A 112,166-nucleotide genomic window follows, 5' to 3' on the forward strand; every position below is an offset into this window, starting at 1 on the left:
GCCAGCCCGCCGTGCGCGGGGACGACGTCGCCGAACTGCAGCGCCACCTCTCCCACCTTGGTTTCTATTACGGCCATATCGACGGCGAGTTTGGCATCCGCACGCGTTACGCGGTGGCCGAGCTGCAGGAGAACCTGGGCATCCCCGGTACAGGCGTCTGCGACGGGGACACCATGACGGCCATGTCCCGTGTGAACCGTGCCATCTCCCCCAGCCAGGCCTTCGCGCTGCGCGACTACGAGCGGCTGGACCGTTCCACCGCTGCCCTGCGTGGACGGACCATCACCCTCAACACCGGCAGATCACAGACCCCCTCAGAGCATGCCACCGAGCGCCTGACCGGAGCTCCGCTGACGGAACGGCTTGTCGCCTCCGACGTCCGTGCACGGGTGGAGCGGATTCTGCGCGAGTTCGGTGCAGAAGTAGTGGAGTACGACGCCGCCGCCGCCAACGATCCCGCGCCGGGACGGGCGCCGAGCCTCAACGTAAACATCCACTGCGACTGGCTGGACCAGCCGGCAGCCTCCGGTATCGCCGCGTACTACTGGGGCCTTCCTGTCACCGGTGAGCCACGGTCCCCAATCGGCCAGCGTGCAGCCATCCTGATGATCAAGGAACTCGCGGCGCGCACCGACATGGCGAGCCTGGGAACCCATGCCCGCACGTGGGACACCCTGAAGCTGCCCGGCATCCCCTCCGTGGGTATTGATCTTGGTTACCTGAGCAACTTCCACGACGCGCACCGCCTCGCTGATCCGGTGTTCCGGCAGACCGTCGCCGACTCGATTGTCATTGCCATCCAGCGGCTGTACCTGCTGGAGGAGGAAGACCAGCCCACAGGCACCCTGGCCCTCGACGACGTCAGCCGGTTCAACCCGATGGAAGACCGGCGGCGCGTTTCAGGCCTTTAGCTTCTCCGAATGCCGTGCAGACCTGGAACCAGGTCTGCACGGCATTACTCTTTCCAACCGGGAAACTAAGTCGTATCGTTTCCGCCATGGAAACTACCGGACCTCGCCCCGACGGCCGCCGGGCTGCGGCGGACCTCAATGCCGCCAGGAACGCTCAGGAGGCCATACTCGGTCTCCCCTGGCCCTGGTGGCTGTACACCGCCAACGGCAGCCTCCTTGGTGCCGCAGCCCTGCTCCCGCTGCTGGGTTCGCCCGCCGCTTCCGGACTCTTGGTTCTTCTCGTCCTGATTATCTGCGTTTTCAACTACTGGGCAGGGTTGCGGATGGGCGCACCGTTCGCCGTCCCGCGCAGCCTCGGTTTCCTGGTCTGCGTGGCAATGTCCGCGGCATTCCTCACTGCCGCTATCGTGGCCGGCGGGTCAGGAGCCACTTGGCTTGTCTGGATCTGCGCAGCCGGAACCGTGGTTAGTTACGCCGTAGGGTCCGTGCTGCATTACCGGGGAACGCGCCGGTGAAAGCTGAACTGGATCCGATAATTCATCCCACCGCCCGGCTGCAGCTATGCGCCATGCTTGCCGCCGGCACCTCTGTGGAGACCGCTGTGGTCCGGACAGCCCTTGGGCTCTCGCCCTCGGCCTTCAGCAAACAGGTTTCGGTCCTGGTGGACTCCGGTTACGTGCATCAGGAACGCGGGAAACTCGACTCCAGGAAGACTTGGCTGAGCCTGACCAAGGCCGGTGCCAGAGCTTATCGCAGTCATATCGCGGCCCTGACAGAGATCGTGTCCGGACACGGCGGTCCGGGTGCCCCCGGCTGATGTTGGCCCTGACTGCCGGGGCTTCTGTCTGCTGAAGCGGCTGCGGGACCGGAAGTCCTGGCCTGGGTCCTGCTCTAGCCAGAGGAAACCTGAGGGCTGTGCTTAGTCTCTGTCACCCCGATGCCGAAGAACATCATGGAAACGGTGGTTCTGTACCGCTCGGTGTCCGTCGACGCATACATCGCTGACGACGACGATCAGCCCGGCACCCTTTTCGCGACTGTCTAGCGGAGATGTCCCTCTGGATGACAGCGGGCGGTTGAAAGTGACTCAGTCATCTTTCGACTACACGCACCGGCACTGGGACCAGATTGGGGTTACGATCACCGGACGCCGGGTCTTCGAACTGATGGACGGCTGGGATGGAGTTCCGCCCTCCGGTGTTGATCATGTAGTGGTTGTGTCGCATCGGCCGCTCCCACAGGGTTGGAACCCGGAGGGCTCGTTCCACTTTGTCGATGGCGTCGAGGCGGCCGTTGCTGCCGCCCGGGAACTGGCAGGTGACCGGATCGTGGAAGTCGCCGCCGGCAACGTTGGCGGACGGGTCTTCGCTGCCGGACTGGTCGACGAGGTGTGTATGGATGTAGTGCCCGTAGGCATGGGGTCCGGCAGACCGTGCTTCGGCGCCGTCGATACACCGCAAACGTTGAATGATCCCGAGATAGTCATCGGCAACCGCCTCATTCATCTTTGTTACAGCATCACCCGGTGACCCGTGTGGGCTTCTGACACTTCTGCTGCTGATCTGCGAGTACGCACGGCGACCCGTAAGGCTACTTGTTTTGCTCCCGGAAACTACCTGGTTCGGGACGGACGGATACGCAGAGACGACATGAGGGGCGTCTCCCTCCTGGGGCACTGGGCTTCTGTTTGGACGTACATGCGTCGGGAAACAACAATGGGACGGTTCCGGTGACCGGGCTGCAGCATGGCGGTCGGCAGCTCAAGAGCCTGACAAACTCCGAGCCATCACTGTATCGCTGGATCGACGGTCTTGTTTCACGTGAAACGACAGGGGCACGTCCGGGACTCCCACCCGACAGGAGCAATGGGCCAAGCCGGAGTTCCTCCGCACTGGTACGTGCTGACCTCCACCCGCCTCCTGAGACCAAGGCGATTGGCTATTCGGCTGGCGACGCACATGATTGCACTGTGGAGCGGGCAATGTACGTGTTGAATGAGTCCCAGGTAATGCGGGGAATCAACAGAGATGGACACCGCGGCAACCATACGTCCCAGCCCGACCGACGGCCCGGCAGCCTATAGACCAGCACGCGGACACCAGGATCCTGCACTCGATAGGGAAGTCCACCGTTCACAACCATTGAGGAGGCAAAGGCCGCCGTCACTCAGTGATCGGCGGAGTTCGCCCGCCACCCACTAGGAGCGGACATGAGTTTCCGGACGCCGACCTCAGCCGACCTCGGCCGTGCACCGGTATCGCTAGCACTGTGATCGGCGGCCGGTCCACTTGCACCACATGGTCCAGGTCGATAGGTCTAGCAAGTACCTTTCGCTCCTCAGTACGCCACTGCCCTAGGCAGCGCTCTGCAACGTTCCCAGGGAAGGGGGGCGGCCGCCGAGTGGTGCCGTCCCAGCCGGAGGGGTACGTGGATCCGCTCATGCGGCCATCTCTGTGCAGGGCATCAGGCGTTCCCAAGACTAGTGGGAGTGTGCTGCGTACCGCCCTATCTGAGGTCTGGAACTGCCGCCTGCTTCCTGTTTCGCGTGAAACAGTACGTGTGTGCGACGCTGCCGGCGCGCAGCTGCCGGTCCTCGGTTAGGAATCGGAGACTCCCGCGGCGCGGGCAAAGTTGCCCGATCCCCTCTGCCCCCCACTCCCACCCTAAGGTCCGCTACTCGGCAAGTTCCTTTGAATTGTTATCACTTCCGTGATGACTGAATTAGTTGTAATGAACGGAGGGGCGTGAGCTGAGCATGCCGAATACCAGGGCGTCACTGCACGTTCACTGAGCGGTAGTGCCACCGAGGGACGATAGAGGCACGCCCGGGGGAAACAGTGTCGCCAGGTACCCGTTTCACGTGAAACAGCACGGGAGGCCAATGAGATCGTCGCAGAGCGCGTTGGCCTAAGGTGTAGCCTCACGACGGCGGTCCCAGATGCGGATGCGAGGAGGGGTGGGCGGATTGACCTTCAAGTCTTGGCCATGTCCGCAGGGATAGTTCACGCCACACCCCCGCTTGTTTTTCCTGCTGACCCTGACCGTTCAGGACATCTCCGACCTCAGCTAGTCCTCCAGCGGTCTGAAGTTGATAGACAGATCAGTTGGTTCGAAGCCTTCCGTCGACACCATGGCGTAACCGACACCAGACGCCTCCTACACGTACACGGCCGGTCTATGGCTGGTACGCTCCATGTCTATCCGTTGGCGCCGCCCTGGCGGGGTGAGAAACCATGTGCGCTGACATACGAACACAGGTCCACTCTCGTCACGTACTAACTTCTGCCTCGAATCTGTGTTTCACGTGAAACAGCGCCGTCCCGCTCTACTATCCATCATCAGGCACGGCCTGGACTACGGCTGCTATGGACTAGTCGTCTTGTCCCCTCTTCAGTTCCAGCTTCTGCATTTCTGCCGTTCTGTGGTTCTGTCGTTCCGTGGTTCTGCGGTTCCGTGGTTCTGTCGTTCTGTGTAATAAGGTCCGTTGTTTACAGTGCCAGACAGTGGATTCTGAATCGCCATCTATGTTCAGTGGGTCGCTAAATCGGCCCTTCACGTCCAGATGCGATAGGCATCGGCCGCATGAACGACTGTTTCACGTGAAACCGGGAGGTCCTTGCGCGCAAGCTAAGGAAGCGCTACCTGCGGGGTAACCCATCATCCAGAGACCGTGGATGCCCGCCCTCAAAGCGGACTAGCGTTTCAATTGACCATCCGTCTGTTCTCCAGGCAGTGTTGCAAACTCGGACAACGTCCACACAACTGGCCGAAACACTAAGGGGCGATGCAGCCGTCGTCGAGAAAGTACATCCCTGGACAGACGATGCAGGGAAGTTTACTGTTCCGTCGACCGGATGGCTCCGACGTGCGGTGCTGTTTCACGTGGAACATCGTCGAGGCGCCGCCTTCGCACCGACAACCAAGTGTCAGTTCCCCGTGAACGTGTACAGTGCCTCCGAGCAGCGCCCGCCACAAACAGACATGGGTCCGGTCGAATGAACCTGCATCCAGCCCTCTCAGTCGACTCTGCCCCGTAGAAGCCTTCTATGGACCAGGAAGCCGGCGAAGAACACCACCACGGCAGCACTGCGCGGTTCCTGGGTGGCGGATGCTCCTAATGGCCCTCTATGAAGCTACCGGAGGCTAGCAGTTCAAGACGAGAAACACGTACACTACCGTTATTAGCTGATAGACGCAGTCCTTAGCGACCCGCTGCCCACCACCTGGCTGTCGAGCGGGGACTATGGATGGACTTCGCCGGGAGGGCCCTACGGGGACTATCTCTGCGGCGGTGGGCCGAGTAGTACTGACTCCACTATGTTTCACGTGAAACACGCCGAGCTACGGGCCAGCCAGTGTGTCGCCAGCGCCTTCAGGACGGCGCCTGACGACGATATCCCTATGGAGACCCATGGCCGGCCAGCGGTCAGCCATACTTCTGCCCCTACGAAGAACCGCCCAAAATTTAACGCTAGGCAAATCCCCGTCATTCGGCCGAGTGTCGCGGCGAGACTCGTCACTCTGCAGGCTAGATACTCGACACCCGCATATAGCCGGGTTTCACGTGAAACGCTGTCTTGGCAGGCATTGCGCCGACCTCGTCCCGTTGATGATGCGGTACTAGGCCTGGGAGTTCACAGCCGTGGAACCATGATGAGGCTTGCAAGCCTGCGGATCGTACGTCATTCCGCTCTAACTGCGGTACCCCGTCCATAGGGACAGTCCGTCAAAGAAAAGCGGGGCCCGTTTCACGTGAAACGGGCCCGCCTTCTAACTTCTTCAAATTAGGATTCTTGACCAGGATTCAGGACGGTCATGATCCGATTGAGATCATCCACACTGGCAAACTCAATGCTGACCTTGCCCTTTCGGGCACCGAGCGTGATCTTGACGTTAGTATCGAGCCGGTCAGATAGTGAGTTGGCCAGGTAATCGAGCCGCTCGTGCCGTGCCCCTACCTTGGGCTTCGACTCCTTAGTGGGCCGGCGAATTCCATCGGACAGCGACACAACTTCTTCAGTGGCGCGTACGGACATTCCCTCCGCCACAATCTTCTGTGCCAGCTTCTCCATCTCAGCCGGGTCATTCAGACCGAGCAGAGCGCGTGCATGCCCTGCCGACAGCACACCCGCTGCGAGGCGTCGCTGCACCAACGGAGGCAGCTTCATCAACCGTAGTGTGTTGGAAATCTGCGGTCGGGAGCGGCCAATCCGCTCGGCGAGCTCTTCGTGGGAGCACTCGAAGTCATCCAGGAGCTGCTGGTAGGCCGCTGCTTCTTCGAGCGGGTTGAGCTGGCTGCGGTGCAGGTTCTCCAGGAGTGCGTCCCGCAGGAGATCAACGTCCTGAGTGGATCGAATGATGGCGGGGACTGCCGACAGACCTGCTTCTCGGCTCGCCCGCCAACGTCGCTCACCCATAACGAGCTCGTACGGGTGCTCGGCATCTCCTTCAGCCGAAGGACGAACCACGATCGGCTGCAGCACGCCGATCTCACGGATCGAGTGCACCAGCTCCGACATGTCATCTTCATCGAAGACACTGCGGGGCTGCTTCCGGTTCGGGTGAATGGAATCGATGGGCAGTTCAGCGAAACGCGCGCCCGGAACTTCCATCAATGTTTCACGTGAAACTTCATCCATTTCTGAATCCGAAGGTGCAGCCGGCTCGGCTGGCAACTCTGCCGCCTGGACGCCATCCCCTGCCCCGGAAGACGACTCTGAGACCTCTTCAGCAGCCTTGGAGGAGCTACTGGCGGCCTTAGGAGCCACCTTTCGTGTCCGAGGCTTAGCAGGCGCCTTCTCGGCCTTCTCGACGGCCTCAACGGGAGAATCCAGTTCCCCCGAAGCATTCGTTTCAAGCTCCGTAGTCTTGGTATCCGTGTCCTTCTCACCGGATTTCACCGTGCGGGATGAAGCTGTACGGGTTGCAGGCTTCTTCTTCGCCGGAGCCCGCAACGCATCTTTGTTGATTCCGGCTCCCCGCCTCGGTCCTGCCGACCGGCCCGGCAGGGCCTCGTCGCCCACGGATGTAAAGAACAGATCAACAGGCCGGCCTGAACGCGCAGGCTGGCTGCCCTCGGTAGCTTCGACAGACTCAGCAGTACTGGGGATCAACGCACCCAGACCACGGCCCAAACCACGACGCTTTTCGGTCATGGATAAGTCCTTCCCTTATGCACACAGCAAGCGGCATGGATTGATTGTGAGAGTATTCTACGGTTCGCCGTTCCGAACGGCCGGGACCCCGGAGGGAGTGTCTAGACGGAGCGCTGAGCGATTTCTGCAGCGGCTTCCAGATAGGACAGTGCCCCCGTCGAGGACGGATCATAGGTCATCACGGTCTGCTGGTAGCTCGGCGCCTCAGAAATACGGACGGACCTCGGAACCACGGCGGAAAGGACCTGCTGCGGGAAGTGCTCACGTACCTCCGCTGCTACCTGGGCAGCAAGATTAGTGCGTCCGTCGTACATGGTCAGCAGGATGGTCGAAACTACCAGATCGGCATTGAGGTGCTTCTGGATCATTTCAATGTTCTTCAGCAGCTGGCTCAGGCCTTCCAGCGCGTAGTACTCGCACTGGATCGGGATCAGCACTTCCCGTGCCGCGACGAAGGCATTCACGGTTAGCAGGCCCAGACTGGGCGGGCAGTCGATGAAGATGTAATCCAAGCGCTCTTCGCCAGCTGCCTTGCGTTCTGCGGCGTACACATCGATTGCCCGCCGCAGCCGCTGCTCCCGCGCGACGAGCGAAACAAGTTCGATCTCGGCGCCGGCCAGGTGGATCGTCGCCGGAGCGCATATGAGGTTCTTGATGTCGGGGCACTGTGCCACGACTTTTCCGAGCGGGAGATCATCGATCAGGACGTCATAGATGCTCTCGACGTCAGCCCGGTGATCGATCCCGAGAGCGGTGGAGGCATTGCCCTGGGGGTCAATGTCTATCACCATTACGTTCAGGCCTGCGGTAGCGAGGGCAGCGGCGAGGTTAACCGTGGTGGTGGTCTTGCCGACGCCGCCCTTCTGGTTACTGACCGTCATGATCCGAGTCTCAGCCGGGCGCGGCAGCACGCGGCCCCGCAGCTTCTCCCGCCGGCGCGTCTCGCTGGCGAGTTCACGGGCCAGGGGTGTGCTTTCGTCCATCAGGTCCATAACGTCTACCGACTCGGACGGGAGGACCGCCTGGCCGGCTACACCACCTTCGCTGGTCTCGGGATCAGGCACATGGAATGCACCGGCAGACTGTGTTGCAACAGCATGTCCTGTTTCACGTGAAACAGGCAAGTGGCTTTTCGGATCCTCAACCGGTTCAGGTTGGGACCTGGAAAAAGGTGACGAGAAGGCAGAGCCAAGCGCCGCAAAGGGGGGAATTCGTTTTGCGGCAGAATCGCGCACACTCACCGGGACATGCTCACTTTCACAACATAAGGCATTACTGGCACTAGCCTATCGGCTGCCCCGCCAAAATCCGGGATCGGTCCGGGTGTGTGGACAGCGGATAGCCGCCGTCCGGCACTAGACCACAATGCGTACGACTGTGGTGTGTTCCTCGAGAACGTCTTCCCCGGCGGTGACCACCGAGGTTTCCTTACCGCCGAGGCGGCGGATCTGCTTCGCCGCCTTCTCAATCTCCTCAGCGGCGCTCCTGCCCTTGATAGCGAGCACCTCCCCGGAACCGCCCAGCAGCGGAATGGTGAGTCCCACCAGACCGGACAGGGCGGAAACAGCACGTGCGGTCACAACATCAACCTTGACCTTGCCCACTACCTGCTCCGCCCGGCCGCGGATCACGCTCACGTTATCAAGCCCCAGATCGTCAATGACCTCGTTGAGCCACGTCACGCGCCGTTCCAGCGGTTCAATGAGGGTCATGGACAGGTCCGGACGCGCTATCGCCAGGCAAAGGCCCGGCAGGCCGGCGCCCGATCCGACGTCGGCAACCTTGCTGGACTGGGGGATGAGATCAGCTACAACGGCGCAGTTGAGCACATGCCGGCTCCACAACCGGGGAACTTCACGGGGGCCAAGAAGCCCCCGTTCCATGCCGGATGTTGCCAGGTGCTCAACATATCGTTCCGCCAGCGGCAGGCGGGCACCAAAAACCTGAACCGCCGCCGAGTGCTCGGCCGGCGTAATCTCAACCACGTAAAAACAGTCCTTGTCTTAGAAGAGCCTTGGCAGATCCGGCCCCGGCGATATTAGGCGTCGGGAAGGGATACTACGATGTGCCGGCCCGCGCCTTCGCCTTCGGACTCGCTGACGAGCCCAAGCTCAGCAACGGCGTCGTGCACAATCTTGCGTTCGTAGGCACTCATCGGAGCCAGTGCCACGTCCGTGCCGGAGGTCTTGGCACGGGAGACGGCGTCTTCGGCAATACGGTGCAGCTCTTCACTGCGTTCCTTGCGGTAGCCGGAGATGTCCAGCACCAGGCGTGAACGGCTGTCCGTAGCTGTCAGCACGGAGAGGCGGGTGAGTTCCTGCAGAGCTTCCAGGACCTCGCCGTCGTGTCCAACCAGAGCCTGCAGCCCGGAGTCGTCGCCCTCTTCGGAGACCACCGAGATGTAGGTCCGGCCGCTGCGTACCTCGATGTCGATATCACCATCGATATCGGCAATGTCCAGCAGTTCCTCAAGATAGTCGGCAGCGACGTCGCCTTCTTCTTCCAGGCGGCTCACAGCGCCGTTCCCGGCAGGCTCAGACAGTTCTTCCACGGTCTCATCGACGTGCTCAGTGCTCATCTTTTCTTCCTGTTCTTGCGCTGGGGCTGCTGGCGCTGGCCCTTGGCGGGGACGGGTACTTCTTCGGCCGGCTCGGTCTTCTTCTCACCCAGCAGCGGAACCATGGGCAGGCCCTTGCGCGCACGGCGCTCGGCCAGTGCCTTTGCGGCGGGGGACCCGGGAGTGGGCATGCGGCGAATCACGAAGAACTGCTGGGCCATGGTCCACAGGTTGGTGGTTGTCCAGTAGATCAGGACGCCGATCGGGAAGTTGATGCCGCCGACGCCGAATACCAGCGGCAGTACGTAGAGCATCATCTTCTGCTGGCGCATGAACGGGCTCTGCAGCGCTTCTTCAGACATGTTCTTGGACATGATCTGCTTCTGCGTGATGAACTGCGAAGCCGTCATGGCAACGATCATGATGATCGAAAGAACGATGACGGAGGTATGGCCCTCGGTGCCGAAACCATGGAGCAGCGAGGAGGAAAGCGGGGCGCCCAGGATGGTCGCTTCGTCAAACTGGACGACGGCGTCGTGGCTCAGTGCGCCGATGCCCTCGCCGCCGGAGCTGGCGTTGGAAACACCGTTAAGCACCTGGAACAGGGCGAAGAAGAACGGCATCTGGATCAGCATCGGCAGGCAGGCCGCGAAGGGGTTGGTGCCGTGCTTCTTGTACAGCGCCATCTGTTCCTGCGTCATTGCCTGGCGCGAGAGCTGGTCTGTCTTGCCCTTGTACTTCTGCTGCAGCTTGCGCAGGTCAGGCTGCAGGGACTGCATCCCCCGCTGTGCCTTGATCTGCTTGACGAAGACCGGAATCAGGGCAGCCCGGATGACGATAACCAGACCAATGATGGACAGTGTCCAGGTCCAGCCGGAGGCGGCATCCATCCCGAGGAAGACAAATCCCTCGTGGAAGATCCACATGATCCATGACACCACCCACTTGAATGGAAACATGATCGTGTCGAAGAAACCCATTTACACTCCTCAAGCCGCCGAGCGGCTGTCTTCGTCTGCCGGAATCACGGGATGATTCAGCACAATAATCTTGGGGACTGACTCCTGGGGCCAGATCCGGCGGCCTTCGGGTACATGGTCCACTCCGCCGTCGTTCCACGGGTGGCAGCGGACCAGCCGCCGGGCGGCGAGCCACGTGCCCTTGACCGCACCATGCACCGTTATGGCCTCAAGGGCATATGCCGAGCAGGAGGGGAAGAAACGGCATACGGGTCCGTAGAGCGGGGAGACTACCTTGCGGTAGGCGATGAGGAAACCGATGAGAAGGTTTCGGGGCAGATGCCAGATAAAGAGCAGGATGCGCCGGAAAAAGGCAGCACTGACAGAGGCCTTCGCCGGATCACCGGTGCGGCCCATGGTCTGCCCCTCCCTCATCTGTGTGGATCTTGCCGGGAAAGCTTGTTCAAACATGCAGAGAGGGCACCCGCGTAGTCGGCGCTCAACTGCGCCCACGACGCTGACGCCGACGGCGGCAGCGCTCTGACGACGATGTCCAACCCGGTGGGGTTTTCTGCCAGGCTCTGCGCTGCTGCTTCTCTCAGTCTTCTCTTAACGAGGTTGCGTGTCACGGCGTTCCCAACGGCTTTCGACACAATGAACCCGACGCGCGTGGGCGCGGCCGGGTTTGGCACTGCATATAAGACTACGTTCCGGCGCCCACTTCGGGCACCGGAACGTACGGTATGGGAAAAATCCGCCGACGACCGTACCCGGTTCCTTGCGGCCAGCATTCAGGACGCCAAGGGGAGGGGACTGAGCTGCTTATGCAGCATCGGCAAACCTAAGGCTGTTTACGCCGACAGTTCGGTGCGGCCCTTTGCACGGCGTGCGGAAAGAATGGCACGGCCGGCACGGGTACGCATGCGAAGGCGGAAGCCGTGCTTCTTGGCACGACGGCGGTTATTCGGCTGAAAAGTCCGCTTGCTCACGGTGGTTACTCCAAGACGATCTGCGCTGGCGCTTGCTGCATCAAGGGGGAAGCACAAGCGGCGCTATTTCATGTGACGCCGTGCACTCAACCCGGACCTGGACCCTGATTCCCAGAACCCTGATGGGCATGAATGAGTGCAAATAGCAGACACAAAGGACTACTCAACGTTAGGTGAGACCCAGTTTCCAGTCAAACCGGGCTTCCAGTGCCTGTGGGGGCCCAGTTCTCAACACCTGTGGACAAGTCCTTCAGAGTACTCCAATACATGGCATTGTGAGTGACGTCCCAAGTAGCGCGGGGCCGCAGGAATCCAGCTACCGGCACGGTAAATCTTGATCTAGGCTTGGCGCGGGGCGTTTTATCCACGGCTGTGTATAACTCTGTGGATGAGCCCTCCGGAATCCAGGCCTGGATCCCGGTTTCTTAGACCGCCCACTGCGGGCGTCACGAGAGGTTTTTGTGGGTACGGACGAAATCAACGATGTCGGCAGCTCTTGGCGCAAGGTCATCCGAACGCTGGAGACCGATGACAGGGTCTCGCCCCGGCAGCGCGGATTCGTGGTTCTGGCCCAGGCACAGGGCCTGATCGGCACTACCCTGCTGGTGGCTGTTCCCAACGAGCTCACCCGTGAAGTCCTTCAGACCCAGCTGAAGAACATCCTCGATGAGGTCCTGAAGACCGTCTTCCAGGCCGACATCCAGTGCGCATTTGTGATCGATGCCGATCTGACGCCGGTTGTGCAGGCCGAACCTGAGCCCGAGCCGGAAGAAAGCGCTCCGTCTCCGGTGCCGTCGGGCGAAAGCGCTCCGTCCCCCACCCCGCCGAGCACCTCGCAGGAATTCGGCCGGCTGAATCCCAAGTACGTTTTTGAGACCTTCGTCATTGGATCCTCCAACAGGTTCGCCCATGCAGCTGCGGTTGCTGTGGCGGAGGCTCCCGCCAAGGCCTACAACCCGCTCTTTATCTATGGTGATTCCGGCCTCGGCAAGACACACCTGCTGCACGCAATCGGCCACTACGCCCGCCACCTCTATACCGGCATCCGGGTCAGGTATGTGAACTCCGAAGAGTTCACCAATGACTTCATCAACTCGATCCGGTACGACGAGGGAGCCAGCTTCAAGCAGCTCTACCGGAACGTGGACATCCTGCTGATCGATGACATCCAGTTCCTGGCAAACAAGGACGCAACGCAGGAAGAGTTCTTCCACACCTTCAATGCCCTGCACAACCACAACAAGCAGGTGGTAATCACCTCCGACCTGCCGCCCAAGCAGCTTTCGGGCTTCGAAGAGCGCATGCGGTCCCGGTTTGAGTGGGGCCTGCTCACCGACGTCCAGCCCCCGGAACTCGAAACCCGGATCGCGATTCTGCGCAAGAAGGCCATCGGGGATTCGCTCAGCGCCCCGGATGATGTCCTGGAGTACATCGCTTCCAAGATCTCCACCAACATCCGCGAACTTGAAGGTGCCCTGATCCGGGTCACTGCCTTTGCGAGCCTCAACCGCCAGCAGGTCGATGTGGGACTTGCCGAGATTGTGCTCAAGGACCTCATTACCGACGACGGCGCCCAGGAAATCACCGCAGCGTCAATCCTGGGACAGACGGCCGCCTACTTCCAGATCAGCCTGGAAGAGCTGTGCAGCAAGTCCCGTACCCGCACCCTCGTGACCGCACGTCAGATCGCCATGTACCTGTGCCGGGAGCTTACCGATATGTCCCTGCCGAAGATCGGGCAGGAGCTCGGCGGACGCGACCACACCACAGTGATTCACGCCGACCGGAAGATCCGGGAGCTTATGGCTGAACGCCGCGCCATCTACAACCAGGTCACGGAACTGACGAACCGGATCAAGCAGCAGCAGCGCGAAGCCTAGAAAATCCGCGCCAGTGCAGGGATGTAAGGGCCCCGAAGGGGCTCGAAATTAACAGATGTGGACAAGGGTGTGGATAACTCGGTGGACAACTCTGAACTACGAGGACTTCCCTGTGGATACGCGGAATGCTCAAAAAGTTCCCAACACCCGGCCTCAGCGCGTAGGCTGACCATCCACAAGTTATCAACAGGCTTAAAACGCAGATCCGGGCCGGAGGGGCGAGTTGTCCACAGTATCCACAGGAGTTATTAACACTACGAATCTTAAGAATTTGGGTTCCACCAAATAACATCTGACCTTCTACGCCAAACATCCGACCTTCCCGGTACCCATCCTCCGGATGTTCTTTGAAGCCCTCCGATCCCCATTGGGCAATCGCACAATGCCTCAGGGGATGGACCCCCGTGCGTGGAAAACCCGGCTGGCGGTAAGCTGGCACAGAGTAGTGTTGTGATTCCCAGGCGGACAGCCCGGGCGGCTCGGCCGCACGATTTGCTCCCTCACGTGTTCATGAAAGTTCAGTAGTACTGATAAGTACGTTGTGAAAGGCGGCACCCTGCAGTGAAGTTCAGAGTTGAGCGGGATGTCCTGGCCGAGGCGGTTACGTGGACAGCACGGTCCCTCTCCCCCCGTCCGCCGGTTCCTGTGCTTTCCGGCCTGCTGATCAAGGCCGAATCAGGCTCCCTGAGCATTGCCAGCTTCGACTACGAGATTTCCGCGCGGCTGCAGATCCCTGCAGATATCTCCGACGAAGGAACCATCCTGGTTTCCGGCCGGCTCCTGGCTGAGATCTGCCGCAGCCTGCCCTCCGCTCCTGTGGAAGTCGAAACGGACGGAACCAAGGTCACTCTGACCTGCCGGAACAGCCGGTTCAACCTCGCGACCATGCCGGTCTCCGAGTACCCGGAACTTCCCGCGCTTCCTGACGTCAGCGGCGTCGTTGACGGCGATGCCTTTGCCCAGGCTGTTTCCCAGGTGATCATCGCTGCAAGCCGTGATGACACCCTGCCAATCCTCACCGGTGTGCGCATGGAGATCGAAGACGACCTCATCACGTTCCTCGCCACTGACCGTTACCGGCTCGCACTGCGTGAACTGCAGTGGAAGCCGGCAACCCCGGGCATCTCCACTTCCGCCCTGGTCAAGGCCAAGACCCTGAACGAAGTTGCCAAAACCCTTGGCGGCGGCGGTGACCTGAACATTGCCCTGTCTTCAGACAGCGAGCTGATCGGCTTTGAGAGCGGCGGACGCCGCACAACGTCCCTGCTTGTGGACGGTGACTACCCGAAGATCCGCTCTCTTTTCCCCGAAAACACGCCCATCCACGCAACGGTTGAAACCCACGCGCTGGTCGAGGCCGTGCGCCGTGTCTCCCTCGTCGCGGAACGGAACACCCCGGTCCGCCTTGCCTTCACCGACGGACAGGTAACCCTCGACGCCGGCACCGGCGAGGACGCACAGGCCTCGGAAGCACTGGAAGCTTCCCTTGTCGGCGACGAAATCACCGTGGCATTCAACCCGCACTACCTCAGCGAAGGCCTTGGTGCCTTCCCGAGCAAGTATGTGCGGTTCTCCTTCACCACCCCGCCGAAGCCGGCTGTGATTTCCGCTCAGGAAGAGCTCACCGGCGACGACCAGGAAGATTACCGGTACCTGCTGATGCCGGTCCGGCTGCCCAACCAGTAAGGCTTTCACCGGCATTTCGAGAGCCTTCAGTCCACACCACTGGACCGGAACAGGAAGGAACCGAAATGCACATTGGCCTGATCGGACTGGGAAAAATGGGCCTGCCCATGAGGGAACGGCTGCGGTCCAAAGGCATCCAGGTATCCGGCTTCGACCGGAACCCGGTGCTTTCCGACGCCGGCTCGCTCACTGAACTGGCAGAACTTCTTACTGTTCCCCGGATTGTGTGGGTGATGGTCCCAAGCGGCGGAGCCACCTCCGCGGTCATCACGGACCTTGCCGAAATCCTTGATGAGGGAGACCTCGTCATTGAAGGCGGCAACTCCCGCTACACCGAAGACCGCAAACACGCTGAGAAACTCGCGGCCGAGGGGATCCGGTACCTGGACTGTGGTGTTTCCGGGGGCATCTGGGGCAGGGAAACCGGCTACGGGCTTATGGTCGGCGGCGACGCCGCCGACGTCGCCGAAGCGATGCCGGTTTTCGACGCACTCCGTCCCGACGGAGAACGCGCCGATGGTTTTGTGCATGCTGGAGCCTCCGGCGCCGGGCACTACGCCAAGATGGTTCACAACGGAATCGAATACGGACTGATGCAGGCCTACGCCGAGGGATACGAACTGCTCGAATCCCAGGAGGTCGTCGGGGACGTTGCGGGCATACTCCGTGCCTGGCAAAGCGGAACTGTCATTAGGTCCTGGCTGCTTGAACTCGCTGTGAGCGCAGTGCAGGACGACCCCGGACTGAGCCGTATAGCCGGATTTGTGGAGGATTCGGGGGAGGGACGCTGGAGTGTTGAGGAAGCGCTGGCCGCTGAGGTACCGGCGCCCGTCATCTCAGCTGCCGTGTTTGCCCGCTTCACTTCCCGGCAGGACGATTCTCCGGCTATGAAACTCGTCGCTGCGCTCCGCGGACAGTTTGGCGGCCACGCCGTAAAACAGGCTGACGGCCCGGCGCAGGCGGATCGCCCGCAGTCTTCGGCTGAGCAGGCCATCGGTGAATCCGGGGCCCCGGAGTAACCGGCGGTAGGCTGGATGAAAGGGCTGCCGGCAGCGTCCGGCAGCAGAGAATCCGCAAGGACAGGAAGGCAGGCCCAGGTGGAGCAGCGTGTACGTTGATTACCTTTCCCTGACCGGTTTTCGCAGCTACAAGCAGCTGGACCTTAGCCTGAACCCCGGAGTCAGCGTGTTTGTTGGCCCCAACGGCACGGGCAAAACCAACATCGTTGAGTCAATTGGCTATCTGGCTTCACTCTCTTCCCACCGGGTCAGCTCCGATGCTCCGCTGGTAGCGTTCGACGCCGAGCAGGCACTGGTCCGGGCCCGCATTGTCCGCGCTACCCAGGCCACAGCACTGGAAGTCGAGATCAATCCCGGACGGGCCAACCGCGCACGCATCAACCGGGCCAATCCGGTTCGGGCCCGGGACATCCTGGGCATCTGCCGGACCGTACTCTTCGCCCCGGAAGACCTGGCCCTGGTGAAGGGCGATCCGTCTGCGCGGCGCCGGTTCTTGGATGACCTCATCGTTTCCCTGGTTCCCCGGCATGCTGCAACGCGCGCCGACTATGAGCGGGTTCTCAAACAGCGCAATGCACTGCTGAAATCCGCCAGGATCAGCGGCCGTTTCACCTCCGCCCACGAGGCGACGCTTGAAGTCTGGGACCATCACATGGCCGAGGCGGGTGCCCAGCTGGTTGCCGCACGGCTGCAGGCACTGGACCGGCTCAGCCCGCACCTGCAGGGCGCCTACCAGGACCTGACCGACGGTTCCAAGCAGGCCCGGGGGCTGTACCGTTCAACGCTGCTGGGAGAAGTGGACGACGACGGCGCGTCTCCCGGGGGCGCGGACCCGGCGGAACTGCTGGAACTGACGCAGGAGGAACTGCGGAAGAGGTTCCTGCAGGCTTTCGCTGCCAACCGGAAGCGGGAGATTGACCGCGGAATTTCCCTGGTGGGCCCGCACCGCGATGACGTTGAGCTGTCCCTGGGCCAGGCACCGGCGAAGGGCTATGCCTCGCACGGGGAGACCTGGTCCCTGGCACTGTCCATGCGCCTGGCGTCCTACTACCTGCTTCGGGATGACGATCCGGCTCCGGGATCCGGTCCCATCCTGATTCTGGACGACGTTTTCGCCGAGCTCGACGCCGGACGCCGCGGACGCCTTGCCGCAATCGTTGCCGGGGCCGAACAGGTGCTGGTGACCGCCGCCGTCGCCGAAGACATCCCGGAGGCCCTGGCCGGGGAGCAGATACCGGTCATTCCAGGAGGAATCCGTGCAGCCGCCGGCTGAGAGCCCGGGCGCCGGCGAGCCGGAGGCCAACGACCTGCCGGACGCTGCCCGCGAACAGCTGAACCGGATGCGCCAGGCTGCGCAGGCCCGCGGCAACCAGCGGATGCCGGCCAGCCGGCGCAAACAGCCGCGCAGGGCAACCCCCTTCATCCCGGGCGAATACACCGGACGGGATCCGCAGGGACTGGGCAAGGTCTTCAGCCGGTTCGTCAATGAACGTGGCTGGAATTCCCCCGTGGCGGTGGGATCGGTCATTTCCCGCTGGGAGGAACTGGTGGGTGCGGAGGTCAGTGCGCACTGCAAGCCGGAGTCCTTCTCTGATACCACCGTCCAGGTCCGCTGTGATTCCACCGCCTGGGCCACCCAGCTTCGGCTGCTGCGCCAGACGCTGATTGAACGCTTCGACGCGGAACTCGGCCCCGGCGTCGTCACCCGGATTGAAGTAATTGGTCCGGCAGCACCCAACTGGCGCAAGGGCCTGCGCAGCGTGAAGGGCCGAGGACCGCGGGACACCTACGGGTAGTGGCTGATGGGGTGCGAGCGAAAAAAGTTGTTGAAAAACCGCTGTTTTTGTGCTCGCGTTCACACGCCCTCCGTGCGGGTTTGCGGGCTGCAAACCCCTCAGGAGGTATCCGGAGCCGTTCGCCAGCGTGAAAATGGCTCAAAGCCCGCTTTGATGGCCTCTGGAGGGGTGTTTTGGCCAGCAAAGGTCCCCTTAGCACGGTAGAATTGATATCAGAGGTGCTCTGTCCGCTGCCGGGCGGGGTACCAAATTCTGACCGACACAAGAGGAGTCGACAGCACCTGTGGCTAACGACAATGAGCGTGACAACGAACTCGGCAACGAACTTGGCAACGAACTTGGCCAAGAACTGAACAACACCGAGCCCGTTCCCCAGGAAGACAGCGAGGCCGTGGCACCGCACGAATACGGCGCCAATGAGATCACTGTCCTCGAAGGCCTGGAAGCCGTGCGCAAGCGCCCGGGTATGTACATCGGTTCCACCGGACCCCGCGGCCTGCACCACCTGGTTTATGAAGTGGTGGACAACTCGGTGGATGAAGCCCTGGCCGGGTACTGCGACCGCATTGATGTGACGCTCCAGGCTGACGGCGGCGTCCGGGTCTCGGACAACGGCCGCGGTATCCCCGTGGACATGCACCCGACGGAAAACATGCCGACGGTTCAGGTTGTTATGACCATCCTGCACGCCGGCGGCAAGTTCGGCGGCGGCGGATATGCCGTTTCCGGCGGCCTGCACGGCGTGGGTATCTCCGTAGTGAACGCGCTGTCCGCGCGTGTTGAAACCGAGGTCAAGCGGCAGGGCTTCGTCTGGCGGCAGACCTTCGAAAACGGCGGGCATCCGGTGGGCAGTCTACGCAAGGGTGAGGAAACCGAGGAAACCGGTACCACCCAGACGTTCTACCCGGATCCCGAAATCTTCGAGACCACCGAGTTCGACTTCGAGACCCTCCGTGCGCGCTTCCAGCAGATGGCATTCCTGAACAAGGGCCTGCGCATTGTCCTGACGGATGAGCGTGCCCTGGATGAGACGGCCGAGGAAATCGCCGACGACGCATCCGAGTCAGAGGAAACGCCCAAGCACCGCAGCGTCGACTACATGTACGCCAACGGTCTGCTGGACTACGTTCACCACCTGAACAGCTCCAAAAAGGTGGAGGTCATCCACGACGACATCATTGCCTTCGAAACCGAAGACAATGACAAGAAGATGGCCGTGGAAATGGCCCTGCAGTGGACCACCGCGTACTCCGAAAGTGTCCACACCTACGCGAACACGATCAACACCCATGAGGGCGGCACACACGAAGAAGGTTTCCGTGCGGCCATGACTTCGCTGATCAACCGGTACGCGCGCGAGAAGAACATCATCAAGGAAAAGGATGACAACCTTACCGGTGATGACATCCGCGAGGGCCTCACCGCCGTCATTTCCGTGAAGATCGCAGAACCGCAGTTCGAAGGCCAGACCAAGACCAAACTCGGCAACTCCGAGGTCAAGGGCTTCGTCCAGCGCGTCGTCACCGACCAGCTCGGTGACTGGCTGGAACGCAACCCGGGCCCGGCCCGCGACGTCATTCGAAAGTCCATTCAGGCGTCCCAGGCACGACTCGCTGCCCGCAAGGCCCGCGAGTCCACCAGGCGCAAGGGCCTGCTGGAGTCCGGTGGAATGCCCGGCAAGCTCAAGGACTGCTCCTCCAAGGATCCGTCGCGGTCCGAAATTTACATCGTGGAGGGTGACTCGGCAGGCGGTTCCGCCGTCCGCGGCCGCAACCCGGAAACCCAGGCCATCCTGCCGCTGCGCGGCAAGATCCTGAACGTCGAGCGGGCCCGGCTGGACCGTGCGCTCTCCAACGCCGAAGTCCAGTCCATGATCACCGCGTTCGGCGCCGGGATCGGCGAGGACTTCGACGTCGAGAAGGCCAGGTACCACAAGATTGTGCTGATGGCCGATGCCGACGTCGACGGCCAGCACATCACCACGCTGCTGCTGACGCTGCTCTTCCGCTACATGCGCCCGCTGATTGAGCAGGGCTACGTCTACCTGGCACAGCCCCCGCTGTACCGCATCAAGTGGTCCAACCACCCGCACGACTACGTCTACAGCGACCGCGAACGCGACGAAGTGGTGGCCCGCGGCCTGGCGAACAACCAGCGCCTGCCCAAGGACAACGGCATCCAGCGCTACAAGGGCCTGGGCGAAATGGACTACACCGAACTCTGGGACACCACCATGGACCCCGACCACCGCACCCTGCTGCAGGTCACCATGGACGACGCCGCCTCCGCGGACCAGGTTTTCTCGGTGCTCATGGGTGAGGACGTCGAATCCCGCCGCAACTTCATCCAGCAGAACGCCAAGGACGTCCGGTTCCTGGACATCTAGTGCCTCAGCTACCCGGACTTTTCAAGTACTTAGAACGGAATACAAGCAATGAGTGATGAGACCCCGGAGGTCCCCGGCGGCGAACTCGAACCCGTCAGCGGGAACGTCCTCTCCGACCGCGTGGAGCAGATTGACCTGCAGACCGAAATGCAGCGCTCCTACCTGGACTACGCAATGGCGGTCATCGTCGGACGCGCCCTGCCGGATGTGCGCGACGGCCTGAAGCCCGTGCACCGCCGCGTGATCTACGCGATGTACGACGGCGGCTACCGCCCCGACCGCTCCTTCAACAAGTGCGCGCGCGTGGTCGGCGAAGTTATGGGCCAGTACCACCCGCACGGCGACTCAGCCATCTACGATGCGCTGGTCCGCCTGATCCAGGACTGGGTCATGCGCGCACCGCTGGCCCTCGGCCAGGGCAACTTCGGTTCCCCGGGCAACGACGGCGCGGCCGCACCGCGTTACACCGAAACCAAGATGGCCCCGCTGGCCATGGAGATGGTCCGTGACATCGACGAGGAAACCGTCGATTTTATGGACAACTACGACGGCCGCAACCAGGAACCCACCATCCTGCCGGCCCGGTTCCCGAACCTGCTGGTCAACGGCTCCTCCGGCATCGCCGTGGGCATGGCCACCAACATTCCCCCGCACAACCTGCGCGAGGTTGCTGACGGTGTGCAGTGGTACCTGCAGCACCCGGAAGCTTCCAACGAGGAGCTCCTCGAGGAACTGATCAAGCGGGTCAAGGGACCTGACTTCCCCACCGGCGCCACGATCCTGGGCCACAAGGGCATCGAGGACGCCTACCGCACCGGCCGCGGCTCCATCACCATGCGCGCCGTGGTCAATGTGGAGGAAATCCAGAACCGCACCTGCCTGGTGGTCACCGAGCTGCCTTACATGGCCAACCCGGACAACCTGGCGATCAAGATTGCCGAGCTGGTCAAGGACGGCAAGATCACCGGTATCGCCGACATGCGCGATGAAACCTCCGGACGCACCGGCCAGCGCCTGGTAATCGTGCTCAAGCGCGACGCCGTCGCGAAGGTGGTGCTGAACAACCTCTACAAGCACACCCAGCTGCAGGACAACTTCGGCGCCAACATGCTGGCGATTGTTGACGGCGTGCCGCGCACCCTCAGCCTGGACGCGTTCATCCGCCACTGGGTCACCCACCAGCTCGAGGTCATTGTCCGGCGCACCCGGTACCGGCTGCGCAAGGCCGAGGAAGTCGCGCACATCCTGCGCGGCCTGCTCAAGGCACTGGATGCACTGGACGAGGTTATTGCCCTGATCCGCCGGTCCAGCACTGTTGATGAAGCCCGCACCGGCCTGATGCAGCTGCTGGACATCGACGAACTGCAGTCCCAGGCCATCCTGGACATGCAGCTGCGCCGCCTGGCAGCCCTGGAGCGCCAGAAGATCCAGGACCAGCACGCCAAGCTCGAAGTCGAGATCGCCGAATACAACGCCATCCTGGCCTCCGAAGAGCGCCAGCGCGGCATTGTGAGCGAAGAACTGGCTGAGATCGTGGAGAAGCACGGGGATGAGCGCCGCACCAAGGTCCTGATGGGCTACGACGGCGACATGAGCATGGAAGACCTGATCCCCGAAGAGGAAATGGTTGTCACCATCACCCGCGGCGGCTACGTCAAGCGCACCCGCAGCGACAACTACCGGGCACAGCACCGCGGCGGCAAGGGCATCCGCGGCGCACAGCTGCGCGGAGACGACGTCGTGGAGCACTTCTTCGTCACCACCACCCACCACTGGCTGCTGTTCTTCACGAACCTGGGGCGGGTCTACCGCGCCAAGGCCTATGAACTGGCCGAAGGCGGCCGGGATGCCAAGGGCCAGCACGTGGCGAACCTGCTGGCCTTCCAGCCCGGCGAACACATTGCCCAGGTACTCGATCTGCCGGACTATGAAGCAGCTCCTTACCTGGTGCTTGCCACCAAGCGGGGCCTGGTCAAAAAGACCCAGCTTCAGGACTATGACACCAACCGTTCAGCAGGCGTCATTGCGATCAACCTGCGTGAAGGCGACGAAGTGGTTTCTGCCCAGCTGGTCAGCGAAACCGATGACCTGATGCTGGTTTCCCGTAAGGGCCAGTCCCTGCGCTTCACCGCCACCGACGAGGCACTGCGCCCCATGGGCCGTGCCACCTCCGGTGTGACCGGAATGAAGTTCCGCGAAGATGACGAGCTGCTGGCAGCCGACGTCGTAACCGAGGACTCCTACGTGTTCATTGTCACGGAAGGCGGCTACGCCAAGCGCACCTCCGTGGACGAATACCGGGTTCAGGGCCGCGGCGGACTTGGCATCAAGGTTGGCAAGTACAACGAGGACCGGGGCCACCTGGTCGGTGCCATGATCGTCCAGGAAGAAGACGAAGTCCTGGTGGTCATGCAGGGCGGCAAGGTTGTCCGCTCAGCGGTCTCGGGTGTTCCGGCCAAGGGCCGCGACACCATGGGGGTCATCTTCGCCAAGCCGGACAAGAATGACCGGATCATTGCGGTGGCCCGGAACTCCGAGCGTGACCTCGCCGTGGATGCGGACGAGGACGAGGCAGCAGCCGAGGGCGAGTCTGTGGAGGCATCTGTGGATGAAGTACCGTTGTCTACAGACGAAACGGCTGGGCGCGACGCGCAGTCTGCTGAAGATGGAGGTAGCGAGTGAGCTCGACCAACTCTAACGCCAGGTCCGGCGGCGGTCCGCGGGTAAAAACCCCGGCACGGCCCGCCCAGCGGCCTGGAACGGGTCAGAGCGCTCCGGGTAACAACCGGCAGCCGCTGGTCAAGCCGGCGCCCAAGGCCAAGGCCCGCAAGGCCCGCCTGCTGGTGAGCAAGATCGACCCGTGGTCGGTGCTGAAGATGTCCTTCCTGCTCTCGGTTGCTCTTGGCGTTGTCACGGTTGTGGCCGCAATCGTGCTGTGGACGGTCCTGGACCTCACCGGTATCTTCGACCGCGTCAACGACCTGCTGGGAGAGATTGCCGGCTCCGAATCCGGCGGCTTCGACCTGCGCGAATTCGCCTCGCTGGGACAGGTGGTCTCCTTCGCGACGATCATCGCCGTCGTCAACGTCCTGCTTCTGACGGCACTGTCGATGCTTTCGGCCGTGCTGTACAACATTGCCTCCACCCTGGTGGGCGGCATCGGCGTAACCCTCACAGACGACTAATAAACGGTTTCGTTCCGGTGCGGACACACCGTCCGCGCCGGAACAGGAACCCGGATTTGGGGAACTGGCCGGGGGTACGGTAGAGTCTTATCTCGGCCCGGTGAGGTATCGGGGCGTATAGCTCAGGCGGTTAGAGCGCTTCGCTGATAACGAAGAGGTCCCAGGTTCAAGTCCTGGTACGCCCACGGAAGACCATGAAAATGGTTGACCACAACGGCAAGGAGGCACTGTGAAGAAGTTGTTGGTAATTGCCACGGCTGCAGCAGCAGGAGCCTTCGCTTTCCGGAAATGGCAGGAAACTGCCGCGGAGAAATCCGTCTGGAAGGCCTCAACCGACAAGGTTGAGTAGCTCCACTTAGGAACGGCCCGGTTTGACCACTGTCACAGGTGGGATATACTGGTGAAGTTCCAAATTCGGGGGCATGGCGCAATTGGTAGCGCACCTGCTTTGCAAGCAGGGGGTTCGGGGTTCGAGTCCCCGTGCCTCCACCGAAAGAAAGTCCCGGCCACATCGGCCGGGACTTTCTGCTTTAACACCTATGCCTCAAGCGACAAGGACGACGCCGGACCAGCCGACACAGAGACCGCGGTACGGCACGGTGCGGCCGGTGGAAGAGCACAGGGAATAATCTCAGGTAATGACCTTTTTCCTCGCCATGATCGGCGTGCTGGGCGTCTCTGCGTCCGGACCCATAATGGCCGCAACTGCGGCTCCTGCGCTGGCCATTGCATTCTGGCGGAACGCCCTCGGCGCCGTCATCATGGGAGTGCCGGCCGGCCTGCGCGGCAAGGACGGGTTCCGGAACCTGAACCGCACAGAACTCCGCTGGACAGCCCTCGCATCCCTGGCACTGGCCCTGCATTTTGCCTGCTTTATCACCGCCCTGCAGCTGACGTCAGTTGCGGTGGCAACGGCCCTGGTATGCCTGCAGGCTGGATGGATTGCGCTCTTCGATGTCTTCCGCGGACGGCGGGTAGCTCCGCAGACTCTGGCAGGCCTGGTGATCGCATTTGCAGGTGTGCTGGTCATCACCGGGTTTGATGTGGCGCTCTCCCCCGAGGCGCTGCTCGGCGACGCCCTGGCAGTGGCAGGAGGAGCCCTGGCGGGCCTGTACACGATCGCAGGCGGCAAGGCCCGGAGGACCATGTCCACCGGCACCTACACCACCCTCTGCTACGGCTCATGTGCCGTGATCCTGGCGGTAATGTGCCTGGCCTTCCAGCAGCCCGTCATTGGTTTCCCGCCGGCGGCCTGGGCGGGAATCCTTGGTGTGACCGTCATGGCACAGCTGCTGGGGCACACCGTCTTCAACCATCTGCTCGCCGTCATCAGCCCGCTGGTGGTCTCCATGATCATCCTGCTGGAGATTCCCGGTGCCGCGATCCTGGCGGCGATCTTCCTGGGCGAGGAATTGCCGGGCGGCACCTACGTTGGCCTGGCAGTGATTCTGGGCGGGCTTGCCGTCGTGCTGCTGGGTCAGGCGAGGAAGAAAGAGGCGCTGCGGTCCTCATCGGGTGAGGACCACCTCCCGCCGGCGCCGCCGGCGCTGGGCGGGGATGTGGAACGCTGAGTTAACGAGAAAAGGGACCGGACGCCGTGCGGCATCCGGTCCCTTTGCGTTTATCCGGCTGTGAGCCGGATAAACCCTTACTTCTGCGGCTTGTCAGCCTTGTTCTCTGCGTGGGCGCCGCCGGACTTCGTTGCGGCTGCGTCCTGGGTCTTCTTTACGGCTTCGCCAGCTTTCTCGGATGCCTTGGAAGTGCTGGAAGCAGCCGCTTCCTTCACATTCTGTGCAGCATCCTTGGCCTTCTGCGCCGCAGTGGCGGCTGTGTCCTTCGCCTGCTCAGCCGGGGTTTCCGCCGCCTTGGCGGCAGGCTTGGCATCGGCAGCCGGTGCTGCCGGAGCCGGGGCAGGAACGGGTACAGACGGCTGGGTCTGGGTGGGAGCCGGGGTCTTCCACGGATCCTCGACCGGACGCGAGGCTCGCCAGGCGGCTACGGCTGCCACGACGGCGGAGGCAACGATGCCGAAGATCAGCCAGCCCTTGCCGCCGCTCTTGCTCTTGCGGGCTTCCTTGGCGGCCTTGGCAGCAGCCTTCTGGGCCTGCTTCAGTGCCTTCTTGTTACCGGTTGCCTTTGCCACGGCAGTCTGCACCGGAACAGTGGCGGTACCCAGGCCGCGGGAAACGGAGTCCGCTGCATCACCGATGCGGGTGGACAGGGTGGGAATGTAGCTGTCCACAACCTTGTCCTTGGCATGGGTCAGGGCGGGAGTCGCCTTGTCCAAAGTGGTCTGGATCTTCGGTGCCGCGTCATCAACAACCTGGCTGATCCTGGGGCCGACCTTCTGCAGACCGTCCTGGAGCCGCGGCGTCACGACTGCAACGCCCTGCGCGATTTCATCGGCTGCGCGCTTGAGTCCGTCCTGAATCTTCGGAGAGGCGGTTTCAATTCCCTTTTCGATGCGGGGAACTGCCCATCCGACGGCGGCCTCTACTTTGGGGGTTGCCCAGTCACGCGCCGTTTCCACGCCTGCGGTGACATTCGCTTCGAAGTCACGGGCAATGCGGTCCTTCTTGTTCAAAACTACCTCCCAGGATAGTGACGGTTCAGCCTTAGCCTACGTGCAATGCCGGTTCTGTGCTATCAGAGCGCCTCTGGCTACGGGATTTTCACTGTGCGCTGAACAGGCCTTTTTCCAGCCGCCTGTAAGGCCGCCGTGGAAGAATGAGGATCATGACTGCTATTCCTACCGCAAAAGCAACCGTCCACACGACCAAGGGCGATATCCGGATCAACCTCTTCGGCAACCACGCGCCGAAGACGGTCCGCAACTTCGTCGGCCTGGCAACCGGAGAAATTGAATGGACTGACCCGGCCACCGGTGAGAAGACCAGCCGTCCGCTCTACGACGGAACCATCTTCCACCGCATCATCAAGGACTTCATGATCCAGGGCGGCGATCCCCTGGGCCGCGGCACGGGCGGACCGGGCTACCAGTTCGACGACGAGATCAGCCCGGACCTGGACTTCACGGAACCCTACAAGCTGGCCATGGCCAACGCCGGAATCCAGATGGGCCGCGGCACCAACGGCTCGCAGTTCTTCATCACCTCGGTACCCACCACCTGGCTGCAGGGCAAGCACACCATCTTCGGTGAAGTTGCCGATGACGAGTCCAAGGCTGTTGTGGACGCGCTTAACGCCGTTTCCACCGACATGCGGGACAAGCCGACCGAAGATGTTGTCATCAACAGCATCACCGTAGAGCAGCTCTAGCCGCTTTGCCTCTCCCCCGGCCGGTACTGCCGGCCGGGGGGTTACTCCTCTAGAACTTTCCTGGAGCAAACACACCATGTCCTATGGAGTACCCGCCGAAACCCCGGCCCATGAAGTACCTGTCTGCCCGCGCCATCCGGACCGCGTCAGTTACATACGGTGCCAGCGGTGCGGCAGGGCGGCCTGCCCGGAGTGCCAGCACACGGCGCCGGTGGGGATCCAGTGCGTGGACTGCTTTCGGGAGAGCCGCCGGCAGTCGCCTGCATACCGGACCCCATACGGCGGAGCCGCCCGGCCCGGCAAACCGGTAGTAACCATCACCCTTATGGTGCTCTGCGGCGTGGCCTACGCCCTGCAATGGTTCGTTCCCGGGTTTATGGAACTGGCCTGGTTTGCCCCCGTCTACGCGCAGGCCGAACCGTGGCGCATGCTGACCGCAGCGTTCCTGCACTCTCCGGGGTTCATCTTCCACATTGCCTTCAACCTGTATGCGCTCTGGCTTCTGGGAAGATCACTGGAACCGCTTCTGGGCCGGCTGCGGTTCATTCTCCTGTACCTGATCTCGGCACTGGGCGGATCCATTGGGGTTCTTATCCTCGCCCCCGCATTCCAGGCCGTTGTAGGGGCCTCCGGAGCGATCTTCGGCCTGTTCGGGGCGCTCTTTGTGATCCAGCGTCAGCGCGGCGGGGAAGTGAAGGCCCTGCTGATCCTGATTGCCATCAACCTGGTGCTGGGCTTTGTGTATCCGAGTATCTCCTGGCAGGCCCACCTGGGCGGCCTGCTCACCGGAGCCGCGTGCGGTGCCGTCCTGGCCTACGCACCCAAGGGGCCGCGGCGTTCCGTGGTCCAGTTCGGCGGCCTGGCAGCTATCGCTCTTGTCCTGGTGGCACTGAGCATCTTCTGGACGCCGAACTTTTAACAGTACGGACCGATTAAGCCCCCGCCGGAGAACGGCGGGGGCTTTTTTCATCTCACGGGCGTCGGGCCGTGACGCTCCGCCGGGGGAAGATGCGCGGCTGTCCACAGAGGAGCATCTTGTTATCCACAGAGATACCCACATTGTTAATAACTTACAGCCGTGTAACTCAGGCACTGAGAGAGCCGCAGTCGAGAACGGTGCCTACCAGCGCTCAGCTGAAGCACTGTTGTCCACAGATGCGGCACAGGGTTATGCACACCCGGTGGGTAACTTGGACAGGAAGTTATCCAGTGCCCCGCCTGAGTTACACACATGTAATTCCACAGCTGTGGATAACCCAGATCCCGTTGTTTGCAAGGATCTACTCGCGAGTAGCCACAACTTTACCCACAGTTGTGGATAACTATCTGCACATGGTGGGTATAAGTATGTGCCCTTCTCATCACGGTTGTCCCCAGCTTTTCCACCTGCACCTGTGGATAAGTTTGGAACCAGTGTGGACGGTGGGACATAAGTGAGCACCACATCACACACATAGTTATCCACGCCTGTGGATAACTATGTGTGGAGAAGTGCCTTGGCTGTGGGTAACCCTGTTTAAAACCTGTCCGCGACTTCTGTCGAATGCCGGGTGCTGAAGAAGGGCGAAAAAAACTCCCCGGATGCCCTCGGCATCCGGGGAGTTCCGGAAGTTGTGTGTAAGCCGCAGCGGCTGGCTACCGCCAGCGGGTTGTCATCAGGAAGCCCACAATGGCGACGCCGAAGCCCACCAGGATGTTACCGGCGCCAAGGGCCGGTACCGGGTAAACGCCTTCAGAGATATAGAAGACGATGATCCAGATCAGGCCGATGAGCATCAGGCCGAACATCACGGGCTTGTACCAGACCGGGTTGGGCTTCGGTTCGGACTTGCTCCTGGCAGGGATGGTCTCGGGTGCTGCCGTGGGCTTCTTGCGGGACTTTGACTCGGGCACGGATCCTCCTAGCGGAACCGGCTCACAGGATGCCGGCACGGATATGGTCTGTGGGAGCCCCGCACAGCTCGCCTGGGCTGGCCGCGGGCTATATCCTGACGGGGTATCTGCGGTAGCCCGGGCGGTTGTGGAAGGTCTCCTCTCTCCCAATCGTAGCGAATGAGAGGCCCGGGTGTGCCCGGATACACAGCCAGCCATGGAGAGGACCGGGGACCGGATGGAAAGCACGGCAAATGATGTGGGGGACATTCCAGCTCCGGCACCGTCCCGGTCAGCCAACCGCAGGCCCGGCCGGAAACGGAACCAGAGCAGAGGTGCCTTCGCCGTCCAGGTAATCGGTGAGCTGCTGATCACCCTGGGCCTGATTCTCGTTCTGTTTGTGGTCTGGGAACTGTGGTGGACGAATATCGAAGCCGACCGCAGGCAGGAAGCCGCAATGGAAGAGCTCTTCGCCGGATTCGAACCGGCGCCTCCAGCGCCGGCTGCCGCTGAAGCGGGCGACTACGGCGACCCCGCGGTACTTCCCGTCCCGGAGACAGAGGGAACAACCTTCGCGGCGATCTACATACCTCGTTTTGGGGCAGAACATGCCCGGCCCGTCACTCAGGGAGTGGGCACAGACGTTCTGGACAGCCTGGGGCTGGGCCATTACCCGGAAACAGCGATGCCCGGGGAAATCGGCAACTTCGCCCTTGCCGGCCACCGGCAGACACACGGCCAGGTACTCGACGCCGTCGATACCCTGGTGCCCGGGGACCGCATCTACGTCCAGACGTCCGAGGGGTATTACACATATGTTTACCGCAACAGCCAGATAGTGCTTCCGGACCGCGTGGATGTGCTGGCCCCGGTGCCTACCCAGCCCGGCGCCGAACCTCAGGAACGGATCCTGACGCTGACCACCTGCAACCCGCGGTTCGGGTCAGAGGAGAGGTTCATCTCCTACGCGGTCCTGGATTCCTGGCAGCCGGCGTCCGCCGGGCCGCCGGAGGAGATCTCGGCACTCGTAACCCGCAGCGCGCAAGGACAGGGATAAAATGTACGCTTGGATCTTCCGGCATCTCCCGGGCCCGCTCTGGGTGCGGATCATCACGGCCCTTGTGCTGGCCGCTGGGGTGGTGCTGGTCCTTATGACTTATGTCTTCCCATGGTTCTCGGAGTTTAGCTTCCTTGCACCTCTCACGGATTCAACGATTGGCGGTTCTGAAACGCAATGAGCACCCGCATCCTTGTGGTTGACAACTACGACAGCTTTGTTTACACCCTGGTCGGCTATCTCCAGGAACTGGGCGCGGAGACCACCGTCATCCGCAACGACGATGTCAGTGTGGAAGAGGCGAAGGAACTCGCTGCAGCGCGCGACGGCGTCCTGGTCTCCCCCGGCCCCGGTGCGCCTGCGGAGGCCGGCATCTGCATTGACCTGATCCGCTGGTGCCGGGACAACGGCAAACCGATGCTGGGAATCTGCCTGGGCCACCAGGCACTCGCAGAGGCCTTCGGAGGGACCGTCACCCACGCCCCCGAACTGATGCACGGCAAGACTTCAGAGGTGGAACACGAAGCCACGGACGTCTTCAGCGGTTTGCCGAGTCCGCTGACCGCCACCCGCTACCATTCCCTGGCTGCAGTGGCAGACACCGTGCCGGAGGAACTGGAAGTGACTGCCAGGACCCGCAGCGGCATCATCATGGGTCTGCGGCACCGCACCGCTCCCCTGTCCGGAGTGCAGTTTCATCCTGAGTCCGTGCTTACCGAGGGCGGTTACCAGATGCTTGGAAACTGGCTGGAAACCCTCGGACTCAGCGGTGCAGCGGCCCACGCCGCTACGCTGAGCCCGCTGATCAGCTCCCGGTCATAGGCTCCAGGAACTCGGCGGCAGCGGCGGTTTAGTCGCTGCCGCCGCGCCGGTTGCCCGGCGTGGACGGTGACTCAGAGGAACTTGGTGACGCGGACGGAGAAGGTTCGGGTGCCTTGGCCACGGTCAGCGTGATGGTGCTGCCCTGCGGCACGTCGCTGCCGGCGGGAGCGCTCTGGCCGGTCACGGTACCGGGTTCCACCACACTGTTTTCAACTTCCTCCACTGCGACCTCCAGCCCGTAGGCAGGATCGGCAAGGTAGGCCTTGGCCTCCTCCACCGGAGTGTCCACAAGATTGGGTACCGTGACCTTGCCGGTGGAGAGGACCAGATCCACAGTGCTGCCCACCTGAACCGACGTACCGACTCCGGGCTTGGTCTCGATAACCCGGCCTTCGGGCACAGTGGGACTATTGGTAGTTTCGGATTCCCCGCCCTGAAGGCCGAGCAGGCGCAGCGTGTCCCGGGCCTGAGCTTCGCTCATCCCCGGCAGGGTGTCGGGGATCTGGACGGCGGAGGGGCCCTGGGAAATGAAGAGTGTGATGTCGCTGTCCAGGGCCACGGTGCTTCCCGCCTCCGGCTCCGTGCCGATGGCCAGGCCCGATTCAACTGTGTCGCTGTACTGCGGCTCGGTTACCGGCGCGCGGAATCCGCGCTCCAGCAGAGCGTTGATCGCTTCCGTCTGCGTCATGTTTTCAACTTCAGGAATACCGGCCGTTGCAGGCGGAGGAGGCGGCTGGTTGGCCAGGTTGTAGGCAAACACCCCGCCGGCAGCGAGCAGCAGGGCAAGAGCCACAAACAGCGTGATTACCCAGGCACGGCGGCGGCTCCGCCGCTCCTGGGAACGGTCAGTGCCGGAGGACAGGGACGAGGCGCCGCCTTCCTCCAGGTCATCGGCAGACATACTGGTGAGCGGTCCGCCTTCCAGGACACGTGCCATCGCCCGGGTACGAGGTTCGTCTGCGGAAACCGGTTCCGGAGCCGCCGGCTGGCGCGGAACAACCTGCGTGGCAGCAGTCTGAAAGTGATCAATGGTGCCCTTGCGGGCAGCAATGAGGGCATCGCGGAATTCATGGGCACTCTGGTAGCGCTCATTGCGGTCCTTGGCCAGGGCATGTTCCAGGACTGAATCGAGCGCCGGCGAAACCTCGGGATTGAAGCTGCTCGCTTTCGGCGGGGCCTCGCGCACGTGCTGGTACGCCACGGAAACTGGGCTGTCCCCCACAAAGGGCGGACGTCCGGCGAGCATCTCAAAGAGCAGGCATGCAGCGGAGTACAGATCACTGCGTGCATCCACGGTTTCGCCCCGGGCCTGCTCCGGAGAGAGGTACTGGGCGGTGCCGATGACGGCCTGCGTCTGCGTCATGGTTGCTGCTGAATCGGCGATGGCCCGCGCAATGCCAAAGTCCATTACCTTCACATGGCCGTCGTGGGTGACCATAACGTTGGCGGGCTTGATGTCCCGGTGCACTATTCCCGAACGATGGCTGTACTCCAGGGCCGCCAGCACACCCAGGGTGTAGTCGATGGCTTCATCAATGGTGATGTCACCTGACTTGATCAGGTCCCTCAGCGTCCGTCCGGAGACGTACTCCATGACGATAAACGGCAGACGTGCGTCGTCCGGGGAACCGCTGGCCGGTTCCTGGTCCCCGGTGTCATAGACGGAGACAATCGAGGAGTGATTCAGGCCGGCAACGGCTTGGGCTTCCCTGCGGAACCGTGACTGAAACAGCGGATCCCGGGCAAGGTCGGGGCGCAGCACCTTTATGGCCACGGCGCGGCCCAGCCTGGAATCACGGCCGAGGTACACGTCAGCCATGCCGCCCCGGCCGATCAGTTCACCGACCTCGTAGCGACCGTCAAGGATCCGGTCAGTGTTCAGTGTTGGGTGTCCTTTATCCGCGTTCATGGTGTCTAGGGTCCGTCGGGCTGGGCGGTTTCCCCGTCAGCTGGTGTGGACGGGGAGGGGCCGCTGGAAATCACGATCGTTACCGTGGAGCCCCGGGGGACGGAGCTGCCTTCGCGCGGATTGACGCTGATCACGGTTCCGGCCGGCTGGGTGCCTGCCTGTTCTACCCGGTTGGGGACCAGCCCGGCTGCAACGATCGCCTGGCTTGCGGCGGATGCCTGCGTGTCCATAAGACCGCCCGGGACGGTTACCAGCTCAGGTCCGCTGGAATAGGTGATCGCGATGGCGTCGCCCCTGGAGAGGGGACCCACCGGATTGACGTCCAGCACGGTTCCTTCGGGCTGGTCGGAGGGCACCGGGTTCCGGCTGACTGCCAGGCCAAGGCCGCTGAGTTCGGTCGCAACCTCGTTGACGTTGCGGCCCTGGTACTGGGCAGCGTTGACAGTGATCTCCGGCTCTTCCTCTTCCGTGGGAGTGGCAGAGGTGGGCGACGGCGAAGGGGAAGTCGGCGTCGGAGATGAACTTGTGCGCGTGGGGCTGGCCGAAACCGAGGTGGACGACGACGTCGTCGGCTTACTGTCCCCGGCGGGATCGGAATTCAGATTTGCGACGATGACCGCGATGATGCCGGCAAGCACAAGGGCCAGGACAACGATGACCGGGATCAGCCACTTGCGCCGCTTGGGCTGGTCCTCGTAGCCGCCGTCGTTGTAACCGTCCCCGCCGTCGGCGCCGTCACCGTCGACGTCCTCGTCAGTCCATTCGCGGGATGCGGCCAGGGAACCTGTCTGTTCTCCCGCCGAGGCAACGGGCATGGCAGAGGTTGAAGGAGCAGTGTCCACCACACGGGTGGCGGAGGTGTCTCCCGGCATGGGCACCGGAGCGGTCATTGTGCTCGTCGCTGCGCTTCCGCCGGAACCGAAGAGGAGCATTCCGGGGACGGCCTGCTCCGCTGCCGCGATGTCTCCGCGGCGGATGGCTGCGACGGCGCGCGCGAGGGCTTCGGCATCTGCCGGGCGGTCCGCCGGGTCCTTGGCCAGCATGGACATGATCAGTGCCCGTACCGGGGCCGGAATGGATTCCGGCAGCGGCGGCGGAGTGTCATTGACCTGCGCCAGCGCAATGGCAATCTGGGATTCACCGGAGAACGGCCGGGTGCCGGCGAGGAGCTCGTAGCCGATCACACCAAGTGCGTAGATGTCGCTGGAGCCGGTGGCCTGCTGTCCGGTGGCCTGTTCCGGTGCCAGGTACTGGGCCGTGCCCATCACCTGCCCGGTGGCGGTGAGGGGAACCTGGTCAGCGAGGCGCGCAATGCCGAAATCGGTGATCTTTACCCGGCCGTCGGGCATGATGAGCAGGTTGCCGGGCTTTACATCACGGTGGACGAGTCCCTGGCGGTGGGCCACGGCGAGGGCAGTGGCGGTCTGGCCGATGATCGAGAGGGTCCGGTCGGGGGACAGGACCTTTTCGCGCTCAATGATGGTGGAGAGCGGCTGGCCGGGGACGAGCTCCATCACCAGATAGGCGGAGCCTTCTTCCTCACCGTAGTCAAAGACGTTGGCGATGCCCTCGTGGTTCAGCAGGGCAGTGTGGCGGGCCTCGGCGCGGAAGCGGTTCAGGAAGCCCGGATCGCCGGTGTATTCCTCCTTGAGGATCTTGATGGCAACGATCCGGCCCAGGACAAGGTCCCGCGCCTTCCAGACCTCGCCCATGCCGCCGATAGCTATACGATCGGTCAGCTGGAACCTGCCGCCTAAGGTGATTCCCGAAGTAGGCCTCACTTATTCAACACCGCCTCTAGGAGTTTTTGCGCGCTTGGAGTGGTCAATTGGGATCCGGTGGTCAGGTCAACGTCTTCCATGACTATGGAAATGACCACCTCTGGGTCGTCTGCGGGGGCGAAGCCGGTAAACCAGGCGTTGTCGCCCCGGTCCTGGACTTCGGCTGTGCCGGTCTTGCCTGCAACCCGAACCCCGGGGATCCGGGCTGCGGAGGCGGTGCCGTTCTCTACCACGCTGACCATCCAGTCGGTCAGCTGTGCGGCAGTGCCGGGGCTGATCGATTCATTCAGGACGGTGGGTTCGGGCTCGTCAATCACCGTAAGGTCGGGTGCCCGGACTGACTTAATCAGGTTCGGGGTCATCTGCACGCCGTTGTTGGCGATGGCAGCGGAAATCATGGCGACCTGGAGCGGCGTCGCAGTGACGCTGCCCTGTCCGATCGAAGACAGCGCCAGCTCGGCCTGGTCCTCCGTCGCAGGGAAACTGCTGGCGGTCACCGGAGTAGGGATGCTGAATGACTCCCCGAAACCGAACTTCCGGGCCTGCTCGGAGAGTGCATCCTGTCCAACGTCCCAGGCGATCTGCGCGAAGACAGTGTTGCAGGACTGTTCCAGGGCGAACTGGATGTCCGCCTCACTGCGGCTGGCGCAGGCACCATTGGTGTAGTTCGGCAGGGAGATGGTGGTTCCCGGCAGCGGCAGGGCAGGTGGGTTGGGAATCACCGAATCCGCGGTGAATTTACCCGTTTCAAGAGCCGCTGCGGCGTCAACAAGCTTGAACGTGGACCCCGGGGCCAGCAGGGACTGGGTTGCCGGGTTCAGGTACGGGGACAGCCCGGGAACGGCCAGGAGTGTATCCATGTTGGCGTTCGCCACTGCGGTGTCGTGCCCCGCCAGCAGGTTCGTGTCATAGGACGGCTTGGACACCATTGCCAGAATGTCACCGGTTTTGGGATCCATCATCACGATCGATCCGCGCTGGCCTTCGGGAATGAGGTCATAGGCAAGCCGCTGGAGCTGCGGGTCAATGGTGAGTTCAACCGACGCTCCCTGGGCCTGCGCGCCGGAGAAGATCTGGACCAGCCGGTCGTAGAACTGCTGGTCGCTGTTTCCGGAGAGCTCATCGGTCATCGCAGACTCAAGCTGGGTGCTGCCGTGCACCAGCGAGAAGTAGCCGGTGAGCGCGGAGTACAGCTCGGGGTCGTTGTAGACGCGCTGGTAGTTGAACTGGTCGTTGGAGGGAACGGACTCTGCGATCGGCGCCCCGTCCACCAGAATGGAACCCCGGTTCTGACCGAACTCCTTGTAGATCTGGCGGTTATTGATCGGATTCCCGTTCAGATCATCCGCGGCAAAGAACTGGACGTAGGTCAGTGACGCAAGGACGGCCAGGAACATGGCCAGGGCCACGATCCAGCTGTTCCGGATTGCCTGGTTCATTCGCCTGTCACCTCATTCCTTCCCCTGCCGAACGTTTTGCCTGAAGCCGGTGCTGCCAGAGCCGGTTCCATGTCCGTGAGCAGCCCCGTCGCAGCCGGACGCCTCGCGGCGTCGGAAATCAGCAGCAGCAGCGCAACGATGATCCAGTTGGCCAGCAGCGACGAACCGCCGGCTGACATAAACGGCGTGGTCAGGCCGGTCAGCGGGATGAGGCGGGTAACGCCGCCAATCACCACAAAACACTGCAGAGCGATGGTGAAGGAGAGCCCGCAGGCCAGGAGCTTGCCGAAGCCGTCCCGGGTTCCCAGGGCTGCGCGGAAACCGCGGGAGACAAGCAGGACGTACATCAGGACGATCGCAAAAATGCCGATCAGTCCCAGTTCCTCGCCGAGGGCGGTGATGATCATGTCCGAGTTGGCGTAGGTAACCAGATCAGGCCTGCCCTGGCCCAGTCCCGTGCCGGTCATGCCGCCGCTGGCAAGGCCAAAGAGGCCCTGAACCACTTGGTAGCTGCCGCCCGGTGAGCGTTCGATCACTTCGGGATCGAACGCGTTCAGCCAGCCGTCGATGCGCAGGGCAACGTGGCTGAAGAGCTGAACGGCAACAAATCCGCCGGCGCCGATGAGCGCGAGACCAATCAGCACCCAGCTCACGCGGCTCGTCGCGACGTAAATCATGGCCATAAAGAGACCGAAGAAAAGGATCGATGAGCCAAGATCGCGCTGGAAGACCAGAACCCCGATGCTCACGGCCCAGGCGGCCATCATGGGTCCCATGTCCTTGAACCGGGGGAGCTGCAGCGGTCCCACCTTGCGCCCGGCCAGCAGGATCAGGTCACGGTTTGCGGAAAGATACCCTGCGAAGAATATAGCCAGGGTGATTTTGGCGATTTCGCCGGGCTGGAATGTCCCGCCGCCGACGCTGATCCAGATCCGCGCACCGTTGATCGTCAAACCCAGCGGGGTGAGCGGCAGAAGCAGTAGGACCGCGCTCACGATCAGCGAAATATAGGTGTAGCGGCGCAGGATCCGGTGGTCCTTGATGAGGAACAGAACCGCGATCGCGGCAGCTACGGCAACGGTGCTCCACAGCAGCTGACGGTCTGCGGCATCGGTCCCTTCGGCAATATCCAGCCGGTGGATCATTGCCAGGCCAATGCCGTTCAAAGCCGTCACGATGGGAAGTATTACCGGATCGGCATATTTAGCCCGGAAGCGCAGCACAAAGTGGAAGGCCAGGACCAGGGCTACGAGGGTTCCGCCCTGGATCCAGAAATCCGAATCAAACGCACGGTCTTCGTCGATTCCCACCAGCATGTTGGCTCCAACGCCGACGGTGAGGGCAAGTACCAGCAGAACGGCCTCAATGTTGCGCCGGGGCTTGGCAGGAGCTGCAAGTTCTGACATCACTGCTGCCCTCCGCATGGATCGATGGCGGGGAGATTGTCAGTGCCGTCCGCCGCGTCAAGCGCCTCAGCCAGAGGCGACGGGGACGGGGACGGCGGGGCGGACTCGTTCGGCTGCGGGCACAGGATCGCCTTGGCAGTTCCCCGCAGCTGGTCAACAATCTGCTCTGCATGGACGAGGTCCCTGGCTGGAACAGTGTCATTGACCCTGCTGCGCCAGTAGGACGGCAGGCTGTCCACTGGAATATTGGTGGTTTCCGCCACCTGGGAGAGCTTGATGGGGCCCAGTGTCTGCGAGACACCGTTGTAGATGGCAACGCGGTTGTCCGCCGACCCCACGTAGTAGCGCGTCTGCGTCCACGCATAACCGACCCAGAGCACGGAGGCGAGCAGTGCAGCGATCACGGCAAGGACAACCACCAGGATCCAGCGGCGCCGCTTGCGTGGCGGTTCAGCGGGAGGGAGCTCGGGGGTGCCGGCGTCGTCAGCCTTGTGCATCAGCAGCCGTGCTGCCCGGCGCTCCGCGGACCGTTTGGTGACGATGGGGATTTGTCCGGTCTCAGTGGCCAGTGACGCCGCACCAACCAGAAGGTGCGGCCGGGAGGCCAGATCCCGGCGGATTACTTCGGCACGCACAGGGCTGTCTGCCCCGCGTTCGGGGTCTTCCGCGGATAAGCCGTCCGCGTCTTCAGTTTCAGCGGATTCGGCCGGAACGGCGTGTACCGGGGACGGCTGCTGCACTGCAGCTGTCCCTGCCGTGACCGGCGCGGGTTCCCGTACTGGAGCGGGAGCGTCAGCTTCGTCCGCAACTTCGATAATGGCCACGGTCACGTTGTCCGGGGAACCGCCTGCAAGGGTCAGTTCCACCAGGGTGTCCACGGCTGTGGCGAGATCTTTGGAATCACGCAGCACAGCTTCGATGTCGCTGTCCCGCAGCACGGCGTTGAGGCCGTCGGAGCACAGCAGCCACTTTTCGCCCGGCTCAACTTCGAAAGTGGCCAGATCCAGCTCGGGGCTGGCATCTACATCGCCCAGTACCCGCATCAGCACGTTCTTGTGCGGATGCACTTCGGCGTCTTCCGGCCGGAGCCTGCCCTCGTCGATCAGCCGCTGCACAAAAGTGTGGTCCACGCTGATCTGCTCAAAGACGCCGTCCTTGAGCCGGTAGGCCCGCGAATCCCCAATGTGGGCCAGAGCTACGCGGTCTCCCTGCAGGAGCATGGCAGTCACGGTGGTTCCCATGCCGGAGAGTTCCGGGGAGGTGGTGACCAGTTCGGAGAGCAGGGAGTTTGCCGCCTGGATCTCGTCAGCCAGGACGGTGACGGCCTGGTCGTCCAGGTCCGGGCGGTCCAGGTGGACCAGGTCCAGCACGGTGGAAGCCGAAGCAACATTGCCGCCCGCGTGACCGCCCATGCCGTCAGCGACGACAGCCAGATAGCGCCCAACGTAGGCAGAGTCGTCGTTCTTGAAACGAACCATGCCTACATCGGAACGGGCAGCGTACCGAAGGACCAAGGCCACTGCTAAGGCCTCAATTCAATGACTGTTTTGCCGATTCGGATCGGCACCCCCGGGTCAACGGGCTGAGCGCGGGTGAGCTGGGAACCGCCGAGGAAGGTGCCGTTTGTGGATCCGAGGTCCTCAATGAACCAGCGGCTGCCCTGCGGGAAGAGCCGGGCATGGCGGCCGGAAGCGTAGTCATCCTCAAGGACCAGGGTTGCTTCCTGTGCCCGTCCCAGCAGGATGGGACTGGAAGCCAGGTCAAGAGTGGTGCCGCGCAGCGGGCCTTCAGTGACCACCATCTGCCGGGCCTGCACCTTGGCGGGCTGCGGAGTTTCGCGTTCCAGTGCCGGGTTCTTCCGCACCTGCCGCGCCGTCGGCGTGCCCGTGCGGTTGCGCGCACCCAGAACCAGGTCCCGGCGGATGGCGCCCACTACACCAAGGACCATGGCCCAAAGCAGGATCAGGAAGCCGTAGCGCAGCAGCGTCAGGGTCAGGGAGCCGTCCATCAGCGACCCCCGGAGCGAACCGGCAGCAGACGGAAGACTATGCGCGTCCTGCCCATGGCAATAGTGGAGCCGTCAGTAAGAATGGTTTCCCCCTGGACTTTCTGGCCGTTGACGTAGCTGCCGTTTGTGGAGCCAAGATCGACCGCGCGCACAGTGCCGCCGTCGGTCCGGATTTCCAGGTGCCGCCGGGAGACTCCGGTGTCGTCGACGAGGATGTCCGCCTCGGAGGAACGGCCAAGCACAACCGAAGATGCATTCAGGGAATACCGCTGGCCGTCGATGTCCAGAACCGGCTGCATGCGCGACGGGCTCTGGCGCGGTGCAGGCGGTTGCGGGGTGCGGGTACCGGAGGTCCGGGATTTTTCCGTGGCGGAATCGATCTCCAGCGAACCCGGTTTCAGTGAGGAGTCGCGGGTGAAGGAGACGCGGACGGCGCCCTGAAGGGTGTAGGACTGGCTCCGCGCGTGCTTGATGACGACGTCGCACAGCTCTTCAGCGAGCGGTGCTCCCCATTCCTGGGCCCGGGCAAAGTCATCATCGGAAAGGCGTGCGGTAAAGACATTGGGCGCCAGAGTCCGTCCCTGTCCCAGGGTCATGGACTTTTCGTCCAGTTCCCGGCGGAGCGCAATGGCCAGTTCAAGGGGTTCAACGCGGCCGGAGGACCCGCTGGAAAAGGCACCGCGGACCATTCGCTCAATACCGCGTTCAACGTTGTCGAGTAGGCCCATCTCCGCCTCCTTCCCTGTTCTTGGAACTTCCCTGGCCTTGCCCTGCACCTGTGTGCAGCCTGATTTCCTTTCGGACAGCAGGCCGGATGTGGCCCGGGCAGGCTGTGTCCATTCCGATACTACTGGGGTCCGATCGCAATTGTCTTAACACCCTAGCGGTGTTCCCGGACCAATCCGGGCGGTCCGCTGCCGTGCCGGAAGCCGCCGGACATGCTCTCGGATGGGGCGTTCCAGCCGCCGGAGGAGCGTGGACAGGCGGGGATTCAATGCCTGTCCAGCCGGTGTATTCGGGGTGCCGGATGGCCGTTTAGGTGTTTCGAGAAAATGCCGGTATGCTTGATTCTGCTGTCCCGAGGAATCGGGATGCGAATCTCACACTTCGATGTGAGGGAATGCGCATCCGGAACCGAGGGAGATCACTTTGCGCGAGTGGCGGAACGGCAGACGCGCTGGCTTCAGGTGCCAGTGTCCGAAAGGGCGTGGGGGTTCAAATCCCCCCTCGCGCACAAATAGAGAATCACCCCGGTCAAAAGGCCGGGGTGATTTTTTTATGCCCTGAGTCCGGCGGTCCGGAGCCGGCAGAGCTCTTCCGTGTCACAGAAGAGGATGGTTCTGCCGGGGACCGGACCGGCCAGGTCCGGTTAGCTGCGCGGTTTCTTGGCCGCTTCCTGCTTGACACGCTGGTTCTCGGCGCGGACTGCAGCGAAGCTGGCGCGCTCTGCAACCAGCCATGCGGGCGGTGCTGCCAGAAGCTCGCTGATCTGAGCGGTGGTCAGCGGATCAGTGATGCCGCCGCGGGCAAGCCCGCCAATGGAGATGTTCAGCTTCTGGGCAACCACCGGGCGGGGGTGGGGCCCGTTGCGCCGAAGTTCAGCAAGCCACTCGGGTGGATTGGTCTGCATCTCATCAAGCTGGGCCCGGGTTACGGGGTTGTCCTGGAACTCCTGCGGAGCAGCGGGAAGGTAGATGCCCAGCTTCTTGGCAGCCGTCGCAGGCTTCATGGACTGGGAAGATTTTTCGGGGGTCATAGTTCAAGGGTATCCGCCGCCCCGCGAAGCAGCGGGTGGGCTACTGTGAACAGGTGTCCCAAGAGTCCCCGCAGCCGGTCCAGCCGGCAGTTCCTCCGCTGAAAATCTCCTATGTTCCGGGTGTCACGCCGGGAAAATGGATAGCCCGGTGGAATGACCGCCGCGGCCGCGCCCTTCAGCCGGTGCAGGTTGACGAGGAACAGGCGCTGGAAGACCTCCGCAGCGGTGCAGCGGACCTGGTCTTTCTGCGTATCCCTGAGGACGGTTATGAACGGCCTGAGGACCTGCATGCGATCCCGCTGTACCGCGAGCAGCCGGTTGTGGCAGCACCCAAGGATCATCCACTTTCCGCCTTCGAAGAGGTTGAGGCATCAGATCTGGCGGGCGAAAACGTCATGGACCCGGCGGAGCTGGGAACCGCAGCAACCGGACTGGAAGTTGTGGCGTCCGGTGCCGGACTGCTGATCCTGCCCATGTCCGTAGCCCGGATCCACTCCCGGCGGGACGTCCTGACCCGCCCCGTCCACGGCGTCGCTGGAACCCGGATAGCAGTGGCATGGCTGCAGAGCACTGTGGACCCGGACGTCGAGGAATTCATCGGCATTGTCCGCGGACGTACGGCCAACAGCTCCAGGCAGCCATCGGCCCAGGGTGAGCCTGCCAAGAAGGTCCGGAAGGCTCCGGGCCAGCCCGCAGGCACCAGGACCGGCGCAGGAAAAGGGGCAGTAAAACCCGTCCGCGGCAGGGCTTCCCACGGAAAGCCGGGAAAGCCCGGTGCCGGCAAGACCTCCCGGCGCAAGCCGGGAAAGGGCCGGGGATAACCAGCCAGGGTGCTGCGGCTAAGTCAGCCAGCCGCGCAGTGCGTAGAACCCCGCCTCGATGACGCCATAGATCGCGTAGACGGACACCGGCACCATAATGGCCCATTCCCGCCAGGACCCGGCCCGCCCAATGATCGGAACGGACAGGCACCCGCTGGTTTTCCAGAGCTTGGCTACTAGGGGCATGGAGGCAATCCTTCGGGGCCGCTTGATCCGCAGCGGCCACAGGATCATCACCCCCTGATGGGTCAGCAGGTCACCGACGATGTGGACTGCAACTCCCAGCCCCACCGCCAGCGGAAGCCAGCCGTTGTTTTCAGGTGCGTACAGTGCGATGAACAGCGAGAGCAGGACGGCGAGCAGCCAGCTGCGGCCGGCGCCTCCCGCAATTTTCAGCGCCTTAAGAGCAAAGCCCATCAGCAGGACGGACAGCAGTCCCGCGCCGACCTCAACGGTGCCGAACCCGCCCACCTCGGTGGTCAGCTCGCCCAGGGCGCCGGCCAGAGCCACAAACACGGCCAGCCCCAGGAGGGAATGCGTGCCGCGCCGGTGGCCGCCGCTGATCCGCTCTGTAATCCTGGCCAGAATCCTGGTCACCGGGGGCAGGGAGTTGGCGATGGTTCCGCTGTGGTGGTCCAGATCCGGCAGGAGTGCGGCCCCGGCAGTCAGCAGTGCTCCGCTGACGACGCCGAGGGGACTCACCGGATACAGGCCCAGTGCGTAGGGGGCAGTTGAGGCTACGGCTACCCATGCCGCTGCGCCGCTCGCGGCGTGATGGCCACCCATCATGGTGTCTTGCTTTTCCTTCCGGGCAGTCCACATAAAAACCGGTTACCCGGCATGCCCCTAATACTTCCAGCTGCCTCTGACATCGCGGGCGGGCGGGCCTGGACGGTTTATGAACCAGCGAGCAGAAGGCCCTGGAGTATCTGGGCGGAGATGTGGCCCGGGGCCTCGAGAAAGTCCACGGTGAGCCCGTCTTCGTCCTCATCCAAGGGCTCAAGGGCTTCCAGCTGGGAGGGCAGCAGCGATACCGGCATGTAGTGTCCGCGGCGGGTTTCCATCCGCTCGGCAAGCACATCTGACGCACCGTCCAGGTGAACGAACTGAACCCGTCCCTCGGCGCTGGAAAGGACATCGCGGTAGCTGCGCTTCAGCGCGGAGCAGGCCACGATCGTTGAGCGTCCGTTCTGCGCCTGGGTACTCATCCAGCCGCGGATTGACTCAAGCCAGGGCCAGCGGTCTTCATCTGTGAGGGGTACCCCGGCGGTCATGGCTGCAATGCTGGCGGGGGAATGGAACTCGTCAGCTTCCGCGGCGATCCAGCCCAGGTGTTCGGAGAGGGTGGTGGTGACGGTTGTCTTGCCGGAGCCGGCAGCGCCCATGATGACTAGATGGCGGGGCACATGGTTCAAGTACTGCTCCTCAGGACGCCGTTGTCGAGCGAAGACGTGCAGGCCCTTCGCTGGACCTCAAAGGTATCACCATAGGCTGGTGGCCGGCTGTGTGCGGAGTTACGCTGGGGGCAACGGGCTAAGCCCCTGATGCAACGTGAAGGACGTGCCTTGCAGGACAGAGAAGTTGTTGAGCAGGACCGCCCTGCCGCTGAAGTGATGAACAACAGGATCATCGAAATAGTTGGCCGGGATATAGCCACCGGAGCCATCCGCCCCGGCAGCCGCCTCACCCTGGAGGGTCTGCAGGAGAAGTTCGGTGTCTCCCGGACGGTGGTCCGTGACTGCATGCAAATCCTGGAAGCCATGAATCTGGTGTATTCGAAGCGCCGGATCGGGCTGGTGGTCCAGGATTCCCCGCGCTGGAACGTTTACGATCCCCGGGTCATCCGCTGGCGGCTTTCCGGACCCGGGAGAAGCGCTCAGTTCGAATCGCTGACTGAACTGCGCATCGCCGTCGAACCCCTGGCGGCTGCCGGAGCTGCCCGCCGCGCCTCTGCGGACGAGCGTGGACGGCTGGTCCTGCTTGCAGGCCGGATGCGGGAGGCTGCAGCAGACCCGGAGGCATTCCTGGCGGCGGACATTGCGTTTCACACCCTGCTGCTCCAGGCCAGCGGAAATGAGATGTTCGCTGCGCTCAGCGATGTAGTCGCCGAGGTCCTGTCCGGCCGGAGCCGGCAGAACCTCATGCCCTCCGGGCCCCGGCCGGAAGCACTGGACGAACATGAGGCCGTCGCAGCAGCCGTCGCAGCCATGGATCCCGCTGCGGCCAGGGCCCGGATGGCGGATCTGCTCCTCGAAGTGGAGGACGCGATCCTGCGCCGGGAGTGACGCCGGGGAATTCCTAGGTGGTGGCGCCCTTGTCGGCGCCTTCCGGGGTTACCACGCTGGCAGTCGGCTGCAGGTTCTCGGCGTCAACCATCCAGGCGTACTGTTCCAGTTTGCCGATGAATCCGTGCAGGATGTCCGCCGTCGTGGGGTCTTCCTCGTCAACCTGGTCGTGGACATCGCGCATGGTCTGGACGGTGCCGCGGAGCAGGCCCACCACCAGGGTCACGGTGTCCTTGGTATCCACGAGACCGGCCGGGAAGGGCGGAAGGGATGTGCCTTCAGCGACGGCGGTGCTGCGGCCGTCCGGCACTGCCTGCAGGGCGCGCATGCGCTCGGCGAGCTCGTCTGCGAAGAGGCGTGCGTCGTCAATGATCTCGTCCAGCTGGAGATGGAGGTCGCGGAAGTTCTTGCCCACCACGTTCCAGTGCGCCTGCTTACCCTGCAAATGCAGTTCGATCAGGTTTACCAGTACGGACTGCAGGTTGGTGGTCAGCTGCTGTGATGCCTTCATTGTTCCTCCTGTGTTGACGAACCAAGACTGTAACGATTCCGCGGAAATCCGTCCGCGGAGGCTCGATATAAGTAAGCTTACCTTCAGCTTGTGATCTGTTGTCCACTTCGTTACCGTGGGGGCAGAGGGTAATAAGCCCCCTTACTATCGGAGGTTCGTTCCGCGAGGAACAGCGCAATCCGCGACCGAAGGGACAGTATGAGCACCGTAGAAGAGTCGATTGACGTTGCAGTACCCGTCACCACTGCCTACAACCAGTGGACGCAGTTCGAATCCTTCCCCCATTTCATGAAGGGTGTCGAGTCCGTCACCCAGCTCTCTGACACGGAATCCCGCTGGGTCACCAAAATCGGCGGAGTTGAGCGGACCTTCGACACGAAGATCACCGAGCAGCACCCCGATGAGCGCGTTGCCTGGAAGAGCACCGACGGCAAGTCACAGGCGGGTGTGGTGACCTTCCACCGCCTCAGCGCCACGGAGACCCGGGTCAGTGTCCAGCTGGACTGGGACCCGGAAACCTTCGCCGAGAAGGTTGGGTCCGTAGTCGGTGCAGACGACCACCGCGTCAAGGGCGACCTCAAGCGGTTCAAGGAATTCATTGAGACCCAGGGTTCGGAGACCGGATCCTGGCGCGGAAACGTGGACGCTGCCCCAACAGCTGACACCGGCGCGGGACTGAAGGCCGCCCCAACGGCCGACCCTTCCCTCGATGATCCCGAGTCAGGCGGACCCCGGGCCGCAGGCGTCTAGCCTGCGGTTCCGCCTGGAACGGCATAAAGCCCGGCGTCTCTCCGCGGAGAGACGCCGGGCTTTTGTGTTCCCTAGGCCGGATCCAGTCCTTTCACTGCCGGTCCCTCCAGCACTTCGCCGTCCGCACTGAAGCGCGAGCCGTGCAGCGGGCAGTCCCAGGATGCCTCGGCGTCGTTCCACGCCAGGATGCCGTGGAGATGAGGGCAGATCGCCGACCGGCGTGTGGTCACCCCGTTTACGGTGCAGACGGCCACGGGGGAGCCGCCCTCCCGCACCACCATCCCGAGTCCTTCCGGCGGCTCGGTTCCGGTTGTCCGGGATAGTCCTCCGGCCCATCCGCTGATCATCTGCAGGCCCACCTCTGCGTTGTCCTTCACAGTGGTCATGGCATCCGGAACGCTGATCCTGGCCTTGTAAAGCGCCGCATCCTGGTCCGCGTGGCCCAGAATTCCCGCTGCCAGGGACAGCGCTGCGGCAACGCCGTTGGTCATTCCCCATTTGTTGAACCCCGTGGCGGCATAGATGTTCCTGCCCAGCAGCGGCAGTTCGCCCACGTAGGGAACTGACGACGCCGGGGAATAGTCCTGCGCGGACCAGCCGTACCTTGCCTGATCCACGGCAAAGTTCTGCCGGGTCCATTCGTGCAGGCCGTTCACGCGGTCCCTGGTGTGGGAAGCGCGTCCCACCGGATGACCGTTGCCGCCGGCCAGAAGGTACCTGGTGCCGTTGACCTCCGCCGTGCGCAGTGAACGCGAGGGGGAGTCCGCCGAGAGGTACATGCCTTCCGGGACATCTCCGGTGACGGGAAACGCGCTGGCGTAGGACCGCATGGGTTTGACCACTGCGAAGTAGCCCCCGCGGTCAAGGATCGGGATTCCAGTGGCCAGTACCACCGAGGAGGCTTCAAGGTCTCCGGGAGAGGTCACCACCCGCACTTTCCCGGCATCGGTGTGGTGGACTTCCGTGACCCGCACGCCTTCGAAAAGCACTCCGGAGAGGGAGCGCAGCTCGGCCGCCAAGGCGGAAAGGGCCTGCAGCGGATGGAACTGTGCCTGGTCCGGCAGCCTCAAGGCGGCCTGGACCTGGAACGGAAGTTCGGTTTCCGTAGTGCTGTGCACTTCAAGGCCTGCGGCGCGGCAGGCGTCGCGCTCCTCGGCGAGGGCTGCAGCGCCGTCCGGGGTGACGGCGTAGGTCCACGCATCACGGGTCTCATAGCCAACTCCGGATGAGTCACAGAAGCGCAGCAGCCATTCCTGTCCGCGCCGGTTGGCTGCCACATAGGCAGCGGCCGTGGAGACGTCGTGGTGCCTGGCGACTTCGGAGAGCACCGTTCCCTGCAGCAGGGAGATCTTGGCCGTTGTATTTCCGGTGGTCACGGCGCCGGTACGGCGCGCCTCGATTACGGCTACCCGCTGCCCGCCGCGCGCCAGCATTACGGCGGTGGCCAGGCCTGTCAGTCCGGCGCCCACCACCACCGTGTCATAGGACCCACCCGGCACAAATGGGTCTGCCGGGATGGTCGGGGAGGTGTCGAGCCAAAGCGATTCCATGAGCTTCCTTCCTCGGGGCTGGCCTCCAGCCCATAGCCCCTGCGCCCCTGAGTCAAGGGGGAATTCCGATCGAACAGTCCTTAGCCCGCCGGTTGATAAGCATGCTTCCCATGCTGTGCTGACTGTGCCACAGTTTAAGCGTAGGTTTAAGGCCTCCGTCTGGCCGGAGTCCAGCATTCTCCCTTGGAGATAAGGAGTTGGCCATGTCTTATGCAAGCAGCAGCCGAGGACTTTCCGCCCACAGAACCAGTGCCCAGATAGCCGCCATAGTTTTCGGCATCGTTTTCCTGGCCATTGGGGTCCTCGGGTTCATTCCGGGAATTACCACTAACTACGGCGCGCTCTACTTCGCCGGCTATGGCTCGGAAGCCGCCCTGCTGGGCCTCTTCCAGGTGTCCATCCTCCACAACGTCGTCCACATGCTGCTTGGGTTTGCCGGCCTGTGGATGGCCAGGAGCAACTCGTCCGCCCGCACCTATCTCATCGGTGCCGGCGTCCTGTACCTGCTCCTGTTCATTTACGGACTCATCATTCCGCTGAACTCTGATGCCAACTTTGTTCCCTTCAACTGGGCGGACAACTGGCTGCATCTGATCCTCGCTGCGGTGATGATCATCCTCGGCTTTGTTCTCGGGTCTGACCGTTCCGGCAGCACCAGCAGGGGCCCCAGCCGCGGATCCCCTGGTGAGGGAAGTATTCCGAACTAATACGGGCAGGGAAACGGGCGTGGCCGGGGCGGCCACGCCTTTCCTGCTGCCCGGAAGTTGTTACGGCCATTCCCCGTCCTGGCCGTACAGCATGTAATTTGGGAAGCACCCTTATTCAGGACGGAGGCAAGGCCAGTGTCGATCCCCCAAGACCCTATGCCTGCTGCGGCTGAGCATGAACCGAACTGTGCAGGCGGCAACTCGTGAGCGGCCCGGTGCTGCTGAGCGCAGACACCCCTTCAGCGCAGCTGGAAGCCCTCTCTGAGGTAATGGGCCTGGCACTGGAAACCGACGGGTCTGCAGTTACGTCGCTGCTGCTCCTGAAGCCGGCCACCGACGCGGCGCCGCTGCCCGGAGCGGGCAGCACCCTGGCCCTGCTTGAGCTGCTGGCTACGCTGGGCGCAGCGGATCTGACGGCCGCGCGGGTGGTTGAGCCGCATCTGGATGCGCGCGCCATCCTGGCGCAGGCAGCACAGCTCGCGCCGGAGGACGGCAGGGCTGAAGACATGGACTTCACCTCCGGAACCTGGGGTGTCTACGCCGCTGAAGGGCCGGGAACAGCGCTTACAGCCACGCTGCACGACGGCGGGTGGCGGCTGTCCGGCCGCAAGCCCTGGTGCTCCCTGGCAGACCAGCTGGACTACGCCGTGGTGACTGCCCACACGGGGGACGGAAACCGGCGTGCCTTCGCGGTGGACCTCCGCGCTCCCGGTGTCCTCCCGGTCGAGGGCCTGTGGATCAGCCGCGGACTGGCCGCAGTCAGCAGCGGTCCTGTTGACTTCACGGACGTGCCCGCGGCGCCGGTGGGTCGGGACAACTGGTACTTGGAACGGGACGGATTCGCCTGGGGCGGGATTGGCGTCGCTGCGGTCTGGTACGGAGGTGCCGTGGCTGTTGCCCGGCGGCTGCTCCAGGCCAGCCGGCAGCGCACACCGGACCAGATTGCCCAGGCGCTCATTGGCTCGGCGGATCTCGCCCTGCAGTCGGCAGCGCGCGTGCTGGCCGGGGCAGCCGCAGACATTGACGCCGGACGGGCAGCCGGAGTGAACGGTGCCCTGCTGGCCCAGCGGGTCCGCGGCGTCGTAGCCGACGCCGCGGAGCGGGTCCTGGCCGCTGCCGCCCACGGACTGGGGCCGGGACCGCTCACCGCCGAAGAAGAGCACGCCCGCCGCGTTGCAGACCTGCAGGTCTACGTGCGCCAGCATCACGGTGAACGTGACCATGCAGCCCTGGGTGGAATGCTCCTGGCCCGGGAAACAGATCCGTGGTGAGCTTCACCCACCGGGACGCCAGCCAGGACGAGGCGCTCTGGATCAAGGCACTGGAAGGTACATCGGAGCTTGCAGGGCTGCTTCCCGGCGTCCCGGATAGGCTGCTGGTCCTTGCCGCGCATCCGGACGATGAAACCCTCGGTGCCGGCGGCCTCATCGCTGCGCTTGCCGCCGCAGGAACCAGCATCGACGTCATTGTGGCAACTGCCGGCGAAGCGTCCCATCCGGACTCACAAACCCATACGCCCAGCCGACTGGCTCAGATCCGGGAACGGGAACTGCGCGACGCCGTGGCGGCGCTGGCACCGCAGGCACGGGTCCGGCTGCTGGGCCTGCCGGACGGCGGACTGGCCGGCTGCCGTGAGGAAATCATGCAGGCGCTGCGGGAAACTGCGGATTCCGGCTCTGGATCCCTCTGGGTTGCCGCGCCCTGGCGAAGCGACGGACACATTGATCACGACACCGCCGGAGAAGTGGCTGCCGCGTTTGCCCAGTCAGCACGTATTCCCCTGCTGGAATATCCAATCTGGTTCTGGCACTGGGGAGATCCCCGGGACATTCCCGGCCCGCTGCACATTTTTCCGCTCGGCGCCCGTGCAGCAGAGGCCAAAGCGGCGGCTATGGCGGCCCACCACAGCCAGGTGAACCCGCTCTCCGATCTGCCCGGCGACGAGGTGCTCCTGGGTACCGAAGTGCTGGCGCACTTCGAACGGCCCTTTGAGTCTTTCTGCGTCTGCGTGCCTCGCAGCGCACAGCAGGTCTTCGAAGACCTGTACGCCGGTTCCACGGATCCTTGGAACTTCGAGGGGAGCTTCTACGAACACCGCAAACGGGCCCTGACGCTGGCGATGCTTCCCCGGGAAACCTTCGGCCGTGTCTTCGAGCCCGGCTGCTCCATCGGTGTGCTCACTGCAGAGCTGGCCCGCCGCGCGGAATCCGTAACCGCCATGGACATCAGTGCCCGCGCGCTGGAACTGGCCGCTCAGCGGCTTGGCCCTGCGTCCGGCGTCGAGCTTGTTGAAGGCAGCATTCCCGCGAACTGGCCCGGCGGTGTCTTCGACCTGGTGGTCATCTCTGAGATCGGGTACTTCCTGACGCCCGCGCAGCTGAGGGAGACCGTGGACCGGACAGCAGCATCCCTCTCACCCGATGGGGTGCTGCTGCTCTGCCACTGGCGGCATCCCAATGAGGGCTGGCCGCTGACCGGCGATGACGTCCACGACGCCTTTCTGCAGGGCAGCGGACTGGAACGGCTTAGCGCCCATCTGGAAGAAGATTTCCGCATTGATGTCCTGGTGCCGCGGCCGGCGGAATCCGTGGCCCGCCGGGAGGGACTGCTTTGACGCCTGCCCACTTCGGCGTCGTAATACCTGCCCGGGACGAAGAGGACCTCCTGCCGCGCTGCCTGGCCTCCGTTGCCGGAGCCGTCCGGGTCCTGGCTGTGCCGGCCAGGGTGAGCGTGGTTGTGGTCCTTGATTCCTGCACCGACGGTTCTGCGGCCGCTGCCGCCGGGGCGGGCCTGGAGCTGGGACTCGAGCTGCATCTGCTGGAGACCCGGGCCGGTAATGTCGGCGCTGTCCGGGCGGAAGGGGCTGCGGCGGTTCTGGAAATGGGTGCCTTGTGGCTGGCGAACACCGATGCAGACACCATAGTTCCGGCGAACTGGCTGCAAATGCAGGCCGAGCTGTCCGCAGCAGGCTACGGTCTGGTGCTGGGCACAGTGGTTCCGGACGCCCGGGACCTGACGGCGGACCACCTGGGACTGTGGCAGGCACAGCACACCCTGGCGGAGGGCCACCCCTACGTCCACGGCGCCAATCTTGGATTCTCGGCAGAGGCCTACGCAGCTGCCGGCGGGTTCCGTCCGGGCACTACGGGGGAGGACGTGGACCTGGCACACCGGATCAAGGCAGCAGGTGTGGCCTGGACTGCCACGGATTGGATCCGGGCGGTGACTTCCGGCCGGACAACCGGCCGCGCGCCTGCCGGGTTCTCCGGCTACCTCCGCGGCCTGCTGAACTAGCCCGCTGCGGGTGGTGCAGGCGCTGCGTGCGCCTTAGCGTGGGGGAATGGACTCAGAGCAAATCCACGCACAAATCGAACGCCTGGTCGAACAGGAACAATCCCTTCGCAGCGCCGGACCGGGCGCCAGCGCCGAATCCCACGCCGAACAGCTGCGCAGTATCGGTGAACAGCTGGACCAATGCTGGGATCTCCTGCGCCAGCGGCGTGCCCGGATCGACGCCGGTGAGAATCCGGACGCGGCGGAGGTCAGGCCTGTCGGCGAGGTCGAAGGCTACCGGCAGTAGCCGTTCGGACAGATCGCCGGCCGGCTACCGGGTCAGAGCACGCACCAGGGTGGCAGCCCCGATCGTACGGCGGAACGGGCTGCGGCCCCGGAAGGTTTCGCCGGCGGCCCACCACATCATGGCGCCCTGGCTGGCCCGGTGCAGCAGGTCCCGGTACCGCGGGGTCAGAGCCATGGCTGAGGCCGTGCCCAGACCGGCCCAGGCCACCATGGGCAAATTCGGCGGCAGGAAAACGGTCTGCCGTCCCCTGCGGTCGCGGAAGTAGCTGGTAACGCCCATTGTCTACGCGCCTTTCCTGGATTTACGGCCGGAGGACTTCGCCGCCGGTTTCTTGGCTGGCTCTTCTTTTTCTTCGTCCTTCGTTTTCCCGGAGGACGGTTTCCGCCCCCGGTTCTTCTCCACGCTGCGGCGCAGCGCCTCCATCAGGTCCAGGACCTTCCCGCCTTCTTCCTCCGCCTCTTCGCCGAAGGTCTGTTCCGTATCCAGGGCCTCGCCCTTTTCCAGCTTGGCCTCAATGAGGGTGCGGAGCTGTTCCTGGTATTCGTCGGTGAACCCGGAGGGATCAAAGTCGGAGCTGAAGGAGTCAACCAGCGCCGAAGACATCTCCAGTTCCTTGGCAGAGATGCGCACACTCTCTTCAAGGGACGGGAAAGCCGCCTCCCGAACTTCGTCCTCCCAGAGCAGGGTCTGCAGAGTCAGCACGTCGCCGCGGACACGCAGGGCACCCAGCCGGCTCTTCTGGCGCAGTGAAAACTGCACAATCGCGGTCCGGTCCGTTTCCTCCAGGGTCCGCCGCAGCAGCACGTAGGACTTGGTGGACTTTGAATCCGGCTCCAGATAGTAGGTGCGGTCGAAGAGGATGGGGTCCACCTGGTCACTGGGGACAAACTCCACTACCTCGATCTCCCTGCTCTTCTCCACCGGGAGGGACGCCAGATCCTCGTCGGTCAGCACCACTGTCTGCTCGCCGTCGTCGTAGGCCTTGGCAATGTTCTTGTACTCCACAACTTCACCGCAGATTTCACAGCGGCGCTGATACCGGATCCGGCCGCCGTCCTTCTCGTGCACCTGGTGCAGGCTGACATCGTGGTCCTCGGTGGCGGAGTACACCTTGACCGGTACGTTGACCAGCCCAAACGCAATGGCACCTTTCCAGATGGCTCTCATGTACCAAGTGAACACCAAGCAGGCTGGGAATCTCCAGACTTTTGATCCGCACGCTCCGGCCGCCAAGCGGTGCTTTGCCTGCACCCCTTGGCGGACCCCGGCCCGCGCCCTACCCTATTGAGCAATTCCCCGGTGCTCGGGCCGGTTCATTTCTCACTCCCGGGAGCTCCGCCATGATTCAAGAACCTGACCTCGACTCGCTCCGCAGCGCCGTCCGAGGGGTTGTATCAAAGCCCGGAGAGGGCTCCTATGCACAGGACACAGCGGCATTTAACCTGGCACAGGTCCATCATCCGGATGCCGCACTGGGCGCGCTGGACGCCGTGGACGTCCAAACCGCCGTGCAGTGGGCGTCCGAGCGCGGGATTCCGCTGGCTGTGCAGGCCACCGGCCACAACGCCGCAGCCCCTATGGATGAGGGCCTGCTCATCAATACCTCGAGGCTGCAGGACTTTGAACTGGATGTGGAGAGCGGGACCTTTACGGTGGGTGCCGGCGTGCGGTGGAATACAGTGCTGGAGCAGCTGGTCCCCAACGGCCTGACTGCCGCCCATGGTTCCAGTTCCCGTGTGGGAGTGGTCGGCTACACCGTTGGCGGGGGCCTGCCGCTGATGGGACGCACTCTGGGGTTCGCCTCAGACCACGTGCGGAGTTTTGACGTTGTCACCCCGGACGGCACCCTGCGCCGGGTTGATCCGGAAACCGAGCCGGAGCTGTTCACCGCCGTGCGGGGCGGCAAGGGCAACTTTGGGATCGTAACCAGCATGAGCATGGCGGCCGTACCGCTGGGGGACTTCTACGGCGGGCAGCTGGTTTTCCCGGAGGAGGAAGCAGGCCAGGTGCTGGAGGTCTTCCGCCAGTGGGCTCCGTCCCTGCCCGGCGGGGCATCGGCGTCGCTGGCATTGATGCATCTTCCGGATGTGCCGTTCCTGCCTCCTGAAATCCGCGGAACCGCGCCGGTAATTCTGCGTTTTGCCCTGTTCGGCACCGAGGATGAGGGGGAGGCGCTGCTCAGTCCGCTCCGTCAGCTGCCCGTGGTCAGCGACACCGCCGGGCCCATGGATTATCTGGGCGTGGACGCCGTGCACAGTGATCCCGCTGATCCGGCGCCTGCCATGGAGCGGGGCATGCTGCTGACGGACCTGGACGACGACGCCGCTGCCGAGCTGCTGCGCCAGGTGGGACCCGGCTCCGGCACACCCCTGGTCATGCTGGAGCTGCGGCTGCTCGGCGGTGCGCTGTCGCAGAAGCCCCCTTTCCCCGACACGGTGTCCGGCCGAACCGCTGCGTACCACCTGTTTGTTCTGGGGGTTCCGGGCCTGCCTGCACCGGATGAGGTGGAGTCAGCCGTGGCCCGCCTGGCAGTGGCCTTCGAGCCCTACGCGGCGGGGAGCTTGATCAACTTCCACGGTCCCGCCGGTGACGAGCTGGACCGCGCCCGGGCATGGGAGCCGGCTGCCTACGAGCTTCTGCGCAGCGCCAAGGCGGGCTGGGATCCGCAGAACCTCTTCCGCTACGGACATGCCGTACCGCCAGTTGGTTTAATGGACACGGCAACCGGCTGAACTCCTGCCGGTCCGGAACGAAGAGGCGGCAGCAACGCATCATGGATGGTCAACCCCGGGCCCTCGAAGAGCTCACCGTGGGGCAGGTTGCCCAGCGCAGCGGTGTAGCCGTTTCCGCGCTGCATTTCTACGAGCGGCAGGGCCTGATTCGCAGCCGGCGTACCGGCGGCAATCAGCGCCGCTTTGACCGTTCAGTCCTGCGCCGGGTGGCGGTAATCCGGGCTGCCCAGCGGGCAGGCATACCGCTTTCCCATATTGCCTCCGTCTTCGCCGAGCTGCCGGAGGACGGGATCCCTGACCAGGAAGACTGGCGGAGGCTCAGCGCCGCATGGCGCACGGAACTGGATGACCGGATAAGCCAGCTCGAAGCGCTGCGGGACCGGCTGGGCGGGTGCATCGGCTGCGGGTGCCTGTCCCTGGCCGAGTGCAGCTTCGTCAACCCGGATGACGCATCAGGCCGCGGTTTCCGCGGTGCCCGTCTGCTGGAACCCGACTCCTGATTTGACCTCAACTAATGTTGAGGTTTTACCGTTGAGGCATGACTTCAACGGCACTGACTCATCCAGTAGTGGATGAATTCAAGGATGCGTTCCGGGGACATCCGGCAGGTGTGGCGATCATTACGGCCGCGGGTGCCCAGGGCCCGGTGGGACTCACCGCCTCTTCGGTGAGCTCTGTCTCGGCGGTTCCGCCCATCCTGGCCTTCTCTCTTGCCTCTACTGAGGGGTCGGCCGGTGTGATCGCCGGCTCGGAGACGATCGTGGTCCATTTGCTTGGTGCTGATAATGCCGAGCTGGCGTCGCTCTTCGCGGCCCGGGGCGCTGACCGTTTTGGTTCTGAATTGGATTGGAGCACCCTGCCCGGCGGGGAGCCTCTGCTGGGCGGAGTGCCCCGGGCGCTGCTCTGCAGGATCCTCTCCCGCACCCAGGCTGGCAGTTCCACCCTCATTGCCGCTTCCGTGCTGGAAATCCACAGCGGACCGGCCGCTGCCCCGCTGGTCTACCATGACCGCACCTATCACCACCTGGGTTCGCACTCCGCCCTGCCCTAGTACAGGAGTCCTTTTTCCGCAGCATCGGACAGGGCGCCGGCCACCCCGGACAGCGCAGGTAGTTCCACCCTCCACTGCTGCCAGAAAAGGGGGACATCAAGCCAGGCATCGGAAGCCAGCAGCACCAGGGACCCGTCCGCCAGCAGCTCCTCGGACTGAAGATCCGGCAGCATGCCCCAGCCGAATCCCAGGCGTACAGCCTGCAGGAAATCCCAGGACGCCGGGACGTAGTGCCGGGGCGGGTCGATTCCCGGCCCAAAGGCCGCTTCGAGGAAGCGGAACTGGAGTGCATCCCTGCGGTTGAAAACCACCATCGGTGCCTGCGAAGCCGAGGAAGCGTTCCAGCCGCCGGCGAAGAACCGGTGGATAAATCCGGGGCTGGCAGCCGGCCGGTAGCGCATGGTTCCCAAGGGCGTAACCGAACAGCCCTGCACCGGTTCGGGGCTGGAAGTCACTGCAGCCATTGCCGTGCCGTTCCGCAGGCTCTCGGCTGAATAGTCCTGGTCCTCCAGCGTGATCTCGAAACTGATTCCCTCCAGCCCCGACAGCGCCGGCAGCACCCAGGTGGCGAGCGAATCTGCGTTGATGACCAGCTGGACTGTGCTGTGTCCCTGCCGGCTCTCCAGGCCCAGGCGTTCGACGGCGTCGTCCTCCAGGGCAGCAATCTGCCGGGCCAGCCGCAGCAGGACTGCCCCCGGTTCGGTGACGGCCACCGGCCTGGTGCGCCGGACCAGCACACACCCAGTCCTTGCCTCCAGCGCCTTGACCCGCTGGCTTACCGCCGACGTCGTGAGGTGGAGTGCGGCGGCCGCCGCGTCAAAGCTGCCATGGTCCACCACGGCAGCCAGCGCCCGCAGCTGATCCGCATTGAAGTCCATATTAAGAAATCCTAAACAACCTTCAGAATTATTAGCTACTCATTGGATCTATATGCGCCTAATTTGGACCCATGGATTCTCTTGCTCCCCTGGCGGCCGGTTTTGGCAGCGGACTGGCGCTGATCGTCGCCATCGGTGCGCAGAACGCCTTTGTTCTGCGCCAGGGTCTTCGGAGCGAACATCTGCCGGCAGTGGTTGCGGTCTGTATTCTCAGCGATGCCATCCTGATCCTGGCCGGCACAGCGGGCATCGGAAGACTGACACAAAGCGCTCCCGTGGTCCTGGACATCATCCGGTGGGCGGGCGCTGCCTTCCTCCTGGCCTACGCGTTCCTTTCCCTCCGGCGGGCGATCAATCCTTCCGGCCTGCAGGCTGCAGGGCAGGGGAAAGGAACGCTGGCCGCCGCTGTCCTGACCTGTCTGAGCCTCACCTGGCTGAATCCCCACGTGTATCTGGACACCGTGGTGCTGCTCGGCTCACTCTCGGCGACGCATGGTCCGGACGGCCGGTGGGTTTTTGCGGCCGGCGCGGTCGCAGCCAGTACCTTCTGGTTCACTCTTCTCGGCTTTGGGGCCCGGCTGCTGGCCCCGTTTTTTGCCCGTCCCAGGTCCTGGCAGATCCTCGACGCCGGGATCGCCGTTTTTATGACCGTGCTGGCGGTGAGCCTGATCAGCAGCTCGCTCTAGCTCCACCTGCGGCGCTGAACAGGCTTTGGTGTTACGGTTCGCACCAAACCGCCCGGTGCCGGCCCCCGCCGTCGGGCACGATCCGGGGAGCATCATGAACTTCAGCAGGAAACGCAGCGGTGCGCGGAACCCGGTACAGTCGGGGGTTGTCTGGGCCGGGGCGGCTGTTCTCATCGGGGCGGGCGTTTTTCTGCTCGCCGAATACTCCTCCTCGCCGGCGCCTGGAGGGATCCCGGATCCACCGTTCGCGGTATTCGATGAGCCGCCGGACGAGGAAGACCAGCTGCCGGCCTGGGTGGAACTGGACACCGGCCGGGATGAAGTCCGCTTCCTGACCACAAGCGGAACGGGCAGTTACTACGTATCCCGGGGAGGCGGCGGGTACTGCCTGGCGGTTGTGCGGCAGGGACCGGGTGAAAGCTATTCCGCTTTCTGCCGCAAGGGGCCGCTCACCGACGGCAGTGTTGTCTCCGGTACGTCCCCAGGCACCACGCTGGACGGACGTGCTGGCATGGCGGTCCTGGTGGTTGACGGATACATGGATGACGCGGAACTCTCCGAGGGCAAGGAAATGATCCATGGGAATGTCCTGGTGAAACTGGGGGTGCCCGCAGGGGATCATTAGGCGCATGGCTCACTACTTCGAGAATGACAACATGTCCATGCGGGAGCGGATGCAGGCAGGGGACCTGTACATCGCCGATGATCCGCAGCTGGAAGCGGACAGTCTCCGTGCGGTCTCCCTTGCGGACCAGTACAACCGCCTGGCCCCGCAGAACCCTTCGGCTGCAGCGCCGTTGCTGTCAGAACTCCTGGGTGGCCTCGGGGAGCAGACCGTCATCCGGCCGCCGCTTTACGTGGACTACGGGAAATACATCACCGTTGGTGCGAGGACCTTCATTAACTACAACCTCACCGCCCTGGACGTCGCACCGATCACGATCGGCGACGACGTGCAGATAGGACCGAATGTCCAGCTTCTTACGCCCACCCATCCGCTGGCAGCGGATCCGCGCCGGGACAAACTGGAGGCAGCGAAACCCATCAGCATCGGCAACAATGTCTGGCTGGGCGGAGGGGTGATCGTGCTGCCCGGCGTCAGCATTGGTGAGAACACCGTTGTCGGGGCCGGGGCGGTGGTTACCCGGGACCTTCCGGCCAACGTCGTCGCACTCGGTAATCCCGCCCGTGTTGTCCGGGACCTGCCTGAAGCTTAAACCTTTCCGGGAACGGCCTGGATCTGGGCGTTGATGAGAATCTCCGCTGCCTGGCGTGCCTGCTGGGCCGGCTCTGCTGACCCGGAGATGGCCGCGGTGGTCTGAGCGCCCTCTGCCAGCAGCGCCAGCTGCGGGGCAAGGGCCGGGCTCCCGCCGGCGTCAGCGACGAGGCCAGCCAGTACGAGCTGGAAGGATTCCTTGTGCTCCCGGGTGCGTTCGGCTATGTCCGGTGACTGGCTGCCCAGCTCTCCGAAGGCGTTGATAAATGCGCAGCCCCGGAACGAGTCCTCAGCGAACCAGTCCGCGAGATAGTCGTAAACAGCCAGCAGTTTCAGACGGGGGTCCGGTGCGGCGTCGATTTTTTCCTGCAGACCTGCCGTCCAGATTCGGTGGCGCCTGTCAAGGACGGCGAATACTATGGCCTGCTTAGACGGGAACAAGGCATAGAGCTTCTTCAGCGGCAGATCCACCTCGCGCCTGAGTTCGGCCATGCCGACTGCCTGGATGCCGCGTTCGTAGAAGAGCCGGTCGGCTACTTCGATCACGTGTCCGTGTTCCTTATCAGGGTCCATGAAGTTAAGTGTAGTTGCTTTGAGAACGATCGTTCCCTATAGTTGGTGCCTCGGAGAATGATCATTCTCACAGCCTTTTGAGAGGAAGAGCGCCATGGGACGTATCAGCGTCAGCACGGAGAACAGCAGTCCGATCGAGCTTTACTACGAAGACCACGGCAAGGGACAACCTGTGGTCCTCATTCACGGCTACCCCCTGGATGGGGCGTCCTGGGAAAAGCAGACCGCCGCCCTGCTGGGCGCCGGTTACCGGGTCATCACCTATGACCGGCGCGGTTTTGGCCGGTCGGACAAGCCCGCCGAAGGTTACGACTACGACACCTTCGCCGCAGACCTGAACGCAGTGCTGAGCACCCTGGACCTCCACTCGGTGGTGCTGGCAGGCTTCTCCATGGGCACCGGCGAAGTGGCCCGCTACCTCTCGACCTATGGCTCGGACCGGGTGGACAAGGCAGTGTTCCTCGGTTCGCTCGAGCCGTACCTGCTCCAGGCTGATGACAATCCGGAAGGTGTTCCGCAGGAAGTCTTTGACGGCCTGCTGGAGGCTGCCACTGCAGACCGCTACGCCTTCTTTACCGAATTCTTCAAGAACTTCTACAACACGGATGACTTCCTGGGCACGAACCGGCTCAGCCAGGAAGTGGTCAACGCCGGCTGGAACCTGGCATCCTCGGCAAGCCCCATCGCATCGATTGCCGCACAGCCAACCTGGCTCACGGACTTCCGCGAAGATATCCCCAAGATCGATGTCCCGGCGCTGATTGTGCACGGAACCGCTGACAACATCCTTCCGATTGATGCCACGGGACGCCGGTTTGCGAAGGCGCTGCCCTCCGCCGCGTACGTGGAGATTGAAGGCGCCCCGCACGGGCTGCTCTGGACCCACGCGCAGGAAGTCAACGACGCACTGCTGTCCTTCCTTGCACAGGACACCAAGCCGGAGACCCGAGAGGTTGCCGCCGAAGCCTAGAAACGTCCCCTAACGGACCCGGTCCGCCAGCGGACCGGGTCCGTTACAGTTGCTGCACCAGGGACGCGGCCGCTGCGGCCGCGCAATCTGTCCGGAGGGGGACGGCCATGTCCAGCAGGCACGATGAGATAGATCCACGGTATGACCCTGCCTACCAGCGCGGCGGGGGAGACCGGCACCTGTCCCGGGCCGGGGAAGAACCTCCGGCGATCGTGGAAATCAGTGACGCGCCCGCGCCTGTTCAGCTCAGGTCTTCGCAGAATGTGTACTCGGAGCTGGAACAGCACCAGCGCAAGTACCGGATTGCCGCCTGGGTCCTCGCCGCAGGATTGGTGGCAGTGGGCGGATTCTTTATGTTTGCCGACGTCATCTTTCCGCAGGATCCCAACCCGCCGACGCCCAACTGGAATGGATATCCGGTGGAGCCCTGGCCTCAGAAGCTGCGCTGGGCGGCCCCGAACCTGATTATGCTGGGGATACTGACCGCCGTCGTGCAGGTTTTCATCGAACAGGTGCAGGCCTTCCGGCTGCGCACGGGCCGGTGAAGATCTCTCCGGGCCGAAAAACCCCAGAAGGAGCTCCCATGAGCAGGAAAAAGTCCCTTAGTGACCTGACTGCAGGCCAGAAAAAGGGCCTCGGCATTCTCTCCAGCATCCAGTTCCTGCTTGCCGGTGCAGCACTGGTGGACATCTGGCGCCGGCCGGGCAGCGAAATCCGCGGGCCGAAAGCTGCCTGGAGCGCCGCCTGCGCCGTCAACTTCATAGGTCCGATCAGCTACTTTGTGTTCGGGCGCCGCCGCGGCTAGGCCAGCTGGCAGGAACTAGCCCTTGGGCTGGGTGGAATACTCCGCCCAGGGCACGTTCCAGTCCCCGTAACCGTCCCACACTGCTGCCGGTCCCACCCCGGTGTTGAGCACCTGGACAAGGTCACCCGGTTCGAACGTGTCATAGAAGTACTTGGCGCCTTCAGGGGACATGCCAACGCAGCCGTGGGAGACATTCATAACCCCGAGTGCTCCCATGGCTCCGGGCAGCGCCTCATGCACGAACACCCCGCTGTTGGTCAGGCGGCTGGCCCAGGATGCATCAAAGGGCTCGTAGTAATCCGGGTCCCCGGGTTTAAGGCCAATGCTTTCGGCACGGAACGGCAGGGTGGCGTGCTGGGACATCACTACCTGATACCCGCTGGGGGAAGGCCAGACGTCATCTCCCAGCGTCACGGGGAAGGACCGGGTGAGCTGCCCGTCAATGAAGACCTGCATGGTCTTGGTGAGGTTGTCTACGACGGCAACGCGGGAGTTGTGCACCTGGAAGGTGCGCGTCTCGTTGAAGTTGCCAATCATGGAGTTGCCGAAGTCCACGCCAAAAAGGTTCATCTCCACAGTCACCGTGCTGTTGGGTTCCCAGAACGATTCCGGCCGGTAGCGGGCCTTGGTGTCCGAGATCCAGTAGAAAGCGCCCGCCTGGTCGCTGGTGCTGGTGACGGTGATGGCTGCCTCGACGGCCTGTTTGTTCAGTACGGGCTCGCTGAAGTTGATCTCGATCGGGTGGCCGACGCCAACCACTGACTTGTCCATCGGCGCCATAAAGGCATTGGCCTCGTTGGGCGGAGTGACCGTGTGGAAGGTCTGCGAGGACTTGGTGGTCTTGCCGTTCGCGTCGGCAAGGGTGAAGGCGAATGTGTACTCGGTATTGAACTCCAGGGGTTCGGATGCCGTCCACTCCGTTTCACCGGCCGCAATCTCCCCGGCGACGCTGGCACCGCCCGCTGCCGGTGCCAGGGTTACGGAATCGATAGTGCCGTTTTCGACTTTCAGGACGGGCACCGACGCGGGATTCACCTCTGCAGCGTTGTCTGCAGGTTCGGCCGTGAAGGTGACCGGGACGGCGGCCTCCGTAGGCGTTGGTGACGCTGAGGGTTCCGGGGACTGCTGGGCGGCCGGTGATCCGGCGTCGAAGGCGCCTGTGGCAGCCGCGACGCCCACGGCTCCGCCGACTACCAGTACCCCAGCCGCTGCGGCCAGGGCAATCCACCGCTTGCGGCTGCTCTTTTCCTGCACTGTGTGTGTCCCCTGTGTCTCTCTTAGCTGAAGTCATCCTACGTTAGGAGGCGCGGCGGGCTAACCCGTCAATCAGTGTTTTGCAGGACTCCGGCCACCAGGGGCGCCAGTTCCCGGGACCCTGCCGCACTGAGATGGTAGGCGTCGGCGTACAGCGGGACGGCGCCCACAAACGCCGGGCACCTGCCCTCCACACAGAACCACGCCGTGGTGTCCACCCATTCAACGGCCGGGTCCGCCTGCACTGCAGCAGCGGCTTCCAATGCCAGACGGGACTGATGGTTACCGGGCAGCAGGGTTTCACAGTCGGCCGGAGTGCTGAACCGGGTGGCACACTGAGCCGGGTCCCTGGCTTCAGGAGGCGCCGAGAGAACCACGGTCCGCCCTGCCTTGCCGGCCAGCGCCTCATGGATGCGGCGGGTGCCCTCGCTCCACTCGGCGTCGGCGGCTTCTGCCTCCGCGCCGCTGGCAAGGGCAGGGTCGTAACGGAAGGAAGACATCAGCAGCACATCCGGTGCCAGCTCGCCGACGCGCTGGACTGCCCAGTTCCGGAACGCCGCACATTCGGGGTACGGTGCGCCGCCGATCCGGTTCTGCGGTACGTCAGCGGGTGCGCAGCCGGCCGTCGTCAAGACGTGGATCCGCCAGTCCTCCGGCTCCAGGACAGCCCGCAGAGCCGGCAGATAGGTCATGGCAACTGAATCCCCGTACAGCACCAGGTCCCTCGGCGCATCCTGGCTGCCGTAGACGCAGTGCTCAGTGTTGGTGACCGGATCCGCTTCGCGGGATTCGTTTCCGCCGAGGCAGCCGTCCTGGATCCACTCGGCGGGCTTGGCGCTGCGTCCGCCTTCCGTGAAGGTGGCCGGATCGGGGTGCAGCTCGGGCCATTCGGTGCTCGCGAGTGCAGCGCGGAGTGCCGCCGTGTGAGCGGCCAGGGGATCTGGCCGGACCGTGCCGGAGCCGGCCGGCAGGGGATCCTGCGCAGCGGCCGGCGGATTCGCGGCCGCCGGACTCTCCGGGGAATGCAGTGTTGTTTCGACTGTGAGTGCCACCAGAGCCGCGGAGAGCAGGCCTCCTGCTGCAGCCATCGCAGCCAGCCGTCCGGGCCGGGGCGCTAGGGCGGGGCGCCGGTAGCGGCGTCCGTGTTCCCTGGCGGCGTAGCGCGGCTGGAGCCAGCGTGAATGCCGTACCGGGTCCTCAATAAAGGAGAACGAGAGCATGGCCAGCAGGACGGACACTGCGAGCAGGAGCAGTCCGGGCGCTGCCGGAGCCAGTGCGGCTGCGAAGACAATCACCGGGAAGTGCCAGAGATAGAGGGAATAGGAGATCCGGCCGATGTAGCGGCTGGCGGGATTCGTCAGCGGCCACATCACGCGGTTGTAGCGCGGGCTCCGGGTTCCTGTTCCTGCGGCCAGGACCAGCAGTGCAGCGGCCACGGGCAGGGCGGCTGCCGGCCCGGGAAACACGCTGTCCGCTGAGAGCAGGACAAAAGATCCGGCGATTCCGGCCAGCCCGGCCCAGGCCGCGGCAGCCCGTGCGGCTGCAGGAATCCGGTTAAGCCAGGGGGCCGCCACCGCCAGCAGCGCACCGGCACCGAGTTCCCAGGCACGGGAGAACGTGGAGAAGTAGGCAGTAGTTGGCCGGTTGGCGGTCTCCCAGACCGCGAACGCGAAACTGGCGGTGCAGAGCACCCCGATAAAGAGCAGCAGCAGCACACGCATGCCCCGGTCAGTGCAGCGCAGGGCGGCTGCTGCGGCGATGCCTGCCACCAGCACCCAGGGCCAGATCAGATAGAACTGCTCCTCCACGCCGAGGGACCAGAAATGCTGCAGCGGAGAGACCGCAGTACCGGCGTTCAGGTAGTCCGTTCCGGAAGCAGCGAAACGCCAGTTGCCCAGGAAAAAGAAGGACCAGACGGCGTCCTCCAGGATGGCTGCGGCACGTCCCGCGCCGAAAACAAGGAACGCCGCCGCCGAGGTCACGGCCAGAACGGCGGCCGCCGCGGGAACGAGCCGGCGCACACGCCGGCGGTAGAAGTCCGGGAGTGAGAGCTTCTGCGGGGACGTGATTTCCCGAATCAGGATGGTGGTGATCAGGAACCCGGAAATGACGAAGAAAACGTCGACGCCGGCATAACCACCCGAGGGCCAGGCAAACAGGTGGTGGCCCAGCACGCCCAGGACGGCCAGGGCCCGCAGGCCTTCAATGTCATAACGGTACGCACCGCCGGGACGGTGCCGCGGCAGGGCAGGAAGGGGTGCTCGGCTGGAGGCAGTCTGGGGCCTGGGCGCGGGCACGGCTTCGCTTTCACTCCGGGGATGGGGGCTTCATCGAATTTAGCCCGGCGGCCCTGCCGCCCGCGAATTAGCGCCGCCGCACATCAAAGCTTGACCGGACCCTTGACAAACCCTGGTCAAACAGGGGATTGCTGCTAGGTAGCGTCTGCCTGGGCCAGCCGCGCGGCCTGGCGGGTGATGTTCTTCGCCATGGACGGGAAGATCAGTCCGTGGAAAGGGTAGATGAGCCACCAGTACAGCCGGCCCAGCAGGCCGCGGGGGAAGTAAATGGCACGCTGGCTGTAGACGCTGCCCTCGCCGTCGGGGTCTACCCGCAGCTCCAGCCAGGCCTTGCCGGGAACCCGCATTTCCGCCCGAAGGCGAAGCAGGGTTCCGCGCTCCAGCAGTTCCACGCGCCACCAGTCAACGACGTCGCCGGTGAGCAGCTTGGACGGATTCCGCCGCCCGCGGGTCAGGCCGGCGCCGCCCACGGTCTTGTCCAGGACGCCGCGGATGGCCCACGCCATCGGCAGGGAGTACCAGCCGTTCTTGCCGCCGATTCCCTCAATGACCTGCCAGATGTGGGCCGGATCAACAGCGGAGCCGCGGCGGCGCTGGTCCACATAGACCGTCTGCCCGGCCCAGTCCGGGTCCGAGGGCAGCGGTTCGGAGGCCAGGTCCGCTGCGCTGGAGGCGCTGGCCCAGGTGGTCTCCACCTCGTTTCGTGCCTCTTTGCCCAGTGCCCGGGTGACGGCGTCGTGGTAGTTGGTCAGCCCGCCTTCCGGGGCGGGAATGTAGTCGTTGATGTCCCGTTCCTTGGCCACCGCATCGTGCTGCAGGGACTCGACCAGTGGCCGGGACATGGCCAGCGGAATCGGTGTCACCAGGGCTACCCACAGGCCGGCCAGCTTCGGGGCGGGGATCGGCAGGGCGTAGATCCGGCGCGTGGGCAGTCCGGCCACTTCCGCGTAGCCGTTCATGATGTCCGCGTACTCCAGGACTTCCCCGGAACCGATGTCGAAGGTGCGGTTCAGGCCTTCTGGCAGGTCCGCTGCGCGGACCAGGTAGTGCAGGACGTCGCGGACGGCGATCGGTTCGATCTTGCGGCGGACCCAGCTGGGGGCCGGCATGACCGGAAGGGTTTCGGTGAGGTGGCGGATCATTTCGAACGACGCCGAACCGGAGCCGATCACCACACCGGCCTGGAACACGACCGCGGGAACCGCGCCGTTGAGCAGTATTTCCCCGACGGCGGTCCGCGAGGCCATGTGCGGGGAGAGCTCGCCTTCGTTCGGGTGCAGACCGCCCAGGTAGACGATCCGTTTGACGCCTGCCTTTTCCGCGGCGGAGGCCACGATGTTGGCGATGTCCTCCTCCTGCTTGGCGAAGCCCTTGCCCGAGGCCATGGAATGAACCAGGAAGTACACGGTGTCCACGTCCTGGAAGGCGCTTTCCACCGATTCGGCGTCGGAGAGGTCGCCCTGCACTATTTCGACGTCGTCATGCCAGGGGACATCGTTGAGCTTCTCCGGGGACCGGACCAGCACCCGGACGGTGCGTCCGTCCGCCAGGAGCAGTGGAACCAGGCGTCCGCCAATATAGCCCGTGGCTCCGGTGACCAAGACCCGCGCAGTGTCCGTCATTTTCCCAACATACACACCGGCGGACCCGCTTCGGGGGGCCTTGCACTATCCCTCCCAAAAACACCTCAACATTTTGTAAGCATGCTGATGTCTACTGGATATTGCCGCATAATCCCGGTAAGACTAGAGGGCATGGCGACAACGGGAACGGCCCCGAAGCAGCGGCAAACGGTCAACGTGGAGGGGCACCGCCTGCGCCTGACCTCGCTGGACAAGGTCCTGTACCCGGAAACGGGAACCACCAAAGCGGACGTCCTGTCCTACTACGCCGCGATCGCCCCAACGCTGATTCCCTACGCGCGCAACCGCCCGGCCACCCGCAAACGCTGGGTCAACGGCGTCGGAACCCCGGATGACCCCGGGCAGGTTTTCTTCCAGAAGAACATCGACGACTCCGCGCCGAGCTGGGTCAAGCGCTACACGATCGAGCACAAGGACCATGCCAACGTCTATCCGCTGGTCAACGACCTGGCCACACTGACCTGGCTCGCCCAACTGGCAGCACTGGAAATCCACGTTCCCCAGTGGCAGTTCGGGCCGCGGGGAGTCCGGCAGAACCCGGACCGGCTGGTGCTGGACCTTGACCCCGGAGAAGGAGCTTCCCTGGCCGAGTGTGCTGAGGTGGCACGCCTGGCCCGCAGTATCCTCACGGACATGGGCCTGGATGCACGTCCCGTTACCAGCGGCTCCAAGGGCATCCATCTCTACGCCGCACTGGACGGCGGGCAGACCTCGGAGGAGGTCAGCGCCGTCGCACATGAACTGGCCCGCGCACTGGAAGCCGACCACCCGGATCTGGTGGTCAGCGACATGAAAAAGACGCTGCGCAAGGGCAAAGTCCTGGTGGACTGGAGCCAGAACAACGCCAACAAAACCACCATCTGCCCCTACTCCCTGCGCGGACGATTCCACCCCATGGTCGCTGCGCCGCGGACCTGGCAGGAACTCGAGGACCCGGACCTGGCGCAGCTGGACTACGAGCAGGTCCTGGACCGCATCGAGGACATCGGGGATCCGCTGGCCGGCATGCACACGGGCGAAGCTGATTCCGGGGTACTGGAATCGGACGCCGAACCGGACAAGCTGCACAAGTACCGCAGCATGCGCGACGCCGCGAAGACTCCCGAACCAGTGCCCGCCGAAGCGCCGAAGGCAGTGGAAGGGGACGGCAACAGCTTTGTCATCCAGGAACACCACGCCCGTCGGCTGCACTGGGATTTCCGGCTGGAGCGCGACGGCGTCCTGGTCTCCTGGGCAGTTCCCAAAGGCCCGCCGACCTCGCCGGACAAAAACCACCTGGCTGTGCAGACCGAGGACCATCCGCTGGATTACGGCGGTTTCTCCGGAACGATTCCGAAAGGCGAATACGGTGCCGGTGAGGTCACCATCTGGGACCACGGCACCTATGAGACGGAGAAGTGGCGCCCGGACAAGGAAGTGATCGTGACCGTTCACGGCCAGCCCGACGGCGGCCTGGCGCGCGACGGGTCGGCGGTGCGCCGCTTCGCCTTCATCCACACCGGCGGGCAGGACGGAAAAAGCAACTGGCTGCTGCACCTGATGAAGGACCAGACGTCCAGACCTGCTGAACCGGCCAAGCCCACGGGGAAGTCGAAGAAGAAAGACGAAGAGAACCCTGCCGAGGTGACCAAGGCTGCAGCGAAGGCGCGTCCGGATCCGCTGCCCCTGCCGGACGGCGCCGCGGTGAAGAAGGACATTCAGGACTCCGGCATGCCGTCGCTGAAGCCCATGCTGGCAACGCTGGGTTCAAAGGCAGACATTAACGACGACGCCGAGTGGGCGTTCGAGATGAAATGGGACGGCGTGCGGGCCATCGCCGAAGTGACTCCCGAAGGCACCCGTCTGATCAGCCGCAACGGCAACGATATGACGGTGGCGTACCCCGAACTACAGGAGCTCGGCGGCGCGCTGAACGGTGAACGGGCCGTGCTGGACGGGGAAATCGTCGCCCTGAACAAGGCCGGACGGCCGGACTTTGGCCTGCTCCAGCCGCGGATGCACCTGACCCGGGCCCGCGACGCTGAAGCCGCGGCCGCCAAGACCCCGGTGCAGTTTATGGTTTTCGACCTGCTTTGGCTGGACGGAAACTCGCTGCTGGAGCTCAGCTACGAACAGCGCCGCGAAATCCTTGAACAGGCCGTTGAATCGAGTGAAGACGACGGGCACGTCCAGGTTCCGCCGGCCCTGGACCTGGGCATGGATGACGCGGTTGAGGCCAGCAAGGAGCTGGGGCTTGAGGGTGTGGTGGCGAAACGGAGGTCCGCGGACTACTCAGCCGGCACCCGGTCACGCAGCTGGATCAAGCTCAAGAACCAGTTCAGCCAGGAAGTGGTCATTGTGGGCTGGCGGCCGGGCCAGGGAAACCGGGCCAACAAGGTCGGGTCACTGCTCGTGGCGGTTCCGGACGGGACCGAGCTGCAGTACATCGGCCGCGTCGGATCCGGGCTCAGCGAGAAGGACCTGGCCCTGGTGGGATCCCGCCTGAAGAAGCTCTCCCGCAAGACCGCACCGCTGGACGACGTGCCCGGGGCCGACGCCTCCGACGCGCGCTGGGTCCGCCCGGTCCTGGTTGGTGAAGTCACCTATGCCGAGCGCACCGGAACCGGCAAACTCCGGCACCCCGTCTGGCGGGGGCTGCGGCCGGACAAGAAGCCCTCCGACGTCGTCCCGGAAATCCCAGCACCGTCCTAGGACAACCGTCCAAAGAGCACCGTCCTAAGCCAGTCCTCAGACCGTCCACCACCCCCAACCGGGAGGAACGAAGCGATGACCGACACCCGAACCCCTGAAGAACGACTGCCCGGCACCGCGCTGCCGCCGGAAAGCCAGCTGCAGGCGGTGGATGCATGGTGGCGGGCGGCCAATTACCTCTCCGCCGGGCAGATTTACCTGCGGGATAACCCGCTGCTGCGCCGTCCCCTTGAACCGGGCGACGTGAAGGCCCGGCTGCTGGGGCACTGGGGAACCACCCCCGGCCTGAACTTCATTTACGCGCACCTGAACCGACTGATCAATGAGACCGGCCAGGAGTTCCTGTTCATCACCGGTCCCGGGCACGGCGGTCCGGCGAACGTGGCGAACGCCTGGCTGGAAGGCACCTATTCGGAGATATACAGCCACGTCGGTGAAGACGAGGACGGGCTGCACACCCTGTTCAAGCAGTTCTCCTATCCCGGCGGCGTGCCCAGCCACGCGGCGCCGGAAACCCCCGGTTCAATCCACGAAGGCGGCGAGCTGGGCTACTCCCTGGCCCACGCCTACGGCGCAGTGTTCGACAACCCGGAACTGGTCGCAGCCACGGTCATTGGCGACGGTGAGGCGGAAACCGGCCCGCTGGCTGCGTCCTGGCACTCGAACAGCTTCCTGGACCCGGCAGTGGACGGTGCGGTGCTGCCCATCCTGCACCTGAACGGCTACAAGATCGCCAACCCCACCATCCTGTCCCGGATGCCCGAATCCCAGCTGGTGAAGCTGCTTGAGGGCTACGGCTACCGCCCGCACTTCGTCACCGTGCAGGATCCCGACGCCGTGATGGCCGCCCACGAGGACTTCGCCGCGGCCCTGAGCACCTGCCTGGCCGAAATCCATTCAATCCGGGCCCCGTACCGGACCGGCGAGAAGCTCGCGGTTCCGGCCGACGCTCCCGGTGCCGCCGACGTCGACCCCCATGCGCCGCGCTGGCCGATGATCGTGTTCCGTTCCCCCAAGGGCTGGACCGGGCCGCGGGAAGTGGACGGCAAGCCAGTGGAGGGCACCTGGCGGGCACACCAGGTGCCGCTGTCCGAGGTGAATGAGAACGACGGACACCGTGCCCAGCTCGAAGACTGGCTGCGCTCCTACCGGCCGGAAGAACTGTTCGACGGCGACGGTCGGCTGCGCGGCGAAATCGCCTCCCTGGCACCGGCCGGGAACCTGCGCATGAGCGCCACCCCGTACGCCAACGGCGGCCGGCTGCTGCAGGACCTGCGGCTGCCCTCCTATTCGGAGTTCGCCGTCGACATCCAGGAACCTGGTGGCGAACGGGTGAGCCCGATGCTGAACCTGGGCAGGTACCTCGCAGAGATCATCCGGCGAAATCCGGAGAACTTCCGGATCTTCGGCCCGGATGAGACGGCGTCGAACCGGCTGCAGGAGGTTTACGGCGTCACGGACAAGGTCTGGCAGCAGCGGATCGAGAAGGTGGACGAACACCTGGCCCGCAGCGGTCGGGTGGTGGAAGTGCTCAGCGAGCACCTCTGTGAAGGCTGGCTGGAAGGCTACCTGCTCACCGGCCGGCACGGCGTCTTCAACTGCTACGAGGCCTTTGTCCACATTGTCGACTCGATGTTCAACCAGCACGCCAAATGGCTGAAGGTCAGCCGGGACCTGTCCTGGCGCCAGCCCATCGCATCCCTGAACTACCTGCTCTCCAGCCACGTGTGGCAGCAGGACCACAACGGGTTCTCGCACCAGGACCCCGGGTTCATCGACCATGTGGTGAACAAAAAAGCCGACGTCATCCGGGTGTACCTGCCGCCGGACGCGAACACGCTGCTGGCGGTCACCCAGCACATCCTGGGTACCCGGGACCGTGTGAACGTGGTGGTTTCCGGCAAGCAGCCCGCCCCGGTCTGGCTGAACCCCGAGCAGGCGAAGCTGCACGTCAAGCGTGGCATCGGCGTCTGGGACTTTGCAGGCAGTGAAGGCGGCGGTCCCGGCCCGCAGCCGGATCCCGACGTCGTCATGGGCTGTGCAGGGGATGTGCCCACGCTTGAAACCATCGCTGCCGCTGCCCTGCTGAAGGAGCGGCTGCCTCAGCTGCGGATCCGGGTGGTGAACGTAGTGGACCTGATGCGGCTGCAGGACTCGGCCGAGCATCCGCACGGGCTCTCCGACCGCGACTTCGACACCCTGTTCACTCGGGAATCGCCCGTCATTTTCGCGTACCACGGCTATCCGTGGCTCATCCACCGGCTGACTTACCGCCGCACCAACCATGCAAACCTGCACGTGCGCGGCTACAAGGAAGAAGGCACCACCACCACGCCCTTCGATATGGCGATGCTGAACCAGATCGACCGGTTCCAGCTGGCCATCGACGTGCTGGACCGCGTACCGTCGCTGGGGTCCACCCAGGCCGGCTTCCGGCAGTGGCTGCAGGATGAGCGGGAGCGCTGCCGCCAGTACACCCGCGACGAGGGGCAGGACCCGCCCTTCATCAGCGGCTGGACGCTCGAAGAGGCGCAGCGCTCAACACAAGACTAGGTTTCCCGCGGGCTACCGCCCGGCGGGATGGCATGATCCATCTACACGAAGGAGAACTATGTCCAACGAGCAGTCAACCATTACCGTTTCCCGCGTCATCGACGCCTCGGCAGGGGATATCTTCCACCTGCTCTCCAATCCGGAGCGGCACCACGAGCTGGACGGCTCAGGCATGGTGGTTTCGGATGAGAAGACAGACCGCATCGCCGCGGTGGGAGACGTCTTCACCATGAACATGTCCAACGCCAAGATGGGTGACTACAAGACGGACAACCACGTCACCGGCTTCAGCCACAACCAGCTCCTGGCCTGGCAGACCGCCGTGGCCGGAACCGAGCCGGCCGGCTGGGAGTGGATGTGGGAGCTGGACTCGCTGGGTCCGGACTCCACCGAAGTCACCCTCACCTACGACTGGAGCAAGGTCACGGACAAGGAAACCCTGAAGAAGGTCTCCTTCCCAATGATCAGCAAGGAAGAGCTTGAAGGCTCGCTGAACAAGCTGGCCGCTGCGGTCTCCGGCTCCTAACTCTCCTAACCACCGCCGAGAGGCCAGTTACGGCTCTTATCAGGCCCCAAACGAGCCGTAACTGGCCTTTCGAACGAGGAGAGTACGACGGCGGCCGGTCCCCTGATGGGGGCCGGCCGCCGTTGTTGTGCGGTACGGGGTTTAGCCCGCGGACCAGCCGCCGTCGGAGGGCATGATGGCGCCGTTGATGTTCACCGAGTCATCGCTGAGCAGGAACGTGATGGACGCTGCGAGGTCCTCGGCGGAGGCCAGGCCCGGGATCAGGACGCGGGCCGGAGCCAGGCGGGCTTCGCCGTACTCGGAGGTCTTGCCGCCCATTGGAATGCCGGTGGCCACACCGCCCGGAGCAACCGCGTTGATGCGTATGCCTTCCTTGGCATACATAAAGGCGGCGCTCTTGGTGATGCCCACAACCGCGTGCTTGGAGGCTGTGTAGGCCACGCCGGACGCGGAGCCTCGCAGGCCAGCCTCGGAAGTGACGTTCACGATCGTGCCCTTGCGGGCTTCGAGCATGGCGGGCAGCACGGCGCGGGTCAGGCGCACCAGGCCGTCCACGTTCACGGCGAAGATCTTCTGCCACATGGCGTCGGAAACCTCGTGCAGCGGGCTGAAGTCGTCATTGATGCCGGCAACGTTTGCCAGGCCGTCGATCTGTCCTCCGGCGGCGGCGATGATCCGGTCCACTGCCTCGAGATCGGTGAGGTCAGCCGCTACCGGAACGATGGCTTCGCCGAGTTCTTCGGCCAGTTCCTTAATCTTCAGCTCGGCAATGTCGACGGCAACCACGCGGCCGCCTTCACGGGCGATCCGGGAAGCGGTGGCGCGGCCGATGCCGGAACCTGCACCGGTGACGATGACCGTCTTGCCCTTGAACCGGTCGGCAACGGTGGGCAGGGCATCCTCTTCGAGTTCCGGCATGACGCCGCCGTTGGCCTGCATCACCAGTCCGTCAACGGCAGCCTGCGGCATCTGTCCCTGGCTGAGGTCCACCAGCTGCTGAAGCTTGAGTCCGAGTGCCGGTCCGAGGGAAGCCTCGTCGCTTCCGGTCTGCGCCAGGAAGCCACGCAGGATGGGGCCGCCCTCCGGGTGGTCGAGCCACTCCTGGATGGTGTTCTGGGCTGTCAGGGGCTTGTTGGCCGCCATGGACGTTCCTTTCGATCGATGGAGCGGCCGTGGATGCGCGGCCACCGTAACTTACACGTGTAAGTAAAGTGTATCTTCGAGGGATCAGTTGGTCACGAAAGGAACCCCGTGCACCGCAAGGTCACTTCGCACGACGTCGCCCGCGCTGCCGGGGTATCCCGGGCTACCGTCAGCTACGTGCTCAACGGCCGAAGCGGGCAGAGCATATCGGAGACAACCCGGCAGCGTGTCCTTAGCGCGGCGGCGACACTCGGCTACGCGCCGTCGACCGCAGCCCGGACGCTCCGCCGGGGGCAAAGCGACCTGGTGCTGATGCTCCTGCCGCCCGAACCGCTGGGACGGGCACTGGCAATGGTGCTGGATGCTGCGTCAGACCAGGTGGAGCGCTACGGGCTGCGGCTGATTGCGCACCGGCTGCCGGCGTCGGGCGGGGCCGTGGAACTGGTCCGGTCGCTCGCGCCCGCCGCCTTGATCCTCACCACGCCGCTGTCCGCCGAAGAACTCGCCGCCCTGCGTTCCCTGGAAGTGCCGCTGGCGTCGCTGCAGCAGGAAATGGACGATCCGCTGGGTCCGGACCTGGGCATTGGCGCGCTGCAGGTCACGCACCTAGCAGAAGCCGGGCATACCCGCCTTGGCGTTGCCGTGCCGGATTCACCCGGCTATGCCTGGCGTGTGGCGGTGCGGCTTGCAGCCATCGAACACGCCTGTGCCCGGCTTGGGCTGCGTCCACCCGCCGTGGAGCGGATTCGCCTGCAGGCGCCGGACGCCGCTGCCGCCGTCGCGCGCTGGACGCAGGGGCCGGAACCGGTGACAGGTGCGTGCGCGTTCGACGACGACTACGGCTTCGCGCTGCTGTCCGGACTGGTCTCACACGGTCTCTCCGCGCCGGCGGACCTCGCCGTCATCGGCGCCGAGGACCTTCCGCTGGCCGGGCTGGCAGTACCGCCGCTGACCACCGTGAGCGTGCACGCCAGAATGCTGGGCGCCCTCTTCACGCAGCTGGCGATCGCGCCGCTGCTGGGCGCAGACGCAGACGCTGACGCGGACGCACACGTTGACAGCCAACTGGGCGGCTCACGGCCAGGATCAGAAACCACGGCAGGGCAGCCGGTACCTCCCGTGACCCTGGTTCAGCGTGCGTCCGCCTAAGGGCGGATCCGCTCTCCAGAAAAGGGACCGGTTTGCGGTTTTGCTGCCGGTTACGAGCGGGAGCAAAACCGCAAACCGGCAGCAGAATTGTCAGGCCTCCCGGGCGCGGTACAGCTGCATCTGCCGGTAGCGCCGGCCCAGGGATTCACGCCGGGGCTTGGACGGAGCATCCTCCGGCTCGGCCGTGAGGTCGATGTGTGCTTTGCCAAACCGCCAAAGCAGCAGGTCATCCAGCAGGCGGTCCGGCCCCGGTGAGTAGCGGTGGTCCAGGGCAGCGCGGACCTCGGTGATGGCCTCGGCCTGCAGCAGCCCGGCCAGGTCCATGGTGGTCTTCAGGCCGTGCGCGGCCAACAGTTCCGCCGCCCAGCCCCAGTCATCCCCGGCTTTCCGGTTCACGTGGGGCAGCAGCGTCATCCAGACGTGCCGGATCCGGTTGGGTGTCAGCGGAGCTGACCCTTCGCCCTCTTCGTCCCAGAAACCGGTGACGGTCTCATAGCGTTCGTGCAGTTCGGCGAATTCGTTCTCCACCGTTTCCAGCATGGCGGCCGTGGCAATGAACTGCCGGTCGAAGTAGGGGCTCCAGGCCCGCGGGTCGCCGGCCTTGAAGCGGATGTCATGCTCAATCTCGGACCAGGCGTGGGCCAGCACGGTGCGGATCTGCACTTCGAAGAGGTAGCTGCCGTTCGGCTTCTGCGCTGGCTCCAGCATCCGGTGGAAGTCCCGGACCGTCTCATTCTGGATGGTGCGCAGGATCAGGTGCCGGCTGGAATAGCCGTACGTTCCCGACTCGATGGAGCCGATGTCCTTTTCCCGGTCTCCGCGGCAGTCGAACTCTGCGCGCTGCCGCTTGATCAGGTTGGCCGCCTCATCAACCTCGTGCGGCAGGGTCATGATGACGCGGACGCCCACCAGATCCGTAAGGTTCCGCAGCGGATCCGGAAAGAGCAGGGTGGGGACTTCATCCGGGTTCTCCGGCGGCAGGGTGCGGGACGCCTTGTCCCGGAAGGACTCCACTGACTTGGTCCGTGAAGCGATAAACAGCGGCTTGACCGTGCTGTCCTCGAACACCGCCCGCAGGCTGGCTTCCATTTCCGCCGTCACGGACTCCAGCGCCGGGCGCACCCGGGCATACTCCTCCGTGCTGGCCTGGACCACCGGGCGAAGCCGGTCATCCAGGGTGTCCCACGCGCTCACGTCTGTCCTTTCGCAGTTTCTGCCAGCCTATGGCACACCGCAGACACCGGCGGGGCCGGCGGCGGTTAGGCTCATCTCCAGATTAGGACGACGGCGGCCCGCCCGGCGCAGCCGGCAACCTGCGCCTGCCCCGGAAAAGGAACTCCCCATGCCACAGCGGTTCACCTACGGCAGCCATGCCGAACAGTTCGGGGAGCTGACGCTCCCGCACGGAGAGGATACGGTGCGCGGGACCGTCGTGATCATCCACGGCGGGTACTGGCGGGCCGCGTACTCCCTGGAACTGGGGCGTCCGCTGGCGGCGGACCTGGCCGGACGGGGATGGGCCGCCGTCAACCTTGAGTACCGCCGTGCCGGTAACGGCGGCGGCTGGCCGCAGACCTTTGAGGACATCAGTGCGGGCATTGATGCGCTGGCGGATCTGGAGGAACTGGCCGGGGTCCCCGGTCCGGTAATCGCGCTGGGGCACTCGGCCGGCGGCCATCTGGCCGTCTGGGCCGCTGGACGGAAGGATCCGAAGGTGCCGCTGGACGCCGTCGTCAGCCAGTCAGGGGTCCTGGATCTGATGCGTGCCCGGGAACTGGGGCTGAGCAGCGGTGCGGCGGAGAACTTCCTCGGCACGGGTCCGGAGGAGGACCCGGAGCGCTGGAAGGCGGCTGACCCGGTCCGCACCGTTCCGGCGCCCGTCCCGGTGTTCGTCCTGCACGGCTCCGAAGACACCACGGTGCCGGTGGAACTGGCCGAGAACTACGTGCGGGCAGCCACCGGAGCGGGAGGAACGGCGGAACTGCGGCTGATTCCCGGCGACCATTTTGAGATGATCACCCCGGGTACCGCCGGCTGGGCCGAGGTGCTCCGCGCCGTGGAAGACGCAGCGGGAAATACCTCCGGGTAGCGCCGCCGGGTCCGCGGTCGGTAGGTTGAGTCCGTGATCACAGTCATCGGCGAAGCCCTCATCGACGAAGTCCTCAGCGACACGGCACCGCGCCGTTCCCACCCCGGAGGCAGTCCGCTCAACGTGGCCGTCGGCGTTGCGAGGCTGGGCCGGCCGGTACAGTTCGCGGGACGCTACGGCACCGACGCCTACGGTGTGCTGATCGCTGAGCACCTGAAGAACAATTCCGTTCTGGCTGCCCTGCCGGCGGATGACCGGCCCACGAGTGTTGCCACCGCGACGCTTGATCCGGCCGGCGGCGCCCGGTACACCTTCGACCTGGAGTGGACGCTGCCCGGTCTGGCGGGCGAACTGCCGCGCCTGCTGGAAGGCACCACACTGCTGCACACCGGCTCCATCGCCACCATGCTCTCGCCGGGGGCACATGAGGTGCTCACCGCCGTCGAGCGGGCGCATCCGCAGGCCACCATCACTTATGACCCGAACTGCCGGCCCACCATTATCACTGACGCCTCTTACGCCAGGGAACAGGCGGAAAAGTTTGTCCGCCTGGCCGACGTCGTGAAGGCCTCCGACGAGGACCTTGCCTGGCTCTACCCGGACCAGCCGGTGGAGGACGCCGCCCGGGCCTGGCTGGAGATGGGGCCCGCCGTCGTCGTCGTTACCCGCGGATCCCGCGGGCCCTGGGCGGTGGCAGCCTCAGGGAGCTGTGAGGCCGCGGCGCCCGCCGTAGCGGTTGCGGACACTGTTGGGGCAGGGGATTCGTTCATGGCCGCCCTGATTGCCGGGCTGATGGACCGGGATTTCGATGGCGCTGCACGCCGCCCGGAGCTGCGGAAGATCGGCGTCGGGGACCTGGAGGCGATCCTCGCCTATGCGGCGCGGGCAGCAGCCATCACCGTATCCCGGCCCGGCGCGGACCCGCCCCGGCGGAGTGAACTGCTCTAGAACCTCCGGCCTTCCCGCCGGCCGGACGAACGAAAGGAACCGTGCCCATGGAACCGTACGATCCCACCGAAGACCTGCCTCCGGTTCCCTCATTCGAGGTCACCAGCACCAACTTTGCGAACCGCGGGCCGATGGCGCCGTCGCAGTACGCCACCGGCGCCGTGCCTGGCGGGCGTGACGCTTCCCCGCAGCTGTCCTGGACCGGCTGGCCCGAAGCAACCCGCAGCTTCGCCGTCACCATGGTGGACCCGGACGCACCTATTCCCGGCGTGTTCTGGCACTGGGCCGCAGTCAACATCCCGGTGGAAGAAACCTCCATCACCGAGAATGCATCCCGCTCCGGCATGCCAGAAGGCACGCTGCAGCTGTTCAACGAGCTGGGGGAGCCGGGCTACACCGGTGCGGCCCCGCCGGTGGGGCACGGAAAACACCGCTACTTCGTGATGGTTCATGCCCTGGATGTGCCGCTCCTGGACGTAGCCGAGGACACGCGGCCCGGAGTGCTGTCCATGGCACTGCGCGGCCACACCCTGGCGCGCGGGCTCATCGTGGGAACGGCTGAGCGCCCCGGAAGCTGACGCCTGGCCATCTGCCGCCTGCTTTCCGGCTAGGCTGGAAGTCAACGGAAGGGCGGGGCATGCGGCTGGTAGCAAGTGACCTGGACGGGACCATTGTCGGCCCGGACAACAGGATCAGTGACCGGACCGTGAACGCTTTCCAAAAATGCGCCGACGCCGGCATCCACGTGGTTTTTGTCACCGGCCGGCCGCCGCGCTGGCTGGGACCCATCCGTGACCAGCTGCGCCACACCGGCACCGTCATCTGCTCCAACGGCGCGATCCTCTATGACCTTGAAACCGCCCAGGTGATCTGGTCCAGGCCGCTGGAACTGGACGGCATGTTCCAGGCCGCCCGAATTATCCGCGGCCTGTATCCGGCGGTCCGCTTCGCGGCGGAAACCGTTGAGGGCTTCCACCTGGAGCCGGGCTTCCTGCAGGACGCCGGAGCTGACCTGCTAGGCGCGGTGCCTCCCGCGCCGCTGACCGAATCCCTGGATCCGGGAAGCCGCGTGGTGAAATTCCTTGCGCGGGTGGAGGACGTCCACCCGGACGAATTCCTTCAGAGGGTGAAGCCCGAGGTTGCGCACCTGGTCTCCACCACCCATTCAGCGCCGTCAATCCCGCTGCTGGAAATGTCCGCCCGTGGTCTGGACAAGGCCGTGACGCTGGCGGACTACGCCGGTTCCCTGCAGATCGAGGCGGCTGACGTCGTTGCGTTCGGCGACATGCCCAATGACCTGGGGATGCTGGGCTGGGCAGGGCGCGGCTACGCCATGGCATCCGGGCACCCCGCCGTCCGTGCTGCCGTGTCCCGGCAGGCTCCGCCGTTCGCCGAAGACGGCGTGGCACAGGTGCTGGAAGACCTGCTGCGCGGCCGGTAGCCTACGTTGCCGGAAGGTTCCGGATCCGGCGTGCGTGCAGCAGCTGATGAACAGTAATGAGAATGGCCAGCCATGCCAGGCCCAGGCTCCAGGCGACCAGTACATCCGTCAGCCAGTGATGGCCCAGATACACCCGGCTTAGTCCAACGGCCACAATAAACACCGCGGCCGTCAGGACCGTAATGATGCGGGCCCGCTTCGAATCCAGGTAGATGAACAGCAGATAAGCGATGGTTCCTGCCACCACCATGGAGTTCAGCGAATGCCCGCTCGGAAATGACGCGGAGTACTCGTAGGGCGGAACGGCGTCGGTAAGCGGCGGCCGGGCCCGTCCCACCAGGGCTTTGCCGGTCACCGTCATCAGCAGGGAGCCGGCCGCTGCTGACGCCGTGAGGATCAGGGGAGTCCAGCTGCGCTGCCACCGGCACAGCACCGCGACGGTCGCCGCGGCCAGAAGCGGAAGGCCGATGGTTCCGCCCAAATTCGTCAGCCACGTCACCGACGTATCCAGTACCGGAGAACGCAGCTCCTTGGCCAGGGCAAGAACCGGATGGTCCAGGGCGGCGACGCCGTCCTCCTCCGCCACAGCTTCATAGACGCCTCCGGCCACGAGGGCCAGCAGCAGGGCAGGGATCAGCCCGGCGGCAAGGGTGAGCAGCAGCACCCCGTGTCTTCCCAGCGTCTGCGCGGCACGGGAGAGTGTGCGCGCCAGCCGGTCCGTGGGAGTCTCACTCATTGTCCAAGTATGCCAAGGCGCCGGCCCAGCCAGTCCAGGTTGCCGGACAGCCCGGCCTTCCACACCTGCCAGGAGTGTCCGCCGGGCAGCTCCTGCAGCTGCACGTCCATGCCTGCGGCCTTCGCGGCGTCGTACACCTGGCGGCCCTCACCGTTGTAGACGCCGTCGTCCTTGCCGATCACAACGATCCCGGCTGTGTTGGGGAAACTCTGCTTCTTGAGTACGTCCAGCGCGTTCTGAGCCGCGAAGGCGGACGCGTCCCCGCCGAAGTAGGTGTCCAGCAGTGACTGGATCCCGCCGGGGATGGTCGGTTCGTTCTCCCCGGCAATATCGATGAAGGTGGGGAAGGCATCCGGGAAGTTCACAGCCAGCTGCAGGGCGCAGGTGCCCCCGTAGGAATAGCCCGCAGTGGCCCACTGCTGCGGGCCGCTGAGCCCGGCAGAAAGGTTGGCCTGGATCCAGCGGGGAACATCCTCGGCCAGGTAGGTTGCTCCGCGTCCCTGCTTCGAGTCCAGGCAGAGCGACCAGTTGGAGTTGGTTCCGCCGGAGAGATCGGGAAGGACGACCACGGGTGCCAGCCCGTGGTGCTGTGCCGCGAAGTCGTCCATCACCTGCTGCAGCTGCCCGCCGGCGAACCAGTCGGCCGGAGCCCCGGGCTGCCCGTGCAGGGCAATCAGCACCGGCAGGTTCTGGGCGTGGGGTGTGCCGAGGTAGGCAGGCGGGAGGTAGACGAGGCTGGATCCGGCAGCATATCCGGAGCCGGACTCTGGGATTTGGACACTGTAGACCCCACCCTGTGAGGGCATGTTCGACGGCGGCGTCCAGTTCGCTTCCGTGCTCGGTGTTGTGTCCTGGCCGGAGGTGAATCTTCGCAGCGGCACCTCACCGCTGGATTCGCCCGGCCGCACCACCAGCGATTCGAGGGTGGGGTACTGGCCGTAGGCAACGTTGGCCGCCGACGCCGATGCCAGCAGCACAACGGCCGTGGACAACACGGTCAGGATTTTGGCGACGACGCCGCGGCTGAGCCTCCAGCGTGGAACAACAAGCAGCAGTGCCAATATTCCACTGGCGGAATATATGTAGAGGTACCGGGGAAAAGACGCGTTCCACCAGGAGAGCAGCAATTCAGCTGCCACGAACAGCAGTACGGTTCCGGCTGCAGCGCCGATCAGTGCAAACGGCACTACCCGGGTGACGTACCGCCGCGGTCCCCAGCACAGCCAGCACAGACCCGCCACGCCGAGGCTGAAGACAATGACCGGGACCGGACCCGAGGTCAGTGCCAGGTTCATCGCTGGGTGCCCATGATCCTGCGTGCCATGGTGAACGTCTGCCCCACGGACACGTGCGGCAGGTATGCCCGGCCAAGAGCATTCGCAATCGCCGGCAGGGACGCAGAATCCAGATAGGTCATGTAGAGGGGCACATATTCCGGCTGGAACTTGGCCTTGTAGGCCAGCAGGGACCGGAAGCCGTACACCGGCTCCAGGGTGGTGCCCAGCCGGTCCATCAGCCATTCGAGCGCAGGCGGCGCGGCGGACCGGGGCGCAGTGCCTGCTGCAGCGGCTCCGTCCCCGGAAGCTGCCGTGGAGGAGGCCTCGTTCCTGGCCAGCGGTGCACCGGAGAGGCTGAGCAGGCTGAAACCCTCATCCTGCAGGGACAGTGCGGCCGAGGCGATGAGGAAGTCCATGGCTGCGGGGAAACCCCGTGCCCGCCGGCGCATAAAGTCCAGGGTCCAGCCGATGATCTCCCCGTCCCGGTAGATCGGCAGCCAGGAAGTGACACCGTGCACCGTGCGGTCCTGGTCCACTGCGAGCAGCAGCCGCACGCCGTCGTCGTCAATTTCTTCAATCCCGCCCAGCGTGAAACCCATTTCCGGCATCTGCTTTTCTGCCACCCACTCCTCTGAAATGGCGTTGATCTGGTCCAGGACGGACAGAGGCGCACTGCGGTAAGTGGTCCATTCCGCACGGATTCCGGCCTTGCCCGCACGGTTGAAAGCTGTCCGCACGTCCTGGAACCGCTTGCCGCGGAAGGCAAGGGATCCGAGTGGAAGCAGCGTCTCCTCCGCCACCTGGAGGTCAGTGTGCCCCAGCCCGGCGGACGCTTCCCGCGTTGTTTCGTTCACGGAATAGAAGCAGGCGGTGACACCGGCTTCCGCACAGTACGCAGCGAAACCGTCCACGGATCCGCGCAGCTCCTCCGGCGGTCCCACCGGGTCGCCGACGGTCAGCGCTACGCCGGAACCCAGGCGGTACGCCACATAGGAATTCCCGGTGGGGGAAAACCAGTAGGAGTTGCCGCTCCAGAGCGTCATCCAGGCCATGGTGCTGCCGCCGCTGGACGTCAGGATGGTCCTGGCGCGTTCCTCGTCCATGGCAAAACGGCTGTAGGCAGGTTCAAGGAAAGAACGGACAAGCAGTACGCAGGTCAGTGCCCAGAACACCACGCCAACGCCCTCGTAGAGGAGGATTGCGGGCGGGGACTGCGGAAGCAGTTCCGGCGAAACCGCGATGAGCTGCGAGACCGGCAGGAAACGCAGGGGCAGGTCTTCGAGGAGGTCCGGCAGACTGGCCTGGGGTGTGAAGCCGCTGCGCAGCAGCAGGCCGCCTCCCACCCAGGCGGCGCCAAGGATGACGCCGGCGGTCGCGCAGGTCAGGAAGAGCCTCCGGTAGGTGCCCGGCGGTGCGGACACGGCAAACAGCCGTCCGGAGGCTGCCAGCAGCACAAACACAAGCAGCGGAAGCAGCATGGGAAGCACCAGGGCCAGGGGCTGCACACTTCCGCCGACGCCGTACACCCCACCCGTGTATCCGGACAGGAAGATGACTGTGCGGATGGCCCCGGCCAGGGTCATGAGACCCTGCAGGATCAGGGCGCTGATCCAAGCGAACCGGCGTCCTCGCCGCAGCCCGTCCGCGAAAACAATCAGCAGGACCTGCGGCAGCACTGCCAGGAAGAATGCTGCGGGTCCGGCGCTCTGCTCCAGCCTGGCGGTCCGGCACTCGGCCTGCATGCCCGGATCAGCGCAGATGTTGGCCAGGGCCACGGGATCCAGTGTTTCGGCGTTAGTGAACAAGTACGCGAGGACGGCCAGGGGCCCCACTGCCCGCGTGTTCAGCGCGGCGATGACCGGGCCGACGGCGGTGGCCACCACCAGCAGGCCCACCAGGACCCTGGCTTCCCGCCGGCTGGAGACCAGGCTGCGGGGCCAGTGCGGCCGCCGTCCGAACAGATACGGCCCGGCCAACCCGCCGGCGACAGCTGCTCCCAGGTACATCACGTCACGCAGCGCTCCAGAGTACAGGGCCAGCACCACCAGCAGGGTGTACAGTCCCAGCCGCACCCGGCGGCGCCAAAGAGCACCCATGCCGGCCGACGCGGCGGCCGCGAGGCCGCAGATCATTGCCACGGGGCCCACGAAGGAGTCCGTGCTGAGTTCCCGTCCCCAGGCCTCGAAGACTCCCCTCAGCGCTGCGGCAAAGCCGATACCAGCCAGCGCGCCGATGACCTGTGTGCCCACCGCGGCGGCGAGGAACCGGCGGCTGCCGAGCAGCCGCTCCACGGGAAGGCCAACCGCCAGGGCGAGCAGGGTTCCGCTGATGTACCCGGCCAGGCTGTTGGCCCACAGCGCGGAGAGCAGCAGTGCCGGCCAGTAATCCGGCAGGGTATCCACCGAGACGCTCACCCAGGGCAGGAGCGGGGGTTCGGGGCCGTCCACGATTGAGGAGGTCAAGATGCCCAGGAACCAGAACAGCACCAGGAAGCTCAGCGTTACCGGGGACTTGGCCAGTGTTCCGTGCAGTCCGTCCGCGGGCCAGCGGAGCCAGCGTCCCGCTGTCCGCCGGGCAGAACTGTGCTGCATGCGGCCACCTCCATGGCTTGCCGGCGCGGGTGGGAAGGCTTCCGTCCCCCGAGTGCAGCCAGTCTAATTCCGGGACCCTGTCTGCGGACCGGGGAGCCGCACAAGTTCGTGCGCCGGCAGAAGATAAAGTACGTGAAGTGAGCGCACCCCTGCCGTACTTCACCCCTCCGTCCGCGTCGCTGCCCCCTAACGCCGGCACCGCCGTTCCGCTGGGCCTCTCCCACCGCGGCTTCAGTCCAGAGGGGAAGGAAAACACTATGGCAGCCTTCCAGGCAGCCGTGGACCTGGGCTTCGGGTACCTGGAAACCGACGTCCGCACCACCAGCGACGGCGTGCTCATGGCGTTCCATGATGAGACCCTGGACCGGGTCACCGACGCATCCGGGCCGATCAGCGCCCGCAGCCTGCGCGAACTGCGCGAAGTCCGCGTCGGCGGAACCGAGCCGATCCCCACGCTGGAAGAAGTGCTTGTCCGGTGGCCGGGCGTGCGCCTGAATGTGGATATCAAGGACGCCGCCGGAGCTGCGGCACTGGCTGCACTGATCGAAAAGCACCAGGCCCATGACCGGGTGCTGGTGACCTCCTTCTCCGACCGGCGGCGGCTGGACTGCCTGCGCCGGCTGTCCCGGCCGGCCGCAACCTCTGCCGGATCTGCCGGCACCGCAGCGCTGCTGCTGCTCTCCCCGCTGGGCCTGGGCGGACTGGTGGCCCGGCTGGGCCGCTTCCGCTGTGTCCAGGTGCCGGTCAGCTACCGCGGCATCCCCGTGGTGCGGGCAGGATTCCTCCGCCGCTGCCACCGCGCAGGTATCCAGGTACACGTCTGGACGGTCAACACCCGTCCGCTGATGGAAGGCCTGCTGGACCTGGGTGTGGACGGCCTGGTCTCTGACCGGGCGGACCTGCTGTCCCAGGTGCTTTCCGCCCGGGGTGCCTGGCCGCAGGGGCCAGGGAGCGCTTAGCTCAAGGGAGCGCCGGGCGCGCCGCCGCTGGCCGCTGTTCGCAGCTCCGCGATCCGCAGCCGAAGGAACACGATCACCAGGACCAGCGCCCAGATTCCCAGCACCGCCACCGCCAGAAGCCCGAGCACGATTCCAAAGACCACTTCCCCGCCTGACATAGCCATCATTGACTCTTCCCCCATGTTTGAGACTTCCGGCGGGCGGCGGACTTGCGGGAAGTCTATAGGCACCGCGCCGCGCGGCAGGGCGGGACCCGGGCAGGCAGGCTGTGCCGCACCCGGCAATCGCTGGCAGGATGTAAGCCATGCGCGTGCTCATAGCCCCGGACAAGTTCAAAGGCAGCCTCACCGCTGAGGAAGCCGCCGCCGCCATGGCGCAGGGGGTGCTCTCCGTCTATCCGGACGCGGACGTCACCCGCGTTCCAGTCGCCGACGGCGGTGAAGGCACCCTCGAAGCTGCACTCGCCGCCGGGGCCGAGGAACGCACTGCGAGGGTCCGTGGACCGCTGGGCCGGGAAGTCACCGCCGTCTGGGCAATGGACGGCACGACGGCGGTCTTGGAAACGGCGCGTTCTTCCGGGCTGATGCTTGTTGAACCGTCCGTGCAGACGTCCCTGGCGGCGTCGAGCTTTGGCAGCGGGCAGCTGATCACGGCGGCGCTCGACGCCGGGGCGCAGGAAATCATTCTGGGGATTGGCGGGTCAGCGATGACCGACGGCGGTTCCGGGGCGCTGACCGCCCTGGGCCTGCGGATCCTCGACGCCGGGGGCGAGCCGGTTCCTCCTGGCGGTGCCGGCCTGGCAGTGGCCGCCGCCGTCGACGCATCCGGACTGGACCCGCGGGTGAAGGGTACCCGGATCCGGATCGCCGCGGACGTCACCAACCCGCTCACTGGGCATAACGGTGCCGCGCACGTCTTCGGCGGGCAGAAGGGTGCTGATTCCTCGGCCCGGCTACTGCTGGATGAGGCGCTGGGGAACTGGGCCCGGCTGCTGGAGGAGGCAACCGGCGTCGACGTCGATGTTCCCGGTGCCGGGGCGGCCGGCGGTTTTCCCTCGGCGTTCCTGGCGTTCACGGATGCCCGGATTGAGCCGGGGTTTGAGCTGATTGCCGGACTAGTGGGCCTGATGCCGGCACTGGCCCAGGCAGACCTGGTGCTCTCCGGGGAAGGTTCGATCGACGAGCAGTCCCGGTACGGAAAGGCGCCGCTGGAGGTGGCACGGCTGGCCGCGGAGCGGGGAATCCCGGTGGTGCTGGTAGCCGGCGCGATCACGCTGAGCCCGAAGGTGCTGGCCGAGTACGGGGTGGAGGCGGCGGTCAGCGTACTCGATCTGGCCCAGAGCCCCCAGGATGCGATGGCGCGGGCAGAGTTCTACGTCGCCCGCGCCACGCAGGCGGCCCTCGAAGGGGCCTAGGTACCTCTTAGCCCAGGCTGGACGGCTTGGAGCCGACGTCTTCCTGCGGCTCGTCGGGCATGGTGCCGCGCCAGCGGGCGATCGCCATCATGCCGTGGTAGATCACCAGGGTGGCGGCGGTCCCCAGGGCGATGCCTTCGAAGGTCAGGCCGCCAACGTTCCAGGTGTAGTTCGCGATGCCGACCACCAGGGCAACACCGGCCACGGAGAGGTTGATCGGGTTGGAGAAGTTCACGCGGTTATCCACCCAGATCCGGACACCCAGAATGCCGATCATGCCGTAAAGCACCACACCGGCGCCGCCGAGCACACCTGGGGGAATGGTGGCGATCAGGGCGCCGAACTTCGGGAACAGGCTCAGCAGCACGGCGGTGATGCCGGCAACCCAGTAGGCAGCCGTGGAGTACACCCGGGAAGCGGCCATGACGCCGATGTTCTCCGCGTAGGTGGTGGTGCCCGAACCGCCGCCGGCGCCGGCCAGCATGGTGGCAACGCCGTCGGCCATCAGCGCCCGGCCGGTGTACGGATCGAGGTTCCGGCCGGTCATGGCGGCAACGGACTTCACGTGGCCGATGTTTTCGGCGACCAGGACCAGCACCACGGGAACGAACAGGCCAATGACGTTGAAGTGGAAGGTGGGGGCCATGAAGTCGGGCAGGCCGAACCAGGCGGCGTCGTTGATGGCGGAGAAGTCCACCTCGCCCTGCACGATTGCGGCGGCGTAGCCGGCCAGCACACCAACGAGGATGGAGAGGCGGCCGATCAGGCCCTTGAACAGCACAGTGGTCAGCAGGATCACCACCACCGTGACTGTGGCGGTGATGGGCCCGGCCTCATAGTTTGTGCGGGTGGTGGGTGCCAGGTTCAGGCCGATCAGGGCCACGATCGCACCGGTAACGGTGGGCGGCATCAGGACCTGGATCCAGCGGGTGCCGGCCAGCTGCGCAGCCAGGCCGATCAGGAACAGGGTGGCGCCGGCCATGATGATGCCGCCCAGGGCACCGGCGGGTCCGTGCTGGTTCACCGCGGCGGCGATCGGGGCGATGAAGGCGAAGGAGGAACCCAGGTAGCTGGGGACCTTTCCGGCGGTGATGATGAGGAACAGGATGGTTCCGACGCCGGAGAAGAACAGTGTGGTGGCCGGCGGGAAGCCGGTCAGCAGGGGAACCAGGAAGGTCGCTCCGAACATGGCCACCACATGCTGGGATCCGATCCCGATGGTCCGCGGCCAGCTGAGTCTTTCATCGGGTGCTACGAATGAGCCGGGAGTAACAGTTTTGCCGTTCCCGTGGAGTTTCCAGTCTGTGCCGAACCTGCTCATGCGTGTGCCTTCCAAAGGACAAAGGGGGATTGATTCGTGGAGAATGTTACCGGCGGGGCTTCTGTGCCACGCTATGTTGCACGCACCAGCAATTTTACCGGGAAAGCAGTTGGGTCGATGGCGGCCTGTGACGGACGGATCATACGTGGGAATTACAGTTTCTGGACGGACAGTACTCATTACCGGAGCGGCCATGGGCATGGGCCTGCTGTACGCCGAACGGGCGGTGCGTGAAGGGGCCAAAGCGGTGGTGCTCTGGGACCGGAACGCCGAGGCCCTGGAGGCTGCGGCCCAGCGGCTGCGCGGACTCGGATCCTCCGCCGTCGTGCCGTACACACTGGATGTCTCCTCCGCTGCCGAGGTAGCCGAAAAGGCCGAGGCCGTGCTGGCGGAACTCGGCGCACCGGACGTGCTGATCAACAACGCCGGCATTGTCCGCGGCAAATACTTCTGGGAGCACACCGGAGCGGACATTGACGCCGTTATGGATGTGAACACTTTGGCTCCCATGCACATCACCCGTGCCTTCCTGCCGGGCATGATCGAACGCCGCACCCCGGCCCGGATCCTGAATGTGGCGTCCGCGTCGGGAACCCTCTCCGTGCCCAAGATGAGCGTCTATACCGCCTCGAAGTGGGCAGTGATCGGCTGGAGCGATTCACTGCGCCTGGAACTGGACGAAGCCGGCCACGGCCACGTTCAGGTCACCACCCTGATTCCCAGCTACATCAAGACCGGCATGTTTGAAGGTGCCCGGGGCCCGCTGATGACACCGCTGATGGAACCTGAATACGTAGTGGACAAGGCCTGGAAGGCGCTGCTGGACGGCAAGGCCCGGGTGCAGCTGCCGTGGACCGTTCCGCTGGGCAGTGCACTGCGCGGGCTGCTTCCGCAGCCGGCCTGGGACGTGGTGGCGGGCAAGGTCTTTAAGGTCTACCAGTCCATGGACCACTTCACCGGCCGCCCGGCACCGGACTCCCGGCAGGCTTCCGCGGCGGCAGGCAACGGGGACCGGGCATGAGCACTGATCTGCAGACCACGTCCCCTGCGGGCAGCATCCCCGCGCAGGTTGCGGCGGTGCGCAAGGTTTATGAAAGCGGGCGAACCCGGCCGCTGTCCTGGCGGAAGGAGCAGCTGAAGGCTCTGCTGCGGATGCTCTCCGAGCGGGAGCAGGAATTTGCTGCCGCCCTGCGCGAAGACCTGGGCAAAAACCCGCTGGAGGCCTACCTCACGGAAATCTCCATCACCCGGGCCGAAGCAGCCCATGCGTTGAAGAACCTCACTGGCTGGACCCGGAGTACCAAGGTGCCCGTGCCGCTGGGCCTGCAGCCGGCGTCGGCCCGGGTTGAACCGCAGCCGCTGGGCATGGTGCTGATCATCGCGCCGTGGAACTATCCCGTGCAGCTGCTCCTTGCTCCGCTGATTGGTGCGCTGGCCGCCGGCAACGCCGCCGTGCTGAAGCCCAGCGAGCTGGCGCCGAACACCTCCGCTGCGGTCGCCCGGATCCTGCCCGAGTACCTGGACCCGGAAGCCGTGGTTGTGATCGAGGGCGCGCAGGAAGCGTCCCAGGCGCTGCTGGCCGAACGCTTCGACCACATTTTCTTCACTGGCGGTGAGCGGATCGGCAAGATCGTGATGCGCGCTGCCGCCGAGCACCTGACCCCGGTGACGCTCGAGCTGGGAGGCAAGTCTCCCGCCGTCGTACTGGACGGGAACCTGACCGCCATTGCCCGGCGGCTGGCCTACGGCAAGCTGATCAACGCCGGCCAGACGTGCGTGGCACCGGACTACGTCCTGGTCACTGAGGAAGCGGCGCCCAAGCTGCTCAAGGCGCTGGGCAAGGTGGTCCGCGAGTTTGTGGGCAAGGATCCGGCCCGCAGCGCCAACTTCGGGCGGATCGTCAACGAGGGGCACTTCGACAGGCTCACCGGCTACCTGGGCGACGGAACCGTGGTCTCCGGCGGCCGGACCAGCCGGGAAAACCTCTACATCGAGCCCACCGTGCTGACGGACGTGGCCCTGGACGCTCCGGTGATGCAGGAGGAGATCTTCGGGCCGATCCTGCCGGTGGTTCCGGTCCGGGACCTGGAGCAGGCGATGGAGATTATCAACGCCCGGCCTTCGCCGCTGGCGTCCTACCTGTTTACCTCCTCAGCAGCTCAGCAGAGGCAGTTCGAGCAGGGGGTGCGGGCCGGCAGCGTGAACCACAACGCCGCGATTGTGCAGCTGGCCGTGCCGGAGCTGCCCTTCGGCGGAGCCGGCGCCAGCGGCATGGGCGCCTACCACGGCAAGCACTCCTTCGACACGTTCAGCCAGGCACGCCCGGTCTTTTCGAAGGGCACGCTGCTGGATACCCTGCGCGTGGCGTACCCGCCGTACAACGGGTTCAAGACGCGGATCCTGCGCCGACTGCTCTGACCATCGAGATAACAGAAACTGCCCCTATGAGCGCTCATACGGGCAGTTTCTGTTATCTCGTTTTTGTTGTGGAAGAACGGACTAGGAGATCACGGAGTCCACAATTGCCTTCGCCTCGGCCTGGACCTCGCTGAGGTGCTCGGCGCCCTTGAAGGACTCGGCGTAGATCTTGTACACGTCCTCGGTGCCGGACGGCCGGGCCGCAAACCAGGCGTTCTCGGTGGTGACCTTCAGCCCGCCAACCGGTGCCCCGTTGCCCGGCGCTTCAGTGAGGCGCGCGGTGATCTCCTCGCCGGCCAGCGTGGTGGCGGTGACGTCCGACGGCGAGAGCTTGGACAGCGCTGCCTTCTGTTCGCGGGTGGCCGGGGCATCAACCCGGGCGTAGACAGGATCCCCGAAGCGGTTGGTCAGTTCCCGGTAGTGCTGGGAGGGTGTCTTGGACGTGGTGGCGGTGATTTCCGAGGCCAGCAGCGCCAGCAGGATTCCGTCCTTGTCCGTGGTCCAGACCGTGCCGTCCAGCCGCAGGAATGAGGCGCCTGCGGATTCTTCGCCGCCGAATGCCACCTCACCGGAGAGCAGGCCGGGAACGAACCATTTGAAGCCCACGGGAACTTCCATCAGGCGGCGGTTCAGGCTTTCCGTAACCCGGTCGATCATGGAGGAAGAGACCAGAGTCTTGCCCACCATGGCGTCGCTGCGCCAGCCGGAGCGGTTGGCGTAGAGGTACTCGACAGCGGCGGCAAGGTAGTGGTTGGGGTTCATCAGCCCGGCGTCGGGGGTGATGATGCCGTGGCGGTCGGCGTCGGCGTCGTTGCCCGTGGCGATGTCATACCGGCCGGCCTGGGCGATCAGCGATGCCATGGCGTCAGGGGAGGAGCAGTCCATGCGGATCTTCTCGTCCCAGTCCAGAGTCATAAAGCCGAACTGCGGGTCCACGCTGGGGTTCACCACGGTCAGGTTCAGCCCGTACTGCTCGCCGATGGCTCCCCAGTAGTCAACGGACGCGCCGCCCATGGGATCGGCGCCGATGTGCAGCCCGGAACCCTTGATGGCGTCCATGTTCAGAACTGAGCCGAGGTCTCCCACGTAGTGCTGCAGGAAGTCGTAGGCGCCGACTGATTCGGCCAGCCGTGCTTCGCCCAGCGGTACGCGCTGGACGCCGCGGAGTCCGTTCTCCAGCAGTTCGTTGGCCCGGTTGGCGATCCAGGACGTTGTCTCGGAGTCCGCAGGTCCGCCGGAGGGCGGGTTGTACTTGAAGCCGCCGTCTGCCGGGGGGTTGTGGGACGGGGTGATGACGATTCCGTCGGCCTGGTCGGTGCGGGTGGCATTGTGCGTCAGGATCGCGTGGCTCAGGGCCGGGGTGGGCGTGAAGCCGGTTCGCGCGTCGATCAGGACGTTGACGCCGTTGCCGGCGAGGACCTCCAGGGCCGTGTTCTGCGCCGGCTCGGAGAGGGCGTGCGTGTCCTTGCCCATGAACAGCGGTCCGGTGATGCCTGCCCCGGTGCGGTATTCCACGATCGCCTGCGTGATGGCGGCGATATGGGGTTCGTTGAAGGACCCCTTCAGGGAGCTGCCGCGGTGTCCCGAGGTGCCGAAGGCCACGCGCTGGCTGGGATCAGCGAGGTCCGGTGCGACGTCGTAATACGCGTCAAGCAGGGCCGTCAGGTCGACGAGGTCGGATGGTTGGGCAGGAGTGCCGGCTCGGTTAGACATAGACCCAAGCATGCCAAAAATTCGGATGATCCGGCAGACGGCTGTCTTTTTGTGCCCCCGTAACCACATCTGCCCCACCTCCGCGAAAGGCCAGTTACGGCTGCTTTGGGGGTCCAAAACAGCCGTAACTGGCCTCTCGGCGGGAAGGGAGGGGGGACTACTGGAGCAGGGTCCGGTCGTCCAGTCCGCCCTTGATCTTCTCGAACTCGTGCAGCAAGTCCGGCACCGTCATGGATGCCTTCTGCGTGCTGTCCAGGTCCAGGATGATCCGGCCCTCATGCATCATGATCAGCCGGGTGCCCAGGTCCAGGGCCTGCTGCATGTTGTGCGTGACCATCAGGGTGGTCAGGTTGTGGCGGGCCACGATTTCACCGGTGAGGCGGGAAACCAGGGCCGCGCGCTGCGGGTCCAGGGCCGCCGTATGCTCATCCAGCAGCAGGATCTTCGGCTCGCTGAACGTTGCCATCAGCAGGGACAGTGCCTGGCGCTGGCCGCCGGAGAGCAGGCCCACCTTGGCCTTGAGCCGGTTCTCCAGACCCAGTTCCAGGGACTTGAGCTCCTCGCGGAACAGTTCGCGCTTTTTCGCCGAGACGCCCCAGCCCAGGCCGCGGCGCTTGCCGCGCTCGTAGGCAATGGACATGTTCTGCTCAATGCTCAGCTGCGGGGCGGATCCGGCCATCGGGTCCTGGAACACCCGGCCGATGAACCGGGCGCGCTGGTAATCGGCCAGCTTTGTGACGTCCTTGCCGTCGATCGTCACGGAGCCGACGTCGGGGCGCAGCTTGCCGGAGACCATGTTCAGCAGGGTGGACTTGCCGGCACCGTTGGAACCGATGACGGTGATGAACTCCCCGGCAGCCAGCTCGAGGTCGATTTTCGCCAGGGCCACGCGCTCGTTGACGGTGCCGGCGAAGAAGGTCTTCTGTACGTTGTCGATTTTCAGCATCGTTTTGCTTTCGTAGCTAGCTGGCTGTGGTGACGTTGGACTTGCGCAGGCTGCTGAAGGTGGGCAGCCGGCGGAAGAGCTTCCACTGCGGAAGGATCAGGGCCAGCACCACGAGCACCGCGGAGATCAGCTTCATGTCATTCGGCTCGAAGCCAAGGTCCAGCGCCAGGGCGATCACGATGCGGTAGACGACGGCGCCCAGGATAACGGCCAGGGTGGAGACGATGATCAGGCGGGAACCGAAGATGGCCTGGCCAATAATCACGGATGCGAGGCCCACCAGGATCAGGCCGATGCCCATGCCGATGTCTGCGAAGCCCTGGTACTGGGCCACAACAGCGCCGCAAAGGGCTACGAAGCCGTTGGACAGGGACAGGCCCAGGATCTTCATCCGGTCGGTGCTGACGCCGAAGCTGGAGACCATTTCCTGGTTGTCGCCGGTGGCCTGCATGGCCAGGCCCAGATCGGTGTGCAGGAACCAGTCGAGGAAGAGCTTCACGCCCAGCGCGAGGAGTGCGAACAGCGCGATGGCGACGGCGCCGCCCAGAAGTCCGTTCTCACGAAGCGGGGTGATGAGGGTGTCTTCGCGGAGCAGGGACAGGTTGGATGTGCCCATGATCCGCAGGTTGATGGAGTAGAGCGCGATCATGGTCAGGATGCCTGCGAGCAGCCCGTTGATCTTGCCCTTGGTGTGCAGCAGGCCGGTAACGCAGCCGGCAATGAGCCCGGCTCCGAACGCGGCTGCCGTGGCGGCCAGGGGTGGGACCCCGTTGATGATGGATATGGCAGCCACGGCAGCGCCCGTGGTGAAGCTGCCGTCCACGGTAAGGTCCGGAAAATCCAGGATCCGGAAGGTGAGGTAAACGCCCAGGGCCATGACGGCGTAGATAAGCCCCAGTTCAACAGCAGTGATCATGGAAGTTCTGTTCCTTACAGCAGGGTGGGACGGGCAGCATCAGGTGCTATTCGATGACCTTGTCGGCCTTTTCGAGCAGGGCTTCGGGGATCTCGACGCCCATATTGGCTGCTGCGGTCTTGTTGACCACGAGCTGCACTTCATCCAGGGTTTCGATGGGCATGGTGGCCGGATCTGCATCCTCTTCGAGGATCTTGATGGCCATCAGGCCGGTCTGGTAGCCGAGGGCTTCGTAGTCGATACCCCAGGTGGCGATGCCGCCGGCTTCGACAGCACCGGCGTCTCCGGTAACCAGCGGGAGCTTCTTGGTTTCGGCGATCTGCACCACGGAGTCCAGGGCCGCAACCACGTTGTTGTCGGTCGGGATGTAGAAGGCGTCCACGTCCAGGGACTCGGCGGCCTGCTGCACCTCTGCGGTGTTGGAGACGGCGGCGAGCTTCAGTTCCAGGCCAAGGTCCTTGGCGGCTTCCTGGGCCAGCTCGATCTGGACCTCGGAGTTGACTTCGCCGGAGCTGTAGACAATGCCGACGGTCTTTGCGTCGGGAGCCAGTTCCTTGATCAGGGCCAGCTGGTCCTCGACCGGGTTCAGGTCGCTGGTCCCGGTCAGGTTGGCGCCGGGAGCCTCCCATGAGTCGACCAGGCCGGCCTCTTCCGGCTCGGTGACCGCGGTGATGAGGATCGGGGTGTCGGTGATGGCCTGTGCTGCCGCCTGAGCGGTCGGCGTGGCGATCGCCAGGACCAGGTCCAGGTCATCGGAGGCGAACTTCGAGGCGATGGAGGTTGCGGTGGCCTGCTCACCGGCGGCGTTCTGCTCGTCGAAGGTGATGTTCTCGCCCTCGGTGTAGCCGTTTTCTGTCAGTGCGCGCTTGAAACCTTCCTTGGCGGAGGTCAGTGCGTCATGCTCCACGATCTGGGTGATGCCGATTTTCACCATGTCCGTGTCGCCGTTGCCGGCAGCGGAATCGCCGCCGCAAGCGGTGACGGCGAGGGACGCACCCAGCAGCAGGGCCCCCAGTGCCCCAGTCTTCGAACGCTTCATCGTTGCCCTTTCAATGCGCTGCCCGGAGGCGGACGGCGCCGGCCGGGCAGGGTGTCGTTGTGCCGGACGCTGGCATCCGGTTCCTGGCCCGACGTCGTTGATCGGAGCCCGGTAAACGGGTGCAGTTCAGCACCGGCTGATTGAACGATACTAACTGTGAGGGCGCTCACATTGTCTAATCTGCGGCGGTACGTAAAGACAGATGCCTGTCGATGGGTGCCAAGACAGCACGTTTGATCGTCACAATGCAGAGTAAAGATTCAAAGTGTCTACGCGGCCGGGCCTTATGGAGCACAAACCGGATACGCAAAAAGTGCCCGTTTGGAAACCAAACGGGCACTTTTTGCTAGGCGAATCGGAAGAACGGGTTACCGCACTCCGCCCATGAGCTTCTTGATGGCCGGTGCGCACAGGGCCAGGACGATGCCCAGTGCGATTGCGGTGATGCCCAGGAAGGAGAAGTAGCTTACTTCGGTGTCCTGGCTGTAGAACTGCGCCAGCCAGCCGGAGAGCGTGCTGCCCAGGGAGACCGACAGGTAGAACAGTGCAACCATCTGGGTGGGGAACGCTGCCGGAGCCAGTTTCGTGGCAGCGGACAGGCCGGTGGGGGAGAGCGAGAGTTCAGCAAAGGTGAACAGCAGCAGGATTCCTGCCAGTGCCAGCAGCGGCGTGCTGGCGGGGCCGCCGCCGGAGAACGGGATGAAGGCCAGGAACGCCAGTCCCATGACGGCCAGGCCGATTCCGAACTTCAGCGGAGTGCCCGGCTGGCGGGTGCCCAGCTTGGTCCACATGCTTGCGAAGACTGCAGCGAAGATGATGATGAAGATCGGGTTGATGGACTGGACGAAGCTCGGCGGCATTTCCCAGCCGAAGATCTCCCGGTTCAGCGAGGTGTCCGCGTAGAGCGCCACAACGGTGAACTGCTGCTGGAACAAAGCCCAGAAGACGGTGCTTGCCACGAACAGGGGCATAAAGGAGAACACCCGGTGGCGCTCGGTGCGGGTTACGCGCTTGCTGGAGAGGATGACCACAAAGTAGGCGACAGCTGCAACCAGCGCCAGGATGGCCATCAGGCCAACCAGGTTTTCGCTGTTGATCAGGCCGAAGGCAATAGCGGCAAGCACGACGACGATCGCGGCCGCGGCGATTGCTCCCACGCGGACATACTGGCTCTTGGGGAGCGGGTTGGCCACCAGGTGTGCGGACTCCGGCAGGTACTTGCGGGTTGCGGCGTACTGGGCAAGACCGATGGCCATGCCGGCAGCTGCGAGGCCGAAGCCAACGTGGAAGCCGAAGGAATCCCAGAGCAGGCCGGTGAGGATCGGGCCCATCAGGCCGCCGATGTTGATGCCCATGTAGAAGATGGAGAACCCGGCGTCGCGGCGCTCGTCCTTCTCGTCATACAGGCTTCCCACCAGGGCGGTGGCATTGGCCTTCAGGCCGCCGGAACCAATGGCGATGAGCACCAGGCCGATTGCGAGGCCGGCGTATCCCGGAACCAGGGAGAGGGAAATGTGGCCGACCATCACGAGGATGGCCGAGTAGAAGAGGGTCCGTTCGGAACCGAGGATGCGGTCCGCTACCCAGGCGCCGACGATCGATGAGAGGTAAACGCCGCCGCCGTAGGCGCCAACGAGGCCTGCAGCCACTCCCTCGGCCATGCCCAGTCCGCCGTCGGTGACGGAGTAGTACATGTAGTAGAGCAGGATGCCCTGCATGCCGTAGAAGGAGAAGCGTTCCCAGAGCTCAACGCTGAAGAGATTCGCGAGCATCCGGGGATGGCCGAAAAATGCCTTCCGCGCAGTGGGCGCGGGGCTGGTAGTGGTGGGGCTTGGACTCATCGTCCAATTGTCCCAAAAAGCGGATGTGACGCATTCGGCACGGAACGCCGAAAGCAGGGTGTTTTACCGGCATCCATGCAAGAGTATGTGCTCATCGTCACGGTCAAAATCGCCTTTTTGTCCACATGCTGGACAAAAAGGCTCCGGATTAAGGCTATTCCTGTTATTGGAGTTCCAGCTGGGCGGCCACTGAAAGCAGGTCCGCCTCCGCCCCGGGACGGCCGATCAGCTGCACGCCCATGGACAGTCCGCTGCCGGTGACGTAAGTGGGGATGGTCACCGCCGGCAAACCGCACACGTTGACCATGGAGGTGAACGGCGAGTATTGGCACTGCAGGGCATAGTCTTCGGCAGCGTCGCCGGTCCAGTACCAGCCGATGGGCCGCGGGGTCATGGCTACGGTGGGGGTCAGGATCATGTCCCACTCGGCAAACTGCGTAATGGTCTCTTCTTCGAACCCACGCAGAACCTCGATGGCGCCGGCCAGGTCTGCCGCGGAGCGCTGCAGTGCACGACGCCGCATGGCAGCGGTCAGCTCCGTCAGCTTGTCCTCCCCTTCCGGCGGCAGCGGCATGTTCGCCAGCGGGGCAGTCCACACCAGCTCGAACGCGTCGGGGTAGCGCTCGTCATAACGCACGCCGGCCTCGGCAACCTCATGGCCCGCCCCGGTAAGCGCCACGACCCCGGCTTCCAGTGCCAGCAGAGCTTCCGGATCCAGTGAAATGTCCAGCCGGGATTCGAAGGGGGACCGTGTGCTGACGCCGATCCGGAACCTGCCTTCAGCCCGGAGTGCCGCCGCCAGGAATGACCCGTGCACGCCGGCCGCGCTGGTGGCGTGGTAGTTCGGTTCATCTGCCATGGCATCGAGCAGAAGTGCCGCATCTGCAGCAGTTCGTGCCAGCGGTCCGGCGACGACGAACTGGCCAAGATCCCGCTGGGCACCGCCGGAAGGAATCCTGCCGCGGTTGGGTTTCAGTCCCACCAGCCCGGTGGCCGCAGCAGGAATGCGCACCGAACCGCCGCCGTCGGTCCCCGGGGCGAACGGCAGCATGCCCGCCGCAACCGCAGCGGCACTGCCCCCGGAGGATCCGCCCGGGCTCAGTGCGGGGTCGAGCGGATTCCGGGCCGGCGGCGCCACGAGGTTCTCGCTGTAGCTGCTGAGGCCGAACTCCGGTACCTGGGTTTTGCCCAGGCTGATCGCGCCCGCCGCCCGCAGCACCGCCGGCAGCGGGCCGTCTGCCGCAGCCGGAGCCAGCGGAACGGCTGCGCTGCCCATGGTGGTGGGAACGCCGGCGACGTCGGTGAGGTCCTTGTGTGCCAGCGGCATGCCGTGCAGGATTCCCAGCGGACGCCCGGCGGCGAGTGCCTCGTCGGCCCGCTGTGCCTCGGCCATTGCTGTGTCTGCAGTGACGGTGATGAAGGAGCCGAGTTCCGGGTTCAGGGCTTCGATGCGCCCCAGGAAGTACTCCGTGGCCTCCCGAGCGGAAACTTCCCCGCCGGCCAGGGCGTCGCGCAGCGCAAGAGCGCTGAGTGACCCAATCCCCTCTTCGGTGGGCATCCCTGCCCGAGGCGGGACGGCTGGACCTTTGGGCATTGTTACCTCCGGTGCGCGGGGGGCTTTGTTCTCTGGCGGTGCATCCCACTATAGGCTGGGATAAACGGCGCGGACGCCTCAGCAGCGGGCTGGTTCCGTGCCTTGTCAGACCCGGCAACAGAGACTGCAAGGAAGTGTGAGCGAGATGGAAAACGTATCTGTGGACGCTATCGGTGAAGGTGTGCGGATCCTGGATGTCCGGGAAGACTATGAGTGGGAAGCCGGGCACATTCCGAACGCCGTCCACATTCCCCTGGACCAGCTCCCCGACCGTCTCGATGACCTGGACCCGGACCAGGACCTTGCCGTGATCTGCCGTTCCGGCGGCCGGAGTGCGCGGGCAACCCAGTGGCTTGAATCCCACGGCTACTCCGCAGTCAACGTGACCGGAGGCATGGGTGCCTGGCTGGAAGCGGGCAGGGAAATGGTCTCCGAAAACGGAAAAGAACCGACCGTCGTATGAGTCCTGAGGGCACCCCCGGGCAGCCTAAGCTTCCGGGAACCATGGTTTATACATATCTGGGACCCGAGGGTACGTTCACCGAAGCAGCGCTGCTTCAGGTGCCCGGCGCCGCCGAGGCAGTACGGATTCCCTCCACGAGCGTCACCTCCGCGCTGGAGATGGTCCGGTCCGGGCACGCGAATGCCGCCGTCGTACCGATCGAGAACTCGGTGGAAGGCGGCGTCAGCGCCACTCTCGATGCGATCTCCGTTGGCCAGCCACTGCGTATCCTGCGCGAAATCCTGGTGCCCATCACCTTTGTGCTGGCAGTGCGTCCGGGTGTCGAGCTGGAGGACATCCGGAAGGTTTCTACGCACAGCCATGCCTGGGCGCAGTGCCGTAACTGGGCCGAAGTGAATATTCCGAAGGCGGAATATCTCCCTGCGTCCTCCACTGCGGCCGCCGCGGTGGGGCTCCAGGATGAGGCTCCGGGATTCGACGCAGCCATCTGCGCACCGCTGGTTGCCTCCCGGCTGGGCCTGAACGTCATTGCCCGGGACATCGGGGACATTTCCGACGCCGTCACCCGGTTCATCCTCATCAGCCTCCCCGGGCTGCTGCCGGAACCCACCGGCGCGGACAAGACCACCGTGGTGATCCCGCTGCCCGAAGACCGGCCGGGTGCCCTGATGGAAATCCTGGACCAGTTCTCCACCCGAGGCGTGAACCTCAGCCGGATTGAATCCCGGCCCACAGGCGCATTCCTGGGAGACTACTTCTTCAGCATCGACGCCGACGGGCACGTGTTTGATGCCCGGGTGGCCGATGCGCTCAAGGGGCTGCACCGGGTGTCTCCGGAACTCAGGTTCCTGGGCTCCTATCCGCGGGCGGACCACCGGCGAGCCCAAGTTCTGCCGCACACCTCCGACTCCGCCTTCGAGGCAGCGGACCAGTGGCTCGAATCCCTGATTAACGGCTGAGATGCCCCGCCTGCGCCGCAGTAACTGCGAACACCCCGGTTACACCCGCCTGAGGTGGGGCAAGGGGTTCAGTTACCGCGGCCTGAAGGGGGAGGTGCTGCGGGATCCGGCGGAACTGCGCCGGATCCGCGCACTCGCCATCCCACCGGCCTGGCAGGATGTCTGGATCAGCCCGTACCCCAACGGCCACATCCAGGCCACGGGCCAGGACGGCGCCGGACGCCGCCAGTACATCTACCACCCGTACTGGCGTGAGATGAAGGACCGGGAGAAGTTCGACCGGGCCCTCGAGTTCGCCCAGGCACTTCCCCCTGCCCGCCGGATCATCACCAAATACCTTCGTTCGGACGGCAGTGGTCCGGAACGGGCGCTGGCTGCAGCCCTGCGGATCGTCGATTCCGGCGCCCTGCGCGTGGGCGGCTCCCGGTACGCGGAGATGAACGGCTCCTACGGCACCACCACCCTGCGGGTGGAGCACGTCCAGCTTCAGGACACCCGGCTGCTGCTGGACTTCCCGGGCAAAAGCGGCCAGGAGTGGCATGTGGAACTCGATGACGAGGATCTGGTGGCTGCCCTCCGTCCCATGCTCGAGCGTCCTGATCCGGACACCGCACTGGCGTACATCGGCGTCGACGGGCAGTGGCACAGTATTGATGCCTCGCAGCTGAACGGCTTCCTCCGCGAGGTGACGGCCGGCGACTTTACGGCCAAGGACTTCCGGACCTGGCAGGCCACCGTCTCGGCCGCGATGGGCTTTGCACGCGCAGCGCGGACGGCTGCCACCCGGAAGGCGCAGCAGCAGGCGGTGGCGCAGACCATCCGGGAAGTGGCGGAGCGGCTCGGCAACACCCCGGCCGTGGCACGGAAGTCCTACGTTGACCCCCGCCTTGTGGACCGTTTCCTGCACGGCGAGGTTATTCCGGTGGCCGGATATTCGGCCTCCGAGACAGCTGTGCGGGAACTGCTGAGCGAATAACCCGCGAAAAAGGGGTCGGGTTTATGGTAAGTATGCTTATAGACCGCCGGCCAGGCAGCCGGCGGGAGAAGCCATCAATGCGAAAGGCGGACCATGAGCGAGTACCCGAACGAAGACGAGCAGCTCACCAACCCGAAGCCGAGCGGCCAGGCCAGCGGTGATGACAACTACCGCGGCGACATTGGCGACCAGGGCAATGACCTCCGCTTCGCCGAAGAGCAGGAGCTCATCCGTGAGCAGTCCTCGCCGGCGTCCGTAAAGCATGAGGAAGGCGAGTACACCGACGCCGACGGACGCAAGCAGCCGCCGTCGTCCTCACATTCCGCCGCGGAAACCGAAGGAAGCTACACGGACTCAGAAGGCACGCAGGACTAAGCGCCTAGGCGCCCTGACGCCGGAATCCGCCGGTTCTGCCGCCCGCCGCGGCGGCGGAACCGGTTTCGGCGTCAGGCGCGCGCACCAGCAGCGACTGCGGGTCCACGCTGACCCTCACCCGCGTCGCTGCACCGGTCAGATCGCCGTCGAGCTGGGTAATGATCGGCTCTTCCGTGCTGACCGTGACTTTGCGGGCACGGGTGTACTCGATCAGGGACAGCTCCCTCCGGTTGCGGGTGACCACCTTCCCTGCAACTGCCATCCAGCCCAAAACCGTGCGCGGGGTGAGCACCACAATGTCCAGCATGCCGTCGTCAACAGCGGCCGCAGGAATGAAGTCGATCCCGGCAGGAAGCTTGCCGGTGTTGGCAAACACCACACTGCGGACCTTGCGCAGCTGGGAGGGCCCGTCGTCGAGCTGGATGCGCATCTTCCGGCGCGGACCGGGCAGCAGCCGGATCCCGGCCTCGCTGTAGGCCAGCCAGCCCACACGGCGCTTCAGGTCATCACGGGTGGCCGCAATGACTTCCGCATCCAGGCCGATTCCGCCCATGACAAGGAAGTTGCTGGCTGAGCGGACGCCCGTGCGGGCATTTTCGAGTTCCAGCCGGCCCATGTCGATCCGGCGCTGGGTACCGTGCAGTGCCGCCTGGATGCTGCCGGCAAGATCATTGACTGCCACACCGAGGTTCCGGGCCAGCAGGTTCCCGGTCCCCAGGGGCAGCAGGCCCATCGCGGCACGCTCATGGGCCAGGGCGCGGGCCACCTCACGGACGGTGCCGTCCCCGCCTGCGGCCAGTACGACGTCGGCGCCTGCTGCCAGTGCGTCCTGTGCCTGCCGGTAACCGGGAGAATCCACGGTCGTCTCGAGGATCAGGGGAGGTTCCCAGCCGGCCATTTCGCAGGCAGCTGCCACAGCGGCTTTGGCCTCGGCAGCCTGCGCCTTGATGGGGTTGACCACCAGGGCCACGCGCTGGCTCGCGGACGCAACGGGGCGGGTGATCCGCCCGGCGGCCACCTGCCGGCGGTGCCGGCGGGACGTAACCTGCCAGGTGGCGATTGATGCGATGACGGCAGTGGCCACAAGGAGCAGGATTACGGCGATTTCGGCGGGCATGGTGGTTTCAGGATAGCCGCCGCGCAGGGTGCGGGCCGGACAGGGGGTTTTCGGTACTCTTGAGACGTGATCGATGTAAATGAGCTGCGAGAAAACCCTGAGAAGTTCCGAGCATCCCAGCGCGCACGGCTGGCCGAGCCGGAGCTGGTGGACGCGATCATTTCCGCGGATGCCCGCCGGCGCGACGCCCGTACCCGCTATGAGACCTTGCGCGCCGAGCAGAATGCCTTCGGCAAGCGCGTCGCCCAGGCCAAGGGCGAAGAGAAGCAGGCGCTGCTGGCAGAGGTGAAGGAACTGGCTGCCGCGGTCAAGGCCGCCGGGAGCGAAGCCGACGCCGTGCAGGCCGAGCAGGAGGCACTGGTCCGCCGGGTCGCCAACGTCGTCGAAGACGGGGTTCCGGCCGGCGGCGAAGACGACTTCACGGTCCTGAAGACCGTTGGCACGCCGCGGGACTTCGAGGCCGAAGGTTTCACCCCGCGTGACCACCTGGAACTGGGTGAGCTGCTCGGCGCGATCGACATGGAACGCGGGGCCAAGGTATCCGGATCCCGGTTCTACTTCCTGCGCGGTGTTGGCGCGCGCCTGGAGCTGGGCCTGCTGCAGATGGCCATGGACCAGGCCGTGAAGGCCGGCTTCGTTCCGATGATTACCCCCACCCTGGTCCGTCCCGAGACCATGCAGGGCACCGGCTTTGACGTTGCGCACGACGCCGAGATCTACCGTCTGGCCGAAGACGACCTGTACCTGGTGGGCACCTCCGAGGTGCCCCTGGCCGGCTACCACGCGGACGAGATCATGGACCTCAGCCAGGGCCCGGTCCGCTACGCCGGCTGGTCTTCCTGCTACCGCCGCGAAGCCGGGTCCCACGGCAAGGACACCCGCGGCATCATCCGCGTGCACCAGTTCAACAAGGTGGAAATGTTCACCTACACCTCCGTCGAGGAAGCCGCGGCCGAGCACCAGCGGCTGCTGGCCTGGGAAGAGGAAATGCTTGCCAAGGTGGAGCTGCCCTACCGCGTCATCGAAACGGCCGCCGGAGACCTGGGTATGTCCGCAGCCCGCAAGTACGACTGCGAAGCCTGGGTTCCCACCCAGGGTGCCTACCGTGAGCTGACGTCTACGTCGAACTGCACCACGTTCCAGGCCCGCCGCCTGAACATCCGCGAACGCCAGGACGGCAAGACCCGCGCCGTCGCCACGCTCAACGGCACCCTGGCCACCACCCGCTGGATCGTCGCCATCCTGGAGCACCACCAGAACCCGGACGGCTCGGTCAACGTTCCCAAGGCACTGCAGCCCTACATGGGCGGCCTGGAAGTACTGCCCGTCCTGTAGCCGGCACCGCGCTGCCCCCGCCGAAAAGGCAGGGGCAGCGCTGCGCCACTAAGAGTTCACCGGCTGTTTGCGCCGAGTGTGAACCGCGTCCTACCGGTATTTACCCGCTTCTGTTTATATGAGTCGATGACAACTCTCACTTCAGCCGGCACCGAAGACCGGTTCAACACAGACAGCAAACACCTCATCGCCCTGGACGTCGACGGAACCCTGGTGGACCACGACGGACACATGTCCCCCAACGTCCGGTCCGCGGCCAGGGACGCGATCGACGCCGGCCATCACCTGGTGATTTCCACCGGCCGCTCTTTTGGAGCCGCTCTTCCGGTCCTGGAAAGCATTGGCCTCACCGACGGATTCACCGTCTGCTCCAACGGCGGCGTCACCCTCTCCATCGACTCCTCCCTCCCTGACGGCTACGAGATCGTCGACCGCGTGGTTTTCGACCCCCGCCCGGCCCTGGATGCCCTGCGTGTGGAACTGCCCACCGCCAAGTTCGCGCTGGAAGACCACGAGGGCAGGTTCCTGTCCACTGAACGCTTCCAGGACGCCAGTTTCGGCGCGGAAGCCCAGGCCGTGGACTTCGAGTACCTGCGCGAGTCCAAAGCCGTGCGCGTGGTGGTTTTCAGCACCGACTCCACTGCCGAGGAATTCGGCGACGCGGTGGCAGCCATTGGCCTGCACGGGGTGACCTATTCAGTGGGCTGGACCGCCTGGCTGGATATCGCCGCAGCAGGCGTCACCAAGGCCTCTGCCCTGGAACAGGTCCGCCGCCGGCTCGACGTCGACCCGATGCACACTGTTGCCGTGGGCGATGGCCGCAATGACATCGAAATGCTTTCCTGGGCGGCGCGCGGTGTGGCCATGGGCCAGTCCCCGGGCGAAGTGCTCTCCGCTGCTTCCGAGGTGACCGGCTCGGTCTATGAGGACGGCGCAGCGAAGGTCCTGCGCAGCCTGCTTGCTCCGCGCTAGGTCCTAGCGCGCCGCGTAGGGCAGGGGAGCGGCCGGCAGGGAAGCCGGTCCGGCCACCAGGTCCAGCAGCCGGGCTGCCGCAGGCCTCGTGGCCCATTCCTCCACCCAGTGGGAGCGCACCACGGCCTTGCTGACAGCCTGGGCCGTAATCCCCAGCTCCTGGGCAACAAACTTCTGCTGCCCCCGCGCCCCGGGAGTCATCAGGTCCAGGACCTTCCACTCGGCCGCCGTGCGGCTCGCCACAATCTGGCCCAGCAGGCGCAGTACCGCTTCCGCCTCGGACGCCACCTCGGCGTCGGGCCCTTCAACAGCCAGCGGAATGCGGTCGCCGGAACGCTGCGCGCGCTCCACGGCCCGGCGCGCATAGACCAGGCCAAAGCCCTCGGCCTCAAGAATGCCGGCGGGCAGCGGGCGCCGGATTTCGCCGACGCCGATTCCCACGTTCCAGCGGCGGGCCCGGATGGCCACAAGGGCCGCGTCCACGGCAGCAGAGGGATGAGCGAGGATGCCCTGCGCCTCATCGCCCACCGAGCGCTGGAAATCCACCGCGGCAGGGATGTGCCGCAGGGAGCGCACCAAGTCCGGAACCTGGTCGCCCACCTCGCGGGTGTCCCGCTGGTTGATGGTCAGCACAAAATGCATGGCATCAGCATGCCAGAGCAATTCCCCAAACAACCGATATCGGTTGGGGCGGGCGTGCCGCGCCCCCGAGATAACAGAAACTGCCCGTACCAGCGCTGGTACGGGCAGTTTCTGTTATCTCGATGGGGAGGAGGCTGAGCCTTAGTTGTTCTCGGGGCTGGCGTCGACGTCGCGGCCCTGCGGCTCGTCCTCTTCGCTCTTCTCGCCCTGGGCTTCGAAGCGTGCGAGGGAAGCTTTAACCTCGGCCTCGGCGGCTTCGCGGCCTTCCCAGTCAGCGGCCTCTACCCACTTGCCGGGCTCCAGGTCCTTGTACTTGGTGAAGAAGTGCTTGATTTCATCGAGCAGGAAGTCCGAAACGTCGGAGATGTCCTTGATGTGGTCAAAGCGCGCGTCAGTGGGGACGCAGAGCACCTTGGCGTCTCCGCCGCCGTCGTCAACCATGTTGAAGACGCCGATCGGACGGGATTCAACCAGCACACCCGGGATCAGGTCGAAGTCCTGGAGCATCACCATGGCGTCCAGCGGATCGCCGTCTTCGCCGAGGGTGTTTTCGAAGTAGCCGTAGTGCGTCGGGTACTGCATGGAGGTAAACAGCACGCGGTCCAGGCGCAGGCGGTGCGTCTCATGGTCGATTTCGTACTTGACGCGGGATCCCTTGGGGATCTCGATCGTTACGTCGAGTTTCATAACGGCTCCTTGGATGCGGCCCGGGGAAAGGGCCAGTCAAAACGGACAGAGAAGAACATGCATTGCTCATGCACTTTGCGAGAATGGACGCAGCCGGAATCCCCCGTCCATTTGGGAATGTCCGTTTGGTCCACTGCGCCGGTCTAGTGTTAAAGATATATGTCCTGAGGCACTGCCGGGTTTACCGGCGTTATCAACAGCCTCACTCTCCGCCGCTGCAGGCGGAACCTGAGCGATCAGGTACGGCAACGAAATAAGGAAATTGGTGGTCCTTGGCGAGGATGTTCTCCGGCATGGCCCTGGTGCTGGCCTTCGCCCTGCTGCTGGTTCCGCTGGCGGTCTACGCTGGCCCGCCGGTGGTGAAAGCCCTTTCCGGTACGGCCCCTGACCGGCAGACCGCTGTCCCGTCCTACCAGCGCCCGCCTGCCGAGGTGTTCCAGAACCCGGTTGTCCAGCCGGCCGATCCTGATGCTCCGCTTCCGGACCCGTCTGTGCTGGGCGCACTGCTCGACGCCGAACTTGCCTTCGAGGGCAGCGGAACCGTCTCTGCGGTGGTTTCTGATCCTCTGACCGGCACCGTTCTCTACGAACGCAGTCCCGAAGCCGCCGGCATGCCGGCCTCCACTCTGAAAATCCTGACCGCTGCTGCCGCTGTCCGTACCCTGGACCCGGATTCCCGGTTTGAAACCACTGTTTACGCCGCCCAAAGCAACGAGGGGACCGTCCTGACCCTGCGTGGGGGCGGGGATGTGCTGCTGGGCAGCGGGAGCTCCAACCCAGACGCAGTTGTTGGAAGGGCCGGACTTGCCACCCTGGCGGAGGATGCGCTGGAGATGCTGGGCCGGAACCCCGGGACGGTGCGTGTGCAGGTGGATGACACTCTGTTCACCGGCCCGGCGCTGTCTCCGGCCTGGAACCAGGCCGACGTCGAAGCCGGAGAGATAGCGCCCGTCTATCCGCTGGCCGTGAACTCCGCCTGGCTAGACGAGTCCCGCCAGGGGGGTCAGCGGTCAGAGGATGCGGCACTGGCTGCCGGCGCTGCCTTCAGGGACGCGCTGGCCGGCGCGGCGGAGACTTCCGGGATCACGGTCGAGGACGATGTCAGCAGGGGCACGGTACCCGGCGGCGCCAGGGAACTGGCATCGGCCGAGTCAGCAACCGCAGCCGAGCAGGTCCAGCAGATGCTGCTGGTCTCGGACAACTATCTGGCTGAAGCCCTCGGCCGGTCGGCTGCTGCCGCCGCCGGACGGGAAGCCAGCTTCGAAGGCGCCACTGCCACGGTAGCCGCGGAGATCTCCGGGCTGGGAATCGATACTGCGGGAATGTCCCTGGCAGATGTCTCCGGCCTGGCCGCGGAGAACTCCGTCACGGCCCGCCAGCTGACCGAAACGGTGCAGGCGGTCCTGGTTTCCACGGATGACGGACTCCGCGCGGTTGCCCGCGGATTCCCGGTGGCAGGCCTGACCGGCACGCTGCAGGGCAGGTACGGCGACGGCGCCGCCGGCCTGGTCCGCGCAAAAACGGGAACGCTGCTGGCTGTGACGGCGCTGAGCGGTTATGTCACGGATTCCGACGGGAGGCTGCTCTCCTTCGCGCTGGTGGCCCGGGGCCTGGACGGCAATACCGCCGAAGCCCGCGCCGCCGTCGACAGTGCCGCTGCCGTCCTCGCCGGCTGCGGCTGCCGCTGACCCGGGCTGGCCCAGCATCTCCCGGCTGGCCGATCGACGCTTCCTAACCCATCGAGAGGCCAGTTACGGCCCGTTTGAGGGCTGAAAAGAGCCGTAAGTGGCCTCTCGGCGGATCTTGCAGCGGAGGCGGGAGCACATTGCGGCGCGCCTGTGATCGAATGGAGCAATGGAGAGCAACCAGCAGCACCTGAGCACCTCAACCGCCGCGCGACTGGTGAACTGGGACTTCGCCGCTGCGACCGCTGCCACCCTGGTAGCACCGGGACCGAAGCTGAGCCGCCGCGAAATCCAGGCCGCCGTCGCAGACCTGCGCCGGCTCGCTGACGAGTCCGTTTCCCACGTCCACCGCATCACCGGACTGGACGCCGCCGAAAACCTGCGCGACTCCCAGGTTCTGATTGTTGACCGCGCGTCCTGGGCAAAAGCCAACTCACAGAGTTTCGCCGCCCTGATGAACCCCATGCTCCAGCACCTGGCCGAAACCCGGCCGGACGCCGTCAACGCCACCAACACCGCCGTAGCCGGAACCATCACCGGCGCCGAACTGGGTGCCGTCCTGGCATTCCTGGCCAGCAAGGTCCTGGGCCAGTACGACCCCTTCGCCGCGCTGGCATCGGATGACCCCGGCAAGAAGGGCGGACGGCTGCTGCTCGTGGCCCCGAACATCATCAGCACCGAGCAGGAGCTGAACGTGGAACCGGCCGATTTCCGGCTCTGGGTGTGCCTGCACGAACAAACCCACCGGGTGCAGTTCGCCGCCGCCCCCTGGCTGCGGGACCATCTGCTGGATCAGATCCGGATGCTCAGCAACGGCCTGATGGACAAGGCGCAGAGCCTTCCGGAGCGCATCAGCTCGATGGCCAAACAGCTCTCTGCAGCCGCCAGTGGAAAGGAAGAATCGGCCGACGGCGTTCCGGACCGCCAGCTGGATGTCCTCACCCTGCTGCAGGACCCGGAGGACAAGGCGCGCCTGTCCCACATCACCGCCGTTATGAGCCTGCTGGAAGGCCACGCCAACGTGGTCATGGACGCCGTTGACGCCAGCATCATCCCCAGCGTGAAGACCATCCGCCGGCGCTTCAACGACCGCGGCATCAACCGCGGCTGGCTGGATAAGTTCTTCCGCCGGATCATGGGCCTGGACGCCAAGATGCGGCAGTACGCCGACGGCTCGAAGTTTGTCCGCGGCGTGGTGGACAAGGTTGGCATGGCCGGCTTCAACCGGGTCTGGGAACAGGCAGAGAACCTGCCGACCGAGGCGGAAATCCACAACCCGGACCTCTGGATCAAGCGAATGGGACTCTAAGCACCACGTGAACAACTCCCCAATGCATCCCCTTGTGCCCGCCGCCCGCGCCCGCCGCCGGCTGAACCCCACGCTGGGCAAGGCCCGCGCCATGCTCAAGGACTTCCTGAGCGAAGCAGGCCTCCCGCCCAACCCGGCCAACCCCCCGGTGCTCCTGGTGGCCTGCAGCGGCGGCCCGGATTCGCTGGCACTGGCGGAAACGGCGTCGTTCTTCAACCGGCGCGGTGACTATGCCGTTGGTGCCGCCGTCGTCGACCACGGGCTCCAGGCCGGCTCGGCTGAGGTCGCCGAGGCCGCTGCAGGCAAACTGCGCGCCATGGGCCTGGACCCGGTCACCGTCACCCGGGTGGAGGTTCCGGAATCCGGGATGGGCCCGGAAGCGGCCGCCCGCACTGTTCGCTATGAAGCGCTCGACGCCGCTGCCGCCACGGCCGGCGCAGACGCCGTACTGCTGGGCCACACACTCGATGACCAGGCCGAGCAGGTGCTGCTCGGACTTGCCCGGGGCTCGGGGACCAGGTCACTGGCGGGCATGCCGGCCCGCCGCGGACTCTACCTGCGTCCGTTCCTGGGCCTGCGGCGGGAAGAAATCGAAGAGATCTGCGCCGCACAGGACCTTGATCCCTGGCACGATCCCACCAACGCGGACCCATCCTTTGCCCGCTCACGGGTACGGACCTCCGTGCTGCCGTTCCTTGAAAGCGAACTGGGCCCCGGCATTGCCGAAGCGCTCTTCCGCAGCTCCCGGATCCTGGCCCAGGACGCCGACTACCTCGATGCCCAGGCTGCCGAAACCTACGCACGGCTGCGCGGGGAAGCCGGAAACGCTGCCGGCGAGGGCGCCCCGGAAGAGATCCTGCTCTCAGAGCAGGCGCTGCGCGGGATGCCCGCGGCGCTGCGCCAGCGGGTGCTGGCCCTGGCTGCCGCGGAGCTCGGGGCGGCCCGTCCCAGCTGGGAAAGGGTGCGTGCCGTGGAGGCATTGCTCAAGCGGGAAGGGTCTGCCGGTCCGGTGCAGCTGGCCGGGAAGGTCTCTGCGTACCGGCAGGTGCGGACAAAGCCGGTTCCCCAAGGCAGCCCAAGCTATGGCAATCTTGTTTTTAGGAAAAAGAGCAGCGCCTAAGACCAGCTGCAACATCTCGCACCCGGGAGCCATTCGTGGATTCACACGACGTCCAGTCAGACCTCAAACACGTTCTTTACACCAGGGAACAGATTGCCGAGCGGATCAAGGAACTGGCGGCGGAGATTGACCGCGACTACGCCGGACGCGACATCCTGCTTGTCGGCGTCCTCAAGGGTGCCGTAATGGTCATGGCGGATCTCTCCCGTGCCCTGCACAGCCACGTCTCCATGGACTGGATGGCAGTGTCCTCCTACGGCTCCGGCACCCAGTCCTCCGGCGTCGTCCGGATCCTCAAGGACCTGGAGACCGACCTGCTGGGCAAGCACGTGCTGATTGTCGAAGACATCATCGACTCCGGCCTGACCCTGTCCTGGCTGCGCACCAACCTGCAGTCCCGCGGCCCGGCAAGCGTCGAAATCTGCACGCTGCTGCGCAAGCCCGACGCCGCCAAGGTTGAGATCGACGTGAAGTACGTCGGCTACGAGATCCCCAATGAATTCGTTGTTGGCTACGGCCTGGACTTCGCCGAGAAGTACCGCAACCTGGACTTCATCGGCACCCTGGCGCCGCACGTCTACGAATAAGCACTCCAGGCAGTTTTCAACCGCCTGCTGAACCCGCTGGCCCAAACCGGCGCACCGGCTTTCGGTGCCCGGGGCGGGACGGCGGGTTTTTTACACCCTGCCGCATGAGGGGAATCACGGCCGGCGGATACGCCCTGAGGGAACTATCGGGTCCGCTGGACCGTGTGTTTCTTGGAGACGGTGTATAGCTAGACATTGCTAACCAGCGAATTTCGCGCAGTATCAGCGTTGTTGATCAGGAGGGACGGGGCATCTGCCCTGACGACGAATGAAATCCAAGAACTTCTTCAAGGGACCGATCATTTGGATCGTGCTGGCTCTTGCCGCACTGCTGATCATCCTTCCCAACCTTGCCCCCTCCGGCGCTTCCCAGGTTGACACCAATGTTGGCCTGAAGCTGCTGGCCGACAACAAGGTGGAACAGGCAAAGATCTACGACGGCGACCAGCGGGTGGATCTCACCCTGCGGGAACCGTATGAAGACAAGGGCGAGAACATCCAGTTCTTCTTCGGATCCGCCCGCGGCGAGGACATCGTCGAGGCCGTGAACAACTCCGACGTCGACGGCTTCACCGACCAGCCCGTCCAGACGAACTGGTTCACCAGCTTCCTTGGCCTCTTCCTGCCCATCATCATCCTTGGTGTCATCTTCTGGTTCCTGCTCACCCGCATGCAGGGCGGCGGATCCAAGGTCATGCAGTTCGGCAAGTCCAAGGCCAAGCTGACCAACAAGGACATGCCCCAGGTAACCTTCGCGGATGTTGCCGGTGCTGACGAAGCAGTGGAAGAACTCCACGAAATCAAGGAGTTCCTCAAGGAACCGGCAAAGTTCCAGGCTGTGGGCGCCAAGATCCCCAAGGGTGTGCTGCTCTACGGCCCGCCCGGAACCGGCAAGACCCTGCTGGCCCGCGCGGTGGCAGGCGAAGCCGGTGTGCCGTTCTACTCGATCTCCGGCTCGGACTTCGTTGAAATGTTCGTTGGTGTGGGCGCATCCCGTGTCCGCGACCTCTTCGAACAGGCCAAGAACAACGCTCCGGCCATCATCTTCGTTGACGAGATCGACGCCGTCGGCCGCCACCGCGGCGCCGGCGTAGGCGGCGGCAACGACGAACGCGAGCAGACCCTGAACCAGCTGCTGGTCGAAATGGACGGTTTTGACGGCAACACCAACGTCATCCTGATTGCTGCCACCAACCGTCCGGATGTCCTGGACCCCGCACTGCTGCGTCCGGGCCGCTTCGACCGCCAGATCGGTGTGGAGGCCCCGGACATGCAGGGCCGCCTGCACATCCTGCAGGTCCATGCCAAGGGCAAGCCGATGGCGCCGGGCATCGACCTTGAGACCGTCGCCCGGAAGACCCCCGGTTTCACCGGCGCAGACCTGGCCAACGTGCTCAACGAGGCTGCCCTGCTCACCGCACGCTCCAACGCGCAGCTGATTGATGACCGGGCGCTGGATGAGGCAATTGACCGTGTGATCGCCGGACCGCAGAAGCGCAGCCGGGTCATGAAGGAACTTGAGCGCAAGATCACCGCCTACCACGAGGGCGGCCACGCCCTGGTTGCCGCGGCACTGCGGAACACGGACCCGGTCACCAAGGTGACCATCCTGCCCCGCGGCCGGGCCCTGGGTTACACCATGGTGCTGCCGCAGGATGACAAGTACTCGGTCACCCGCAACGAACTGCTGGACCAGCTGGCCTACGCCATGGGCGGCCGCGTCGCGGAGGAAATCGTGTTCCACGACCCCTCCACCGGCGCCTCGAATGACATCGAGAAGGCCACTGCCACGGCCCGGAAGATGGTTACGCAGTACGGCATGAGTGAGCGGATCGGCTCCGTGAAGCTCGGTTCCGGCGGCGGGGAACCGTTCCTGGGCCGTGACATGGGCCAGGAACGCAACTACTCCGATCAGGTGGCCTACGTGGTGGACGAGGAAATCCGGCGCCTGCTGGACAACGCCCACGACGAGGCGTACCAGATCCTCACGGAGAACCGTGACGTGCTGGACCGTCTGGCACTGGAGCTGCTTGAGCGCGAGACGCTGAACCAGGCCGAAATCGCCGAGGTGTTCCGCGACGTGCGCATGCGCGACGTCCGGGAGGTCTGGCTTTCCAAGCCCACCCGTCCGGTGCATGACATTCCTCCGGTGGTCTCCCCGCGGGAACGCGAAGAGGCTGCAGCCGCCGGCGAGCCGGATCCGGCCACCGTCGCACCGCAGGACCAGATTGCCGACGCCGATATCCCGCAGGACTTCGACGTCTCCGCCAACGGGCTCCCCGAGCCTGAGAACAGCGGCCGGGGCAGCCACACCGGCTCCTCGAACCACGAATAACCGCAGGCCGGACGGCCGGAACTGGATGTTCCGACCGTCCGGCCCGCTTCAGCGTCCACGGTAGGATCGTGCAGTGACGGATTTCGACGACGAACTGACCCTGGCTGAGCTGACTGAGACGGCCTCTGAAGTGGACCAGCCCCGCATTGCGCGGGCGGTTCGCGAAATTCTCCTCGCGATCGGGGAGGATCCGGACCGTGACGGACTGAAGGAAACCCCTGCGAGGGTGGCCAAGTCCTATGCGGAGATCTTTGCCGGACTGCACCAGAGCCCCTCGGATCTGCTGGCGACCACCTTCGACCTGGACCATGAGGAAATGGTGCTGGTCAAGGACATCCCGTTCTACTCAACCTGTGAGCACCACCTGGTTCCCTTCCACGGCTCGGCGCACATTGGTTACATCCCCTCCCACGACGGCAAGGTCACCGGGCTGAGCAAACTCGCCCGCCTGGTTGATGTCTACGCCCGCCGGCCCCAGGTCCAGGAACGCCTCACCACGCAGATCGTGGATGCCCTGATGGACAACCTGCAGCCCGTCGGCGCGATCGTCGTCATTGAATGTGAACACCTCTGCATGTCCATGCGCGGGGTCCGCAAGCCAGGTGCCAAGACGGTCACCTCGGCCGTGCGCGGCCAGCTGCGTGAGACCGCCACGCGTGCAGAAGCAATGAGCCTGATACTCGGACGATAGGACGACTCGATGGATTCGCTAGCTGCCACTCCCGGAACCGGGCCCGCCACCAACCCGCTGCCGGTCATCCGGCCCGGAGCCAAAAAGCGCCGCTTCGAGGACCTGCCCGAAGGACGCACCCTGGTGATGGGAATCCTGAACGTCACCCCGGATTCCTTCAGCGACGGCGGTGAGCATGACACCACCGACGCAGCCATCCGCGCCGGACTGAAGATGCACTATGACGGCGCTGACATCATCGACATCGGCGGGGAGTCCACCCGGCCGGATGCCGAGCGCATCAGCCCTGAAGCGGAACAGCGCCGGATCCTCCCGGTTGTCGAAGCCCTCGTGAAGGCCGGCGCGCTGATCAGCGTGGACACCATGAACGCCTCCACCGCCGAAAAGGCGATCGAAGCCGGTGCAGGCCTGATCAATGACGTCTCCGGACTTGAGCTGGACCCGGCG

At 64.6% G+C, this 112,166-nt stretch carries 104 protein-coding genes, 3 tRNA genes and 2 pseudogenes (2 of these 109 cut by a window edge); 64 read left to right on the plus strand and 45 right to left on the minus strand.

The window, feature by feature from the left end; all coding sequences use genetic code 11:
• From ACWGQ2_RS09990 to ACWGQ2_RS10005, 4 genes and pseudogenes are all read left to right on the plus strand, one after another.
• Positions 1-911: the 3' portion of a peptidoglycan-binding protein gene (locus ACWGQ2_RS09990; RefSeq protein ID WP_452016790.1), read on the plus strand. Its footprint begins 277 nt before the window's first position; 911 of the gene's 1,188 nt are visible here — the last part of the coding sequence; its start codon lies off the left edge, out of view; the stop codon is at positions 909-911.
• An 86-nt stretch (positions 912-997) separates the two neighbouring features.
• Complete coding sequence (locus ACWGQ2_RS09995; protein WP_452016792.1) at positions 998-1,426, plus strand: hypothetical protein; 429 nt, start codon at positions 998-1,000, stop codon at positions 1,424-1,426.
• Positions 1,423-1,728: a transcriptional regulator gene (locus tag ACWGQ2_RS10000; protein ID WP_452016794.1), complete on the plus strand. Its 306-nt coding sequence runs from the start codon at positions 1,423-1,425 to the stop codon at positions 1,726-1,728. Before ACWGQ2_RS09995 ends, ACWGQ2_RS10000 begins: the two co-directional genes overlap by 4 nt.
• A 135-nt stretch (positions 1,729-1,863) precedes the next feature.
• Positions 1,864-2,440: pseudogene (locus ACWGQ2_RS10005) on the plus strand (dihydrofolate reductase).
• 3,255 nt (positions 2,441-5,695) lie between these two features.
• Here the strand turns inward: ACWGQ2_RS10005 and ACWGQ2_RS10010 are convergent.
• The 8 genes from ACWGQ2_RS10010 to rpmH form a co-directional block, all read right to left on the minus strand.
• Complete coding sequence (locus ACWGQ2_RS10010) at positions 5,696-7,066, minus strand: ParB/RepB/Spo0J family partition protein (protein WP_452016796.1); 1,371 nt, start codon at positions 7,064-7,066, stop codon at positions 5,696-5,698.
• A gap of 101 nt (positions 7,067-7,167) precedes the next feature.
• Positions 7,168-8,130, minus strand: coding sequence for a ParA family protein (locus tag ACWGQ2_RS10015; protein WP_452016798.1), 963 nt, complete (start codon positions 8,128-8,130; stop codon positions 7,168-7,170).
• A gap of 291 nt (positions 8,131-8,421) precedes the next feature.
• Positions 8,422-9,051 (minus strand): 16S rRNA (guanine(527)-N(7))-methyltransferase RsmG, encoded by a 630-nt coding sequence (rsmG, locus tag ACWGQ2_RS10020; protein WP_452016800.1) that lies wholly within the window; start codon positions 9,049-9,051, stop codon positions 8,422-8,424.
• Between the two features lie 53 nt (positions 9,052-9,104).
• The gene (locus ACWGQ2_RS10025; protein WP_452016802.1) at positions 9,105-9,644 is read right to left on the minus strand and encodes a Jag family protein; all 540 of its coding nucleotides are present in this window, start codon (positions 9,642-9,644) and stop codon (positions 9,105-9,107) included.
• Positions 9,641-10,603 carry a membrane protein insertase YidC gene (yidC, locus tag ACWGQ2_RS10030; RefSeq protein WP_452016804.1) on the minus strand — a complete coding sequence of 321 codons (963 nt, stop codon included), beginning with the start codon at positions 10,601-10,603 and terminating at the stop codon, positions 9,641-9,643. Before yidC ends, ACWGQ2_RS10025 begins: the two co-directional genes overlap by 4 nt.
• 9 nt (positions 10,604-10,612) lie before the next feature.
• Positions 10,613-10,999, minus strand: coding sequence for a membrane protein insertion efficiency factor YidD (gene yidD, locus ACWGQ2_RS10035; protein WP_452016806.1), 387 nt, complete (start codon positions 10,997-10,999; stop codon positions 10,613-10,615).
• Positions 11,000-11,013: 14 nt separating this feature from the next.
• Positions 11,014-11,373, minus strand: coding sequence for a ribonuclease P protein component (rnpA, locus tag ACWGQ2_RS10040; protein ID WP_452016808.1), 360 nt, complete (start codon positions 11,371-11,373; stop codon positions 11,014-11,016).
• 60 nt (positions 11,374-11,433) lie between these two features.
• Positions 11,434-11,571, minus strand: coding sequence for a 50S ribosomal protein L34 (gene rpmH, locus ACWGQ2_RS10045; RefSeq protein ID WP_022889115.1), 138 nt, complete (start codon positions 11,569-11,571; stop codon positions 11,434-11,436).
• 461 nt (positions 11,572-12,032) lie between these two features.
• On the opposite strand from rpmH, the gene dnaA reads away from it, so the two are divergent.
• The 12 genes from dnaA (at position 12,033) to ACWGQ2_RS10105 (ending at position 25,094) form a co-directional block, all read left to right on the plus strand.
• Complete coding sequence (gene dnaA, locus ACWGQ2_RS10050; protein WP_452016812.1) at positions 12,033-13,451, plus strand: chromosomal replication initiator protein DnaA; 1,419 nt, start codon at positions 12,033-12,035, stop codon at positions 13,449-13,451.
• Positions 13,452-14,012: 561 nt separating this feature from the next.
• A complete protein-coding gene (dnaN, locus tag ACWGQ2_RS10055) occupies positions 14,013-15,137 on the plus strand; it encodes a DNA polymerase III subunit beta (RefSeq protein ID WP_452016814.1) in 1,125 nt (374 codons plus the stop codon).
• 65 nt (positions 15,138-15,202) lie between these two features.
• Positions 15,203-16,156 carry a phosphogluconate dehydrogenase (NAD(+)-dependent, decarboxylating) gene (gene gnd, locus ACWGQ2_RS10060; RefSeq protein WP_452016816.1) on the plus strand — a complete coding sequence of 318 codons (954 nt, stop codon included), beginning with the start codon at positions 15,203-15,205 and terminating at the stop codon, positions 16,154-16,156.
• Positions 16,157-16,244: 88 nt separating this feature from the next.
• Positions 16,245-17,429, plus strand: a complete 1,185-nt coding sequence (recF, locus tag ACWGQ2_RS10065; protein ID WP_452016818.1) for a DNA replication/repair protein RecF — start codon at positions 16,245-16,247, stop codon at positions 17,427-17,429.
• The gene (locus ACWGQ2_RS10070) at positions 17,413-17,952 is read left to right on the plus strand and encodes a DUF721 domain-containing protein (protein WP_452016820.1); all 540 of its coding nucleotides are present in this window, start codon (positions 17,413-17,415) and stop codon (positions 17,950-17,952) included. The genes recF and ACWGQ2_RS10070 overlap by 17 nt, the downstream gene beginning before the upstream one ends.
• Positions 17,953-18,343: 391 nt before the next feature.
• Entirely contained in the window at positions 18,344-20,338 is a 1,995-nt protein-coding gene (gene gyrB, locus ACWGQ2_RS10075) for a DNA topoisomerase (ATP-hydrolyzing) subunit B (protein WP_452017231.1), read from the plus strand.
• Between the two features lie 48 nt (positions 20,339-20,386).
• Complete coding sequence (gene gyrA, locus ACWGQ2_RS10080) at positions 20,387-23,020, plus strand: DNA gyrase subunit A (protein WP_452016822.1); 2,634 nt, start codon at positions 20,387-20,389, stop codon at positions 23,018-23,020.
• Positions 23,017-23,523, plus strand: a complete 507-nt coding sequence (locus tag ACWGQ2_RS10085) for a DUF3566 domain-containing protein (protein WP_452016824.1) — start codon at positions 23,017-23,019, stop codon at positions 23,521-23,523. The genes gyrA and ACWGQ2_RS10085 overlap by 4 nt, the downstream gene beginning before the upstream one ends.
• A 111-nt stretch (positions 23,524-23,634) precedes the next feature.
• Positions 23,635-23,708: transfer RNA gene (locus ACWGQ2_RS10090), tRNA-Ile, on the plus strand.
• Between the two features lie 44 nt (positions 23,709-23,752).
• On the plus strand, positions 23,753-23,872 hold the full coding sequence (locus ACWGQ2_RS10095) for a DLW-39 family protein (protein WP_452016826.1): 120 nt from the start codon (positions 23,753-23,755) through the stop codon (positions 23,870-23,872).
• A 67-nt stretch (positions 23,873-23,939) separates the two neighbouring features.
• A tRNA-Ala gene (locus tag ACWGQ2_RS10100) sits at positions 23,940-24,012 on the plus strand.
• A gap of 149 nt (positions 24,013-24,161) precedes the next feature.
• Positions 24,162-25,094: a DMT family transporter gene (locus tag ACWGQ2_RS10105; protein ID WP_452016828.1), complete on the plus strand. Its 933-nt coding sequence runs from the start codon at positions 24,162-24,164 to the stop codon at positions 25,092-25,094.
• Between the two features lie 77 nt (positions 25,095-25,171).
• Here the strand turns inward: ACWGQ2_RS10105 and ACWGQ2_RS10110 are convergent, their stop codons facing one another.
• Positions 25,172-26,107 carry a hypothetical protein gene (locus ACWGQ2_RS10110; RefSeq protein WP_452016830.1) on the minus strand — a complete coding sequence of 312 codons (936 nt, stop codon included), beginning with the start codon at positions 26,105-26,107 and terminating at the stop codon, positions 25,172-25,174.
• A 152-nt stretch (positions 26,108-26,259) separates the two neighbouring features.
• On the opposite strand from ACWGQ2_RS10110, the gene ACWGQ2_RS10115 reads away from it, so the two are divergent.
• Together ACWGQ2_RS10115 and ACWGQ2_RS10120 are read left to right on the plus strand one after the other, a co-directional pair.
• Positions 26,260-26,802 (plus strand): peptidylprolyl isomerase, encoded by a 543-nt coding sequence (locus ACWGQ2_RS10115; protein WP_452016832.1) that lies wholly within the window; start codon positions 26,260-26,262, stop codon positions 26,800-26,802.
• Positions 26,803-27,028: 226 nt separating this feature from the next.
• Positions 27,029-27,721: a rhomboid family intramembrane serine protease gene (locus tag ACWGQ2_RS10120; protein ID WP_452016834.1), complete on the plus strand. Its 693-nt coding sequence runs from the start codon at positions 27,029-27,031 to the stop codon at positions 27,719-27,721.
• A gap of 716 nt (positions 27,722-28,437) precedes the next feature.
• Here the strand turns inward: ACWGQ2_RS10120 and ACWGQ2_RS10125 are convergent.
• Positions 28,438-28,695, minus strand: coding sequence for a cell division protein CrgA (locus ACWGQ2_RS10125; RefSeq protein WP_452016836.1), 258 nt, complete (start codon positions 28,693-28,695; stop codon positions 28,438-28,440).
• Positions 28,696-28,891: 196 nt separating this feature from the next.
• Between ACWGQ2_RS10125 and ACWGQ2_RS10130 the strand changes: the two genes are divergently transcribed.
• The 3 genes from ACWGQ2_RS10130 to ACWGQ2_RS10140 are packed head-to-tail and all read left to right on the plus strand — an operon-like array spanning position 28,892 to position 30,553.
• Positions 28,892-29,731, plus strand: a complete 840-nt coding sequence (locus ACWGQ2_RS10130) for a class E sortase (RefSeq protein ID WP_452016838.1) — start codon at positions 28,892-28,894, stop codon at positions 29,729-29,731.
• A 1-nt stretch (position 29,732) separates the two neighbouring features.
• Positions 29,733-29,912: a hypothetical protein gene (locus ACWGQ2_RS10135; protein ID WP_422401109.1), complete on the plus strand. Its 180-nt coding sequence runs from the start codon at positions 29,733-29,735 to the stop codon at positions 29,910-29,912.
• On the plus strand, positions 29,909-30,553 hold the full coding sequence (locus tag ACWGQ2_RS10140; RefSeq protein WP_452016840.1) for an aminodeoxychorismate/anthranilate synthase component II: 645 nt from the start codon (positions 29,909-29,911) through the stop codon (positions 30,551-30,553). The genes ACWGQ2_RS10135 and ACWGQ2_RS10140 overlap by 4 nt, the downstream gene beginning before the upstream one ends.
• A 28-nt stretch (positions 30,554-30,581) precedes the next feature.
• Here ACWGQ2_RS10140 and pknB read toward each other — a convergent pair whose 3' ends face one another.
• Genes pknB through ACWGQ2_RS10175 form a run of 7 tightly spaced genes read right to left on the minus strand, consistent with a single transcriptional unit; the run spans position 30,582 to position 39,824 of the window.
• A complete protein-coding gene (gene pknB, locus ACWGQ2_RS10145; protein ID WP_452016842.1) occupies positions 30,582-32,462 on the minus strand; it encodes a Stk1 family PASTA domain-containing Ser/Thr kinase in 1,881 nt (626 codons plus the stop codon).
• A 5-nt stretch (positions 32,463-32,467) separates the two neighbouring features.
• The gene (locus tag ACWGQ2_RS10150) at positions 32,468-34,243 is read right to left on the minus strand and encodes a protein kinase domain-containing protein (RefSeq protein ID WP_452016844.1); all 1,776 of its coding nucleotides are present in this window, start codon (positions 34,241-34,243) and stop codon (positions 32,468-32,470) included.
• The gene (locus tag ACWGQ2_RS10155; protein ID WP_452016846.1) at positions 34,240-35,682 is read right to left on the minus strand and encodes a peptidoglycan D,D-transpeptidase FtsI family protein; all 1,443 of its coding nucleotides are present in this window, start codon (positions 35,680-35,682) and stop codon (positions 34,240-34,242) included. Before ACWGQ2_RS10155 ends, ACWGQ2_RS10150 begins: the two co-directional genes overlap by 4 nt.
• Complete coding sequence (locus ACWGQ2_RS10160; RefSeq protein ID WP_452016848.1) at positions 35,679-37,088, minus strand: FtsW/RodA/SpoVE family cell cycle protein; 1,410 nt, start codon at positions 37,086-37,088, stop codon at positions 35,679-35,681. The genes ACWGQ2_RS10155 and ACWGQ2_RS10160 overlap by 4 nt, the downstream gene beginning before the upstream one ends.
• Positions 37,088-38,566: a protein phosphatase 2C domain-containing protein gene (locus ACWGQ2_RS10165; RefSeq protein ID WP_452016850.1), complete on the minus strand. Its 1,479-nt coding sequence runs from the start codon at positions 38,564-38,566 to the stop codon at positions 37,088-37,090. Before ACWGQ2_RS10165 ends, ACWGQ2_RS10160 begins: the two co-directional genes overlap by 1 nt.
• Before the next feature lie 44 nt (positions 38,567-38,610).
• A complete protein-coding gene (locus ACWGQ2_RS10170) occupies positions 38,611-39,096 on the minus strand; it encodes an FHA domain-containing protein FhaB/FipA (protein ID WP_452016852.1) in 486 nt (161 codons plus the stop codon).
• Complete coding sequence (locus ACWGQ2_RS10175; protein ID WP_452016854.1) at positions 39,096-39,824, minus strand: FhaA domain-containing protein; 729 nt, start codon at positions 39,822-39,824, stop codon at positions 39,096-39,098. Before ACWGQ2_RS10175 ends, ACWGQ2_RS10170 begins: the two co-directional genes overlap by 1 nt.
• Positions 39,825-40,247: 423 nt before the next feature.
• Between ACWGQ2_RS10175 and ACWGQ2_RS10180 the strand changes: the two genes are divergently transcribed.
• Positions 40,248-40,330 (plus strand) — tRNA-Leu (locus ACWGQ2_RS10180).
• A gap of 135 nt (positions 40,331-40,465) precedes the next feature.
• On the opposite strand, the gene ACWGQ2_RS10185 is transcribed toward ACWGQ2_RS10180, so the two are convergent.
• Positions 40,466-40,825: a DUF5997 family protein gene (locus ACWGQ2_RS10185; RefSeq protein ID WP_452017233.1), complete on the minus strand. Its 360-nt coding sequence runs from the start codon at positions 40,823-40,825 to the stop codon at positions 40,466-40,468.
• Between the two features lie 80 nt (positions 40,826-40,905).
• On the opposite strand from ACWGQ2_RS10185, the gene ACWGQ2_RS10190 reads away from it, so the two are divergent.
• Entirely contained in the window at positions 40,906-41,673 is a 768-nt protein-coding gene (locus ACWGQ2_RS10190) for a LysR substrate-binding domain-containing protein (RefSeq protein ID WP_452016856.1), read from the plus strand.
• Between the two features lie 18 nt (positions 41,674-41,691).
• Here the strand turns inward: ACWGQ2_RS10190 and ACWGQ2_RS10195 are convergent, their stop codons facing one another.
• Complete coding sequence (locus ACWGQ2_RS10195; RefSeq protein WP_452016857.1) at positions 41,692-42,462, minus strand: metal-dependent hydrolase; 771 nt, start codon at positions 42,460-42,462, stop codon at positions 41,692-41,694.
• A 107-nt stretch (positions 42,463-42,569) separates the two neighbouring features.
• Positions 42,570-43,079: a gluconokinase gene (locus ACWGQ2_RS10200; RefSeq protein ID WP_452017235.1), complete on the minus strand. Its 510-nt coding sequence runs from the start codon at positions 43,077-43,079 to the stop codon at positions 42,570-42,572.
• A 159-nt stretch (positions 43,080-43,238) separates the two neighbouring features.
• On the opposite strand from ACWGQ2_RS10200, the gene ACWGQ2_RS10205 reads away from it, so the two are divergent.
• Entirely contained in the window at positions 43,239-43,958 is a 720-nt protein-coding gene (locus ACWGQ2_RS10205) for a FadR/GntR family transcriptional regulator (RefSeq protein ID WP_452016859.1), read from the plus strand.
• A gap of 13 nt (positions 43,959-43,971) precedes the next feature.
• On the opposite strand, the gene ACWGQ2_RS10210 is transcribed toward ACWGQ2_RS10205, so the two are convergent.
• Positions 43,972-44,469, minus strand: a complete 498-nt coding sequence (locus tag ACWGQ2_RS10210; RefSeq protein WP_452016861.1) for a Dps family protein — start codon at positions 44,467-44,469, stop codon at positions 43,972-43,974.
• A gap of 198 nt (positions 44,470-44,667) precedes the next feature.
• Between ACWGQ2_RS10210 and ACWGQ2_RS10215 the strand changes: the two are divergent.
• Positions 44,668-45,117, plus strand: a pseudogene (locus tag ACWGQ2_RS10215) (SRPBCC family protein); the annotation flags it as partial.
• A 173-nt stretch (positions 45,118-45,290) separates the two neighbouring features.
• Here ACWGQ2_RS10215 and ACWGQ2_RS10220 read toward each other — a convergent pair.
• Entirely contained in the window at positions 45,291-46,769 is a 1,479-nt protein-coding gene (locus ACWGQ2_RS10220; protein ID WP_452016863.1) for an FAD-dependent oxidoreductase, read from the minus strand.
• A 203-nt stretch (positions 46,770-46,972) separates the two neighbouring features.
• Here ACWGQ2_RS10220 and ACWGQ2_RS10225 point away from each other — a divergent pair, with 203 nt between their 5' ends.
• The 5 genes from ACWGQ2_RS10225 (at position 46,973) to ACWGQ2_RS10245 (ending at position 51,056) form a co-directional block, all read left to right on the plus strand.
• On the plus strand, positions 46,973-47,476 hold the full coding sequence (locus ACWGQ2_RS10225; RefSeq protein ID WP_452016865.1) for a DUF4383 domain-containing protein: 504 nt from the start codon (positions 46,973-46,975) through the stop codon (positions 47,474-47,476).
• A gap of 203 nt (positions 47,477-47,679) precedes the next feature.
• On the plus strand, positions 47,680-48,747 hold the full coding sequence (locus ACWGQ2_RS10230) for an acyl-CoA dehydrogenase (RefSeq protein WP_452016867.1): 1,068 nt from the start codon (positions 47,680-47,682) through the stop codon (positions 48,745-48,747).
• On the plus strand, positions 48,744-50,090 hold the full coding sequence (locus ACWGQ2_RS10235) for a PIG-L family deacetylase (protein WP_452016869.1): 1,347 nt from the start codon (positions 48,744-48,746) through the stop codon (positions 50,088-50,090). Before ACWGQ2_RS10230 ends, ACWGQ2_RS10235 begins: the two co-directional genes overlap by 4 nt.
• Positions 50,087-50,770: a glycosyltransferase gene (locus tag ACWGQ2_RS10240; RefSeq protein WP_452016871.1), complete on the plus strand. Its 684-nt coding sequence runs from the start codon at positions 50,087-50,089 to the stop codon at positions 50,768-50,770. The genes ACWGQ2_RS10235 and ACWGQ2_RS10240 overlap by 4 nt, the downstream gene beginning before the upstream one ends.
• Before the next feature lie 46 nt (positions 50,771-50,816).
• Complete coding sequence (locus ACWGQ2_RS10245) at positions 50,817-51,056, plus strand: DUF2630 family protein (protein ID WP_452016873.1); 240 nt, start codon at positions 50,817-50,819, stop codon at positions 51,054-51,056.
• A 24-nt stretch (positions 51,057-51,080) separates the two neighbouring features.
• Here ACWGQ2_RS10245 and ACWGQ2_RS10250 read toward each other — a convergent pair whose 3' ends face one another.
• Both ACWGQ2_RS10250 and ku read right to left on the minus strand, forming a co-directional pair.
• Positions 51,081-51,335 (minus strand): hypothetical protein, encoded by a 255-nt coding sequence (locus ACWGQ2_RS10250; protein WP_452016875.1) that lies wholly within the window; start codon positions 51,333-51,335, stop codon positions 51,081-51,083.
• 3 nt (positions 51,336-51,338) lie between these two features.
• Positions 51,339-52,223, minus strand: a complete 885-nt coding sequence (gene ku, locus ACWGQ2_RS10255) for a non-homologous end joining protein Ku (RefSeq protein ID WP_452016877.1) — start codon at positions 52,221-52,223, stop codon at positions 51,339-51,341.
• Positions 52,224-52,396: 173 nt separating this feature from the next.
• Here ku and ACWGQ2_RS10260 point away from each other — a divergent pair, with 173 nt between their 5' ends.
• The 3 genes from ACWGQ2_RS10260 to ACWGQ2_RS10270 are packed head-to-tail and all read left to right on the plus strand — an operon-like array spanning position 52,397 to position 54,839.
• Complete coding sequence (locus ACWGQ2_RS10260; protein WP_452016879.1) at positions 52,397-53,788, plus strand: FAD-binding oxidoreductase; 1,392 nt, start codon at positions 52,397-52,399, stop codon at positions 53,786-53,788.
• Between the two features lie 41 nt (positions 53,789-53,829).
• Positions 53,830-54,288: a redox-sensitive transcriptional activator SoxR gene (gene soxR, locus ACWGQ2_RS10265; RefSeq protein ID WP_452016881.1), complete on the plus strand. Its 459-nt coding sequence runs from the start codon at positions 53,830-53,832 to the stop codon at positions 54,286-54,288.
• 38 nt (positions 54,289-54,326) lie between these two features.
• A complete protein-coding gene (locus ACWGQ2_RS10270) occupies positions 54,327-54,839 on the plus strand; it encodes a flavin reductase family protein (protein WP_452016883.1) in 513 nt (170 codons plus the stop codon).
• Here the strand turns inward: ACWGQ2_RS10270 and ACWGQ2_RS10275 are convergent.
• A complete protein-coding gene (locus ACWGQ2_RS10275; protein ID WP_452016885.1) occupies positions 54,836-55,717 on the minus strand; it encodes a LysR family transcriptional regulator ArgP in 882 nt (293 codons plus the stop codon). The two genes, ACWGQ2_RS10270 and ACWGQ2_RS10275, sit on opposite strands and share 4 nt — an antisense overlap.
• Before the next feature lie 71 nt (positions 55,718-55,788).
• Here ACWGQ2_RS10275 and ACWGQ2_RS10280 point away from each other — a divergent pair, with 71 nt between their 5' ends.
• The 3 genes from ACWGQ2_RS10280 (at position 55,789) to ACWGQ2_RS10290 (ending at position 57,620) form a co-directional block, all read left to right on the plus strand.
• On the plus strand, positions 55,789-56,403 hold the full coding sequence (locus tag ACWGQ2_RS10280) for a LysE/ArgO family amino acid transporter (RefSeq protein ID WP_452016887.1): 615 nt from the start codon (positions 55,789-55,791) through the stop codon (positions 56,401-56,403).
• Between the two features lie 94 nt (positions 56,404-56,497).
• Positions 56,498-57,028, plus strand: a complete 531-nt coding sequence (locus tag ACWGQ2_RS10285; RefSeq protein ID WP_452016889.1) for a hypothetical protein — start codon at positions 56,498-56,500, stop codon at positions 57,026-57,028.
• A gap of 4 nt (positions 57,029-57,032) precedes the next feature.
• On the plus strand, positions 57,033-57,620 hold the full coding sequence (locus tag ACWGQ2_RS10290) for a sugar O-acetyltransferase (protein WP_452016891.1): 588 nt from the start codon (positions 57,033-57,035) through the stop codon (positions 57,618-57,620).
• On the opposite strand, the gene ACWGQ2_RS10295 is transcribed toward ACWGQ2_RS10290, so the two are convergent.
• On the minus strand, positions 57,617-58,192 hold the full coding sequence (locus ACWGQ2_RS10295) for a TetR/AcrR family transcriptional regulator (protein WP_452016893.1): 576 nt from the start codon (positions 58,190-58,192) through the stop codon (positions 57,617-57,619). The genes ACWGQ2_RS10290 and ACWGQ2_RS10295 overlap by 4 nt on opposite strands.
• Before the next feature lie 94 nt (positions 58,193-58,286).
• On the opposite strand from ACWGQ2_RS10295, the gene ACWGQ2_RS10300 reads away from it, so the two are divergent.
• From ACWGQ2_RS10300 to ACWGQ2_RS10310, 3 genes are all read left to right on the plus strand, one after another.
• Positions 58,287-59,162 (plus strand): alpha/beta fold hydrolase, encoded by an 876-nt coding sequence (locus ACWGQ2_RS10300; protein WP_452016895.1) that lies wholly within the window; start codon positions 58,287-58,289, stop codon positions 59,160-59,162.
• Positions 59,163-59,269: 107 nt separating this feature from the next.
• Entirely contained in the window at positions 59,270-59,707 is a 438-nt protein-coding gene (locus ACWGQ2_RS10305; RefSeq protein ID WP_452016897.1) for a hypothetical protein, read from the plus strand.
• A 38-nt stretch (positions 59,708-59,745) separates the two neighbouring features.
• Entirely contained in the window at positions 59,746-59,967 is a 222-nt protein-coding gene (locus ACWGQ2_RS10310) for a PLD nuclease N-terminal domain-containing protein (RefSeq protein ID WP_452016899.1), read from the plus strand.
• A gap of 15 nt (positions 59,968-59,982) precedes the next feature.
• On the opposite strand, the gene ACWGQ2_RS10315 is transcribed toward ACWGQ2_RS10310, so the two are convergent.
• The 3 genes from ACWGQ2_RS10315 to ACWGQ2_RS10325 form a co-directional block, all read right to left on the minus strand.
• A complete protein-coding gene (locus ACWGQ2_RS10315) occupies positions 59,983-61,221 on the minus strand; it encodes an Ig-like domain-containing protein (RefSeq protein WP_452016901.1) in 1,239 nt (412 codons plus the stop codon).
• 68 nt (positions 61,222-61,289) lie between these two features.
• Positions 61,290-63,518, minus strand: a complete 2,229-nt coding sequence (locus tag ACWGQ2_RS10320; RefSeq protein ID WP_452016903.1) for an acyltransferase family protein — start codon at positions 63,516-63,518, stop codon at positions 61,290-61,292.
• A 134-nt stretch (positions 63,519-63,652) separates the two neighbouring features.
• Positions 63,653-65,140 (minus strand): SDR family oxidoreductase, encoded by a 1,488-nt coding sequence (locus tag ACWGQ2_RS10325; RefSeq protein ID WP_452016905.1) that lies wholly within the window; start codon positions 65,138-65,140, stop codon positions 63,653-63,655.
• A gap of 132 nt (positions 65,141-65,272) precedes the next feature.
• Here ACWGQ2_RS10325 and ACWGQ2_RS10330 point away from each other — a divergent pair, with 132 nt between their 5' ends.
• From ACWGQ2_RS10330 to ACWGQ2_RS10340, 3 genes are all read left to right on the plus strand, one after another.
• Entirely contained in the window at positions 65,273-67,852 is a 2,580-nt protein-coding gene (locus tag ACWGQ2_RS10330; RefSeq protein WP_452016907.1) for an ATP-dependent DNA ligase, read from the plus strand.
• Positions 67,853-67,927: 75 nt separating this feature from the next.
• The gene (locus ACWGQ2_RS10335) at positions 67,928-70,405 is read left to right on the plus strand and encodes a phosphoketolase family protein (protein WP_452016909.1); all 2,478 of its coding nucleotides are present in this window, start codon (positions 67,928-67,930) and stop codon (positions 70,403-70,405) included.
• A gap of 58 nt (positions 70,406-70,463) precedes the next feature.
• Positions 70,464-70,931 (plus strand): SRPBCC family protein, encoded by a 468-nt coding sequence (locus ACWGQ2_RS10340; RefSeq protein WP_452016911.1) that lies wholly within the window; start codon positions 70,464-70,466, stop codon positions 70,929-70,931.
• Positions 70,932-71,072: 141 nt separating this feature from the next.
• Here ACWGQ2_RS10340 and ACWGQ2_RS10345 read toward each other — a convergent pair whose 3' ends face one another.
• A complete protein-coding gene (locus ACWGQ2_RS10345; RefSeq protein ID WP_452016913.1) occupies positions 71,073-72,074 on the minus strand; it encodes an SDR family NAD(P)-dependent oxidoreductase in 1,002 nt (333 codons plus the stop codon).
• A 108-nt stretch (positions 72,075-72,182) separates the two neighbouring features.
• Here ACWGQ2_RS10345 and ACWGQ2_RS10350 point away from each other — a divergent pair, with 108 nt between their 5' ends.
• A complete protein-coding gene (locus tag ACWGQ2_RS10350; RefSeq protein ID WP_452016915.1) occupies positions 72,183-73,223 on the plus strand; it encodes a LacI family DNA-binding transcriptional regulator in 1,041 nt (346 codons plus the stop codon).
• A 90-nt stretch (positions 73,224-73,313) separates the two neighbouring features.
• Here the strand turns inward: ACWGQ2_RS10350 and ACWGQ2_RS10355 are convergent, their stop codons facing one another.
• Positions 73,314-74,417 carry a GTP pyrophosphokinase gene (locus ACWGQ2_RS10355; RefSeq protein ID WP_452016917.1) on the minus strand — a complete coding sequence of 368 codons (1,104 nt, stop codon included), beginning with the start codon at positions 74,415-74,417 and terminating at the stop codon, positions 73,314-73,316.
• A 148-nt stretch (positions 74,418-74,565) separates the two neighbouring features.
• On the opposite strand from ACWGQ2_RS10355, the gene ACWGQ2_RS10360 reads away from it, so the two are divergent.
• From ACWGQ2_RS10360 to ACWGQ2_RS10375, 4 genes are read left to right on the plus strand one after another with little or no spacing between them, the layout of a single operon-like run.
• On the plus strand, positions 74,566-75,312 hold the full coding sequence (locus ACWGQ2_RS10360; RefSeq protein ID WP_452016919.1) for an alpha/beta hydrolase family protein: 747 nt from the start codon (positions 74,566-74,568) through the stop codon (positions 75,310-75,312).
• A gap of 33 nt (positions 75,313-75,345) precedes the next feature.
• Complete coding sequence (locus ACWGQ2_RS10365; protein ID WP_452016921.1) at positions 75,346-76,260, plus strand: carbohydrate kinase family protein; 915 nt, start codon at positions 75,346-75,348, stop codon at positions 76,258-76,260.
• A gap of 47 nt (positions 76,261-76,307) precedes the next feature.
• Positions 76,308-76,838, plus strand: coding sequence for a YbhB/YbcL family Raf kinase inhibitor-like protein (locus ACWGQ2_RS10370; protein ID WP_452016923.1), 531 nt, complete (start codon positions 76,308-76,310; stop codon positions 76,836-76,838).
• A gap of 59 nt (positions 76,839-76,897) precedes the next feature.
• Positions 76,898-77,701 carry an HAD family hydrolase gene (locus tag ACWGQ2_RS10375; RefSeq protein ID WP_452016925.1) on the plus strand — a complete coding sequence of 268 codons (804 nt, stop codon included), beginning with the start codon at positions 76,898-76,900 and terminating at the stop codon, positions 77,699-77,701.
• A 1-nt stretch (position 77,702) separates the two neighbouring features.
• On the opposite strand, the gene ACWGQ2_RS10380 is transcribed toward ACWGQ2_RS10375, so the two are convergent.
• Genes ACWGQ2_RS10380 through ACWGQ2_RS10390 form a run of 3 tightly spaced genes read right to left on the minus strand, consistent with a single transcriptional unit; the run spans position 77,703 to position 82,305 of the window.
• The gene (locus ACWGQ2_RS10380; RefSeq protein ID WP_452016927.1) at positions 77,703-78,437 is read right to left on the minus strand and encodes a phosphatase PAP2 family protein; all 735 of its coding nucleotides are present in this window, start codon (positions 78,435-78,437) and stop codon (positions 77,703-77,705) included.
• Positions 78,434-79,732: an alpha/beta hydrolase-fold protein gene (locus tag ACWGQ2_RS10385; RefSeq protein ID WP_452016929.1), complete on the minus strand. Its 1,299-nt coding sequence runs from the start codon at positions 79,730-79,732 to the stop codon at positions 78,434-78,436. Before ACWGQ2_RS10385 ends, ACWGQ2_RS10380 begins: the two co-directional genes overlap by 4 nt.
• On the minus strand, positions 79,729-82,305 hold the full coding sequence (locus ACWGQ2_RS10390) for a bifunctional lysylphosphatidylglycerol flippase/synthetase MprF (protein WP_452016931.1): 2,577 nt from the start codon (positions 82,303-82,305) through the stop codon (positions 79,729-79,731). Before ACWGQ2_RS10390 ends, ACWGQ2_RS10385 begins: the two co-directional genes overlap by 4 nt.
• A 137-nt stretch (positions 82,306-82,442) precedes the next feature.
• On the opposite strand from ACWGQ2_RS10390, the gene ACWGQ2_RS10395 reads away from it, so the two are divergent.
• A complete protein-coding gene (locus ACWGQ2_RS10395; RefSeq protein WP_452016933.1) occupies positions 82,443-83,264 on the plus strand; it encodes a glycerophosphodiester phosphodiesterase family protein in 822 nt (273 codons plus the stop codon).
• Here the strand turns inward: ACWGQ2_RS10395 and ACWGQ2_RS10400 are convergent.
• Positions 83,261-83,431 (minus strand): hypothetical protein, encoded by a 171-nt coding sequence (locus tag ACWGQ2_RS10400; RefSeq protein ID WP_452016935.1) that lies wholly within the window; start codon positions 83,429-83,431, stop codon positions 83,261-83,263. The genes ACWGQ2_RS10395 and ACWGQ2_RS10400 overlap by 4 nt on opposite strands.
• Positions 83,432-83,568: 137 nt before the next feature.
• On the opposite strand from ACWGQ2_RS10400, the gene ACWGQ2_RS10405 reads away from it, so the two are divergent.
• On the plus strand, positions 83,569-84,678 hold the full coding sequence (locus ACWGQ2_RS10405; protein WP_452016937.1) for a glycerate kinase: 1,110 nt from the start codon (positions 83,569-83,571) through the stop codon (positions 84,676-84,678).
• A 7-nt stretch (positions 84,679-84,685) separates the two neighbouring features.
• Here the strand turns inward: ACWGQ2_RS10405 and ACWGQ2_RS10410 are convergent, their stop codons facing one another.
• Entirely contained in the window at positions 84,686-85,999 is a 1,314-nt protein-coding gene (locus ACWGQ2_RS10410; protein ID WP_452016939.1) for a uracil-xanthine permease family protein, read from the minus strand.
• Between the two features lie 145 nt (positions 86,000-86,144).
• Here ACWGQ2_RS10410 and ACWGQ2_RS10415 point away from each other — a divergent pair, with 145 nt between their 5' ends.
• The gene (locus tag ACWGQ2_RS10415; RefSeq protein WP_452016941.1) at positions 86,145-87,020 is read left to right on the plus strand and encodes an SDR family NAD(P)-dependent oxidoreductase; all 876 of its coding nucleotides are present in this window, start codon (positions 86,145-86,147) and stop codon (positions 87,018-87,020) included.
• Positions 87,017-88,417 (plus strand): aldehyde dehydrogenase family protein, encoded by a 1,401-nt coding sequence (locus ACWGQ2_RS10420; protein ID WP_452016943.1) that lies wholly within the window; start codon positions 87,017-87,019, stop codon positions 88,415-88,417. Before ACWGQ2_RS10415 ends, ACWGQ2_RS10420 begins: the two co-directional genes overlap by 4 nt.
• An 81-nt stretch (positions 88,418-88,498) precedes the next feature.
• Here ACWGQ2_RS10420 and pgm read toward each other — a convergent pair whose 3' ends face one another.
• The 6 genes from pgm to ACWGQ2_RS10450 form a co-directional block, all read right to left on the minus strand.
• On the minus strand, positions 88,499-90,130 hold the full coding sequence (gene pgm, locus ACWGQ2_RS10425; RefSeq protein ID WP_452016945.1) for a phosphoglucomutase (alpha-D-glucose-1,6-bisphosphate-dependent): 1,632 nt from the start codon (positions 90,128-90,130) through the stop codon (positions 88,499-88,501).
• A gap of 157 nt (positions 90,131-90,287) precedes the next feature.
• On the minus strand, positions 90,288-91,076 hold the full coding sequence (locus ACWGQ2_RS10430; RefSeq protein WP_452016947.1) for an ABC transporter ATP-binding protein: 789 nt from the start codon (positions 91,074-91,076) through the stop codon (positions 90,288-90,290).
• Between the two features lie 16 nt (positions 91,077-91,092).
• Positions 91,093-91,992 (minus strand): ABC transporter permease, encoded by a 900-nt coding sequence (locus ACWGQ2_RS10435; RefSeq protein ID WP_452016949.1) that lies wholly within the window; start codon positions 91,990-91,992, stop codon positions 91,093-91,095.
• A gap of 46 nt (positions 91,993-92,038) precedes the next feature.
• Positions 92,039-93,031: an ABC transporter substrate-binding protein gene (locus ACWGQ2_RS10440; protein ID WP_452016951.1), complete on the minus strand. Its 993-nt coding sequence runs from the start codon at positions 93,029-93,031 to the stop codon at positions 92,039-92,041.
• Positions 93,032-93,399: 368 nt separating this feature from the next.
• Positions 93,400-94,872, minus strand: a complete 1,473-nt coding sequence (locus ACWGQ2_RS10445) for a peptide MFS transporter (protein ID WP_452016953.1) — start codon at positions 94,870-94,872, stop codon at positions 93,400-93,402.
• A gap of 163 nt (positions 94,873-95,035) precedes the next feature.
• Positions 95,036-96,466, minus strand: coding sequence for an amidase (locus ACWGQ2_RS10450; protein WP_452016955.1), 1,431 nt, complete (start codon positions 96,464-96,466; stop codon positions 95,036-95,038).
• A gap of 145 nt (positions 96,467-96,611) precedes the next feature.
• Between ACWGQ2_RS10450 and ACWGQ2_RS10455 the strand changes: the two genes are divergently transcribed.
• From ACWGQ2_RS10455 to ACWGQ2_RS10470, 4 genes are all read left to right on the plus strand, one after another.
• On the plus strand, positions 96,612-96,929 hold the full coding sequence (locus tag ACWGQ2_RS10455) for a rhodanese-like domain-containing protein (protein WP_452016957.1): 318 nt from the start codon (positions 96,612-96,614) through the stop codon (positions 96,927-96,929).
• Positions 96,926-97,888, plus strand: a complete 963-nt coding sequence (pheA, locus tag ACWGQ2_RS10460; protein ID WP_452016959.1) for a prephenate dehydratase — start codon at positions 96,926-96,928, stop codon at positions 97,886-97,888. The genes ACWGQ2_RS10455 and pheA overlap by 4 nt, the downstream gene beginning before the upstream one ends.
• A gap of 1 nt (position 97,889) precedes the next feature.
• Positions 97,890-98,864 (plus strand): DNA topoisomerase IB, encoded by a 975-nt coding sequence (locus tag ACWGQ2_RS10465; RefSeq protein WP_452016961.1) that lies wholly within the window; start codon positions 97,890-97,892, stop codon positions 98,862-98,864.
• A 93-nt stretch (positions 98,865-98,957) separates the two neighbouring features.
• Positions 98,958-99,239 (plus strand): hypothetical protein, encoded by a 282-nt coding sequence (locus ACWGQ2_RS10470; RefSeq protein ID WP_452016963.1) that lies wholly within the window; start codon positions 98,958-98,960, stop codon positions 99,237-99,239.
• A 4-nt stretch (positions 99,240-99,243) separates the two neighbouring features.
• Here the strand turns inward: ACWGQ2_RS10470 and ACWGQ2_RS10475 are convergent, their stop codons facing one another.
• Positions 99,244-100,356 (minus strand): diacylglycerol/lipid kinase family protein, encoded by a 1,113-nt coding sequence (locus ACWGQ2_RS10475; protein ID WP_452016965.1) that lies wholly within the window; start codon positions 100,354-100,356, stop codon positions 99,244-99,246.
• Positions 100,357-100,422: 66 nt separating this feature from the next.
• Between ACWGQ2_RS10475 and serS the strand changes: the two genes are divergently transcribed.
• Both serS and ACWGQ2_RS10485 read left to right on the plus strand, forming a co-directional pair.
• Positions 100,423-101,691: a serine--tRNA ligase gene (gene serS / locus ACWGQ2_RS10480; RefSeq protein WP_452016967.1), complete on the plus strand. Its 1,269-nt coding sequence runs from the start codon at positions 100,423-100,425 to the stop codon at positions 101,689-101,691.
• A 126-nt stretch (positions 101,692-101,817) separates the two neighbouring features.
• Positions 101,818-102,663, plus strand: a complete 846-nt coding sequence (locus ACWGQ2_RS10485) for an HAD family hydrolase (protein ID WP_452016969.1) — start codon at positions 101,818-101,820, stop codon at positions 102,661-102,663.
• Positions 102,664-102,666: 3 nt separating this feature from the next.
• Here ACWGQ2_RS10485 and ACWGQ2_RS10490 read toward each other — a convergent pair whose 3' ends face one another.
• Together ACWGQ2_RS10490 and ACWGQ2_RS10495 are read right to left on the minus strand one after the other, a co-directional pair.
• Positions 102,667-103,305, minus strand: a complete 639-nt coding sequence (locus ACWGQ2_RS10490) for a hypothetical protein (RefSeq protein ID WP_452016971.1) — start codon at positions 103,303-103,305, stop codon at positions 102,667-102,669.
• 141 nt (positions 103,306-103,446) lie between these two features.
• Positions 103,447-103,992 carry an inorganic diphosphatase gene (locus ACWGQ2_RS10495; RefSeq protein ID WP_452016973.1) on the minus strand — a complete coding sequence of 182 codons (546 nt, stop codon included), beginning with the start codon at positions 103,990-103,992 and terminating at the stop codon, positions 103,447-103,449.
• A 281-nt stretch (positions 103,993-104,273) separates the two neighbouring features.
• On the opposite strand from ACWGQ2_RS10495, the gene dacB reads away from it, so the two are divergent.
• From dacB to folP, 7 genes are all read left to right on the plus strand, one after another.
• Positions 104,274-105,680 (plus strand): D-alanyl-D-alanine carboxypeptidase/D-alanyl-D-alanine endopeptidase, encoded by a 1,407-nt coding sequence (gene dacB / locus ACWGQ2_RS10500; RefSeq protein ID WP_452017237.1) that lies wholly within the window; start codon positions 104,274-104,276, stop codon positions 105,678-105,680.
• Between the two features lie 166 nt (positions 105,681-105,846).
• On the plus strand, positions 105,847-106,986 hold the full coding sequence (locus ACWGQ2_RS10505) for a zinc-dependent metalloprotease (RefSeq protein ID WP_452016975.1): 1,140 nt from the start codon (positions 105,847-105,849) through the stop codon (positions 106,984-106,986).
• Between the two features lie 22 nt (positions 106,987-107,008).
• Entirely contained in the window at positions 107,009-108,106 is a 1,098-nt protein-coding gene (tilS, locus tag ACWGQ2_RS10510; RefSeq protein ID WP_452016977.1) for a tRNA lysidine(34) synthetase TilS, read from the plus strand.
• A gap of 35 nt (positions 108,107-108,141) precedes the next feature.
• Entirely contained in the window at positions 108,142-108,693 is a 552-nt protein-coding gene (gene hpt, locus ACWGQ2_RS10515; protein ID WP_152224999.1) for a hypoxanthine phosphoribosyltransferase, read from the plus strand.
• 268 nt (positions 108,694-108,961) lie between these two features.
• Positions 108,962-111,028 carry an ATP-dependent zinc metalloprotease FtsH gene (ftsH, locus tag ACWGQ2_RS10520; protein ID WP_452016979.1) on the plus strand — a complete coding sequence of 689 codons (2,067 nt, stop codon included), beginning with the start codon at positions 108,962-108,964 and terminating at the stop codon, positions 111,026-111,028.
• A 73-nt stretch (positions 111,029-111,101) separates the two neighbouring features.
• The gene (folE, locus tag ACWGQ2_RS10525) at positions 111,102-111,719 is read left to right on the plus strand and encodes a GTP cyclohydrolase I FolE (RefSeq protein ID WP_452016981.1); all 618 of its coding nucleotides are present in this window, start codon (positions 111,102-111,104) and stop codon (positions 111,717-111,719) included.
• 9 nt (positions 111,720-111,728) lie between these two features.
• Positions 111,729-112,166, plus strand: partial view of a dihydropteroate synthase gene (gene folP, locus ACWGQ2_RS10530; protein ID WP_452016983.1) — the 5' end (the start) only. The gene runs 468 nt beyond the window's last position; only the first 438 of its 906 coding nucleotides appear in the window; it begins with the start codon at positions 111,729-111,731; its stop codon lies off the right edge, out of view.

Source organism: Arthrobacter sp. NPDC055585 (assembly GCF_053619115.1).

Bases quoted from the DNA above. Each gene is read 5' to 3' on its own strand.
- ACWGQ2_RS09995 (WP_452016792.1), top strand. From the start codon at position 998: ATGGAAACTACCGGACCTCGCCCCGACGGCCGCCGGGCTGCGGCGGAC.
- ACWGQ2_RS10010 (WP_452016796.1), bottom strand. From the start codon at position 7,066: ATGACCGAAAAGCGTCGTGGTTTGGGCCGTGGTCTGGGTGCGTTGATC.
- ACWGQ2_RS10025 (WP_452016802.1), bottom strand. From the start codon at position 9,644: ATGAGCACTGAGCACGTCGATGAGACCGTGGAAGAACTGTCTGAGCCT.
- yidC (WP_452016804.1), bottom strand. From the start codon at position 10,603: ATGGGTTTCTTCGACACGATCATGTTTCCATTCAAGTGGGTGGTGTCA.
- yidD (WP_452016806.1), bottom strand. From the start codon at position 10,999: ATGGGCCGCACCGGTGATCCGGCGAAGGCCTCTGTCAGTGCTGCCTTT.
- rnpA (WP_452016808.1), bottom strand. From the start codon at position 11,373: ATGCTGGCCGCAAGGAACCGGGTACGGTCGTCGGCGGATTTTTCCCAT.
- gnd (WP_452016816.1), top strand. From the start codon at position 15,203: ATGCACATTGGCCTGATCGGACTGGGAAAAATGGGCCTGCCCATGAGG.
- gyrA (WP_452016822.1), top strand. From the start codon at position 20,387: ATGAGTGATGAGACCCCGGAGGTCCCCGGCGGCGAACTCGAACCCGTC.
- ACWGQ2_RS10105 (WP_452016828.1), top strand. From the start codon at position 24,162: ATGACCTTTTTCCTCGCCATGATCGGCGTGCTGGGCGTCTCTGCGTCC.
- ACWGQ2_RS10115 (WP_452016832.1), top strand. From the start codon at position 26,260: ATGACTGCTATTCCTACCGCAAAAGCAACCGTCCACACGACCAAGGGC.
- ACWGQ2_RS10130 (WP_452016838.1), top strand. From the start codon at position 28,892: ATGGAGAGGACCGGGGACCGGATGGAAAGCACGGCAAATGATGTGGGG.
- ACWGQ2_RS10135 (WP_422401109.1), top strand. From the start codon at position 29,733: ATGTACGCTTGGATCTTCCGGCATCTCCCGGGCCCGCTCTGGGTGCGG.
- ACWGQ2_RS10140 (WP_452016840.1), top strand. From the start codon at position 29,909: ATGAGCACCCGCATCCTTGTGGTTGACAACTACGACAGCTTTGTTTAC.
- pknB (WP_452016842.1), bottom strand. From the start codon at position 32,462: ATGAACGCGGATAAAGGACACCCAACACTGAACACTGACCGGATCCTT.
- ACWGQ2_RS10155 (WP_452016846.1), bottom strand. From the start codon at position 35,682: ATGAACCAGGCAATCCGGAACAGCTGGATCGTGGCCCTGGCCATGTTC.
- ACWGQ2_RS10160 (WP_452016848.1), bottom strand. From the start codon at position 37,088: ATGTCAGAACTTGCAGCTCCTGCCAAGCCCCGGCGCAACATTGAGGCC.
- ACWGQ2_RS10165 (WP_452016850.1), bottom strand. From the start codon at position 38,566: ATGGTTCGTTTCAAGAACGACGACTCTGCCTACGTTGGGCGCTATCTG.
- ACWGQ2_RS10170 (WP_452016852.1), bottom strand. From the start codon at position 39,096: ATGGACGGCTCCCTGACCCTGACGCTGCTGCGCTACGGCTTCCTGATC.
- ACWGQ2_RS10175 (WP_452016854.1), bottom strand. From the start codon at position 39,824: ATGGGCCTACTCGACAACGTTGAACGCGGTATTGAGCGAATGGTCCGC.
- ACWGQ2_RS10185 (WP_452017233.1), bottom strand. From the start codon at position 40,825: ATGAAGCCTGCGACGGCTGCCAAGAAGCTGGGCATCTACCTTCCCGCT.
- ACWGQ2_RS10195 (WP_452016857.1), bottom strand. From the start codon at position 42,462: ATGATGGGTGGCCATCACGCCGCGAGCGGCGCAGCGGCATGGGTAGCC.
- ACWGQ2_RS10210 (WP_452016861.1), bottom strand. From the start codon at position 44,469: ATGAAGGCATCACAGCAGCTGACCACCAACCTGCAGTCCGTACTGGTA.
- ACWGQ2_RS10220 (WP_452016863.1), bottom strand. From the start codon at position 46,769: ATGGAATCGCTTTGGCTCGACACCTCCCCGACCATCCCGGCAGACCCA.
- ACWGQ2_RS10225 (WP_452016865.1), top strand. From the start codon at position 46,973: ATGTCTTATGCAAGCAGCAGCCGAGGACTTTCCGCCCACAGAACCAGT.
- ACWGQ2_RS10245 (WP_452016873.1), top strand. From the start codon at position 50,817: ATGGACTCAGAGCAAATCCACGCACAAATCGAACGCCTGGTCGAACAG.
- ACWGQ2_RS10250 (WP_452016875.1), bottom strand. From the start codon at position 51,335: ATGGGCGTTACCAGCTACTTCCGCGACCGCAGGGGACGGCAGACCGTT.
- ku (WP_452016877.1), bottom strand. From the start codon at position 52,223: ATGAGAGCCATCTGGAAAGGTGCCATTGCGTTTGGGCTGGTCAACGTA.
- ACWGQ2_RS10260 (WP_452016879.1), top strand. From the start codon at position 52,397: ATGATTCAAGAACCTGACCTCGACTCGCTCCGCAGCGCCGTCCGAGGG.
- soxR (WP_452016881.1), top strand. From the start codon at position 53,830: ATGGATGGTCAACCCCGGGCCCTCGAAGAGCTCACCGTGGGGCAGGTT.
- ACWGQ2_RS10270 (WP_452016883.1), top strand. From the start codon at position 54,327: ATGACTTCAACGGCACTGACTCATCCAGTAGTGGATGAATTCAAGGAT.
- ACWGQ2_RS10275 (WP_452016885.1), bottom strand. From the start codon at position 55,717: ATGGACTTCAATGCGGATCAGCTGCGGGCGCTGGCTGCCGTGGTGGAC.
- ACWGQ2_RS10280 (WP_452016887.1), top strand. From the start codon at position 55,789: ATGGATTCTCTTGCTCCCCTGGCGGCCGGTTTTGGCAGCGGACTGGCG.
- ACWGQ2_RS10285 (WP_452016889.1), top strand. From the start codon at position 56,498: ATGAACTTCAGCAGGAAACGCAGCGGTGCGCGGAACCCGGTACAGTCG.
- ACWGQ2_RS10290 (WP_452016891.1), top strand. From the start codon at position 57,033: ATGGCTCACTACTTCGAGAATGACAACATGTCCATGCGGGAGCGGATG.
- ACWGQ2_RS10295 (WP_452016893.1), bottom strand. From the start codon at position 58,192: ATGGACCCTGATAAGGAACACGGACACGTGATCGAAGTAGCCGACCGG.
- ACWGQ2_RS10300 (WP_452016895.1), top strand. From the start codon at position 58,287: ATGGGACGTATCAGCGTCAGCACGGAGAACAGCAGTCCGATCGAGCTT.
- ACWGQ2_RS10305 (WP_452016897.1), top strand. From the start codon at position 59,270: ATGTCCAGCAGGCACGATGAGATAGATCCACGGTATGACCCTGCCTAC.
- ACWGQ2_RS10310 (WP_452016899.1), top strand. From the start codon at position 59,746: ATGAGCAGGAAAAAGTCCCTTAGTGACCTGACTGCAGGCCAGAAAAAG.
- ACWGQ2_RS10325 (WP_452016905.1), bottom strand. From the start codon at position 65,140: ATGACGGACACTGCGCGGGTCTTGGTCACCGGAGCCACGGGCTATATT.
- ACWGQ2_RS10330 (WP_452016907.1), top strand. From the start codon at position 65,273: ATGGCGACAACGGGAACGGCCCCGAAGCAGCGGCAAACGGTCAACGTG.
- ACWGQ2_RS10335 (WP_452016909.1), top strand. From the start codon at position 67,928: ATGACCGACACCCGAACCCCTGAAGAACGACTGCCCGGCACCGCGCTG.
- ACWGQ2_RS10340 (WP_452016911.1), top strand. From the start codon at position 70,464: ATGTCCAACGAGCAGTCAACCATTACCGTTTCCCGCGTCATCGACGCC.
- ACWGQ2_RS10345 (WP_452016913.1), bottom strand. From the start codon at position 72,074: ATGGCGGCCAACAAGCCCCTGACAGCCCAGAACACCATCCAGGAGTGG.
- ACWGQ2_RS10360 (WP_452016919.1), top strand. From the start codon at position 74,566: ATGCCACAGCGGTTCACCTACGGCAGCCATGCCGAACAGTTCGGGGAG.
- ACWGQ2_RS10370 (WP_452016923.1), top strand. From the start codon at position 76,308: ATGGAACCGTACGATCCCACCGAAGACCTGCCTCCGGTTCCCTCATTC.
- ACWGQ2_RS10375 (WP_452016925.1), top strand. From the start codon at position 76,898: ATGCGGCTGGTAGCAAGTGACCTGGACGGGACCATTGTCGGCCCGGAC.
- ACWGQ2_RS10380 (WP_452016927.1), bottom strand. From the start codon at position 78,437: ATGAGTGAGACTCCCACGGACCGGCTGGCGCGCACACTCTCCCGTGCC.
- ACWGQ2_RS10385 (WP_452016929.1), bottom strand. From the start codon at position 79,732: ATGAACCTGGCACTGACCTCGGGTCCGGTCCCGGTCATTGTCTTCAGC.
- ACWGQ2_RS10390 (WP_452016931.1), bottom strand. From the start codon at position 82,305: ATGCAGCACAGTTCTGCCCGGCGGACAGCGGGACGCTGGCTCCGCTGG.
- ACWGQ2_RS10400 (WP_452016935.1), bottom strand. From the start codon at position 83,431: ATGATGGCTATGTCAGGCGGGGAAGTGGTCTTTGGAATCGTGCTCGGG.
- ACWGQ2_RS10405 (WP_452016937.1), top strand. From the start codon at position 83,569: ATGCGCGTGCTCATAGCCCCGGACAAGTTCAAAGGCAGCCTCACCGCT.
- ACWGQ2_RS10410 (WP_452016939.1), bottom strand. From the start codon at position 85,999: ATGAGCAGGTTCGGCACAGACTGGAAACTCCACGGGAACGGCAAAACT.
- ACWGQ2_RS10420 (WP_452016943.1), top strand. From the start codon at position 87,017: ATGAGCACTGATCTGCAGACCACGTCCCCTGCGGGCAGCATCCCCGCG.
- pgm (WP_452016945.1), bottom strand. From the start codon at position 90,130: ATGTCTAACCGAGCCGGCACTCCTGCCCAACCATCCGACCTCGTCGAC.
- ACWGQ2_RS10430 (WP_452016947.1), bottom strand. From the start codon at position 91,076: ATGCTGAAAATCGACAACGTACAGAAGACCTTCTTCGCCGGCACCGTC.
- ACWGQ2_RS10435 (WP_452016949.1), bottom strand. From the start codon at position 91,992: ATGATCACTGCTGTTGAACTGGGGCTTATCTACGCCGTCATGGCCCTG.
- ACWGQ2_RS10440 (WP_452016951.1), bottom strand. From the start codon at position 93,031: ATGAAGCGTTCGAAGACTGGGGCACTGGGGGCCCTGCTGCTGGGTGCG.
- ACWGQ2_RS10445 (WP_452016953.1), bottom strand. From the start codon at position 94,872: ATGAGTCCAAGCCCCACCACTACCAGCCCCGCGCCCACTGCGCGGAAG.
- ACWGQ2_RS10450 (WP_452016955.1), bottom strand. From the start codon at position 96,466: ATGCCCAAAGGTCCAGCCGTCCCGCCTCGGGCAGGGATGCCCACCGAA.
- ACWGQ2_RS10455 (WP_452016957.1), top strand. From the start codon at position 96,612: ATGGAAAACGTATCTGTGGACGCTATCGGTGAAGGTGTGCGGATCCTG.
- pheA (WP_452016959.1), top strand. From the start codon at position 96,926: ATGAGTCCTGAGGGCACCCCCGGGCAGCCTAAGCTTCCGGGAACCATG.
- ACWGQ2_RS10465 (WP_452016961.1), top strand. From the start codon at position 97,890: ATGCCCCGCCTGCGCCGCAGTAACTGCGAACACCCCGGTTACACCCGC.
- ACWGQ2_RS10470 (WP_452016963.1), top strand. From the start codon at position 98,958: ATGAGCGAGTACCCGAACGAAGACGAGCAGCTCACCAACCCGAAGCCG.
- ACWGQ2_RS10475 (WP_452016965.1), bottom strand. From the start codon at position 100,356: ATGCCCGCCGAAATCGCCGTAATCCTGCTCCTTGTGGCCACTGCCGTC.
- ACWGQ2_RS10485 (WP_452016969.1), top strand. From the start codon at position 101,818: ATGACAACTCTCACTTCAGCCGGCACCGAAGACCGGTTCAACACAGAC.
- ACWGQ2_RS10490 (WP_452016971.1), bottom strand. From the start codon at position 103,305: ATGCATTTTGTGCTGACCATCAACCAGCGGGACACCCGCGAGGTGGGC.
- ACWGQ2_RS10495 (WP_452016973.1), bottom strand. From the start codon at position 103,992: ATGAAACTCGACGTAACGATCGAGATCCCCAAGGGATCCCGCGTCAAG.
- dacB (WP_452017237.1), top strand. From the start codon at position 104,274: ATGTTCTCCGGCATGGCCCTGGTGCTGGCCTTCGCCCTGCTGCTGGTT.
- ACWGQ2_RS10505 (WP_452016975.1), top strand. From the start codon at position 105,847: ATGGAGAGCAACCAGCAGCACCTGAGCACCTCAACCGCCGCGCGACTG.
- tilS (WP_452016977.1), top strand. From the start codon at position 107,009: ATGCATCCCCTTGTGCCCGCCGCCCGCGCCCGCCGCCGGCTGAACCCC.
- ftsH (WP_452016979.1), top strand. From the start codon at position 108,962: ATGAAATCCAAGAACTTCTTCAAGGGACCGATCATTTGGATCGTGCTG.